Genomic DNA, 98,383 nt, shown 5'->3' on the forward strand with positions numbered 1-98,383 from the left:
GGCTGCTGCCCGTACTGGGGCTGCTGGCCGTACTGCGGCTGGCCTTGCGGGTACGGCTGGCCGTACCCGCCCTGGGGATTCTGGTTGGGGTCGTACCCACCGCTCGTCATGCTCTGTCCTCGTGGTGATCGGTTGATCAGTGGTCGATCCCGTACGTTACGGACACCCGCTGGGTTGCAACAACCCGTCGGCGGCCATGATCCAAGGTTCCTTGGGTAGTCGGGCCGGATCGAAATGTTCGAGGAGCTGCGACGGCGTGCTCGCGGCGTAGCCGAGCGAATCGGCGAGCACGGCCACCACTTGCTCGGGCGTGTTGCCGAGGGCGAGCCGGTCGGCGAGGGTCACCGCGCCGTCGCGTTTGGCCAACCGCATGCCGTTCTCGTTGAGCACCAGCGGCACGTGGGCGTAGTGGGGGCTGGGCACTCCGAGCAGGCTCGCCAGGTAGGCCTGGCGCGGGGTGGAAGGCAGCAGGTCGTCGCCGCGCACCACTTGGTCGATGCCCTGTTCGGCGTCGTCGACCACCACCGTGAGGTTGTAGGCGGGCGTGCCGTCGCCGCGGCGCAGCACCACGTCGTCGACCGGTCCGCGGTAGCGGCCGTGCAGCTGGTCGATGATCTCGAAGTCGGCGGCCGCGGCGACCAGACGCAGCGCGGCGGGCCTGCCCTCGGCGCGGCGCCGTGCGCGGGCCTCGGCGCTCAGGGTGCGGCAGATGCCGGGATAGGCGCCCATCGGTCCGTGTGGTGCGGTCGCGGCCTGCTGGATTTCCCTTCGGGTGCAATAGCACTCGTAGGTCAGGCCGGCGGCGACGAGCCGCTCGATGGCGGCGTCGTAGTGCGGCAGCCGCTCGGACTGGCGGACCACCGGGCCGTCCCAGTCCAAGCCGATGGCGTTCAGATCGGCGAGCTGGCGCTCCGCCGCGCCGGGACGCACCCGATCGAGGTCGTCGATCCGCAGCAGGAACCGCCGCCCGGTCGATCGCGCGAACAGCCAGGCCAGCAGGGCGGTGCGCAGGTTGCCCAGATGCAGGTCGCCCGACGGGCTCGGCGCATAGCGGCCCGCACCTCGGGTGAGAAGGTCGGGATGGGCGGGCGGCACGACTGCCATGGTAGGCGGCGGCGCTGTCGTCGCCGTCAGCCGCGCAGTCGCGGCTTGAGATCGTCCTCGGTGATCGCGGCGCCGGTGTTCAGCGCGGCGAGCAGTGTTTCGGCTCGCGCGATCAGGCCCGCGCCGTCGATGTCGTAGGGCAATGCGCGGTTCCGGAGTTCCGTCGAGTTGTCCGTACCGTCGTCGCGACTATCGCCGTCCGAATTGCGGCTATCGCCTGGTTCGTAGGCCCGCAGGCGGCCCACCGCCCGAGTGAGCAGGGTGCGCGCTCCCTTCGGATTACCGCGCTGTATGTGTGTCAGACCGACCGCGTATTGCGCGAGCCCTTGCCACAGCATCCTTTCGGCGAACGGTCCGTTCTTCCACGCGGCCTCCAAAACCTCATGCGCGTTGAATGCTAGACCGTCGTCCAGGAGTTGCTGGGCGAGGGTAAGTGTTTGCTGGGGTGGGAGATTCAGATCGTCCGGAATTCTCGGCACCCCCGCGCTACCCATCGGTAGCGGGCGGCCGAGGGGGTCTCGTGGGCGGGGATTGCGGGCGCGACCTGCCTCGTCGCGTGGGCGTTCGACCATAAGCTCCATGATGCACGCCGTGTCCAGACCGGGCGCGGGAGGTCTGCGTCAGGCGGCTTTCATTGACGGATCACGGACCAATCACGTCGGCACATATGTCTGCCCTCCGCCACTATTCGCGGGAAAGCCGGAGGCTGGCAATGTCTCCGCAACTTATCGACTTCGCAAGCTTGGCAAATGGGTTGGTTGAACCGGCAAGAGACCGGCAAATCCTTCATGGAACCTGCTAGGGTTTAGCCCGCAGGAGCAACCCCGGGGATGCATTCCCCGGAACTATCAGTGCGATACCGCGCACCGAGTAAATTGCGCGCTACTACCAGGCGCATCACGGGCATTCGGCGTTCCCGTCGGATGCCGGAGCTAGTTAGAACGATCTCAGTTGGAAATATTCTCGTTCTCGACGCAGCAAAGGAGCTAGTGCCGTGGAAGTTGATTTGACGGGGGCTGTGTGGCGTAAGAGCTCATACAGTGGCGCCGATGGGAACTGCGTGGAAGTGGCATTTCTCGGCGGCGGCAATGTGGCGGTCCGTGATACCAAGGACAAGGGCAGCGGCCCGGTTCTGGCATTCACCCCTGGTGAGTGGGGCGCATTCCTGAGCGGAGTATCGGCGGGGGAGTTCGACAGGGCCTGAATTTCGGGTCCGACGAGCTATCACGGGCCCCGGGTCGAAACAGGCTCGGGGCCTTCGCGCATTCGAATTCGATCGCCGGCTATTCGGTTTCGTCGCGGCCGTGTCCGTTTCCTGAGTTGCGGTCCTGATAGCGCCGCAACACCGCCAGCTGCCGGTGCTCTTCCTCGTGCTCGATGGCGAGGTTGCGGTTGGACTCGGCCACCGGATCGGCGCGCAGGAAGGCGCCCGTGCCCGGCTTGCCCGCCGAACCCAACCTGTTCATCTTCTTGGGCACCGCCGCGCCCTGGTACTCGAGCGGGATCGGGTGGCCGTGGTCGTCGACCGGGCCGAGCGGCTGGTGCACCTCGATGTACTCACCGTGCGGCAGACGTCTGACCACGCCGGTCTCGAGGCCGTGGTCGAGTACCGCGCGGTCGCTGCGTTGCAGGCCGAGGCACAGGCGGTAGGCGAGGAAGTACGCGATCGGCGGCCCGAGCAGGAGGCCGATGCGGCCGATCCAGGTCGTCGCGTTCAACGAGATGTCGAACTTGTAGGCGATGATGTCGTTGACGCAGGAGAGCGTGAGAACCACGTAGAACGTGATGGCCATGGCGCCGATCGCGGTGCGCACCGGCACATCGCGCGGACGCTGGAGCAGATTGTGGTACGCCTCGTAGTCCTTGGTGAGGCGCTTCTCGATCCAGGGATAGGCGAGCAGCATGGCGAACACCAAGCTCATGATCACCGCGACCCAGAACACGGCCGGGACCGTGTAGCGGCCCAGGTACAGCTCCCACGGCGGCATCAGGCGCGCCATACCGTCGGTCCACATCATGTAGAAGTCCGGCTGCGAGCCCGCCGAGACCTGGGACGGGTTGTAGGGGCCGAGGTTCCAGATCGGGTTGATCTGGAACAGGCCGCCCATGATGCCGACGATGCCGAGGGTGAAGGCGAAGAACGCGCCCTGATCCGCGGCGAACACCGGGACGATGCGCGCGCCGACCACGTTGTCCTCGGTGCGGCCGGGGCCGGGGAACTGGGTGTGCTTCTGGTACCAGACCAGCGCGATGTGCGCGGCGATGAGGGCGAGCATGATGCCGGGGAAGAGCAGCACGTGGGTGACGTAGAGGCGCGGGATGATGATGTCGCCGGGGAAGTCGCCGCCGAACATCAGCCAGTGCATCCAGGTGCCGATCACCGGGATCGAGATGGTGATGCCGGAGAACGCGGCCCGCAGGCCGGTGCCGGAGAGCAGGTCGTCGGGCAGCGAGTAGCCGAAGAAGCCCTCGAACATCGCCAGGATCAGCAGCAGTGATCCAAGTATCCAGTTCGCCTCACGCGGCTTGCGGAACGCGCCGGTGAAGAAGATACGGAACAGGTGCACGATGATCGACGCCGCGAACAACAGCGCCGCCCAGTGGTGGACCTGACGGACGAACAGACCGCCGCGCACCTCGAAGGAGATGTTCAGCGCGGTCTCGTACGCCCGGGACATCGTGACGCCGCGCAATGGCTGGTAGGAGCCGTTGTAGACGACCTCGGCCATCGACGGGTCGAAGAACAGCGTCAGATACACACCCGACAGCAACAGGATGATGAAGCTGTAGAGCGCGATCTCACCGAGCAGGAACGACCAATGGGTCGGGAAGACCTTGTTGATCGACCGCTTCATGAACGCCGCGGCGCGATATCGCTGATCCGCCGCATCAGCTTGTTCGCTAATTGTTCGCGCGAGCTCAATCGCCATGGCCGACACTCCGCCCCTGCGTGTGTGGAATGGGTCTACTACAGACGGTAGCAATATCTCGGCGCGGAATCGATAGTTTTCGAAAGCCCTTGTGATTCAAGATCATCAATGGCCCCCGCCACTGGCTGCTAGGCCGGTGGATTCCTGCCCATATGCGTACCCCCGTCTTCGCTGCGGCCATACGCGGCCAACGACGAACTTCGCCCGGCGGCGCCTATAGGCGTACCTCCGCATTCGCTCCGGCCATGCGCGGTTATCGACGGACTTCGTCCGGCAGCGCCCGATAGGGTCGGTGCGTGAGTTCGATGGCACCGCAGGACGCGACCATGTTCTGGCTGTCGGCCCGCACCCGCAACGATCTGTTCCTTGTCTACAGTTTCGCCGACGCGGGCGTGCCGACCGACGCCCTACGCGCCGCCGTGGCGGCGCGCAGCGCCCGGATTCCCGACCTGCGGGTCCGGCTCCGCGAGGCGCCCGCCGACCTCGCCTACCCGTCCTGGGTGCCGGGCGAATTCAGTGCCGATCAGTTCGTCGAACACCGGCTGCCCGGCCCGGACTGGGCCGCGGTGGAGACGGCGCTTGGCGACCTGCTCGCCACCGGCGTCGATGCCAGGGTCCATCCGTGGCGGTTGCACGTCTTTCGCGGCGTCGCGGGGGCGCCCATGCGGGGGTCGGACGAGGAGCTCGCCATCGTGGTGGTGTTGCAGATGTCGCATGCGCTGGCCGACGGGAAGCGGGCGGCGGTTATCGCTCGGGAGTTGTTCGGTGCGGGCGCGGGTCGTTCATCTGCCGTCGATGGAGGAACAGCGGGACGGGGCGCGGACGTGGCGGTTGCCGGCGGGGCCGGTCAGGCGGACGAGGCGGCCGCACGCGGGGGTGGTCAGGCGGACGAGGCGGCCGCAGGCAAGGGCGGTCAGGCGGACGTGGCGGCCGCACGCAGGGCCGGTCAGATGGACGAGGCGGCCGCACGCAAGGGAGGTCAGGCGGACGGGGTGGGTCACGAGGCTGATCGGCCGGAATCGGAACTCGGGGGCTGCCGAAGGGTGGACGAGCCGATCGGACGAGCCGGAAGCGGCGGGCGATGGATCGGAGTGTCCACAGCCTTCGGTGCGGGCGCCGAGCTGATCACGCGGCTGTGGGATTCGGCTCTTCTCGACGCGTTGCGTGGCGCCGTTCGGATCCCGGCCGGGATGGTGAACACGGCGGTGCGCGGGTATGGCGCGTATCGCGCGCAGACGGAACTGGCTCGGCTGACGGAGGTCGGACAGGTGCCGCCGCCGGGTCCCGGGTTCGCGCCGAGCATGGTGAACAAAGGTGGGGCCGAGGGGGTTATCGACCATCGTGCGCGGATGATCGTATGCACCGCGGACGAGCTTCGCGTTCCTGGTCGGACGATCACCGTCGTTGTGCTCACCGCCGTCTCCGTGGCACTCGCCGAATATCTTGCGGCGCACGGTGAACCGGCGGATCAGCTCGGCGCTCAAGTGCCGATGGCGCTACCGGAGAGCGATAAGACGTTGTCGCACAACAACTATCGGAGCCTCGGCATAAATCTCTTCGTCGACGAACCGGATCTGCGAGTGCGGGCCGACCGGATCGCCGCCGCGCTCGCCGACCGCCGCCTGCGCGCCCAGCATCCGCTGTTGTCCGCCCAGGACCGCGTCACCGCCGTCACCCCCGCGCCGATCCTGCGCCGCGACGTCGACCGCTATCCCATCGACACGGTGCCCGATTCCATCGCGGGCCACACGGTCGTCTCCAGCGTGGACCGCGGCCCCGCCGATCTGTCCTTCGGTGGCGGACCTGTCCGCTGCACCGGGGGCTTCCCCGCCCTCGGCGCGGTCATGCACCTCACCCACGGCGTGCACGGGCTCGGCGACACCGTCACGGTGTCCGTCCACGCCGACGCCGCGGTCGTCCCCGACGTCGACGAGTACGCGAATCTGCTCCGCGCTGCGTTGCGTGAGGTGAGCGCGGCGCTCGGCGAGGGCGGCGACCACTGAACCGCGATGTCGTCGGCTCGAACAAACCCGCCTGCTTCGCGAATCCGAGACAGGTGGCCCCGCGCAGCCGCTGATCAGTCGTTCTCCTCGGCGAGCCGATCGAAGACCCGCGTGTAATAGCCGATGAAGAACCGCCGCCCAGCCAGCCGCATCATCGCCAATGTGGCCTGGGTCGACGGATGCACCGCGGTGTTGTCCCACACCCCGTGCACATCGCTGCCACCGTCCTCGGCCTGCCGGATCGTCAGCTCGTGGAAGCCGCCCGGCGCCAGGTACTCGCTGTCGACCACGCGCATTCGCACCGTCCCCGGCGTCGACCAGTCGTAGCGCCAGCGCGCCGAGATCCTCGGAAAGTCCTGCCCCTCCACCACGTCCGCGGTGTGCTCACCCACCTCGAGCACCCGATACCGCCGCGCCGACAGCGCGGGCCACCGCCGCGGCCGCTCCGCGGAGAAATCGGTGAACAACTCGACCACCTGCTCCGGAGTCGCGACGGTATGCAGGTCGAACTCGAACCGAGTACGCATCTCGCCTCGCTCACCACCGAAGACGTGCAGAGCTCGAGTCTAGGCCCGCCCCACTCACCCCACCCCATTTCCTCTCTGCGCAGGGCAGCGGGTTCTGCGTGGCGGTTTCTCGAATCCTTCGACAGCGTGTGGGATGCGATCGAGGACACCCCACAGGAGGCGGAGAACATGCGGCTGCGGTCGCGGCTGATGATCGAACTGACCGAACGGATCACCGCCAAGGGCTGGACGCAGATGGCGGCGGCCGAGCGGCTGGGCGTGACCCAACCCCGGGTCTCCGATCTCATGCGGGGCAAGGTGCACTTGTTCAGTCTGGACTCGCTCGTCAACATGGTGACCGCGGCGGGCATGCACGTCGAGATGACGGTGAAACCGGCCGCGTGATCGGCCCACTCGGGCGCCGCCACCCATCGTCTTCCGTTCGGTCGCGGGCGGTTGCCTGTAGGGTCTGGGACTCGTGGTGGACAGTGGAACTCTCGCTCCGCGCGAGGTGTACAAGTGGGGCATCATCACCGCGCTCGGCGTGGTCGCGGGGTATGTCGCGGTTCTACTGGCCAACGTTCGGCATTTCTACACCGACGACACCGAGTCCCAGTACGCCCCGCTGTGGGTGATGATGGGCAGGCGGCTGCGTGACGGTGACCTTCCGACCCTGGTGCCCGAGCACTGGATGGCAGGTAACTACACCATCGAAGAGGCGGGGCTGCTGAATCCGCCGCAGCTGCTGATCGACCTGATCGCGCCCTCGGTGGACAACCTCGCGCTGTACGCCACCGTGGTCAAGCTGATCTTCGCGATCGTGCTCGGGCTCGGCGTCTACCGGATCTGCCTCGCGTACGGATCGCGGGCGCCGTGGGCGGCGGTGGCGGGCGTCGCCATCCCGTTCAGCGGCTGGCTGCTGTTCTTCGACGAGGCCAGCTGGATGACCGCGTTCACGGGCACCGCCTGGCTGGCGCACGCGTGGGCGTCGGGTGTTCGCTACGCGCGCGGGCGCTCCGGGCCGATCCCGACCTTCGTCTTCCTGTACCTGGCCATCTCGGTGCAGTACATCTTCCCTGCCGTCGAGGCGGGGATCATGATCGCCGCGGTGGCCGTCGGCGAACTCGTCTACCAGCGCAAGTGGCAACCGTCGCTGCGGTTGCTCGTCGTCTCGGGCTGCGCGGCGCTGGCGGGGCTCGCGACGTACCTGCCGAGCATGCTCTCGGCCAAGGTCACCTGGCGCGGCACCGCGCAGATCAACAACGAGCAGCTGCTGACGGTGCCGTGGTCGGAGTCGTTGAACGCCAGTCTGCCCAGTACCTTGCCCGCGTTCACCACGTGGTGGGGCTACGTGCAGCCGATGCCGGTGGTGTACGTCGCCTGGTTCGTGATCCCGGCGCTGGCGTTCGTCGACTGGCGCAAGGCGCTGGATTCGGCGCGCGAACTGACCGCGCCCGCGCTGTTCACGGCGATCGTGCTGATGTGGACCGCGGGCCCCGGCGCCATCGGCCCGCTGCGCTGGCCCGCCCGCGTGCTGCCGATGGTGGCGCTCGGCCTGCTGGTGCTGTTCGGCGTGCTGCTCGGCCGTTTCGCGACCTTCGCCGACTGGCGGCGGCGCGGAGTGATCGCGGCGGGATTGATCGGCCTGCTGTTGCTGCGTTCGGTGTCGGCGGCCCCGCAGGAATCCGTGTGGCACGTGGTCTCGGCCCTCGCGGTGGCTGCGCTCGGCGCGGCGGCGGTGTGGCTGGCGCGAGGCCGCGGCATCGCTGCGGCGTGCGCGCTGGTGTTGGTATCGATCGCCCCGATCGCCTATCTCCAGGTGTGGGCGGCCCAGCCGACGCCGCTCGGCTGGAACCTGCCGGAGCAGCGCTCGGAGATGAAGGCCGCCTTCCCGGAGTTCCCCGGCACCACGCTGCAACTGGGCGACCGCGCACTCATCCCGCCCGGCGAACGCACCCTCGACGGCGCGTACGGATCGCTCGTCTTCGGCAACTACGCCAAGGACCTCGAGCTGACCTACGTCAGCGGATACACCCCGAACGGCCACCTCCAGTTCGGCGAGATGCTCTGTATGCGCTGGGACACCAGCGTCTGCCCCGACGCCTTCCGCAGGGCTTTCGCCGTCGAGCCGACCACCGGCAAGACCATCGTCGACCTGATGAAGGTGGACCGGGTCGTGCTGCACACCGCCCTGTACCCGGACGCGCGCAACCAGCCCGCCCCGCAGGGCTGGAAGTGGGTCGACTACCCCGGCCACGAGAAGTACGTCGCCGTGCTCGAGCGAGAGAACGGCTTGCTCTCCACCGTCGACGGCCGCGTCGCCGCCGCCGTCGGGGTGACCGCCGCGTCCATCACCGAATCGGACACCACCAGCCGGGTCCGGGTCAGCTCGGAGACGGGCGGTCGCGTGGTCTTCGCGCGGCTGAACTGGCCCGGCTATCGCGTCACCCTCGACGGCCGCGAGATACCGGTCGAAGCCGTCGCGAAAACCTTTGTCGCCGTCGATATCCCGGCTGGCACCAGGAACGCCGAACTGGAGCTCGCCTGGCAACCGCCCGGCTGGAAGATCGGCGGCGCGAGCGCCCTGGTCGGACTGCTCGGCGTCGGCGTCTTGCACTGGCTGTACCGCCGCGGCCGCAGGGACGACGAGCCCGCCGAGCTCGCGCCCGCGGACGCCGCCGCCGAGGCCGAGCTGGCCGTCCGATGAACACCGTCGACCAGGCCGAACTGGATCCCGGGCCGCTGCTGCGCATCGTGCGGCGGCAGGAGATCGCGTTCGCCATGGTCGGCATGGTGAACACCGGACTGGGCATCGCCCTGACGGTGATGTGGCTGGCGATCTTCGACGGCCGCGTCTCGGCCGCGCTCGCGCCCCCCGCGGCGTACAGCATCAGCATCGTCATCGCATTCGTACTGCACCGCACCCTGGTCTTCCGGGTGCGCGGGCGTGTCATGCGCGATTTCTTCGCCTTCGTCGCGGTGAACTCCGGCGGCCTGCTGATGAACATGGTGCTGCTCCAAGCGGCCGTCTCGCTGCTGCATCTGCCGAGCATTCCCGCGGCGATCGGGGTGATGGCGCTGGTCGCTGTCGCCAGTTTCTTCGGCCACCGGCACATCTCGTTCCGCCGCAAGCCCGTCGAGCCCGATCTGGTCGGAGCAGCCGGACAATAGCGGTTCTGCGCCAGTCCTTTTCGCGCTCGGGCTATGCCACGGACGGTGCGGGGACGCGCTCCGGTGCGGTAAGGGGCTCCAAGCCGAGTTCGGCTCGCGCGGCCTTGATGACCGAGAGCTCCTGTTCGACGGTGCTGGCAATGGCCTTGTGCCACAACGTCCTGATGTCGTCGAGGTCGTCCACGGTCGCGTCCCCGTCCAGGGTGAGGGTCAGCTTCTGGACGGTGATGTTCGCGGCCGCCGTGAGCGTACGCAGCAGATCTTCACAGCGGTTGGGGATGCGCGGGCTCGACAGGATGCGCAGCCGGGTGACCGATCCTGTGCACTGCCCAATGCTTTCGTGCAGATCGAGACCGAAGCGGTCGATCTCGCCGAGGTAGGTGAAATCCTGGCTGGACAGCTGCTGCCGGACGGTGGCCGAGGTCTCCAGCAGGGTGGTGACGGCCGCCAGCACCGATTCGCGCCGCCACTTCTCGTGCTCGCGCTGTTCGGCGGCTTCGGTATTGCGTTGCGCGGCTTCCAGTGCGGACCTGCTCCGCTCGTCGGCCGCCGCGTTGACCGCCTCCACGTTCCGCTGCGCGGCCTCCAGCGCGATGCTGCCGCGCTCGTCGGCCGCGTCGATCGCCCTGCGATTCGTGCGGTTGGTGATGAGGACGCCGACCAGTACGACGAAGGCGACGACCAGGGAACTGAAGAGGGGGAGCCACTGAGTCACCCCGGAATCATCGCAGCCGCGTCGCGTTCCCGCCGTCGGCCTCGCCGACATTGCGCGCGGATGTCGGAAAGCCCGCTGGTTCACCCGAGGTCGCCGCGGGCCTTCTCCAGGAACTCTCCCTTGAGCTCCTCGGCTCGATTGATGAACTGGACGAGCCCGTCGCTCAACTTGTGCGAATCCTGCCTCCACTGCTCGGCGTCGATGGTGGGAAGGTTCTCGAAGTTGGCGTATCGAGCGTTGAAGGGCTCCCAGGTATCTCGGAAGTAGGCATTCGCCAGGTCCAGGAATCGGCTTGCGACCGAGTACACCTCGCCGCTCCCCGCGAGCCAGACCGCGTTCAGCGCGTTGAGGAACTCCTTCCCCGGCGTGGCAATGTCGGCCATCTTGGCGCCGACCAGGTCTCTCGGAGCGTTGCCCGACATCGCCGCGCTGAGGATGCTCAACGACATCTCGTAGTTCGTCAGGGCGGTCAGGAACTCGGTGTAGACCTTGTGCCGGTCGGTGCGCAGTGCCTGCGAGAAGGTGAGCCCTTGATCGCGGTTCGCCTCGTTGATGCTCACGTACACGGCCGCGCCCGCCGAGACGAAACTCGAGACCAGCGCGGCGCACAGTGCGGCGATCAATGTGTACCGCCCGCTGCGTTCGGCCACTTCCAGCTGACCGACTCCGCGACGGCGACGCCTTCCGTGCGGCGCAGCCTGCGGTGGCTGCGCGGCAGTCGCGTCGATTGTCGGCCCGGCTGACGATTCGGGTGTCATCGCTCCCTCCAGTCCGAACACCGCCCGAGACCGATTCTGTCATAGTCATCGCACATAAGTCGGCATCGTCGCTGTTCCGGGGCCCGGAGGGTGGGCCACCAGAATTCGGGGCCTTGACCTCGAGTCGACTCGAGCTCTTAGCGTCGGCGCGGTGGAAGGAAACAGCGTGACAACACTGGTAACAGGCGCGACCGGCAACACCGGTCGCCACGTCGTGGCAGAACTGATGCGTCGAGGCGAGCGCGTGCGGGCACTCACCCGGAATCCCGCCGCCGCGAAACTCCCGCCCGGAGTGGAACTTGCGGCGGGCACGCACACCGCACCCGAGACCTTGGCCGAGGCGCTCGACGGCGTCACCCGCCTGCACATCACCGTGACGGCCGGACTGGCCGAGGTCGGTCCAGAACTGGTCCGCCGGGCCGTCGACACGGGCGTCCGGCGCATCACGGTCGTCTGGGGCGGCGGTGTCGGCCCGGTCGAACAGGCCGTGGCCGACTCCGGCGTGGAGTGGACGCGGCTCGAGCCGCAGGAATTCATGTCCAACACGCTGACCTGGATCGACTCGATCCGCGCCGAGGGCGTGGTGCGTGAACCCTACGACCACCCGAGCGCCGTGGTGCACGAGGCCGACATCGGCGCGGTGGCCGCCGCCGCCCTGATCGAAGACGGCCACGCGGGCCGCGCGTACAACCTCACCGGCCCGCAGCCGCTGACGCTGCACCAACGGCTCGCGATCCTGTCCGAAGCGGTCGGTCGCGACATCGCCTTCGACCGGATCTCCCATGCGCAGGCCGTGGAACGGCTCGTGGCGACCGGCGTCTCCCAGGCCGACGCCGAGTACGTCATCGGCTGGTACGCGGAACCGCCCGAGGAATCGGCGATCGTCGACGACACCGTTCCCCGTGTGCTCGGCCGCCCGGCGAGGACCTTCGCGGAGTGGGCCGCCGAACACGCGAACCGCTTCCGGAGTCCCGCTCCGGTGGGCAACGCGCGCTGAAGCCGGTGCGCTGACACCTTGCGACAAAACTCCGGGCCCGCACGTCGCCGTTCGATGGCTCCGCGCGGGCTCGGTACATCCGCCCACGCCGAATCACTCGAGCGGGCGCTCACATCGCTCGATGATTGCTACGGCATTTCGTGGGACAGGCTCGGTCAGCTGCTACCGAACAATCCGAACGGGAACATATTGTTCGATCCGCCACCCCAACCCTGGTCCCAGCCGCGCTCGCACCGGTCGTAGCCGCGATCGCTCCAGCCGTAGCCACCGCCGCCGTAGCCGCCGTAGCCACCACCGCCGTAGCCGCCGTAACCACCACCACCGCCGTAGCCGCCGTAGCCGCCGCCCCACCAGTTGTCGTAACCACGTTCGCAACGGTCGTAGTCGCGATCGCTATTGCACATGAAACCGCGTTCGCACGGCGGGAAATCGGTCTGCACGATGCCGGGCGACGATGCGGGCGCGGCCGTCGCGGGGGCCGCCGCCACCATCGGAACTGTCATCGCGGCCCCCACTACCGCTAACCCCAGGAGAAGGCGCGCCCTGCCCACCTCACGGATCTTGTTGGTGTTCATCTCTGCCTCTTCCGGCGAGCCCGGCATGCGGCCTGGACAACTCGCCGATCGGTCGGTCGGTTGGTTGACATTCCCCGACTTCCTCGATCCTAGGCGCGCCCTATCGGTTGCCACCAGTGTGCGGGCACCCGAATTTCCGGGAGTTCCACTCGTCGTGCGGGCAGTGCCACTCACCCGGATCGGGTACACCGGCCCGCCGGAGACGGGCCGTCCGGCTTCGTCTGTTCCCAGCTCGGCGGCTTCGGAACCTGGATGGTGGGCCAGCCCGGACGCCGTTCGGTGGAGAACACCGCCGCGGCCGATTCACCAGCGGAGCACGGTGTCGTCGCCGGTGAATCCGACGTCGGCGCACCACACGCGCCCGCGCGCATCGCCGCGATACAAGCGAGCACCAGGCGACGCCAGGCACCTCGGAATACCGCCACGGGACAGAGTATTTCGGCAGCGACCGGGCATGAGCGCGCACTCGGGGCGCTTCGTGCGACTCTTGCGGCCCGAAAAAGCCGCCGAATGACGCTGTCGAGTAACGGTTTTGGCTCCGCGGAAGACTTAGTTCGGGGGAGATGGGCCCACGCGCCTGTCCGAATACAGTAAGAGAGTGATCGATGCCCTGTCGAATACCGTGTGAATCGGCCCGGTCGCGGGCCGGGATCACGGCGCGACCACGTGTCGCGGACGATCGGTCGCTGGGGGAAACTACTTCGACGACAATGTGGCCGACGATGGCCCGTGGAATGGAGCCGACTGTTCGATGAAGCTTTCCGCACTACGCAGCGTGGCCGCTCTGCGGACCGCGGCCCTCGCGCTGACCGCCGCATTGTCGGTGGCAGTGGTCGGGGGCGCCGCTTCGGCGGAGCCGCAGAAGCCCTCGGCCGTGACGTCCGTCGTCAAGGAGGGGCGCACCTGGCACCTGAAGGTGTACTCCGCGGCGATGGACACCGAAATCAAGGTCGACGTGCAGCGTCCGGCCGACGAGTCGACGCCCGCGCCGAACCTCTACATGCTCAACGGCCTGGACGCCGGTGAAGGAACCGCCAGCTGGCGGGCCGCCACGCACGCGCTGGATTGGCTGGCCGACAAGCAGGTCAACGTCATTCAGCCGATCGGCGGTCGCGGCAGCTACTACACCGACTGGCAGCAGCGGGACCCGGTGCTCGGGCTGAACAAGTGGACGACCTTCTTCACCGAGGAGCTGCCTCCGCTGCTGGACCAGACGCTGAACTCGACGGGCCTCAACGCGTTGGCCGGTCTGTCGACGTCCGGCACGTCGGTGTTGCAGCTGGCCGAGGCCAAGCCCGGCCTGTGGAAGACGGTCGCCGCCTACAGCGGGTGCGCGCAGATCGCCGACCCGATGGGGCAGCAGTTCGTCAAGCTGGCCACCGAGACCTGGGCGGGCGGCAACACCGTGAACATGTACGGTCCGGCCGACAGCCCGCTGTGGGCCGCGAACGACCCGGTCCTCAACGCGGAGAAGCTGCGCGGCACGCTGCTCTACGTCTCCAGCGGCAGCGGCATTCCGGTGATGGAGGATGTCCAGTACTACCTGAGCACCGCACCCGGACCGATGGGCGCGGTCAACCTCAGCCTCGGTGTGATCATCGAAGCGGCCGTCAACGGCTGCACCGCCAACCTGAAGAACAAGCTGGACTCGCTGAACATCCCGGCGACCTACCAGTTCAACCCGGTCGGCACGCACTACTGGCCGTACTGGGAAGAGGCGCTGCACGACTCCTGGCCGCTGCTCGCCCAGGGCATGGGGCTGAACGGCTGATGCCCGCGCGGGAGGGGTCCGTCGACGGACCCCTCCCGTGAGTTCGGATGAAGCCGACCGCTGAAAAGCTTCCGCGCGGGCGGGTCGGTACGAGATTTCGTACCGACCCGCCCGCGCGGTTGTGTTCAGGCTCCGGTGCCGGCGCGGATTCCGGCCCGGTGTCGAGCGGAGTCCAGTTCCAGATTCAGCGCGAGGACCGGCTCCGGCGGCGTGCGAGTGCGAAGCCGATGATCGCGGCGAGGACAGCGACGCCGACGACGCCGACCGCGGCGGGCGCAATCCACTTCGTTGCTGACGAATCCTCGCCGGCGCTGTCGGCGGAGTGCGCGATCGGTTTGCCGCTCGGGCCCGCGTCCTCGCCGAAGATGCCTCCGGTCGTCCCGGCCGAGTAGGCGGGGCCTGGTTCGGGGTTCCCTGCGACGGTGAGGTCGAGTCGCATGGGGACCGGGGTGGCGGCGCCTTCGGTGAAGGTCGAGCCCAGTTTCACCGCGATGTAGTACCAGCCCGCGACCGACTGCTTACGGACCTCGGAATCGTTGGCGTCGCGATTGGCGTAGCGGATCGGCGCGGTGGCGATCGCCGGGTCACTGGTGGGCAGCACGCCTGCTCGTCCGGTGTAAGCCGTTGTGTCGGAGTCGATTTCCTCGGCGAGTGGCGAGTACAGGGTGGTCGCGATGTTCGAGATGACGTCCACGCCCCGTCCCCCGTTGTCCTCGAAGTGCACCCGGTAGGCCAGGCCCTGGCCCCAACCCAGCCGCACCCGGTAGAAGACGTACTCGCCCGGCCGCAGCGTATCGGCGTAGCGGCCGCTGCCGTCGAGTGTCACCGCCTCGGTGAACGATCCGGCGCCGGTCACCGGAGTGCCCGGACCCGACGATTCGACGAGCGTCGTCTTGGTCGTGACGCCCGCGGGGCCGGGATCGGTGACGCCCGGTTCGACGCCGATGATCAGCTCGAGCGGCAGCCGCGGCGGCACGCCGTCCGAAACCCGGTCCCAGGTCAGCGTGAAGTAGTACCGGCCGTCACCCTTGCACTTGTCGCTGCCGCCGCCGGTGCGTTGCTTGGTCGCGCCGTCCCAGGTCTGGGTGACGGTGAGGGCGACGCCGTCGCTGGACCTCGTCGCCTGGTCGGTTTCGAAGGACAGGCAGTCCTCGCCGTCGCGGCCGTAGACCCGCGACTGGAGAGTGTTGAAGTCGTCGGTCACCGATACGCCCGACACCCTCGGGAAGGAGACGATGCCGGTGAAGTACGCGGTGGCGCCGGCGGGGACGTCGACCGCGTAGTAGCGAGTCTCTTCCTGCCCGATGGTGTCCAGGTAGTGGCCCGCTCCGGCCACGGGCGCGCTCGCGTAGTTCCCCGCGCCTGTGATCGGTGTTCCGCTCGCGCGATAGTTGCGCAGCGCGGCGGTGCTCACGCGCGGCAGGATGTCTTTCAGGGCGGTTCCGTCGACGGCGTCGTTGTAGGTGCCCCCGGTCGATTCGGCCATGCACCGCAGTTGTGCGCGGGCCTTGTCGTCCACCGCGAATCCGATGGTGTGCACGACGAGATCGAGGCGCTGCTGCTTCAGCTCTCGCGCGACGTCGCACGGATCGGGCGGCGAACAGGTGTCGTCGCCATCGGAGACCAGCACGATCGAACGCGGTCCGGACTTCGGCAGCGCCTGTGCGGCCTCCCGCAGCGCGGCGCCCATCGGGGTCCACCCGTGCGGCTCGATGCCGTCGACCGCGCTGATCAGCGCCGATCTATCGATGGTGTCCGGCGGGCGAAGGACCCGGACATCGCGGCAACCGGCCGCCTTCTCCGCTTCGGTGTTCCCGGTGCCGGTGCCGTAGGTGGTCAGCCCCACCTTCGCGGCGGCGGGCGCGGACTCCACGAATGTGCGGACGGCGTGCTTGGCCGCGTCCATCATGGTGCCCGCTGGGTCGGGCCGTTGCATCGAACCGGAGGCGTCCAGGATCAGCATGGTGGGCGCGTACTGCGCGGCGTCATCCGCCTGCGCCGCCGCGGGCAGCGCTACGGGCACACAGGCGACCACACCCGCTGCGATAACTGCGGTGAGCTTGGAATATATCGACATAACGGCACGGACGCTACCGGCCGGAACATCGCTCGCCCAGTCAAAACCGCTGCATGCCCGGATTTTTCGGGGCGGTGCGGGGATGAATCCGCAGGAGAGTGAAGAGGCTGCGGGTGGTGCCGTGCACTATCCGAACGAGGCATTTTCCGGTCGGATGCGCAGTGCGCCTGGTGACGTCACCCGTGGCCTCGCCGACGAAGCATCGTGGGGTCGGGATGCCGACTGGCGAACGACGAACGGCCCAGGTCGAGAAACGGGGAACCGTCTTCGACCTGGGCCGTTGTGGCGGAGGATAGGGGATTTGAACCCCTGAGGGCGTTAACCCAACCCGCGTTCCAGGCGAGCGCCATAGGCCACTAGGCGAATCCTCCGTGGAGCAGCATACCGGTTGCCCCCGGTCGGACGCCAAATTGCCCCGGTGAATAGGTGGTTTGTCCTGGTCGGACGGGGTTCGGAGGTCGTAGCGCAGGGGCGGGAACGGGCCCATTCGGACGGAGCGGGGATGACCCGCTACACTGGCCGACGGATCCCGCGCGGCGCGCATCCTGTGAACTCCCCCAGGGCCGGAAGGCAGCAAGGGTCAACGGGCTCTGCCGGGTGCGCGGGGTCCCCTATATTTCCGGCCCTGCCGAAGTTCGGGCGCTCCCCGTTGGTCCCAAGCGAAGTCGCGGAATGGCGCGGCCGGAGAAGTCCGTCATCGGACCGCGAAGGGCCGGAGCGAAGGCAAAGGTACGCCTCCAATTCCGGGCAACACACGGGTAACGTGGTCAACGGTCCACCGACGGTCGTCGGTACGGACGTCACACGCCCCTTCGCTGCTTCGAAAGGCTGCTCAGGATGCCCCGGCAAACGCAGATCGGTTTGATGAGCCATGAGGAGCTCGTGTCCGAACACGAGACCCAGACCGCGAACTACGCGACGCTCCGGACCGAGAAGCTCACGCTGGACCTGACGAGGGGAAAACCTTCGCCGGAACAACTAGACCTGTCGGCGGAACTGCTCTCCCTGCCCGGCGACGGCGACTACCGGGACGGCACCGGCACCGACTGCCGTAACTACGGTGGGCTGCACGGTCTCCCGGAGCTGCGCGCCATCTTCGGTGAGCTGCTCGGCATCCCGGTCGAGAACCTGCTCGCGGGCAACAACGCGAGCCTCGAGCTGATGCACGACGTCATCACCTACGCGATGCTGTACGGCACCAACGATTCCGAGCGTCGCTGGGCCGCCGAGCCCACGCTGAAATTCCTCTGTCCCGCACCGGGTTACGACCGGCACTTCGCGATCACCGAGGCCCTCGGCTTCGAGATGATCCCGATCCCGATGCGCCACGACGGTCCCGACACGCATCGCATCGCCGAGCTGCTCGCCGCCGACCCGCAGATCAAGGGTCTGTGGGCGGTGCCGAACTACTCCAACCCGACCGGCGTCGTCTTCTCCGAAGAGGTTGTGCGGGAACTGGTTTCGATGCCCGCCGCGGCGCCGGACTTCCGGTTGTTCTGGGACAACGCCTATGCTGTGCACCCGCTGACCGACATCGCCGCGCCGGTGTTCGACGTGCTCGGCCTGGCCGCGGCCGCCGGAAACCCGAACCGGCCCATCGTCTTCGCCTCCACCTCGAAGATCACCTTCGCGGGCGCGGGCGTCAGCTTCCTCGGCGCGTCCACCGCGAACCTGGACTGGTACCTCTCGCACGCGTCCAAGAAGAGCATCGGCCCCGACAAGATCAACCAGCTGCGCCACCTGCGTTTCTTCGGGGACGCCGAGGGTGTGCGCGCACACATGCAGAAGCACCGCGAGATCCTGGAGCCGAAGTTCGCCCTGGTGCTGAAGATTCTCGAGGACCGGCTCGGCGCGTCCAAGGTCGCCTCGTGGACCGAGCCGAAGGGCGGTTATTTCATCAGCCTCGACGTGCTCGAGGGCACCGCGGCCCGGGTGATCGCGCTGGCCAAGGACGCGGGCATCGCGCTGACCGCGGCGGGTTCGGCCTTCCCGTACCGGAACGATCCGGAGGACAAGAACATTCGCATCGCCCCCAGCTTCCCGAAGCTGCCGGAGCTGGAGAAGGCGATGGACGGCCTGGCCACCTGCGTCCTGCTGGCGGCCACCGAGAAGCTGCTCGGCAAGTAACCGGCAGAGAGAACGAACGACGGCCCTCCGCACACCGGTGCGGAGGGCCGTCGTCTTTTCAGTCCCGAAGGGCTCGGCTCAGTGCGGCTTGTGCGCCAGCACCGCGAACATCGTCACCGACAGATGAATGTCGCCGCTGTCGGCGCCGCGCTCGAGATCGGCGAGCAATCGGTCGCGCTGGGCCTCGGTGATCGAGCCGCGCGCCACCGCCATGGCCGAGATGCGGGTGACCAGCGAGCCGGGACCCACGCTGCGGTCCTGCACGAGCGCGTGCGAGCCGACCTCGTCGATCACCAGGCCTGCCTGGGTGAGCAGGCCGGGCAGCCTGCGCCCGGAGAGCGGGTTGGTGGTGGCCGAGACCAGCGTGTCCAGCACCTGGCGGACCACCTGCCGGTCGCCGGGGTGCACGATCGCGGTGTCCCAGTCGACGTCGACCACCACGACGCGGCCGCCGGGGCGCAGCACCCTGGCGATCTCGTTCGCCGCGCGGCCCGGCGCCGTCAGATGCTGGAAGACGCGCTCGCAGAGCGCCGCGTCGAAGGTACCGGCGCCGAACGGGATGCCGTAGGCGTCGCCGGAATGGAACTTCGCGCGCGAGCCCAGCTGCGACGCGCGGCGCTCCGCGGAGGCGAGCAGGTGCGGGTCGGGTTCCACGCCGACCGCCTCGCCGGTCGGGCCGACCGCGTCGGCGAAGGCGATGACCTCCGTACCGGTGCCCGATCCGACGTCGACGGCGTGTTCGCCAGGTTGCAGTGCGAGCGCCTCGTGCGCCCAGGTGCGCAGTCGCCGGATGCCGGGTAGGGCGGCTTGCAGGTCGCGCACATCGACCAATTGATCCTGGCCCGCCGTGTCGAAGCGATCCGGGCGCAATGAGTAAGTGTCCATGGGCGCGTGTCCGTCCCTAGGTATTGCCGTCGTCTGAGGCATGGCCAGAGCCTACGCGCGGCTGTGGCGTGCCGCACAGCTGGACGCGGGTGAGATGATCGACTGACGAACGCGCCGACAAGCCGAAAGGAACGACGGTGACCGTCACACTGTGTCTCGCGCAGGAACCGGAGGCCGACAAGCTCCTGTCGGAGGACCCGTTCGCTCTGTTGACGGGCATGCTCCTGGATCAGCAGTTCCCACTCGAACACGCTTTCCGCGGTCCGAAGAAGATCGCCGACCGGATGGACGGGTTCGACATCGGCAAGATCGCCGAAGCCGATCCCGAGGCGTTCGAGGAGCTCGCCGCGACGCCGCCCGCCATCCACCGCTACGGGCGGTCCATGGCGCGGCGCACCCAGGAATTGGCGCGTTACGTCGTCGAACACTACGACGGCGACACCGCGGCGATATGGACGAGCGGCGATCCGGACGGCAAGGAAGTGCTGCGCAGGCTGAAGGCATTACCGGGCTACGGCGACCAGAAGGCGCGTATTTTCCTGGCCCTGCTCGGCAAGCAACTCGGGGTGCGCCCGAAAGGCTGGGAAAAGGCGGCGGGCGCCTATTCGGAGAAGGACTCGCGACGCTCGGCCGCCGACATCACCGACGCTCAGTCCCTGCTAGAGGTGCGTGCGTTCAAGAAGAGGGTGAAGGCCGAGGCGAAGGCCGCCACGGCGAAATAGCATTCGCTCCCCGATTGCCCATTCGAATCTCGCTGCTTTTTTCTCTCGTACAAGACGGGCCGGTGCTCGATGCTTTTCCCTCGAACACGCTCCATCGGATGAGGGATAGCAGTACATGAAAATCAGGAAGCTCGCCGTGGTCGCGGCACTCGTGACCATGGCGACCGGCGTCACCGCGGGAACCGCGGTGGCCGGTCCGGAGACCCCCGCCGGGGACGTCATCAACTACACCGCCACCCAGACCGAGACCGCGGCGATCATCAGCACCGACGCGGGCTCGCTCGTCGCCGAGGACGGCGCCCTGAAGATCAAGGCCGCGGACGGCACCGTGGTCGCGGGCACGCCGCTGAAGTTCCGGCTCGACGAGTTCGAGTTCCCGATCGCGGCGCAGATCTCGGATCGCACCGCGACGCTGACGCCGCAGCTCGATCTCGACCACGCGGCCTACAAGCCGGTCGCGCTGCCGTTCGAGGACAAGGCGCCGTGGAAGACCGAGTACGACCGTGAGGTCGCGGCCTGGACCCGGTTGACCAGCACCATCAGCATGGGCGCCACGATCGGCACGCTGGTCGGCGGCCTCGGCGGCGCCGCGGTCGGCTGCGTGGTCGGCGGCATCCTCGGCGGCGCCGCGGTCGGCGGCACCATCGTCGGACTGTTCGGACCCTTCCTGCCCGCTGCGGCTGTCGGCTGCGTCGCCGGTGCGGCCGCGGTCGGCGCGCTCGGCACCATCGCGGGCCAGATCTTCGTGACGGCGCCGGTCGCCATCGGGGCGCTCATTCAGTACTTCACGACGGTCAACGCGCCGTTCAACGCGCCCGCTCCGGCGAAGTAGCCCGTTCTCGCTTCCTCGGTCGTCACTGCCGTGAAAAACGGCCCCGCCCGATGCCTTTCGCATGGGCGGGGCTTCGTCGTGTCCGGCTCCGACCAGGCGAAACGGTGTGTCCTCGAGCACCGGGATTTGCGGAAGCTTGGTGCGCCGGTGAATTCGGTGTTACCTTTTTCTTCATGTCCATCAGCAGCCTCTCCGCCTTGCGGGTCACCTACGTGACCGCCGCGCTCGGCCTGCGGCTGCCGCTGACGCGGGAGCTGTGTTGCTCCCGTCGTTGCAGCTGAGCCGCCCTTTCGGCGCGCGCTGCCTCGTCGCCGCTCGTGTAGGCACGTCCCGTTCGACGGGATTTCAGCAAGGACTCTTCATATGTCGATCCCTACCCTGGAACGATCCGCTTCGCGGGTCGCTACCGGTCGTGTCCGCGTCCAGCGTCCCGTCGTGGCGCCGGAACTCCGCATCTCCGACAATCCGGCGGCCGCCGTGCTACGCGCCGCGACCGGCGGGCCGGTCTCTCGCGACAATGCCGCGCGCACAACGGGTTTGAGTATCGCGACGGTCAACCGCCAGGTGTCGTCCCTGCTCACCGCCGGCCTCCTGCGGGAACGGCCGGACCTGACCACGTCAGGCGCGGTGGGCCGCCCCCGGGTGCCGTTCGAGGTCGACTACGACACCTACCTGACCCTCGGCATTCACATCGGCGCCGCCGCGACCAAGATCGTGGTAGCCGACCTGCGCGGCCGAATTCTCGGTGGGCTTGCCATCGCCACCCCGCAAACCGGCCAGGAGTTCGCGACCACGACCGTGGCGCGCAGCGCGAAAGCCTTTCTGCAGCGCTGGCATCGGCGAAAACCGCTGTGGGCAGGCGTCGCGATCGGTGGTCGCGTCGACCCGCTGACCGGTGTGGTCGATCACCCCAAATTGGAATGGAAGGGCGCCCAGATCGGCGCCGTGCTCGGCGAAGTGCTCGAGCTGCCGGTCTCGGTGGCGCCGCACGTCGAGGCGATGGCGGGCTCCGAACTGCTGCTGCCGACCCCGGAACCGCCCGAGGGGCAGCAGCGCGGCAGCAGCCTGTACTTCTATGTGCGTGAAACCGCGGGCATCGCGGTCACTCTCGACGGCCGCGTGCACACCCCGAGCAACGGCCCCGGTTCGATCGCGCATCTGCCCACCGGCTCCGACGTCGAATGCACCTGCGGCAGGCGGGGTTGCTTGGAGGTCACCGTGGGTGACCGTGCGCTGCACGCGCGGGCGGTCGGTCGCGGAATCATCCCTGCGCACAACGGGACCGCGGGTTCCACCATCGCGGATCTGTACCGGGCGGCCACGGCCGGTTCGGTCCCGGCGCGCGAACTGCTCGCGGAGCGGGCGGCCATGCTGGGCAGCACCGTCGCGCTGGTGCGCGACATGCTCAACCCGGATCGCGTCATCCTCGGCGGGCAGGCCTTCACCGGCTACCGGCCGGGCATCGCGCACGTCGCCGAGGCCTTCCGGCAGAGTTCCACCCTCCCGCCGACCGACATTCGCATCAGCGGATTCGGCGGCAAGGTCCAGGAATTCGCCGCCGTGGTGACCTCGCTCAGCGCGCTCTACGCGGACCCGCTCGCCGCCATGCGACGCACCGCGTTCGCCGACTGATACCGAAACGCCGAAAGGCCGGGTCCTCCTCGGAGAACCCGGCCTTTCGGTATGTGCCCGCTCAGCGGGCCGACGATCCGGTGAACAATCCTTCGAGCGCCGTGATGAAGAACGGGAAGTGGGCGGCGAAGCGGTGCAGGTTCTGGTCGCGTTCGAAGCTGCCGAACCAGTAGAGACCCGGCTGGGCGTCGGCGGCCGGATTCAGGTCGCGGAACGCGCGGATCCAGTTGTCGGCGCGGCCGCCGATGACGGTGAACGGCAACGCGCGGGAGAACACCGTCTCCTGATCGGTCGGCGGAATCTGTTCGCGCCGAGTGGCATCCAGGCCGCGTTGCAGGGCGCGCACCTGCGAGGTCAGCTTGCGGCCCGCCTGGGTGCGCACCGGAAGGTACTTGGGCAGCAGCACGGTCGCCACGCCCGCGAGCAGGATCGCGACGCCGACCAGCGCGGAGCCCGCGGTGACGGCCAGACCCACCGTGGCGGCAATGCCCGCGACGATCAGCGCGCCGCCGACCCAGACCGGCAGGCCGATACGGGACCGGTCGGCGAAGGCGCCACGCCGCACCGCGTCGTCGACCATCGCCCGGCGGATCGGCTCGGCCTGCACCCGTCCCGGCGCGCGCAATTCGGCGACGGTGACCGAGTCGGCGCCTTCCGGCAGCAGCGTCGTGTACACCGCCTTCTCGTAGTCGCGTAGCTGGTCGTCGACGGCGTTCACCCGATTGATGCGCCAGTCGCTGTCGCTGATCGGCGTCACCCAGATGTAGCGGCGCACCGCGAGATCCACCACGGTGGCGGCGATATCGATGGCGTCCGCGTGCTCGTCGAGCAGCACGCCCGCCTCACCGGGCAGAATGCCCTCGGGCGAGGTGAACTGCACCTGGTTGCCGTCGCGCAGCAGCGGGTCGACGGTGTCGGAACCGGTTCCCGCCGCGGCGTTCTCGCGACGCGCGCGCAGCACGAAGACGGCCAAGCCCGCCAGCGCGAGCAGCAGCACGCCGAAGGCGGCCAGCACCGGACCGGTCACCGAGAACGGACCGGGTGCGTTCGCGTCCTCGATGTCGGCGTTCGCGGGGACGGTACCCGGCGGCAGTTGCAAGGTCAGGTCGATGGCGTCGCCCTTGCGCAGGTCGGTCTGCTCCAGCCAGAGCACGCCGTCGGATTCGATCCGGACGTCGGCGCACGGCCTCGTGTTGCCTGGCGGCCCGAGTTTGCAGTCCACGATGGCCATTTCGTAGCTCGGGCTGATCAGCGAGGCGCTGATGGAGGCGATGTCGGTGTTCATCACGCCTAGCCAGTGGAAAACCTGGGTGCCGGGCGCGTCGCTGACGGTGTTGTGGATCGAGTACTTGTAGCTGGACTCACCGGGTTTGGCGTCGATGGTGAACTGATCGTTGGCGACCGTCGCGGTGCCCGCGCCCTTGGCGTCGATATCGGTGACCTGGAAGCGCCGTTCCACGTCGTCGCGCAACTGAAGGCGCAGCGGCAGTGACATCTTGAACGATTCGCCGGATGGCACGGTCACCGTCTCGTCGACTTCGAGCACGCCTTCGCGGCTGAGTTTCAGATCGGCGACGATGGTCACGCCCTCGGGCGTCGGTTCGCTCTTGGCACCCGGCGCGGTGGCCACCAATCCCGCGGCGGCGAGCATCAGCACGCCGGCGGCGGCCCCCCGAAATGTCAGCATGAGTGCCTACTCTAGACAGGTTGCTATTCTTCGTCAGCGGCTGTCGACGATCATCTGATGCGAGGGGGTACGGGGGAGTGACCCAACCACCGTACGGATATGGACCGGTTCCACCTGGTGGACACCCCGTTCCGCCGCCTGGCTACGGACCCCGTCCCGGTTACGGGCCCCCGCCCGGATACCCGCCGCAGCCCGGCTACGGTCCGCCGCCGGGCTATGCGCAGCATCCGGGATACGCTCCGCCGCCCGGCTATTCGGCGCCGCCCGGCTACGGTCAGCCGCCCGGGTACCGCCCGCCGATGCCGCCCCCTATGCCCTACGGCCCGCCCGGCCGTCCGCCGTACCCGCCGCGCAAGAGCGGGGGCGGAGGAAAGATCGTCTCGCTGCTGCTCATCGTGGTGTTCCTGGTGGCGGGCGCGTTGGTGCGCACCGCGATTCGCAGCGACCGCAACGACCGCGCCTCGGGGCCGTCGCCGAGCTTCACCTACACCCCCGACGGGTCCCAGGGCGCCGCGGAGACGGGCAACAACCCGCTGCTCACCGATCCGAACGCGACGCTGATCCCGGCCGACTGCGATTACACCCCGTGGAGCACCCAGGTCGAGACCGCGCGCAAGTTCTTCGAGACCGCGGCGGGCTGCCTGGAGTCGGTGTGGAAACCGGTGCTGCAGAAGGCGAATTTGCCGTTCACACCGCCGACGCTGAACGTCAGCGCCTCCACCGCGGGCATCTCCACGCCGTGCACGGGCACCACCACCAACTTCGCCGCGTTCTACTGCCCGGCGAACAAGACCATCTACATGCCGATCAGCCAGTTGCAGACCGACCTGTTCAAGGACAATTGGGTGGTCTACCTCTCGGTGTTCGCGCACGAGTACGGCCACCACGTGCAGGCCATGTCGGGCATCCTGCGCAAGGCCAACAGCGAGCGGGTGGACGCCGGTGCGCGCAGCCAGCGCGGACTGGAGCTCTCGCGGCGAATCGAGTTGCAGGCGCAGTGCTTCAACGGCATGTACCTCGGGTCCTCCGAGGACGGCGGTTCGCTCTCCTCCACGCAGATCGGCGTGGCGCGGCGGGACGCGCATGGCCGAGGCGACGGACCGACCGACGCGCGCGACCACGGGTCATCGGAGAACAGCGGCGACTGGTTCGAAGAGGGCGTGGACAAGAACCGCACCAACCAGTGCAACACCTTCACCGCTCCGGCAGGCAGGGTGAGTTGAGATGACGACGCCGCCTTACGGTTACGGACACCAGCCACACTATCCGCCGCCGTACGGCCCGCCGCCCGGGTACGCGCCGCCGCCCGGATATCCGCTGCCGGGTTACCCGTACCCCGGACACGCGCCGGCTCCCTACGGGCCGCCGCCGGGCTATGGCGTTCCGCCTTACGGGCCGCCTGGTTACGGGCGCCCCTATCCGCCGCCTCGGCGCGGTGGCGGCGGAGTGGGCGCGGTGTTCGGAGTGCTGGGAATCTTCCTGATGGTCGGCGCGCTGGTCGCCGCGGCGGTCGCGGTGGCGAGCAGCGAGAGCGAGAACGACCGCAGGACAACGGCGTACACGCCGAGCTACACCTATACGCCGACGATTCCTTCGTCGTCCGCGGCGACGACCACGTCGGCGGCACGTCCGACCACCGCGGCGAGCAGTCCGGTCCGCACCACCTCGGCCACGCCGACCAGACCCGCCGGGCCGCAGCCGGTGGCGAAGCTCGGCGATCATCCGCTGTTCACGCACGTGGACACGGGATTGAACAACATCCAGTGCACGTTCTCGCGCTGGGCCCCGAATGTGGCCGCGGCCCAAGCGTTCTTCCAGTCGGCCTCCACGTGCCTCGGGCAGATGTGGAAAGCGCTGCTCGATTACGAGAACCTGCCGTTCTCGCCGCCGAACATCAGCGTCCCCGCCCGCGGCGTCGACGCGGTCTCGCCGTGCACCAGCGCGGGCGGCAACTACGCGGCGTTCTACTGCTCGATGAACAACACCATCTATATGCCGCTGGACAAGATCCAGACCAATTTGTACGGCGACAACTGGGTCATCTACCTGACGGTGTTCGCGCACGAGTACGGCCACCACGTGCAGGCGATCAGTGGTATTTCGAAGCGCACGCACGAGGAACGCTACAACGCGGGGCCGCGCAGCGCGCGGGGCCTCGAGTTGTCGCGCCGCATGGAGCTGGGCGCGCAGTGCTTCGGCGGGATGTTCATCGGCTCGTCGGCCTATGTCGGTTCGGTCTCCGGGGCGCAGGGCGAGAACACGGTTCGGGACAACTACACCCGTGGCGACAACCCCGGTGACGCGCGCGACCACGGATCGAAGCAGAACTACGGTCTCTGGTACGAGTACGGCTATCGGAACAACCGGGTCCAGAAATGCAATTCCTGGGTTGCCTCGGCCGATGCGGTGTCCTGAGCTCTTCGGCCGATCAGGTCCGGCCCCGGCCCGGCACTGCAGGGCCAGCTAGCCGGTCGCTCAGTCCTCGTCCCGATCGTGCGGCGTGTGCCCGCCGCCGATGCCGAAATGCCCGCGCGGCGAATGCCCGTGCACCCCTTCGGCGTACGCGGTCTCCGCGTGCAGCGCGAAGTCGATGCCAGAGGTTTCGTCCTCCTTGCTGATCCGGAAGCCGAGGAACCTGTCGATGCCCTTGCCGAGGGCGAACGAGACGCCGAAGGCGTAAGCCGCGACCGCCACCGCGCCGAGCAGCTGCTTGCCGAGCTGGGTGAGCCCACCGCCGTACAGCAGACCTTCCACGCCGCCGGTCATCACCTGGCTGGCGAGCAGACCGATGAGCACCGTGCCGACCACGCCGCCGACGAAGTGCACGCCGACCACGTCGAGGGAGTCGTCGTAGTTGGCCTTGAACTTCCAGCCGACCGCGAACGAACACACCGTGCCCGCCGCGAGCCCGACGACGACCGCGCCGAGAGTGTCGACGTATCCGCAGGACGGAGTGATCGCCACCAGGCCCGCGACGACGCCGGACGCGGCACCGAAGGTGGTCGGGTGGCCGTCGCGCACGCGCTCCACCGCGAGCCAGCCGAGCATGCCGAGGCAGCCCGCGATCAGTGTGTTCAGGAACACCGCCGCGGCCAGACCGCTGGCGTTCAGCGACGAGCCCGCGTTGAAGCCGAACCAGCCGAACCACAGCAGACCCGCGCCGAGCAGCACGAACGGCAGGTTGTGCGGTCGCATCGCGTCCACCTTGAAGCCGATGCGCGGGCCGAGCACCAGCGCGAGCGCCAGCGCGGAGGCGCCGGAGGCGATCTCCACCACCAGGCCGCCCGCGTAGTCCAGCGCGCCGAACTTCGCCAGCCAGCCGTCCGGTCCCCACACCCAGTGCGCGATCGGCACGTACACGGCCAGCGTCCACAGCGGCACGAAGACCATCCAGCCGGAGAACTTGGCTCGGTCGGCGATGGCGCCGCTGACCAGCGCCGCGGTCAGAATGGCGAAGGTGAGCTGGAAGGTCGCGTAGAGCAGTTCCGGCACCGTGCCGCGCACCGTCGTCGGGTCGATGCCCGCCAAGCCGACGTGCTCGAGCGTGCCGATCAGTCCGCCGCCCGCGTCGGGGCCGAAGGCCAGGCTGTAGCCGAACAACAGCCAGGTCACCGTGACGAGCGGGATGGCGATGAAGCTCATCATCAGCATGTTGAGCACGCCGGTCGAACGCACCATGCCGCCGTAGAAGATGGCCAGGCCGGGCGTCATCAGCAGCACAAGAGCGGTGCTGCCGAGCAGCCAGGCGGTGGCCGCGGGATCGATGGTCGGTGGCATGGCGGGTAACTCCTTCTGCGGGCATGCGTCGCGAAGAAGTTACCGAACGCTCACGAGGTCTTCCGCCACTGCGGGAGGTTTTCGTCCAGCCAGACGTCCAGCTCGTCGGGGCTCGGCGTGCCGCCGACCATGTTCAGCACGGTGTGCCCGAGGCAGGCCGCGCACATGATGCGATTCGCCATCTCCTCGTGATCGCCCCACGGCAGATGCGGTTTGGCGATCAGCAGGGAAGCGAGGCCGTGCACGACGGCCCACAGGTCGAGCACGACCGGCAGCGGATCGCCCGGCGCGATCGTGCCCTCCGCCATGCACTCGCGCACAGACGCCGCGAAATGCTGGAACGCGCCGCTGGTGAGCACCTCGTCCACCGCGCCGCCGCTCTCGGTGGGCCCGGCCGCCACCCGGTACTGCGCCGGGTGCTCCAGCGCGTAGCGCACGTAGGCCAGGCCCTGATCGCGCAGCCGGGTCATCGGCGACACCGTGGGGTCGGTGGCCGCGCGCATGGCGTCGGCCAGATCCTCGAACGCCTTGGCCACCGCTGCCTCGATCAGCTCGTCCTTGTCGGCGAAATGCCGGTAGATGGACGGTGCGCTCACCCCGACGAGCTTGCTCACCTCGCGGATCGACACCGCGTCGGCCCGGCCGGTGCGCGCGAGCAATTCCGCTGTGGCGGTGAGTATCTCGGTACGCAATTGCGCGCCGGAACCGCGCGGTGATCGAGGTCGACGGTGCAGGGTCATGGACGTCCCACGTGCTCGGGTTCCCGTGCGATGGCGTCCTGGTCGACGTCCTCCGCGAGGCCGATCCGATCATGCAGCCGGACAAGGGTTTTCGGTGCCCACCAGTTGGCCGTGCCGAGCAGGCGCATCAGCGCAGGCGCGAGCAGGGCCCGGATGATCGTCGCGTCGACGAGCACGGTCAAGGTGAGGCCGAGACCCATCAGCTGCATGAACGAGACCTTCGAGGTGATCAGCGCGCCCAACACGATAGCCATCAGCACCGCGGCGGCGGTGAAGATCCGGCCGGTGCGGGCGACGCCGATGGCCACCGCGCGGTTGTTGTCGTGGGTGCGCAACCACTCCTCGCGGATCCGCGAGAGCAGGAACACCTCGTAGTCCATGGACAAGCCGAAGGCCAGGCAGAACATCAGGATCGGCATGGTCGGCACCATGTAGCCGACCGCGGTGAAGCCGAGCAGGTTCGACAGGTGTCCCTCCTGGAACACCCACACCATCGCGCCGAAGGCGGCCGCGAGCGAGAGGGTGTTGAGCGCCAGTGCCTTGATCGGCAGCACGACGCTTCCGGTGAACAGGAACAGCACCACCAACGTGGCCAGCACGATCAGCGTGGCGGCCAACGGCAGTCGATCGCTCAGCGCGGCAAGCGAATCCGCGTTGACCGCGGCCGCGCCGCCGTACAGCGCGGGCCCGGGCGCGGGCACCGCCTCGATCGCGCGCAGCTGACGTTCGCCCTCGGGGGAGAAGGGGTCGACGTAACTGACGACGGTGAGGTAGGTCCCCGTGTCGTTGGCCATGCCGGGCGGCGCCGCCCCGACCCGCGCACCGTTCACGAAGGTGCCCGCGCTGGACAGCACGGCGGGCACGTTCGGCAGTTCGGAAAGCCGCGTGGCGTACGTGCCGACGCCTGCGGTGTCACCGGTGTAGCCGTCCAGCACGATCGTGGTGCTCGCGCCGGGATCGGCCTGCGGGAAGTGCGCCCGCAGCTCATCGCCGACCTGCCTGCTGGTCGAGGAGGTGGGCAGCACCCGGTCGTCGGGGTAGCCGAACCTCACCGACAGGAACGGCGCACCGAGGACGAGCAGCAGCGCGATGATCACCACGGTCACCGGCACCGCGTGCCGCATCACCCGCGTGACCAGCTGGTACCAGCCGGACTCCGCCGGCGGCACCGGGCCTGCTGGCGGCGGGCGCCGGAACATCCGCCGCAGCGGAACGCGCAGGTCGAGCGAGTTGACGCGGTACCCGAGCAGCACCAGCGCGGCGGGCAGGATCACGATCGCCGCCGCGGCCGCTGCCGCGACCACCGCGACGCCCGCGTAGGCGAAGGACCTCAGGAAGTACAGGTTGAACACGCTGAGCGCGGCCAGCGACAGCGCGACGGTGAGCGCGGAGAACAGCACCGTGCGCCCCGCGGTCTGCACGGCGCGGATGGTGGCCGCCGTCGGGTCGAGGCCGTTGCCCAGTTCCTCGCGGTATCGGCTGACGATGAACAGGCTGTAGTCGATCGCGAGGGCCAGGCCGAGCGCGGTCGTCATGTTCAGCGCGTAGATGGACACGTCGGTGACGAGCGTGAACAACCGCAGGATGGCCAGCGTCGCCGCGATCGCGAAGAGGCCGACGGCCAGCGGCAGGGCCGCCGCGACCAAGCTGCCGAACACCAGGATGAGCACGATCATCGACAACGGCACCGCGATGCTCTCGGCGAGGGCCAGGTCGAGGGTGGTCTGCTCGTTGACGTCGTGATAGATCGCGGCCATGCCGCCTTGACGTACCGTCACGCCGTCGGCGGCGCCGGTGAGCTGTTCGGTGAGTTCGCCCGCGATTTTCTGCACCTCGGTGTCGTCGCCTTCGATGAAGGCGGCGATCAGCGCGCTCGACCCGCCGTCGTTGCTGCGCAACGCGGTCGAGAACGGCAGCGGAGTGGTCCAGTAGGACTGCACGGCGGTCACGTCGGGGCGTGCGCGCAGCGCGTCGACGAGTCGCATGCCCGCGGCGCGCGCGGCGGGGCTGTCGACGCCGCTCTCGGTGCTCACCAGCAGGACGTAGTTGGGCGAAGCGCCGCCGAAGTTGTCCGCGATAATCCGGTTGACCTGCGAGGATTCGGCGTCGTCCGAGACGAATCCGCCGGATTTCAGGTGCGTGGCCGCGGTGGCGCCGAAGAGTCCGCACCCGATCACCAAGGCCAGCGCGGTGATCAGGATGACGCGCGGGTATCGCGTGGCCGTTCGTGCGATCCGATAGAGCATCGCGGCTCCCCTCCGTGAGTTAACGCGGTTAGCGTAACGCTGTTAACTCATGGGTGTCGAGTGGCCGAAAGCAGTGGCCGGGACATCGCTCAGCCGCGGTTCTTCCGGGTCAGCGCGCGCCGGCCGCGGCGGCCGGGGATCGGCAGATCGTCCTCGACAACAACCCACTCGGCGGTGGTGAGCCACAGCTCCTGGGCCCGCGCGTCGGCGGTGTCGTGGAAGACACGGCGTCCACGGTCGTCGCGCAGGTCGCGCGCGAGGTTCGACCAGCGCGGCGGACGGCCGTGTTCGTCCAGGTGAGCGGAGAGATGCCCGGCCACGAGCGTCCCGATCGTGTTGACCGGCCGCAGTGAGACCCGGTTCCCGTATTTGGCGGCGTGGAAACGCCTTGCCGCGCAGAGCGACTGCGGATTCGCGTTGGAAGCGATCCAGCCCGCCCGCTGGGCGCGCTCGACCAGCCACAGGTGTTTGACCGCGTTGGGCGCGATGACGCCGATGCGTTCCTTGATCAGCGCCGTCACCGGTTCGGAGGAGAGGATGTCGCGGCGGGTGGGGCCGACGCCGTGGGTCATCCAGTGCTCGTGCGCGAGACGGGCGAGCACGCGGCCGAAGTCGTCGATGCTGCGCTGGGCGCGGCGGCCGAGCCGTTCGATGCGCTCTGCCTCGCGGCGCATCTCGTTCTGCGCGGTGAGGGTTCGGATCGCGGCCATGGTCGGCACCTGACCGCGTTCGAGCAACTCGAGAATGGCCGAGGCGGTGGCGGGATCTGCGGCGGCGGTCACCGGCAGCGAATCGCGTTTGATCGCGAATTCCTGGGGGCTGATGGCGCGGCTGAGCAGTCCGACGGCGGCTCGATCGCCGGCGAAGTCGGTATTGGAGAGCCAGGCGGCGGCGATGTCGTCACACGACGGCACGTGGAACGGTCCTCCGATATACGCGGTGGGAGTTCGGCGATGTCGCACTGGGGCCGGGAGGTGTTCAGGTTGTGCCCCGGTCGGGATGAGGGACCGGCCGGGGTCACCAACCTGATGAAGGTTTGGCTACCGAAGTTGCCAACAGCCACGGTAGCCAGCGGCGCGCTAGCTGTCACCCGGGTTGACTTATTCGTTACATCGACAAAAAGGGGCATAACCGGGGCGTGAGTATGCATTACCGCTGGCGAGAAAGGCGGACGAACTGCTTCGTCCGGTTTTTGATAACCGACAGATACACGATTGCTGTCATGTTGCCGGTTTGTGAGAGGAACGAAGCGGCGGAAGGAGTCTCCTGGAATCATGTGATCTGCATCACATTCGAAGGGAATCTCGCGGTACGCCGTGAGCGGCGCGACGGCTCGCCCGCGTGAGACCCCGGTCGCCGACCGCTTTGTCGGTGGTCGCCGGTAACCTCTGGCCGTGGCTCTGTACCGGAAGTACCGACCGGCAACGTTCGCTGAGGTGGTGGGTCAGGAGCACGTCACCGACCCGCTGAGCATCGCGCTCGACACCGGACGGATCAGTCATGCCTATCTGTTCTCCGGTCCGCGGGGCTGCGGTAAGACCTCGTCGGCGCGCATCCTCGCGCGTTCGCTGAACTGCGTGCAGGGCCCGACGTCGCGGCCGTGCGGAGTCTGCCCGTCCTGCGTGGCGCTCGGGCCGGGCGGACCGGGCAATCTCGACGTGATCGAACTCGACGCCGCGAGCCACGGCGGCGTCGACGACACCCGCGAGCTGCGCGACCGCGCCTTCTACGCGCCCGCCGAATCCCGGTATCGCGTCTTCATCGTCGACGAGGCCCACATGGTCACCACCGCGGGCTTCAACGCGCTGCTCAAGATCGTCGAGGAACCGCCCGCCCACCTGATCTTCATCTTCGCCACCACCGAGCCCGACAAGGTGCTGCCGACCATCCGCTCGCGCACCCACCACTACCCGTTCCGGCTGCTGCCGCCCGCGACGATGCGCGGGCTGCTCGGCAAGATCTGCGAACAGGAAAACGTTCCGGTCGAGGAAGCGGTGTATCCGTTGGTGATTCGCGCGGGCGGCGGTTCCCCGCGCGACAGCCTCAGCGTGCTCGACCAGCTGCTCGCGGGCGCGGGCCCGGAGGGCGTCACCTACAACCGTGCCGTCGCGCTGCTCGGCGTCACCGACGTCGCGCTCATCGACGACGCGGTGGAGGCGCTGGCCGCCGACGACGGCGCGGCGCTGTTCGGCACCGTGGACAGCGTCATGGAGGCGGGGCACGATCCGCGCCGTTTCGCGGTCGACCTGCTGGAGCGTTTCCGCGATCTGATCCTGTTGCGCGCGGTGCCCGACGCCGCCGACCGCGGCCTGGTGTCCGGGCCGGGCGACGTGCTGGACCGCATGCGCGACCAGGCGCAGCGCCTCGGCCCCGCCACCCTGACCCGCTACGCCGAACTGCTGCACGAGGGTCTGGGCGAGATGCGCGGCGCCACCGCGCCCCGGCTGCTGCTCGAGGTCGTGTGCGCCCGCATGCTCTTGCCCTCGGTCTCCGGCACGGAGTCCGCCGCGCTTCAGCGCCTGGAACGCCTCGAACGCGGCTTCGCGGGCGGTGCGATCGCCCCGGCCCCAGCCCCGGCCTCCGCTCCCGCCGCCGAGGCGAGCCGGACCGCCGCACCCGCCCCGGCCCGCGCACCGGGTGAGCCCCCGCGTCGCCGGGGCGCGGAGGCGCTCGCCGCGTTGCGTGAGAACAAGTCTCGGGGCGGAGGTTCGGCCCAGGGTGGCATCGAAAGCGACGCGGGAGGAAGCACTTCCGTCGAGCGCACGGACCGCGCTCAATCGCCCGCCGGTGCGCAGGCGGAAGCATCCGACGGTGGTCCGCAGCCTTCCGCCGCCGCCCCGGCTGCGCCCATCGCGCGACAGGACGACCAGCGTGAGGACGCGATCGCGGCGGCCGCTGCAGGGCGCGGCGACGCCACCGAATCGAGCGGCGACTCTGCCGCTGCCGAGCGCGGTGCTGTCGCGCCGAGCGCTGACTCGGCCCAGCGCGGCGACGCGGCCGTAGCCGGAGCGCGAGACGAAGCCCCGCGAGGCGAAGCCCCGGGCGCGGCCGCTCCCGTGTCCGCGGTGGCCGAGGGCCACGTGGGCGGGACAGCAGCGCGGAACGCCGAGGATCGAGTCGAATCGACTGCCGAGCCCGTCCGCCGGGGCGAAGCCGAGCCGCAGGCCGCCGACGCGCCGGGTCATCGGACCGAGGGGCGGCCCAGAGCCTCGGAGGAATCGGCCGCTCCGCCGCGCGCCGATCGGCCCGCCGCGCCGTACGCCGAAGCCGCGTCGGATCGAGTGGGGGAGCGACCCGCGGGGTCCGTCGACGGGGAAAGCGGGGCTGGGGAGCCCCCGTCGACTGTCGCGGCCGGTACGGGTCGCCCGACCGAACGCGCCGCGTTTTCGGGGAGCGCCACCGCCGGTCCGGCCGAGGGCGACGCTCGCCGGGAACCGGCCGAACGCGCGGGATATCAAGTGGCACAGTCAGTTTCCGATACGAGCTCCCGTTCCGGGCAAGTGACCGAGGAATCGTCCGCCGATCGCTTCGGCGGCGCGACGGCGGCGGAACGGCCCGTCGAGTCCGCGGAATCGATGGCTGCGGCGTTGCCCGACGAGCCTGTGGGTGCGCAGGGCGCGGATCTGCTGCGAGCCGTCGAGGGCGCGTGGGCGGAGATCCGGGCCAAGGTCAGGGAGTTCGGACCGACCGTGCAGGCGTTGCTGTCGGGTGCCTCGGTGGCGCGGGTCGAGGGCACGGCCATCGTGTTCGCGCACCAGCACGCGCCGCTGGCGCAGCGGTTGTCCGAGGCACGCAATGTCGAGGCCGTGCGCGCGGCGGTGCGGGCCGTGCTCGGGAGCGACCACGAGATTCGCTGGGAGGCCGGTGGCGCGACCCCGCGTCCCGCGGCCCAGCCGTCGAAGGGCGCGCGGGGCACGGGACAGGGTGCGGCCGGGCGCGGCGTGGGAAGCCAAGGCGGCCGCGGCGAAACGGGCCCGCCTCGATTCTCGCGACCCAGCCAGGCCAGGGTGAACGCCGCGGGCGACGCTCCTGCTCGCGGGCAGCGGCCCGCTCCGCCCACGCGGTCCGGCGACGACGACATCCCGCCGCCTGATTATCCGGACCTACCCGACGACCCCGGCCCCGGCGACTACCCGCCGCCCGATCCAGGCGGTTACGAATCGCTCTCCAGCTCGGCCGGATCGGCCCCTGCCGGCGTGCCGGGGCCCTCGACGCCGGAAGAGGAGCAGGAGATGCTGGCCGAGGCCGCCAAGCCGGTGGCGCCCGAGGCCCGTCACGACCCCGACGAGGTCGCCCTGGAATTGCTCCGCAGTGAGCTCGGTGCCACACGGCTGGATGGTTGACAACCACCGCCTCGAGGACGTTAAGTTAACCGGAGTTCGCACACGACGGTAGTATGAACGGGTGGCCGTGAGCTCCGGTGTGGCGGCGTTCTATGGTATGCCCAGGCGTACGGGCGTGTCCGGAACGTACGTCCGCTGGTGCTCGCCGACTTTTGTACAGCGTTATGCGGTGCGAGCGACGGGCCTGGAGACGGAACCTCGCGTCACCGCGCTGGGCCTCGTGAGCACGGCAAACTGAATACGGACGGTCGGTCTCATGGCCGGTCGGCGAGGTGACCCGCGGCCGTGCCGCACAACGCGGTGCAGGCGCACCCCAAGGAAGGAAACACTCCGATATGACCACAGAGGCCTACATTTACGAGGCCATCCGCACCCCGCGCGGACGCGGCAAGAAGAACGGTTCGCTGCACTCGGTCAAGCCGATCGACCTGACTGTTGGTCTGATCCAGGAGCTGCGCGGCCGTTTCCCGAACCTCGACGAGGACCGGATCTCCGACCTGATCCTCGGTGTCGTCGCACCGGTGGGTGACCAGGGTGCCGACATCGCCCGCACCGCCGTGACCGTGGCCGGCCTGCCCGACACCGTCGGCGGCTTCCAGCTCAACCGCTTCTGCGCCTCCGGCCTCGAGGCCGTGAACCTGGCCGCGCAGAAGGTGCGCTCGGGCTTCGACGACCTGGTCATCGCCGGTGGCGTCGAGTCCATGTCCCGCGTTGCGATGGGCTCCGACGGCGGCGCCTGGGCGATGGACCCGACCACCAACTACGACACCTACTTCGTGCCGCAGGGTGTTTCCGCCGACCTGATCGCCACCATCGAGGGCTTCTCCCGCGATGACGTGGACGCCTACGCCGTGCGCTCGCAGGACCTGGCCGCCAAGGCCACCACCGGCGGCTACTTCGCCAAGTCGATCGTTCCGGTCAAGGACCAGAACGGCCTCGTCGTCCTCGACAACGACGAGCACATGCGTCCCGGCACCAAGGCCGAGGACCTGGCCAAGCTGAACCCATCCTTCGCCGTGATCGGTGAAATGGGTGGCTTCGACGCCGTGGCGCTGCAGAAGTTCCACTTCGTGGAGAAGATCAACCACGTGCACCACGGCGGCAACAGCTCCGGCATCGTCGACGGCGCCGCGCTGGTGCTGATCGGTTCCGAAGAGGCGGGCAAGGCCTCCGGCCTGACCCCGCGTGCGCGCGTCGTCGCGACCGCCACCAGTGGCGCCGACTCCACCATCATGCTGACCGGTCCCACCCCGGCCGCCAAGAAGGCGCTGGCCAAGGCGGGTCTGACCCTCGACGACATCGACCTGGTCGAGATCAACGAGGCGTTCGCCTCCGTGGTGCTGAAGTTCCAGAAGGACCTGAACATCCCGGACGAGAAGCTGAACGTCAACGGCGGCGCCATCGCGATGGGCCACCCGCTGGGCGCCACCGGCGCGATGATCACCGGCACCATGGTCGACGAGCTGGAGCGCCGCAACGGCCGCTACGCGCTGATCACGCTGTGCATCGGTGGCGGCATGGGCGTGGCGACGATCATCGAGCGCGTCTAACCCCAACCGACAGCACAGAATTCAAGGAGACACAGAGCTGTGAGCGAAACCAACATGATCGGTTGGGAGCAGGATTCGGACGGCATCGTCGTACTGACGATGGACGACCCGAACCAGGGCGCCAACACGATGAACGAGCTGTACAAGACGTCGATGACCGCGACCGTCGACCGGCTCGAGGCCGAGAAGGACAGCATCACCGGCGTGGTGCTGACCTCGGCGAAGAAGACCTTCTTCGCGGGCGGCGACCTGAAGAACATGATGAAGGTCGGCCCGGAAGACGGCCAGGCCCTCATGGACGAGCTGGGCACCATCAAGGGTGCGCTGCGTCGCCTCGAGCAGCTCGGCAAGCCGGTCGTTTCCGCGATCAACGGCGCCGCGCTCGGCGGCGGCCTCGAGATCACCCTCGCGACCCACTACCGCATCGCGGCCGACGTGCCGGGTGTGCAGCTGGGCCTGCCCGAGGTCAGCCTGGGCCTGCTGCCCGCCGGTGGCGGTGTCACCCGCACCGTGCGCATGCTCGGCCTCCAGGGCGCGCTCATGCAGGTGCTGCTGCAGGGCCAGAAGTACCGCCCGGGCAAGGCCAAGGAAATCGGCCTGATCAACGAGGTCGTCGGCTCGATCGAGGAGCTGGTCCCGGCCGCCAAGGCGTGGATCAAGGCCAACCCCGAGGGTGGCGTGCAGCCCTGGGACAAGAAGGGCTACAAGATCCCCGGTGGCACCCCGTCCACCCCGGCCTTCGCGGCGAACCTGCCCGCGTTCCCGGCCAACCTGCGTAAGCAGCTCAAGGGCACCAACATGCCCGCGCCGCGCGCCATCATGGCCGCCGCGGTCGAGGGCGCGCAGGTCGACATCGACAACGCCTCGCTCATCGAGTCGCGTTACTTCGTCCACCTGCTGACCGGCCCGGTCGCGAAGAACATGATCCAGGCGTTCTTCTTCGACCTGCAGTCGATCAACAACGGCGGCTCGCGTCCGAAGGACGTGCCGAAGAAGGACATCAAGAAGATCGGCGTGCTCGGCGCGGGCATGATGGGCGCGGGCATCGCGTACGTCTCCGCCAAGGCGGGCTACGAGGTCGTGCTGAAGGACGTCACCATCGAGGCGGCCGAGCGCGGCAAGAACTACTCCGAGAAGATCGAGGCCAAGGCCCTCTCCCGTGGCAAGACCACCGAGGAGAAGTCCAAGGCGCTGCTCGACCGGATCACGCCGTCCGCCGACGCCAAGGACTTCGCCGGCGTCGACTTCGTGATCGAGGCCGTCTTCGAGAACACCGAGCTCAAGCACAAGGTGTTCCAGGAGATCGAGGACATCGTCGACGCGGACGCGCTGCTCGGCTCGAACACCTCCACCCTGCCGATCACCGGTCTCGCGGCCGGCGTGAAGCGCCAGGAGGACTTCATCGGCATCCACTTCTTCTCGCCGGTCGACAAGATGCCGCTGGTGGAGATCATCAAGGGTGAGAAGACCTCGGACGAGGCGCTGGCCCGGGTGTTCGACTACACCCTCGCGATCAAGAAGACCCCGATCGTCGTCAACGACAGCCGCGGCTTCTTCACCTCGCGCGTGATCGGCACCTTCGTCAACGAGGCGATCGCCATGCTGGGCGAGGGCATCGATCCTTCGACCATCGAGCAGGCCGGCTCGCAGGCGGGCTACCCGGCCGCGCCGCTGCAGCTGTCGGACGAGCTGAACATGAAGCTCATGCTGAAGATCGCCAAGGAGACCCAGGAGGCCATCGCCCGCGGTGACGCCACCATGGGCAAGCAGAAGCACCCGGCCATCGACGTCATCGAGTACATGGTGAACGAGGGTCGTCCGGGTCGTCTGGAGAAGGCGGGCTTCTACGAGTACGACGAGAACGGCAAGCGGACCGGCCTGTGGGGCGGCCTGCGTGAGCACTTCAAGTCGGTCACCGGCTTCAACGTGCCGCTCCAGGATCTGATCGACCGGATGCTGTTCATCGAGGCGATCGAGACCCAGAAGTGCTTCGACGAGGGTGTGCTCGAGACCACCGCCGACGCCAACATCGGCTCGATCTTCGGCATCGGTTACCCGGCCTGGACCGGTGGTGTGCACCAGTTCATCGTCGGCTACCCGGGCGGCCAGGAGGGCTTCGTGGCTCGCGCCGACGAGCTGAAGGCCAAGTACGGCGACCGCTTCGAGGTTCCCGCCTCGCTGCGCAAGTAATCGCGCCGCGTAGGTCATCGCGCAACGGCGAAGCCCGCCACCGCTTTTCGCGGTGGCGGGCTTTCGCCGTTCCGGAGTTCCGACGGTGTTCACCGTGCGGTTCGCGGGTGCCGCTACGGTGTGGCTTGTGCGCAGAAGAACCGGACTCCCGCTCGCCCTCGCGGTCGGCGTCGCCGCGCTGACCGCGGCGCCCACAGCGCACGCCGAACCGGCCGTGCGGCTGCTGGGTCAGCAGATCCTGCCGCACGCGATGGACTTTGACGGCACCACGGTCGGCGGACTGTCCGGCATCGACTATCGGCCGAGCACGGGTGAGTACGTGCTGATCAGCGACGACCGCTCGGAGCGCGCACCGGCCCGCGGCTACACCGCCCGCTTCACGGTCGACGCGAACGGCGTCGGCCCGGTGACTTTCACCGGCACATACCCGCTGCGCACCCCCGCGGGCACCGTCTACGCGCCGAAATCGGTGGACCCCGAAGAGATTCGCGTCGATCCGTGGACGGGCGACTACTTCTGGACCCAGGAAGGCGAGCGCGCGGACGACGTGCTCGCCGACCCGTCCGTGCGCGTCGCGCGGCCGGACGGGACGTTCGTCGCCGAACTGCTGATCCCCGACAACGAGCGGATGCGGCCGGACGCGGGGCCGCGCCGCAACGCGGCACTGGAAGCGGCGACCTTCGCCACGGGCGGCGCGCTGTTCGTGACGGCCGTCGAGGGCCCGCTGCTCCAGGACGGTCCCGAGGCGACGGTGACCTCGGGCGCGATCTCGCGCATCACCGTCCAGGCGCGCTTCGGGCCCTTGCTCGCGCAGTACGCGTATCCGATGGAGCCGGTGTTCGCCGAGTCGCGGCCGGAGCCGGGGCGCGGCGGCAACGGCGTCGCCTCGATCCTGGCCGCCGATCCGCTCGATCCCACGAAATTCCTGGTGCTGGAGCGCGCGTACGTCGAGGGCGCGGGCGACAAGATCCGGATCTACGAGGCCGACACCGCGGGCGCGACCAACGTGCTCGACGCCCCGCTCGGCGACGCCCGCCCGGTAGCCAAACGGCTGCTCGTCGACCTGGCCGAGGCCGGGCTGACGGATATCGACAACATCGAGAGCATGACCTGGGGGCCACGGCTGCCCTCGGGTGAGCGGACGCTCGTGCTCGTCAGCGACGACAACTTCGCCGCCGGTCAGATCACCCAGCTGGTCGCGCTCGCGGTGCGCTGAGCTTTCGAAAACTGAGCTCAGTCGGCGCGAAGTTCTTCCGTCGCTTGGAAATACGCGTCGGCGGCGCGGCGGAAGTAGTCGAACAGTAGCTCGCGCTGCTCGGGCTCGTATCCGGCGATGATCTCGCCGACGCGGCGCCGGGCGGGGGCCAGCACGCGATTCAGGTCGGCGGGCGTTTCGATCAGTTCGACGGTGATCTTGCGCCGGTCGCCAGGGACAGGAACCCGCCGCACGTACCCGGCCTCTTCCAACCGATCGACCAGCCGGGTGGTCGGGCCGGTGGTGAGACCCGTGCGAGCGCCGAGTTCTCCCGGCGTCATGGGGCCGCTGAGTTCCAGGACATTCAGCGCGTAGAGGTCGGTGGCGCCCAGGTCGACCGCCCGCGCTCCGGCCTGTCCGTGCAACATGATCGCGCTGAGATAGCGGCTATAGATCGCACTCGCCTCCGAGCGCGCCATTGCCCCTGATTGCGCTGGGCCCGATTGCGCTGGGCCGGATTGCGCCGGGGCCGTTTGTGCTGTGTCCGTTTGTGCTGCGTCCGATCGCCCCGGAGCCGATTGCGGCGCGTCCGGTCGCGTTCCATCCGATCGCCCTGTTGACACGATTGCCTCCGTCTCCTAATCTCTTCTTCAACGAAGAGAAATCTTCGGCGAAGAAAGTTCTTCTAAGCAGAAACCTATCACGGAGGACGTCATGACCACCATCGATTCGCCCACAACCAGCACCGCGCACCCGCGTCGCCGCAAGGCCGTCCGCATCCTCGCCGCGTCGGCTCTCGTTCTCGGACTCGCCGCGGGCGGCGGATACCTCTGGCTGGACAAGACCTCCGAGGTCCGCAATCTGGGGACCTCGGACTGCGCGACCGTCGTCCCGTCCGGGGCGGCCGCGACGCCGGAGGCCGTCGCGGAGATCTGCGCCGTTCTCGACCGGCTCACCGACGCGTGGGCCGCGGGCGACGCGGACGCCTTCGGCAGCGTCTTCACCGAGGACGCCACGTACACCACCTACGTCGGCACCTACTACGAGGGCAAGACCGATCTCGTCGAAGCCCACCGCGCGCTGTTCGACGGTTTCCTGAAGGGCACCAAGCTCGCCGACTCCTACCTCGGCATCCGGTTCTACGGTCCCGACACGGCGGTGGTCACCAGCCGCGGCGACACCTACAAGGGCGACCGCAAGAGCGCCGACGAGCTGACCAAGACCCAGACCTACACCCTGGTCGAGCAGGACGGACGCTGGCTGATCGCGGCCTTCCACAACACCAAGCGCGGCAACGTCATGGAGCGGATCTCGTTCCTCTTCGCGCCCGACACGAGGCCGGCCGCCGAGCGCTGATCACGCGGCCGTCGCAGGTGGGGACGACACTGCGGCAATCTCCACCCAACCGGCCGTACACCGCGCTACGTTGGAGTATGCGCAGGCGATTCGGACACCGGACCCCCGGTGCCCGACGTCGGCATGTTCCACGATCGCCGGTGACGCCGATTCGATGTGAGTTCGAGGTGGTCACGTGAATCCACAGGCGGGCTCGGGCAAGGTGAGTCCCGAAGCGTCCCAGGCCGATTCGAATGCCCAGCCCGGGGTGGACGACCCGCAGCGTGCCGCGGAAACGCAACGCGTCGGGGAAACTCGGCGCGGCGCGGACACCCAGCGCAACGAGCCGATCGGCATCGCCGACGAGCTCGAGGTGATGGGTCTCTCCGGCGCGGTCGAGATCGGCAGGGGTGGATTCGGCGTGGTGTACCGCTGCCTGCAGACCGCGCTGGAACGGGTCGTCGCGGTGAAGGTGCTCTCCTCCGAGATCGACGTCGAGAGCCGTGAGCGCTTCCTCCGCGAGGAGCAGGCCATGGGCAGGCTCTCCGGCCACCCCAACATCGTCGACATCCTGCAGGTGGACGTCACCGCCAGCGGAATGCCGATCATCGTGATGCCGTACTGCACGCACGGCTCGCTGGAACAGCTCATCCGCGAACGGGGCCCGCTCACCTGGGCCGATTCGCTGCGCGCCGGGGTGAAGCTGGCAGGTGCGATCGAGAGCGCGCACCGGGCGCAGATCCTGCATCGCGACGTCAAGCCCGCCAACGTGCTGCTCAGCGGCTACGGCGAACCGCAGCTCACCGATTTCGGCATCGCGCGGATCCCCGGCGGCTTCCGCACCTCGAGCAGCATGATCACCGGCTCGCCCGCGTTCACCGCGCCGGAAGTGCTCAAGGGCGAGGAGCCGACCGTCCGCTCCGACATCTACGGTCTCGGCGCGACGCTGTTCGCGCTGCTCACCGGCCACGCGGCCTTCGAGAGGCAGGCGGGGGAGAAGGTGGTGGCGCAGTTCCTGCGGATCACCACCCAGCCGGTGCCGGATCTGCGCGAACAGGACATCCCGCCCGATGTGGCCGACGCGATCGAGCAGGCCATGGCGCCCGACCCGGCCGATCGACCGGAGTCGGCGTTCGAATTCGGCATGTTGCTGCGCTCGGTGCAGCGGGAGCACGAGCAGTTGCCCGACGAGATGGCGCTGCTGGACACCGCCGTGTCGCTCGAAGAACCCGATGGCGAGCACCCGGTCGAAGCGCAACCGTCCACGCGCACCGGGCGCGCGGTCACCCGGCGCAGCTGGCCGTTGACGCTGCGCCCCGCCGTGTCGCGGCATCCCGGCGGTTCGGCCACCATGCCGCCCACCGCGGCGACGAAGTTCCACCCGCCCACTCCGGTCCTCGAACCGGTGCCGCGACCACGCCTGATGGACATCCTGCGCGGCGGCGGCCGTCGCAGGCTCGCGATGATCCACGCCCCCGCCGGTTTCGGCAAGAGCATGGTGGCCGCGCAGTGGCGCGCGGAGCTGGCGGGCGGCGGCGTGCCGGTCGCGTGGATCGGCATCGACCAGGACGACGACAACGAGATCTGGTTCCTCGCCCACCTCATCCAGGCCATCCACCGGGTGCGGCCCGATATCGGCGCCGGTCTCGACCGAGCGCTCGAGGAACGCGCGGGCGATGCGGTCGGCTACGTCATGACGACCCTCATCAACGAGATTCACGCGGGCGAGGAAACCATCGTGGTGGTGGTCGACGACTGGCATCGCGTCAGCGATCCCGGCACGCACCGCGTGATGGAGTCGCTGCTCGACAACGGCTGCCACCACCTGCGCTTCGTGGTGACCAGCAGGGAACAGTCCGGGCTGCCGACCAGCCGGATGCGAGTGCACGACGAACTGGTCGAGATCGGTTCGGCGGCGCTGCGGCTGACCATGGCCGAGACGAGGCAGATCCTGGTGGAGCGCAACGGTTTCGCGCTCACCGAGGCCCAGCTGGAGCAGATCCACGAGACGACCGACGGCTGGCCCGCCGCCATTCAGCTGATCAGCCTCTCGCTGCGCGGCAACGTCGACGCCGACCAGTTGATCGCGACGCTGTCGGAGGGCAGTCACGGCATCCGCGAATACCTCGCCGAGAACGTGCTCGACGCGCTCGAACCGCGAATGCTGGATTTCCTCACCGCGATCTCGGTGACCGAGCGCGTCTCGGCTCCGCTGGCCGCCGCGCTGTCCGACGACAGCGAGGCCGAGCTGCTGCTCGCCCAAGCCGAGCAGCGTGAGCTGTTCCTGCGCCGCATCGAGCACGATCCGGAGTGGTACCGGATGCAGCCGCTGTTCGCCGAGCATCTGCGGGCCCGGCTGGAGCGGACGCAACCCGGCAAACTGAAGTCGCAGCATCGCAAGGCCTCCCGCTGGTACGCCGAACATCAGTTGCTACGCAAGTCGGTGGACCACGCGCTGGCCGCGGCGGATCTGAAGATGGCGCTCGACCTGCTCGAGGGCGGCGGCATGGATCTGATCGACGCCTCCCGGCTGGCCACCCTGCTCGGCACGGTGTCGAAACTGCCCGTGCAGCAGGTCGCTTCGCGATCCAAGCTGCTGATGGCGGTGGCACGGGCGAACGTGAATCTGCAGCAGTCCACCGCGGCGCGCAGCGCGCTCGGCAGACTGTCGAACATGCTGGCCCGCGGCTCGTCGGGCGACGCCGACGTGGTCCAGCAGCGGTGGGAGGCCACGGTACTCGCCGCCGCCGACCAGATCGCGCGGGACCACACCGAGGGCGTGCTCGATCGGATCGAGGGATGCCTGGAGCATGCGGACGAGCTGCCCGCCTGGACCGTGTCCACCGCGGCGAACCTCATCTCGTTCGTGCGGCTGTGCGAGTTCGATTTCGACGGCGCTCGCTCGATCCAGGAGTGGGCGACCCGATACCACGCCGTCTCGAAGGATCCGCTCGGTTCGGTGTTCGGTCTGTGCGGGCAGGGCGCGGCGGCCTACGAGCAGCTCGATATCGCCACCGCGACCCAGTGTTTCCAGCAGGCGTGGGAGACGGCCAGGCTCCGCTCGGGTCCGCGTACCGACGCGGTGCGGGTGGCCTCGGCGCTGCTCGGCGAATTGAACTATCGCCGAGGCGATCTCGACACCGCCGACCGGCTGCTGGACGAGAGCCACCAGCTGGTCACCCGGGTCGGTCCGGTCGACTTCCTGATCTCGACATTCGTCACCGGCGCCAGGGTGAAGGCGGTGCGCGGCGATCTCGCCACCGCGGCGGCCCGGCTGGACGACGGCGCCCGCGTGGCCGCCGAGCAGCGCTTGGTCCGGCTGGCCGCGCACATCCGCGCCGAACGGTTGCGGCTCGGCCTGCCGGTCGAGGCCGTGGCGCACGGCGACGGGCAGGCGGAGGCGCTCGGCGTCGTGCATCACCGCTTGGTCGGCTCCGCCGCGCTCACGGCCGAAGCCGAGGAGCTCGCCGGTATCCGCGGCCTGCTCGCGCGCAAGGCCCTGCACTCGGACGACACCGCCGTGCGCCGCGCCCGTGCCTTGCACGGCCGGATGCTCGAACAGGACCGTCCCCGAGCGGAATTGGACACCGCCCTGCTGCTCGCCGAATGCCTCGCCGCCTCCGGCTGGGTCGGTGAGGCCGCGGGCCTGCTGCTTCCCGCCGCCGCCACCTGCGCGGAACTGGGTTGGACCCGCCCGCTGCTCGACGCCGGACCGGGCGTGGTCGCCATCCTGCGCGTGCTGCTCACCGAGATGCACGCCGCGCCCGATCAGCTCGAGGACGTGACGCTACCCGCCGTGTTCCTGGAAGAACTCCTGGACTGACAAGCGGGCAGCGCTACGAATCCGCGTGCATCGGCGGGTACACGTCGACCGGCTGAGCCGAGCGATGCCGGTCGCGAACCAGCGTCAGCGGGTCACGCCTCCCACCAGGGGCGCAGCGGGACCGTCCACGTTCTGTCGGCGGGCAGCTTGACCCCGAGCACCTGGTGCAGCTGAACCACGTTGCGCTGGAAGCCGAGCCGGCATCCCGCCATGTACAGACCCCATACCTTGGCGGTGCCCTCGCCGACTTCCTCGACGCAGGCGTCCCAGTTGGCGACCAGGTTCTTGCACCATTCGTGCAGGGTCAGCGCGTAGTGCTCGCGCAGGTTCTCCTCGTGCAGCACCTCGAGCCCGATGTTCTGGATCTCGGAGATGATGCGGCCGGAGCCGATCAGTTCGCCGTCCGGAAACACGTACCGGTCGATGAAATCGCCCGCCTTGGTGGTGCGGGTGTTGTCCGGCCGGGTGATGCAGTGGTTCAGGAACAGGCCGCCGTCGCGCAGCTTGCTCTTGATGAATTCGAAGTAGAACGGGTAGTTGTGCACGCCGATGTGCTCGGTGAGGCCGATGGAGGACACCGCGTCGAACTCGCCCTCGGGCACGTCGCGGTAGTCCGAGTGGCGCACCTCGGCCAGATCGGCGAGCCCTTCTTCGGCGATCTTGCGCTGCGCCCATTCGGCCTGTTCCGCGGAGAGCGTCGCGCCGATGACCTTCACGCCGCGCCGCGCCGCGTAGCGCACCATGCCGCCCCAGCCGCAGCCGATGTCGAGCAGCCGGTCGCCTTCCTTCAGCCGCAACTTGTCGAAGACCAAGCGGTACTTGTTCTCCTGGGCCTGCTCCAGCGTCCAGTTCTCGTCGCCGTAGACCGCGCAGGTGTAGGTCATCGAGGAGCCGAGGACGTGCTCGTAGAAGGCGTTCGAGACGTCGTAGTGGTGGTGGATGGCCTCCGCGTCGCGGGTCTTGGAGTGGCGCAGGCCCTCGAATGCGATCCGGCGCCAGCGCGGCAGCGTCTCCTGCGGCGGCGGCGCGACCGGCTTGAGCCGCTCCCACCCGAGCGAGCGTGCGATGGTGACCAGCGCGAGCGCCGAGGGACGCCGGAAATTCAAGTCCTGCATCGCCTTCAGGAGGTCGTACGGGTCGCCGGGGTGGACGCCGGAGGCGGTCATGTCGCCCGCGATGTAGGCGCGCGCCATGCCGAGATCACCGGGCGCGGTGGCCAGGTAGTTGATGCCGCGCGGCGTCTTGATGTCGAGGGTGTAGTCCGAATCCTCCGGCCCGGTCGCGCTGCCGTCGTAGGCGGTCAGGCGAATCGGGACCTCGCCGTCGACGAGGCTCTCGAAGATCTCGGCAATGCTCAGCTTGGTTCCCAGATCCGCGAACACGTCGGAACGGTCCTTGAAAGTCGTCATTTCCTCTGCACCGCCTTCGAATACAAATCCAGCAAGCGCTGGTCCGGGTCGTAGCGTTTCTTCACTTCGGTGTAAATCTCGCCGCCGTAGAGCGCCGCGAACTCGTCCTCGTCGTAGAAAGCGTCCGAGTACAGCGATTTGTGCCCGTCGAATTCGGTCACCGTGCGTTCGATGGCGCGGTTGGCCGCGCCCTCCTGCTGTCCGGGAACGGTGGGCACGGCCGACCAGAATCCCACGTTGACGTAGGTCCGGTTCGGCTCGATCGGGTAGAGCGGCCAGGCGCGTCCGCTCGTCGCGGCGGGCGCGCCCGTGTCCCGCAAGCGCAGCGGGCACAGCCAGATCGGCTCGATCGGGATCTCGCGCAGGAACCACTCGACGAAATCCGCGGTGCGCTCCACCGGGACCTCGATGTCCTGCACCACCCGTTCGCGCGGCGGGTTGCCCTTGCGGGCCTCCAGCTTGTCGCCGATGTCGTACTTGTGGTCGAGGGCGACCAGTTTCCAGTAGAAGCTGCTGCGCCGGTAGCGCTTCGGCCAGAACCGCCGGATCCTCGGGTTCTGCGTGCCGAATGCCCGCGAGCACCAGAACCAGTCGGTGTCCCAGCGCCACAGGTAGTCGTGGATGGTGAGGCGATCGCGCGTGGGTTCGGCGGATCCGTGCTGGATCGAGCGGTAGTAGATGTCCATCCCGGTGTAGTCGCTGACCGGGCCCGGCTCGTCGGTCTGCCTGCCGAGGGTCAGGTAGCTCTCGTCGGCGGTGAAGACGACGCCGTCCAGGTAGTCGACCCGCTCGCCGTCGTAGGACTTCTCGTCCACGATCCGCGCGATCGCGGCCTCCAGTTCCCGCAGGTCGCGGAATCGCACGTGGCGCAGCGCCACATAGGGCTCGACCCGCTCGAGCTCGATCTTCAGCCGGACGGTGTAGCCGAGCGTGCCGTAGGAATTGGGGAAGCCGCGGAACAGATCCGCGTGCTCGCCGTCCGGCCGCGCGGTGATCAACTCGCCCGCTCCGGTCAGCACGTCCATCTCCAGCACGGACTCGTGCGGGAGGCCGTTGCGGAACGAGGTGGACTCGATGCCGAGTCCGGTGACCGCGCCGCCGAGCGTGATGGTCTTGAGCTGCGGAACCACCAGCGGCGCCAGCCCGTACGGCAGGGTCGCGGCCACCAGGTCCTCGTAGGTGGTCATGCCCGCGACGTCGGCGGTTCGTGCGGCGCTGTCCACCGCGATCACCGAGGTGAGGCCTGAGACGTCCAGGCCGGGTGCGGTGTTCTTGGCCCTCGCCCGGAACAGGTTCGAGGTCTTCTTCGCCAGCCGCACGTTGGCGTTCGCGGGTATGGCGCGATAACTCGCCAGGAGGCGATCCACACCCGCTCGATGCGCGGCAAACCCTGATTCGCGTGCGGCCGGACTGTGACCGGCCTTCCCCAACAGACTCACTGCCACCCCTCGACGCTAGTACGCACCGTGACCTACAGCCACTGAGAATTGATCGAGCCGGGATAAATGTCACGGGAATGTTGCATCGGGAATACCCGGTGTTCGAGGTGGCAGTCACGTCATCGGACACGAATCGGAACAAGATCGGGCTGGCGAGCGAAGCGGCAAGGGCGCAGGGCAGGATAGGGGGCGGTCGAGACACCGCATCCGGACAAGGAGCTCATTGTGGGACAGGTCAGCGCCAGCAGTTCGATCACCGTCGCCGCGGATCCGAAGCGCGCGCTCGACGCCATCGCGGACTACGTGACGGTGCGTCCGCGCATCCTCTCTCCGCACTACCGCGACTACAAGGTCGTCGAGGGCGGCAAGGGCGCGGGCACCGTGGCCGAATGGACTTTGCAGGCCACCGAAAAGCGCTCGCGCAATGTGCACGCCGTCGTTTCGGTGTCGGATTCCATTGTCACCGAGCGCGACTCGAACTCCACCATGGTGAACACCTGGACCGTGACGCCGGAGGGCGACGGCGCGCAGGTCACACTGCGCACGACCTGGAAGGGCGCGGGCGGCATCTCGGGCATCTTCGAGGGCATCTTCGCGCCGCTGGGGCTGAAGAAGATCCAGGCCGAGGTGCTGGAGAACCTGCGGCGCGAATTGGCTTGAGCTCGAATCCGAATCGAGCGAAGCAGCGGCCGGGTCCTGGAACAGGGCCCGGCCGCTGCGTTCGGCGATCGTCAAGCGGCGCCGATATCGAACAGGTTGCCCTCCGGGTCGGCCAGCGTGGCCCATTGCTGCCCGTACTCGTCGAAATCGGCGACGTGCTTCGCGCCGAGGGCGACCGCGCGCTCGACGTGATCGCGCCAATCCGGCGCTTGCAGGTCCAGGTGCACGACGTTCTTGCCCGGCGTCTTGTCCGGCACCTTGATGAACATCAGCAACGGCGAATGTCCCGATGCCCGTCCGACGGTCGCGAAGAACTCACTGGCCTCCTCGTCGACGCGCTGTTCGAGCAGCTCCGCCCAGAATCCGGCGAGCGCAGCGGCATTCTCGCAATCGAAGGTGACGTTGGCGATGGACAGCGTCATGGTCGTTCTCTCCTGTCTCAGCGTCCGCCGATGGGCCAGCAGACTTCGGTGAGGTATTCGGTGGGGTCGTCGGTGTCGTTCGGGGCCACCAGGTAGAGCTCGCGCACCGGTTCGGGCAGCGCGGTGTCGTGTTCGGCGACATGGCTGCCCAGCGCGCCGTAGGTGCGGTCGAAGTCCTCGAAGGCGCCGCTGTGCACGGCGACGGCGAAGCGGCGCGCGGGAAGTTCGAGCACCGACAGTCCCTCGGGCGGTTCGATGGCCTCGCGCGTCGTGATCGGCACGAACGCGACCACCTCGCCGGCGTCGTCTTCGAAGAAGTCCATCGCGTAGGTCGCGCCGCCGACCCCTGCGGGGGCCACGCCCGCGGCCGCCAAGGTCTCGTAGAGCAGCGTGAACGAGCGACTGCACCAGGAATCGATCCCGTCGCGCTCGACGAAGTCGGTGACGGCCAGCGCCGGAAACGCCGGAATCGAGCGGTAGCTCACCGAGATCGGCGCGGGCTCGGTCAGCAGCGAACGCAGCGAGGTCACCACCGCGCGCGTCCGCTGGAGTTCCGCCTCCATGCGCTCCAGATGCGCACGCAGCGCGCTGTCGCGGGCGGAGATGTCCGGCGCGGCGAGTACGGCCTTGATCTCGGGCAGCGGCATGTCCAAGCGGCGCAGCCGCCGGATCAGATGGGCCTGCGCCACCTGCTCGGTGGAGTAGCGCCGGTAACCGGAGCCCGGGTCGACCGACACCGGTTCGAGCAGCTCGATGTCGTGGTAGTGGCGCAGCGTCTTCACGCTCAGGTAGGTCAGCCTGGCGAACTCACCGATCGAGACGGTCGCGGTCATGCGCTCAGCGAACACCCTCCAGTGAGGGGAGAGTCAAGCGACCCGTTCAGGCAAGCGCGAAAGTCAGCAGCAGGGTGGTCTGGAGCGCGCCGCGCCACCACGAGTAGCCGAGCCACACGCCGGGGGTCACCTCGCGGATCTCGTCATAGAGCGGCGGGGTCGGCGACGGGTCGTAGTTCAGCGCCCACGCCGGGCCGCCGTCCAGGATCGCGGGTGCGCGATACACGTCGGCCCGCCAGCCTTCCGTGCCCGCGCCGGTCAGCCGGTTCAGCAGATAGCCGCCGTCGGGGCCGGTGTAGAAGGTCTTCCCGATCCACAGGCTCGGCGTGATGCCTTGAACGTAGGCGGGCCTGACCACCCAGCCGTCCTTGACGCCGATCGGCACCGCACCGGCCGGCGAGTCGTGGAAGATCGCGTCCTGCTGCTCGGCCGAGCAACGGAGGCGCAGCGAATCCAGGGTGGCCGCCTTGTCCTCGGGATACAGCACGCAGCCGCCGCCGTAGTCGGAGGCCGCGGGGGTCACCTCGGGATCTGCCGACGCGGCCGGAGCTGGGAACAAGGTCGGAAAGAGGGCCGAAACCGCGATGGCGCCCACGAGAAGTACGCGGTTTGTGCTCATTGCTGTCTCCAGAATTCACGAACCGGTATCCGACCCACCTCCAGGCTAGGCGGGTCGGGGCTGGCTGTCTCGGCATACGGGGGAGGACTAGTCTGAACCGTGACAATCTCCCCCAGAGAGGACGAGCCGTGCAGCCTGAGGGTCAGTTCGACATGCAGCAACTACTCGCCCAAGCGCAGCAGATGCAGCAGGCGGTGATGCAGGCTCAGGCCGAGATCGCGGCTTCCGAGGTGGAGGGACAGGCCGGCGGGGGTCTGGTCCAGGTGCGGATCAAGGCGACGGGCGAGGTGGTGTCGCTGACCATCGACCCGAAGGTGGTCGACCCCGATGACGTCGAGGGCCTGCAGGATCTGGTGATCGGCGCGGTCAACGACGCGATGAGCAACGCGCAGCGGCTGGCGGCCGAGCGCCTCGGACCGCTCTCCGGCGGCGGTTCGCTGCCCGGTTTGCCGGATTTCTGATCGAGGACGGGACGGTTGTACGAGGGTCCGGTACAGGATCTGATCGACGAGCTGGGCAAGCTGCCCGGCGTCGGTCCGAAGAGCGCGCAGCGCATCGCGTTTCACCTGCTCCAGGTGGAGCCGCCGGAGATCGACCGGTTGCAGGCCGCGCTCCAGAAGGTGCGCGACGGCGTGCAGTTCTGCGTGGTGTGCGGCACCGTCTCCGACGGCGAACTGTGCCGCATCTGCGCCGACCCTCGCCGCGACCGCACCATGATCTGCGTGGTCGAAGAGCCCAAGGATGTGCAGGCGATCGAGCGCACCCGTGAATTCCGTGGCCGCTACCACGTGCTCGGCGGAGCGCTCGACCCGCTCAGCGGTGTCGGGCCCGACCAGCTGCGCATTCGGGAGCTGTTGGGGCGCATCGGCAATCAACAGGACGGCGTGGACGTCAGCGAGGTGATCATCGCGACCGACCCGAACACCGAGGGCGAGGCGACGGCCACCTACCTGGTGCGGATGCTGCGCGATTTCCCCGGTCTCGCGGTGACCCGGCTCGCCTCCGGTCTGCCCATGGGCGGCGATCTGGAATTCGCCGACGAATTGACCCTGGGCCGAGCCCTTTCCGGCAGGCGCGCGTTGTAAGTTCCCGGGACTTCGTCCGGCTGCGCGGATTACAGTGCGGGGGATGAGCATCGAGTTCTTGCTGACGACGCTCGTCATCGTCGCCACCCCGGGCACCGGCGTCCTCTTCACTCTCGCGGCCGGACTGTCCCGCGGTGTGCGCGCCAGCGTCGTCGCGGCCTTCGGCTGCACCCTCGGCATCATCCCGCACATGATCGCGGCGGTGACCGGTCTCGCGGCGCTGTTGAACGCCAGTGCCGTCGCCTTCCAGACGCTGAAGTACCTCGGTGTCGCCTACCTGCTGTACATGGCGTGGAACACGGTGCGGGACAAGGGCGCGCTCGCCATCCCCGATACCGGGACCGGCCGCGCCGCGCCGAGCGCACGCCAGGTGATCACCTCGGCGGTGCTGCTCAACATCCTGAATCCGAAGCTGACGATCTTCTTCTTCGCGTTCCTGCCGCAGTTCGTGCCCGCGGGCGCGCCGAACGCGCTGGCCCGCATGCTCGAGCTGAGCGGCATCTTCATGCTGGCCACCTTCGTGGTGTTCGCGGCCTACGGCGCGTGCGCGGCGGCGGTGCGCACATATGTCATCGCGCGGCCGATGGTGGTGACGTGGATGCGGCGGGTGTTCGGTGCGTCGTTCGTCGCGCTCGCGGGGCGGCTGGCCGTGCAGAACCAGTAGCGGTCAGAACTCCACGCGGGTCCACTGGACGCGCGCGAATGCGTCCCGCTCGCCGGTGGTCCACGCCCAGATCAGGTCCGCGACCGTGGCGGGGTCCTCGACGGTGGCGCCGTAGTGCCGATCGGGTCCGCCGTCGCGGTATTCGACCGTGTATTCGCCGGGCTTGCCGCGATAGGTCTGGATGTAGTCGTGGTCGGACCGCTCGACGATCAGATACGGGTTGGGCGCCGCGAGCTCCGGAACCCACTGCCGCACAAGCGTTTCGGTGAGATAAGGGAACGTGCCCGCGCCGCCGTGGGTGACGGAGACCGGCACGTGCTCCGCCGGGTCGATCACCCAGGCGAGCTGCGGGTCGTAGATCGCGTAGCCCCGCGGCGTCGCGATGTCGAAGAGCAGCTCGCGCACGTAGCCGATCGCGTCGTACGGGCACGCCACGTGCAGCACGGCGCCGTTCGCCGCCCCGCCCACCGACTCCTCGCTGAGGAAGCTGTCCTCCTCCGGCAGCTCCAGATTCCGCTCGTTGATCTCCGCCGCCATCTCCGCGACCACCGCGGCCTCGGCCACCCCCTGCTGCCCGACCAGATACGCCTCCACCTCGGTCGGGTTCGCAGCAACACCGGACGGCAACAACACGTGGTCGTAGTTCACCCGGCCAGCGTACGGGGAGCTACCGTGCCTTCTTCGGGCACCGGGTCAGGCGCGGCGGCGGGTCGGGGTTTCGGTCGCGCAGGCGCAGCCGCCTGCGATGTCGCCGCAGCCGACGACGAAGGTATGGCGAGTATGGCAGTAGGAGAGGCAGCCGGCGTCGGTGCATTCGGGGCCGCGGCCCGCGTGGACGATCAGGGTGCCGTGGCAGTGGTCTACCGCGGATTCGCAGGATGGGCATGTCACGCGCATGGGACCTCCTGACGAGATCAATTGGTTATTCGGTCTTAGCACTCGCCTCGGGCCGATGGTGGGAGGCGGGACGGGCGTGTCGGCGGACTGCACGGCGCAAGATCGTGTGCTGAAGGCGTTGCGCGCCAAGCGCGAGAGTCCCAAAAGGCCGCGCAATCGCGTCGCAATCGTTGTGTCGAGGGGGGTGGACACACCGCGACTCGGGTCGATCGCGCGGATTCACGTGCGAAGATGGCAGCACAGTCGACCGACTTCGACGTGCCAGGCAGGCAATTCACGTCGCGCCCGCACCGTCTGGGGACCGGTCGGCGACCGGTGCGGTGCGGATCGGACGCGCGTGCGTCACGGCCGGACGCGCGACGTCTGACAGCGGAGGTGAGGTCGGCATGGTCGCCGATGCGGTGCCCCCGGCGGCGACGGCCGCCGACGTGCGGGAACAGATCGCCGAGCAGTTCGCGCGGTATCGGGCCGAGGGTGGGCACAGCGGCGCTTACGACGAATGCGGCAGGCCCACCGGCGGTTACTACGACGAACTGGTCGACGCCGAAGGCACGGTGCGGCCGATGTGGTCGGAGCTCTCGGCCGACTTCGTCGAGATCGGCATCGCGGGGCTCGGCAGGCTGGACACCAGGGTGCGCAGGCTGATCGAGGACGACGGCATCACCTACACCGAGGTAGTGCGGGCGGGCGAGGCCGCGATTCCGACGCCGTGGCGGCTCGACCCGATTCCGCTGCTGGTCTCCGCCGACGACTGGACCCGCCTGGAGGCCGGTCTGGTGCAGCGCTCCCGGGTATTGGACGAAGTGCTCACCGATGTCTACGGTTCGCGCCGCACCATCACCTCGGGGCTGCTGCCACCGGAGGTCGTGTTCGGCAACACGGGCTATGTGCGCGCCGCGCACGGCATCACGATTCCCGGACGGCATCAGCTGTTCCTGCACGCCTGCGACATCAGCCGGTGGAGCGACGGCGAGTTCCGCGCCATCGCCGACTGGGCGCAGGCGCCGTCGGGGGCCGGTTACGCGCTGGCCGACCGGCGCGTGGTCTCGACCGCGATCCCGGAGGCGTTCGAGCATTCGAGCCCGCGCCCGCTCACGCCGTTCGCCAGGGCGATGCGGCTGCTGCTGATCGAGGCCGCGCCGGTGGCCGACGACGATCCGGTGGTGGTGGTGCTGAGCCCGGGCGTGCAGTCCGAAACCGCCTTCGATCAGGCGTATCTCGCGTCGACGCTGGGTTTCCCGCTGGTCGAGAGCGCCGACCTGGTGGTGCGCGACGGCGCGCTGTGGATGCGCTCGCTCGGCACGTTGCGGCGGGTGGACGTGGTGCTGCGGCGGGTGGACGCGGAATTCTCCGATCCGCTGGACCTGCGCCCGGATTCGCATCTCGGGGTGGTCGGGCTGGTCGAGGTGCTGCGCCGCGGCGCGGTGACCGTGGTGAACACGCTGGGCAGCGGATTGCTGGAAAACCCTGCGCTGGCGGCGTTTCTGCCGCGGATCTCCCGCGCGCTGCTCGGCGAGGACCTGCTGCTGGACAGCGCGCCCACGTATTGGGGCGGCGACCCGAGCGAGCGTTCGCATCTGCTCGCCAATCTGGAGAAGCTGATCATCCGGTCGACGGTGGACGGCGCCACGCTGTTCGGGCCGGATCTCACAGCCACCATGCGCGAGGAGTTGCGTCGGCGCATCGAGGCGGACGGCTGGCGCTGGGTCGGCCAGGAACCGGCCCAGTTCTCGGTGGCCCCGGCCGTGCAGGGTTACGGCGGTCTGGCGGCGTCGCCGGTGGGCATGCGGCTCTTCTCGATGGCTCGTCGCGGCGGGTACACCGCGATGGCGGGCGGCCTCGGTCAGCTGCGCCAGCGCACCCAGCCGGACCGGGTGGTGATCAAGATCGCGGCCAAGGACGTCTGGGTCCGCGCCGCGCCCGCCGCGACGACGGCCGTCAGCGCCGAACCCCCGCACGAGGCGCGCGAGCGGCGAACCGCGCCCGTCGTCGAGGCGATCAGCTCGCCCCGCGTGCTCAACGATCTGTTCTGGATGGGCCGCTACGGCGAGCGCGCCGAGGCGGCGGTGCGCCTGCTCATGGCCACCCACGACCGCTACCAGGACTTCCGCTACCGGCCATGGATGGAGGGCGCGGAGGCGGTGACCGTGCTGATGTCGGCGCTGGCCGTGACCACCGGCACGACTGCACCCGACGCTGTCGTCCACGACGTGCGTCCGCCGCATGCCGCCGACGCCGAGTCACCCGGTGCGGCAACGGGTTTCCCCGTCGAGGGGCCCCCGGCGGAAGGTGCCGAGCACGGCAACGGCTGGGTGGCCGCGGTGGCGGGTGCGTCCCGCGAGGGGCACGACTATCTCGAATCGTTGACCATCGACCGTGAACTGCCCGGATCGCTGGCGTTCGCGATCGATCGGTACGGCTCGTCGGCGCGCGCCGTGCGCGACCAGCTCTCGCACGACACCTGGATGATTCTGAGCTCGGTGGACCGGGCGCTCGCCGAATACCGGGGCAGCGGCGGCGATCAGGAGACGGCGCTCTCCGCGGTGCATTCGCAGACCCTCGCCGCGGTGCTCTCACTCTCCGGCATCTGGTCCGAGTCCGTGGTGCGCGACATCGGCTGGTATGTCACGGATATCGGCAAACGCGTCGAGCGCGGACTCGCCGTGACGGCGCTGCTGTCCGCGGCCTTGACCGAGACCTACCCCGCGGAGGCGCAGCGGGTGGTCACCGAGGCGGTGTTGCAGGCCGCTGAGTCCTCGGTGAGTTACCGTCGGCGGCACCGGGATTCGGTCCGGGTCTCGGCGGTCGCCGGACTGCTGCTGTTCGACAGGGGCAACCCGCGGTCGCTGGCCTATCAGCTGGAACGGCTCGAGGTGGATTTCGCCGCCCTGCCCGGCGCCTCGGGATCCTCACGGCCGCAGCGGTTGCTCGCCGACGCCCAGCGCATGCTGCGTCGCCTGGACCCGGACGAGCTGGAGTTCACCGACGAGAACGGGAGGCGCACCGAATTGGCCGACCTGCTCGAAGGCGTGCACCTGCGGCTGCGCAAGATCGCGGAATCCTTCGAGACGACGAAACTCTCGCTGCCGGTGGGTATTCAGCCGCTGTGGGGCACCACCCGGGTGGTCGGATGATCGGCGGCGACGGTGCGGCCCGGCGGTATCGGGTGGCGCATCGCACCACGTACTCCTACTCCGAGCAAGTCACCAGCTCCTATGGGCGGGCCTATCTCACGCCGCGCGAGTTCCCCGGGCAGCGGCTGCTCGCGCACGACGTGCACATCGATCCGGTGCCGTCGGACCGGTCCATCGGCACCGACGTGTACGGCAACACCACCTGCTACTTCCACGTCACGGCCGAACACCGGGAGCTGTTCGTCGGCGCCGAGTCCATTGTCGAGGTCGACCCGCCCGCCGAGCCTGTGGACGGCCCGGCGCTGCTGCCCTGGGAGTCCGCCCGCCCCGGCCACGGGAACGGTCCGCTGGCCGTGGAATTCACCCTGGACCTGCATCCGCCGGAGATCACCGACGAGGTCACCGCGTACGCCGCGCAATCGCTCACACCCGGCCGTCCGCTGCTCGCCGCGGTGACCGAGCTGACCACCCGCATCCACCGCGACTTCACCTACCGCTCCGGCTCGACGAACGTCTCCACCAGGGTCATCGACGTGTTCGCCGCGCGCACCGGCGTCTGCCAGGATTTCGCCAGGATCGGTGCGGCCTGCCTGCGGTCGCACGGACTGGCCGCGCGGTACGTGTCCGGCTATCTGGCCACCGACCCGCCGCCCGGAAAGGCGCGCATGGTCGGCGCGGATGCCACGCACGCCTGGGCGGCGGTGTGGATACCGGGGGATGGCCAGGCCGACCGCGCGGGTCGCTGGATCGGCTTCGACCCCACCAACGATCAGCTCGCCGACGAGCGCTACGTCGTCGCCGCGTGGGGTCGCGACTACGCGGATGTGCCGCCGTTGCGCGGCATCATCTACACCGAGGCCAAGGAAAGCACGATCACCGTGTCGGTGGACGTCGCTCCCGTCGAGGTGTGAACGCGCTGCGCGACTCCGCTTGCCAGTATTGCGGCCACCATGCACGCCGCCTATCTGTTTCGATGGCACGAAGCGCCATCGTGGACTAACCCCTTGGCTAAGGAGGAGTCATGTCGGGTAATGCCGCAGAGCAGTTCAACATCCATGAGGCAAAGACGCATCTTTCGCGCATCCTCGAACGTGTCGAGCACGGCGAGGAGATCGTGATCAGCCGGGCGGGCCACCCGATCGCCAAGGTGGTTCCCCTCATTCGCCGGGTGGACCGCACCGGGCGTGGTTCCTTGCGTGGCCAGCTGGTCTTGAGCGCTGACTGGGACTCCGAGGAGACCAGCGCGGCGATCGGCGACGACTTCGGGCTTGCGCCATGAGTCTGCTGCTGGACACGCACGTCGTACTGTGGTGGCTGAACGACGATCCGCAGCTTGCCAGTGACCTGAAGGACCGGCTCGATCACGACCCGGACGTCTACCTGAGTGCGGTGACGGTCTGGGAGGTCGCCATCAAGCAGGCCCTCGGCGAACTCGCCGGACCCGACGACCTCCCGGAACGCATCCGCGCCAGCGGATTCGTCGAACTGCCCATAGGCCACGACCACGCCATGGCCGCTGGGCGTCTGCCACTCATTCACCGCGACCCGTTCGACAGGATGTTGGTCGCTCAGGCTCGATGCGAGAACCTGACGCTCGTCACCGCGGATCCTTACTGCCAGAAGTACGACGTGCCGATTCTGGCGGTGTAGCTCAGGCGCGGAGGCGTTCGCGGCGGAGCTGGTCGACCTCGGGGAGGTTCAGCGGCTCGAGCGCGTCGACGCCGAGGGCTCGGGTGAGCAGGAGGTCGGCCAGTTCGGGGTTGCGGGCGAGGGCGGGGCCGTGCATGTAGGTGCCGATCACCGAGCCCTGGACCACGCCCTCGAGACCGTCGCCGACTCCGTTGCCGACGCCGCGGGTGACGCGCGCCAATCCGGTCGCCGCGGGGCCGAGTTTCGTTCCGCCGCGATGATTTTCGAAGCCGGTGAGCGGCGCTTTCAGACCCGTGAGCATGGGGCTGGTCGTCACCTCGCCGATGGCGCGCTTGGCTTGCGGTGAGGTGGTCACGTCGATGAGGCCGACGCCGTCGACGCGCTCGCCCGACGAGGTCTCGTACCAGTTGCCGAGCACCTGGATGGCGGCGCAGATGGCCAGTACCGGAGCGCCTTTCGCGGCCGCCTCCTGCAAGCCCGGGTAGCGCTGCAAATGACGGGTGGCCAGCCGCTGCGCCGAATCCTCCGCGCCGCCCAGGGTGTAGATGTCCAGCGAGTTCGGAGCCGGTTCGGGCAGCTTGATTTCCACGATCTCGGCGTCGTAACCGCGCATGCGCAGCCGCTGGCGCAGCACGAGCGCGTTGCCGCCGTCGCCGTAGGTGCCCATCACATCGGGCAGCACCAGGCCGATCCGTACCGTCGAGTCACCCATGATTCTCCAAGTCGCGGTTGAGGTCGCGGAACGCGGTGTAGTTGGCGAGCACCTCGACTCGTCCTGGCGGACAGGAAGCGATGGCGCGCACCGGATCCGGCACGGTGGTGTGCTCGACGCCCGCATAGGTGAGCCGCACGGCGAGGTCGGTGGCGCGCTCGCCCGAGGCGACCACCTGCACGCCCTCGAAGTGCTCGAAACGCACGTCCCACAGCCAGGACAGGTCCTCGCCGTCGGGCACCTGCCCGTTCACCGCGATCACCAGCCCGGCCGCGGTCGGCTCGATCATCGACAGCGCTTCCTGCCAGCCCGCGGGGTTCTTGGCGAGCAGCAGTCGCGCGGCGTGCTCGCCGACCTGCACGGTGCGGTAGCGCCCGGCGATCTCGCGCACCGTCCCGGCGGCCGCGACGGCCTTGGCCGCTTCCGAGCCGAGCGCGACCGCGGCGGCCACCGCCTGCGCGGCGTTGCCCCGGTTGGCCCGGCCGGGCAGCGCCAGCTCGAGCACGTGGCGTTCGCCGTCGGGGCCGACGAGATCGTTCCCGTCGAGCCACCAATCCGGTTGCGGTCGTTCGAAATCCGTGCCCGTGCTGCGCCAGTGCGTGCCCTCCCACACGATCGGCTCACCGGAGCGCGGACAGCTCGTCGCGTCCATCGCCCAGCCGCTGCCCGCGGCGACCCACACCACGTTCGGGTGGTCGTAGGCGATCGAGGTGACCAGCACGTCGTCGCAGTTCGCGATCACCACGGTGTCGGGGTGGCGGGCGAGCCCGGCGCGCAGCTTGCGCTCGATCATGTTGATCTCGCCGACCCGGTCCAGCTGGTCGCGGCTGAGGTTCAGCAACACCACGGCGGCCGGGTTCAGCGAATCGCTGACGTGCGGCAGATGCAGTTCGTCCACCTCGATGGCGGCCAGCGGCACACCCTGGTGCGTGCTCAGCGCGGCGACGATCCCCGCGTCCATGTTGGCGCCGTCGGCCTGTGTGGCGACCTGGCCGAGGGTGCTCAGCGCGGCGGTGGTCATCCGCGTCGTCGTCGACTTGCCGTTGGTGCCGGTCACCAGCACCGTGCGCCTGCCGCGTCCGAGCTGATCCATGATCGTCGGATCGATCTTCAACGCGATCAGGCCGCCGATCATCGAACCCTTGCCGCGTCCCGCCTTCTGCGAGGCCCACGACGCTGCCGCCGCGGCCCGCAGGGCGATCCGCCCACGCATCGATATCTTCGCCACGCCGAGAGTCTATGTGCGAGGTGCGGGCGGTGCTTCGACAGCGTCGGCGGGGGTGCGCGCTGTCACGTTGGGCGGTGTTCGCGCGCGGTCGGTGGGGCGGTGCGTGCGCGTAGTGCACCGCCATTTTCGATGTCACACACTTTTCGAGCGCCCCACATAGTCGGTGCCTGTGTGAAGCGTCCACGGCGTATGTGCGAAAAGTCAGGGGGTGGGGCTGTTGGGGGTGGTGGTGTTGGTGGGGCGAGGTAGACCGCGTGGGGGAGCCCGCTGGCCCGGATCAGTCCCGGTACAACTTGGTCGCGTAATTCTCCGGCGAGTAGTACCGCTCCAACTCCTCGACCGTCTCCGTGACATCCGCCTGCACCTCTTTGACCAGGCACGCGGCGCTGGGCAACGTGTCGGCGGCCCACTCCTCCGGCTCCCACAGGTGGCTGCGGATGAACGCCTTGGCGCAGTGGAAGAAGATCTGGTCGATGGCGACCTCGACGGCAAGGATCGGGCGGTGGCCCTTGACCACCATGTCGTCGAAGTACGCGGCGTCGCGAACCAGCCGGGCGCGGCCGTTGATGCGCAGGGTTTCGCGGCGGCCCGGGATCAGGAACAGCAGGCCGACGTGCGGGTTGGACAGGATGTTGAGGTAGCCGTCGGCTCTGCGGTTGCCGGGGCGCTCCGGGATGGCGATGGTGTGGTCGTCGAGCACCTTCACGAAACCCGCCGGGTCGCCCTTGGGCGAGGCGTCGCAGTTGCCGTCGGCGTCGCCGGTGCTCATCACCAGGAAAGGGGAGTTGGCGATCCACTCGCGGTCGCGGGGGTGCAGCGCGATGCGCTCCTTGGTCGCCGCGCGCGGCATCACCGCGCCGAGCAGTGCGCGCAGGTCGGCGGGGTCGGTGATCTCCGTGGTCTCGCCCATCTTTCGATTGAAGCACCGTCGCCGCGGCACGGGCGACGGAATATCTAACGACGGCAGGGAGATCCGTCACAGCCGCCGAAGCCACCGGCGGGTCGCGCGGAGAGACGGTCAGAACTGCACGTCGAACAGGTTCGGCTGGCCGGCCGCGTACCGGTCGGCGTCCATGCGCCGCAACGGTTCCAGCTCCGTGGCCCGGTACAGCGTGTACATCCGGCACCGCGGCGCGTCCGAGCCCGCCACGTCGAGTAGCGCGTTCACCGCGGCGCGCGCCGATTCGTTGGCGCCCTCCATGGTGGCCAGGTCGACGTTGGTGCGCACGTAATCGCCTGCGAGGAACAGGTTTTCCAGGTCGCCGTGCGGTTCGGGGCGGTAGTCCCACGATCCGGCGGTGTTGATCAGCAGCGGGTCGGCGTTGGTGTTGCGGCGCTGGTCGGACTGCCAGACGATCGCGGGGTCGAGGAACCAGGAGTGCAGATCGGCGTCGCGCAGCTCTTCGCCGCGGTCGTTGAGATGGGCCTGCAACTGCGCCCACACCTCGCGCGCGATCTCCTCGTGCGTGCACTCTTTGGCGGGTTTGCCGTACAGGATGCCGGGGGTGTTCCAGTCGGAGATGTCGACCGAGAGGCAGTCCTGCACGGTGCCGTCACCGAATTCGGCGAGCTTGCGCGTCCACAGCTGGTTCTGGCTGATCGAGGTGAGCGACCACGGCGCGTCGATGTAGGCGGTGTGGCCCTTGGATATCTCGGCCGGTCTGCGCAGGTAGAACTGCATGCCGGTCATCCAGTCCACGAACAGCCCGTCCATCGCGGCCAGCTCGGGGCGCACCGCGAGCACGTCCGGCGACCACAGCGCGCGGGCCTGCTCGGCGGCCAGCGCCACCACGAAGTAATCGGCCTCGACGGTGCGGCTGCCGCCGGCGTCGACGATGCGAGCGCCAGAGATGCGCCGATCGCGTACTTCCAGCCCGCGTACCTCCGCACCCACCGCGAACTCGACGCCGAGCTCGCGCAGCAACGCCGTCCACGGCTCGATCCACGCCGAATTGGTCGGTCCGTTCAGCACCCGGTCCAGCGCGCCGTCGTTGCCGATCTCGAACGGATTGCCGAGGAACTGCTCGCCCATGTTGCCGATGGTGCGCACACTGGCGAGGTTGTCCTTGGCGGCGACCATGATGCTGGTCAGCGTGCGCGAGATCAGCGCGCGGAATTCGTGGGAACGGTCGTGGGCGCCGACGAAATCGCGCCAGGCCATCCGCTCCCACTGGCCGAAACGGCGTGCGTCGCAACTGGTGTTGAACACCAGCAGCCGGTTGGCGAAGAAAAGTCCTTCGGCGGGGGTCATTTTCAGCGCGGTCGCGATGGCCGCGCCGACGGTCTCGCGGAAGTCCTCCGGACTGGGACTGACAGGTTTGGCGCGGAAGCCGAGCGGAACACGGAAGTCGTCACCGCCGCGGCGGGACATGCGCGCCTCGGGCATTCCGATCAGGTTGTTCCACACGCCATCGGCGTTGCCCGCGACTGGAATCCGGCGCATGGTGTCCGGAATGTGTTGGTAGAAGCCGGGAAAGAAGCGGAAGCCGTGTTCGCCGGGTAGATCGGGACGTCCGCCGGATCCGGTGCCTGGCACCGGGATGCTGCGCGCCTTGCCGCCGAGCGCGCGTCTCTCGTAGACGGTGACCTGGAATCCGCGTTCGGCCAGCTCATGTGCCGCGGTGAGGCCCGCGACCCCGCCGCCGAGCACCGCCACGCGCCTGCCGTTCGGAGCGCCCGAGGCGGGCGCGGGTCTCAGCCCACCGGCCGACAGCGCTCCCGCCGTCGAAACCCCCATTGCCACCGTGCCGCGAAGCATCGTTCTTCGCGAGACGGCCCATCGCTTTTCTGCCATGCGCGACTCTGCTGCCTAGCTTTCGGACCCTACCTTCACCGCCGGACTCACTGTAAAGCGCCTGCTCGGGACCATCCCACCCGCCCCTGCCGCCGCCGGTCGCGGCCGGTATCGAATCTCGCCGCGTGGAGTACAGCGCCCCGAGAGTACCGCCGCCCGCGCGCGGTGCGAGCTACTTCCCGAAACTCGCAATTCGCAGACTCGCACTCGGGCGAACCCCACTCGGGCGGCCCCTCAGCGCAACGCCGGTTCGGCGACCCGATCCGGCGCGACCGCCTTCCCGGCCTTCGGCGCGCCGCCGCCGGTGGTGGCGACGAACGCGCCCGCGATCACGATCGCACCGCCGATCAACTGCCAGGCGGTGGGCGTCTCGTCCAGTAATGCCCAGGCCGCGGCGATTCCGACGACCGGGACCAGCAGCGACAACGGCGCGACTGCACCCGCGGGGTAGCGGCTCATCAGGAATGTCCACAGCCCCGAACCCGCGACAGTGCCCAGCGCGACGATGTACGCCAAGCCGATCAGGGCGGGCCACCCGGTCGGCGACGCGATGTCGGCCAGCGCCCGCCACCCTGTCGCGGGTCCCTCGGTGAGCGCGGACAGGGCGAACAGCGGCAGCGGCGGCACCACCGTCATCCACAGCGTCAGGTGCAGTGGGTTGACGCCGCCCTCGGCCGCGGCCAACCGGGAGCCGATATTGCCGAAGGCCCAGCCCAGTCCGCCCGCCAGGGTCAGCAGCAGCGGCAGCAGCGGAGCGACGTGCATGCGGTCGGCGCCGATCACCACGATCCCGGCCACCGCGACGAACAAGCCGCTCAGCTGGATCGGACGCAACCGCTCGCCGAGCAGCAGCGCGCCGAGCACCACCGTGAACGGTGCGGAGGATTGCAGCACCAGCGAAGCGAGCCCGGTCGGCATGCCCGCGCGCATGGCGGTGAACAGGAACGCGAACTGCAGCACGCCGAAACCCGTCCCGTACAACAGCAACCAGCGCGGCGGCACGTTCGGGCGCGGCACGAACATCAGTACCGGCACCGCGAGCACCGCGAAGCGCAGGGCCGCGAAGAACAGTGGCGGGAAGTGGTCGAGGCCGACCCGGATGGCGATGAAGTTCAGGCCCCAGAGCAGGACGACGGTGAGGCCGAACAGGCGGTCGCGGTTGGTCACGCACACCATGGTCGAGCCCGAAAAGCATCAGCACAATCGAATAAAACTGCACTGATAATGTAGAAATACTTCATGTTTGGGAAGGGGTGCGCCGGTGCCTATCGAGCCGCAAGGTCCGCCGATGTCCGTGGACCGGCTGCGGGTGCTGCGCGAATTCGCCGACCGCGGCACCATTTCGGCCGTGGCGGAGGCGCTCTCCATGACGCCGTCGGCGGTCTCCCAGCAACTGAAGACGCTGGCCAAGGAGGCCGGTGTCGCGCTGCTGGAACCGGACGGCCGCCGCATCCGGCTCACCGATGCCGGGCAGGCGCTGGTGGTTCGCGCCGACGAGGTCCTCGCCGCCGTGGACCGGGCGGTGGCGGAGATGGCGCACTACCGCGGCTCCCCGCGCGGGCGGGTGCGCGTCGCGCTGTTCCCGTCCGGCGCCGCTTTGCTGCTGCCACTGGTGCTTCCGGCGCTGGCGGGCAGCGATGTCGATGTCGTCGCCCGCGACGAGGACGTGCCGCCGAGCGGCGTGCCGCGCCTGCTCGCCGACTACGACATCGTGCTGACCCACCGCGACGAGCGTTCCGGATCGGTCGCCGGGCCGCGCATCGCCACACGCTTCCTCATGCGCGAGCCCATCGACGTGGTGGTCGCGCCGACGCACCGGCTGGCCGGGCAGTCCTCGGTGACCCCGGCCGAGCTCGCCGAGGAGACCTGGCTGAGCGTGCGCGGCGGCTTCCCGGTGGACGACGTGCTCGAATCGATCGCCACCGTGACCGGGGTGCAGCCGCGCATAGCGCAGCGGCTCAACGACTTTCGCGTCATCGAGACGCTGGTGGCGTCCGGCTACGGCGTCGCGCTGATGCCACGCTTCGCGGTCGCGCACCCGGATCTCGCGGTGCTGCGGCTCGCCGGTGTGCGGGCCGCTCGCAACTACGACCTGGTCACCCGTCCGCACGCCGAGCGACGGCCCGCGATCGCCACCGTGCTCGCGGCTTTTCGCGCCGCGGCGGAGCAAATCACCGCGGAGTAGCAGCCGGGAGTGTGGCCGCGGCAGCGCAGGCCGTCCCGCGCAAGTCAGCCCGCGCGAGCGGGCCTGTGCGAGCGGGTCTCCGGGAGCGGGTCTGCGGGACCGTGTCACCGTCCGTGCGGTTCGCTTCAGGCCGCGCCGAGAAACGACCGTGGCCCGGCGAGTTCGACTGCCGGGACGCGACTTTCGCTCAGCGAAACCCCATCGGTCCCGGGTGCTGGTACTGCTGGGCGCCGATGTATCCGAAATCGTCGGCCACCATCGCGGCCAGCTCGAGCAGGGCCCGCCGGGTCGGCTTACTGACCAGCTCCAGGTCGATCTCGGCGCCTTCGGCGAGGTGATCGTCGAAGGGCACCACCTGTACCGCGCGGGTGCGGTCGAGGAACAGCTTGCGCAGCTGATCCAGGTCGACGGTGGAGGCGCCGCGGCGCGAGGCGTTGACCACCACCACGGTGCGCTCGACGAGCTTGCCGTAGCCGTGGTGGTCGAGCCAGTCCAGCGTGGCCGAGGCGCTGCGCGCGCCGTCGATGGCGGGGGAGGTCACCAGCACCAGCGAGCTGGCCATGTCGAGCACGCCCGCCATGGCCGAGTGCATCAGACCGGTGCCGCAGTCGGTGAGGATGATGTTGTAGAACGACTGAAGGATGCCGATCGCCTTGCGGTAATCGGCTTCGCTGAACGCCTCGGACACGGCAGGGTCCTGTTCGGACGCAAGCACTTCCAGACGGCTCGGGGCCTGTGAGGTGTGCGCCCTGACGTCGGAGTACCTGGAGATCTGCTGGTCTTCGAGCAGGTTGCGGACGGTGGAGCGGGTCTGCCGCGGCACCCGATGCGCCAGCGTGCCGAGGTCGGGGTTGGCGTCGATCGCGATCACCCGGTCACCGCGCAGCGAGGAGAAGGTGGAGCCGAGACCGACCGTGGTGGTGGTCTTGCCGACGCCGCCCTTGAGCGAGAGGATCGCGATCCGATAGTCGCCGCGCACCGGCTGATTCACCCGGTCGACGAGATCGCGGAAGACGACGTCCGCCGCGGATTCGCCCGGATTGATCATGCCGCCGGAGGCCTTGTGGACGGCGCGACGCCACCCGCTGCGCGGCGCCCGGCGGGCCCGCTTCAGCAGGTTGAGGTCGTTGACCGAGTGACCGGGCTGGCCCGGCTGCGGCACGTGCTGCGGCTGGAACGGCTGGTGCTGCGCCTGCTGCGGGGGCGGACCGCCCTGCCACTGCTGGCCGGGGCCGGTCAGCCCGGGCGGAATCTGTCCGGGACCGGTCAGCCCGGGCGGAATCTGTCCAGGGCCGGTGACTCCCGGCGGAATCTGTCCGGGGCCGGTGACCCCGGGCGGCGTCGGGCCGAGCGGCGGCTGACCCATGGGCGCGGGCGGCTCCTGGTACATCGGCTGCGGCGGCTGGACCGGCATGGGCGGCGGCGCCCAGCTGTAGATCGGGCCGTTCGGTTGATCCTGTGCCGCACCGGCTTCCGGCGCTCCGCCCTGCGGAACGCGCCTGACCAGGCCGTCCGGGCCGATCTCCTGGCGGTACTCGCCGTACGGCGCGCCCTGCCGGTCGGGGCCGGGCGGCGGCGGAAGGTGTTCGGGGCCGGGCTGATACGGCCCACCCTGGTAGGGAGCGGGGCCCTTCGGCGTGAACTGGCCGGTGCTGAACGGACCGTACGACTCCGGCGGTGCGGGCGGCGCGGGCGGCGCGAAGCCCTCGACGGGACCGTAGCCGGGCGGGGCGACGGGCTGCGGGTACACGCCGGTGGGGTCGCTCGGCCCCGCCGCGGCCGGAAAGCCGGTGGGCTGCCCCGGTTCCTGCGCGGTGTCGGCCTGCTCTTCGGGCTCCTTGCCCGAGGGGGTTTCCTGCGCTGCCGCAGTGTCCTTTTCGGGAGCCTCGGTGGGTTGCTCGTTGGTTTCGTCCTGCGCCACATGCGATCCGGAGGGTTCGGCAGTGACTGCGGCCGTATCCACCGAATGACTCTGCAGCCAGGGCGGAGAGGTCGGATTGTGGTCGTTGTGTGTCACAGTTCCCCCATCTGCTCGGGATCGAGCAGAGAGCTCGGCGCTTGAATGCAAACCAACGCTAGCAGGTGAGCAAACCTCCGCGCAGGCTGTGCCCAGCTCCCGCGGCGGCCCTACCCTGGCGCAATGACCCTCGAGGCGCCGATGCTACTGCGCTGTGACGGCGAGCCTTTCGCCACGATCGTCCGGTACGGCTACGAGAGGCCGTGGGCAACGGCGCGGCTGCGCGCGGACGATCCGGAGCTCGACAGAGCGAATCGAGCTGCCGCGCTGGACCGGTGGTCGTGCGAGCAGGCCGAGGTGCTGATTCCCTGGACTTCCTCGAAGACCACATCCAGTGGCGCTGGTGATGTGGCCGGGGTCCGTACACCCCGGCCACATCGGACGCGTCAGTTCGCGGCGGCGCGGTTGACCGCGGACACGACCGCGCGCAGCGAGGCGGTGGTGATGGAGGTGGCGATGCCGACGCCCCAGACCACCTTGTCGCCGACCGCGCATTCCACGTAGGCGGCGGCCTGCGCGTCGTCGCCCGCCGACATGGCGTGCTCGGAGTAGTCCAGCACCCGTACGTCGTAGCCGACGGTGGAGATGGCGTCCACGAACGCGGCGAGCGGTCCGTTGCCGTTGCCGGTGACCTCGTGTTCGACGCCGTCCACCTTCACCGTCGCGGTGATGGAGTCGACGCCGCCGTCGGTCTCCGACGCGGTGACCCGCTGGCGCATCCGCTCCAGCGGCCGGATCGGGGCCAGGTACTCCTCGTGGAAGACGCCCCACATCTCCTTCGGCGTGACCTCGCCGCCCTCGCCGTCGGTGATCCGCTGGATCGCCTGGGAGAACTCGATCTGCAGGCGGCGCGGCAGCGCCAGGCCGTGATCGGTCTTCATGATGTAGGCGACGCCGCCCTTGCCGGACTGCGAGTTGACCCGGATGACCGCCTCGTACGTGCGCCCGACGTCCTTCGGGTCGATCGGCAGGTAGGGCACCTCCCACACGATGTCGGAGACGTCGGCGTTCTGCGCGTCGGCCACGGCCTTCATCGCGTCCAGGCCCTTGTTGATGGCGTCCTGGTGGCTGCCGGAGAACGCGGTGTAGACCAGGTCGCCGCCGTACGGGTGGCGCTCGTGCACGGGCAGCTGGTTGCAGTACTCGACGGTGCGGCGGATCTCGTCGATGTCGGAGAAGTTGATCTGCGGGTCGATGCCTCGGGAGAACATGTTCATGCCCAGCGTGACCAGGCAGACGTTGCCGGTCCGCTCACCGTTGCCGAACAGGCAGCCCTCGATGCGGTCGGCGCCCGCCTGGTAGCCCAGCTCGGCGGCGGCCACGGCGGTGCCGCGGTCGTTGTGCGGGTGCAGCGACAGCACGATCGACTCGCGACGGGCCAGGTTGCGGCTCATCCACTCGATCGAGTCGGCGTAGACGTTCGGCGTCGCCATCTCGACGGTGGCGGGCAGGTTGATGATCAGCGGCTTCTCGGGGGTCGGCGCGATGATCTCGGAGACCGCGTCGCAGACCTCCAGCGCGTACTCCAGCTCGGTGCCGGTGTAGGACTCCGGGCTGTACTCGTAGCGCCAGTTGGTGTCGGGGTAGCGCGGCTCGATCTCCAGGCACAACTTCGCCGCGTCGGTGGCGATCTTCTTCACCGCGTCGCGCTCGGCGCGGAACACCACTCTTCGCTGCAGGATGGAGGTCGAGTTGTAGAAGTGCACGATGACGTTGGCCGCGCCCGCGCAGGCCTCGAAGGTGCGCTCGATCAGCTCGGGGCGACACTGGGTCAGCACCTGGATGCTGACGTCGTCAGGGATCGCGCCGTCCTCGATGATCTCGCGGACGAAGTCGAAGTCGGTCTGGCTGGCCGACGGGAAGCCGACCTCGATCTCCTTGTAGCCCATCCGCACCAGCAGGTCGAACATGCGGCGCTTGCGTGCCGGGCTCATCGGGTCGATCAGTGCCTGGTTGCCGTCGCGCAAATCGACGGCGCACCAGCCGGGCGCCCGGTCGATGATCTTGTCCGGCCAGGTACGGTCGGGCAGCGTGATCGGCTCGACCTCCTCGGCGAACGGACGGTACCGGAAGGTCGGCATGGAGGAGTTCTTCTGCGCGTTCCAGGCGGGCTGGTCGGCAGGCGTGGCCTTGCTCGGAGCAGTGATCGTGCGTGAGCCGGATACGAAGGCGTCAGCAGGGGACATGCGATTTCTCCAGGGTTTGGGGGTTCCCAGTTATGGGGCGACCGGCAGGCGAAACCCCGCGACGGGAGCCGGTCCGATCAGACCCCGTCGCGGCGGCCGAGAAGAAGTGCCCGCTGCATGATGGCGACGAGTTTACCGTGTCGCGGCGCGGCGCTGGAAGCCTGGTCCGATTGCGCGTGGTATGCGGGGCTGCCGATAGCGTGCCTGACGAACTGAACGCTTGTACGGACCAGCCGGTCCGACGGGACGTCGAAGGAACGTAATCGGATGAGTTGGCTCGAACTACTTGCCGTCTTCGGGGCGGGCATCGCCGCGGGTGGGATCAACACCATCGTCGGCTCAGGCACCTTGATCACTTTCCCGGTCCTGCTGGCCTTCGGGTTGCCTCCGGTGACCGCGAACGTCTCGAACACCATCGGCCTGGTGCCGGGTTCGATCAGCGGCGTGATCGGCTATCGGCGCGAACTGTCGGGCCAGCGCGCCCGGTTGCTCCAGCTCGGCACGGCCTCGCTGCTCGGCGGCATCACCGGCGCGGTGCTGCTGCTCGTCCTGCCCGCCGACGCGTTCAAGGCGATCGTGCCGGTGTTGATCATCATCGCGCTGATCCTGGTGGTGGTGCAGCCGCGGCTGGCGGCGTGGGTGAAGCGGCGGCGTGAGAACGGCGACGCGGCCGTGCCCGAGCACGGCGGGCCGATCCTGCTCGCGGCGGTGTACGCCACGGGCATCTACGGCGGCTACTTCGGCGCCGCGCAGGGCGTGCTGCTGATCGGTTTGCTCGGCATCTTCGTGCACGATGACATCCAGCGGCTCAACGGCGTGAAGAACGTGCTCGCGCTCATCGTCAACGCGGTCTCCGCGGTGATCTTCATCGTGGTCGCCGAGGTGGACTGGCAGGCCGTGGCGATGATCGCGGTCGGCTCCATCATCGGCGGGCAGCTGGGCGCGCGCGTCGGCAGGCGGATGCCGCCGAACGTGCTGCGCGCCGTCATCGTGGTGGTCGGCAGCATCGCGGTGGTGCGCCTGCTGACGTCCTGAACCGTGTACACCCGCGCCGACGCGGCGCCGACGACAGGAGAACCATGGCGCTGGAGATGCGGACGGCGTGCGAGCGCTGCGGCGCGGCGCTCGTCGCGGACGGCCCGGCGGTGATCTGTAGCTACGAGTGCACGTTCTGCGTGGCGTGCGGGCACGCCATGGACGGCGTGTGCCCGAACTGTTCGGGTGAACTGGTGGCCAGGCCGCGGCGGACAGCCGGATGACCGGGCACGGACGGGCGGCGAGGCCGGGGATCTCAGGGGGGAATTCCTCACTGAGGATGACGACGCACGCGGGGCTGGAGGCACAGGATGGTTGGCGTGCGTAGGTGGAAGTTCGTGCTGATCGTGCTCGCCGTGGCGGCGCCGGTGCTGACCGGATGCACCGGGACCCAGCGGGCGCCGGAGGTCTTCGAACTGGTCCAGCAGGCCGACGCGGCCCCGACGCCGCGCCTCGAGTGGCAGCCGTGCGCGGACGCCGATCTGCGCGGTTTCGACTGCGCGAGCGCCGCGGTGCCGCTGAACTATGCCGAACCCGCGGGCAAGACCATCGAGCTCGCGGTGGTCAGGCAGCCCGCCACCGATGCCGAGCAGCGGATCGGCACCCTGTTCACCGCGGTCGGCGGACCGGGCGGATCCGGTCTCGACTGGGCGCGCCAAGGCGAGCTGCTGTCCGGCGAGCTCAGCGAGCGCTTCGACGTGGTGACCTTCGATCAGCGCGGCATCGGCGGCAGCGCTCCGGTGCGCTGTTTCGCCGACGACGAGCAGCAGCGACGTTTCTGGGACGCCGCGCTCGTCCCGCCCGCGAACGCCGACGAGGAACGCGCCGCCGAGCAGGCCGCGCGGGCCCTCGCGCAGGGCTGCGCGCAGCACAGCGGCGAGCTGCTCGGGCACCTCACCACGGTCGACGCGGCGAGGGACTTGGATCTGCTGCGCCGCGCGGTCGGCGAGGAGCAGCTGACCTACACGGGTGGGTCCTACGCCAGCTACCTGGGGCAGGTGTACGGCGCGCTGTTCGGTGAGCGGGTGCGCGCGCTCCAGCTGACCTCGTTGATCGACCCGAAGACCTACACCGGCGACGCCCGCGCCGAGGTCGTCGGCACGGCGGCGGGCACCGCCGAGGTGCGCGCGGAATTCCTGCGGTTGTGCGCGGTGGCAGGAAAGGCCAAGTGCGCCTTCGCCGGTGGCTCGGAGCGGTCCGACCTGACCGGGCCCGCCGCGCCGCCGGAACGGCCCGAGAAGGCGGGTAGCGCCGGGCCGGTCGACCAGACCACCACCACCCAGCCCGCCGATGCCGCGGCGGATCGGTTGCGCGCCAGGGACGACGCCCTGCTCGAGCGCCTGCGGCAGGGCCCGATCACGGTCGGTGCGGGCGAACAAGCGTTGTCGGTGCGCTACAGCCAGGTCGTGCAGACGCACGCGACGATGCTCTACGACCCGGAGCGCGGCTGGCCCGCCCTCGCCGATCTGCTCATCGAACTGGAGCGCGGCCCGGCGGGCGATCCGGCGAAGGTGCGCCAGGTCCTGGCGGCGGGCGCGCCCGACTACGACTTCCTCGACTCCTTCACCGCGATCACCTGCGCCGACCAGAGCGCGGGCTGGCGGCCCGCCGACTGGCAGGCCCTGTCGCACGACGTCGCCGCCGCCGCACCGCTTTTCGGCCCGTTCTGGCTGGCCCTGCACCAGCCGTGCACGGCGTGGCCCGCCCCTGAGGACGGCTATCCGCAGCGCCACACCGGTCCGTGGACGCTCGGCTCGGACAAACCCGCGCTGTTGCTCAACAACCGCTTCGACCCGGTGACGCCGGCGACCTTCGCCAAGGACGCGCAGCAGGAGTTGGTCAACGCCAGGCTGGTCGTGGTGGCCGACGGTTACGGTCACAATCCGGGCGGCTACTGCGTGCGGCATCTGCGCGAGCGGTATCTCGTCGATCTGCAACTGCCCGCACCGGGCGCCACCTGCACCGCCGATCGGCAGCCGTTCGCGTCCTGACCCACGCCGTCGCTCGCGGGGACAGTGACGTTTCACAGTCGATGGCCTACTCCCGGTCAGGCGCGCTATTCTGCGCTCGGCCATGCGTGATGAGGGAGGTGGCCTGGTGCGCAGACGCGCCTTGTTCAAGGCGGCGGGTTTGGCAGCGCTTTTCGGCGCTGTGGGATCGACGCTCGACGCGCGGCCGGCGGCCGCGGACCCGGTCTGGCACACGATGTTCCGCGATTGGGTACCGGAAATCTTTGCGCCCCTTCCCGATCCACCCGAGCATTCGCCCGCGATCGTGATCGGCTCCGGCTTCGGCGCGGCGGTCACCGCGCTGCGGCTGGCCGAGGCGGGCGTCGTCAACACCGTGCTGGAGCGCGGATCGCGCTGGCCGAACGACCCGTGGCGAGAGATCTTCACCGGGGACGACCTGCCCGACGGCCGCGGCTTCTGGCACCGCACCGATTTCACGGGCGTCACCAAGGTGCCGATGCATTTCGCCAAGTTCGGCGGCGTGCTCGACTGCACCGAGTACCCCGGCATCGACGTCTGGCGAGCCGCGGCGGTCGGCGGCGGCTCGGTGATCTTCTCCGGTGCGATGATCGCGCCGGAGCGGCGCTTCTTCGACGAGGTCTTCCGCGGCTCGGTCGCCTACGACGAACTCGACCGGGTCTACTACCCGCGGGTGCGGCAGATGTTGCGGCTGGACCCGATTCCGTCCGACATCTACGCCTCCGCGCCGTTCGCGCACTCCCGCGCCTGGGACGACCAGGTGCGCAAGGCCGGATACCAGCCCCAGCCCAATGATTCGATCTTCACCTGGGACATCCTGCGCGCCGAGCTGGCGGGCGCCATGCGGCAGTCGGCCACCGTCGCGCGCAGCAACCTGGGCAACTCGAACGGCGCGAAGTTCGACCTCAACCAGAACTACCTGCGATACGCGCAGGACACCGGAAGGTCGGCGGTGTTCCCTGGGCACCGGGTCGACTCCATCGGCAAGGACGGCGGCCGCTACACGGTCGTCGTCAGCAAGCTCGCGCCGACCGGCGAGGTGCTCGGCAAGCGCACGCTCACCTGCGACCGGCTCTTCCTCGGCGCGGGCTCGATCGGCACCTCCGAATTGCTGGTCCGGGCACGGGCCACGGGAACGCTGCCGGATCTCAACGAACACGTCGGCGAGGGCTGGGGCACCAACGGCGACGTGGTGCTCGCGCGCGGCGCCAGCTCGGTGGCCGGACACGGCCAGGGCGTGCCGAGCGCCAGCCGCATCATGGACGAATCGACCGTGCCGGTCACCCTGGAGAACTGGTACATCCCCGGCATCCCGTTCGAGACGGGCGCGCTCGCCTCGCTCGGCATGGTGCTCGATCCGGCGCGCAGCCGTTTCGGCTACGACCGGGGCAGCAACTCGGTCGGGCTGTCCTGGTCGACGCGCAATCGCGACGAGGTGGTCTCCGCCGCGCGCGCCGTCGATCGCCGCATCGCCGAACGCGCCGACGCGCTCGTCGAATACGGCGCTCTCGGCTACGACGCGAACGCGTTGTTCACCGCGCACCCCTTGGGCGGCGCGGTGCTCGGCACGGCGACCGACGGCTACGGCCGGGTGCACGGCTACCCGGGTCTGTACGTGATGGACGGCGCGGCCATGCCGGGCAGCGCGGGCGCGGTCAACCCCTCGCTGACCATCACCGCACTGGCCGAACGCAACGTCGAGGAGATCATCCGTTCCGGTCGCTGAGGGCGAGGATTTGCCGAGAACGGCGTCCGGTCGGCGGTTTTCGGGCAGCAAGCCGATTACGCTCGGCGGGACCATCGGTGTCGAAGGGACGCATTCCGTGACAGCCCCCATCACCAGCTTCGAGCAGGCGCCGGACGCGGGGAACTATCCGCGTAAACCGCCCGCGCTGTGGATCGATTTCGTGATGCTCGCGCTGGCGGTCATCTCGGTGGCGCTGGTCGTGTGGATCACCTTCTTCTCGGTGTCCGACGAGACCTATCGGGTCGTCGTGCTGGTCGACTACACGATCTGCGCGGTGTTCGCCGTGGAGTTCCTGTGGCGCTGGCGCCGGGCGGGTTGGTCGTGGACGTTCCCGCTCATCTACTGGTACGAGGTCGTCGGCATGATCCCGGTGGCCAGCCCGCTGTTCCGTGGGTTCCGGCTGCTGCGCCTCGTGGTGATCGCCGTGCGGCTGGCACGCGTCGCCGACCGCGTTTTCGGCGACCGGGTCACGGCGGCGGTGGTGAACCGGTTCGTCATGACCATCGTCGACGTGATCAAGCGGCCGATGACCATCGCGGTGCTCGACGAGGTGGCCCATGTGCTGCGCACCGGGCATTACACCCGCAATATCGCCGCCGCGCTCGAGGAGAACCGCGCGGAGATGGACGAGATGATCCTCGAGCTGATCAAGAAGGATCCGCAGGCGGGAAAGGTCCGCTACATCCCGTTCCACGACGACATCATCCGGCTGATCGCCGACACCAGCTTCCGCATCGTCTTCCAGGTGCTCGCCGACCCGCGCACCGACGAGCTGGTGTCGGACATGATCAGGGAGAACGTGGATCAGATTCGCCAGGCCGTGCGCGACGGGGTGCGCGTCGAGCCTGCCGCCTACGGCCCGACGCCCCACGAACGCACGCTGCGTTATCTGCTGGCCAACGACAAACCGCTGCCGTGAGCGGCCGCGCGCGTCAGCCGGCGTGCGCGCCGTGCCGGATCTCGTCGCGCGGCTGCGCGTAGCGGACGGTCTCCCAGAGGATCAGCCCGACGAGCACCGCGCAGAGCAGGGCGAGTGAGGCGAGCGCGGGCAGCGCGCACGCCAACGGCGTGAGCGCGAGCAGCAGCACCGCCGCGACCACCCGCGACACGGTGACCGTGCGAGTCGCGTAGTGCTTGAAGCCGACCAGGGCGATCAGATAGAGCACCACGCCGCCGTAGAGCGCGAAGAGCGGAATGCCGTACAGCGCGTCCCACAGGGTGTGGTGGGAGGAGTCGCCGACGTAGTAGAGCACCTTCTTCATGCCGAGCGAGAGGGCGATGATGCCGACGACCATCGGAAAGTGCCAGTACGTATAGCAAGTGCGGGCGATCTTGATCTGGCGTTCGCCCTGGGCGCGCTTCAGTTCGTGTTCCACCGAGATCGCCGCGACGTCGAAGTAGGCCCACCACAGCAGGCCGGAGACCGCGAGCCCGAGCATCGAGGCGAGCGCGATCGGCCAGGAGATCGGCAGCCCGGCAACGCCGATGCCGATGGAGACGATCGATTCGCCCAGCGCGACGATGATGATCAGCCCGTGCCGTTCGGCGAAGTGAGCGGCCGAATTGACGCGCCAGTCCTCGCCGGCGAGCATCGTCCACAGCATGTCGCCGACGATCGCCGCGATCCACAGTCCGATCTGGACCGCGCCGGTGGTCGTCGCGGCGATCACCAACAGGGTGGTGCCGATGGTGATGGAGCCGAGACCCCATTTCACGAGCTGCCCGCGCAGCTGGGCGTCCTCGATGCTGGCCATGTAGAACACCGCCAGGTGCACCAGCCGCACCAGCAGGTAGGCGATCGCGAAGACCAACGGGCCGAACCAGCCGCCGTCCATATCGCGGAAGGCTTCCGGAATGGTCAATGCCGCGAGGAACGCGCCGCCCATCGCGACGAACATCGCCACCCGGGTGAAGCCCTCGTCGGCGCGGACCACATTGCCCAGCCACGCGTAGGCGATCCACACCCACCACATGACCGCGAGCACCAGCAGTGCGCGCAGCATGTTCTTGGCGCTGGTGTCGCCTGCCGCCAGGGCGGTCACCATCGTGAACGCGAAAACCAAGACGAGGTCGAAGAACAGTTCGAGCTGAGTTACCGTGGCGCCTTCGGCAACCGGTCGGAACCGAACCCGTTTCGTACCGATCATGATTCACATCGTCGCACCCCGGCGAGTCGAGCGCGGTCCGGAAAGCGGCGGCGACCGAGGGGTTTCGCTCAGAGCGTCATCGGCCGCCGTGAATTATGCGATATCGCTATATGAATTCATGCGCTATCGCTATATGGAATTGAAATTCTCGGATTCCCCGTAGCTTTCCGCGAATTCGATGAAGTTCTGCACCACCGTTTCATTCCAGCGTTGCACGGTGCGCTTCATCAGCAGGCCGGGGAGCGGGAGTCGAGAAGACAACTCCGAGTGGTACCAGACGTTGGTGCCGTTCGTGTCCTCGCTGACCTCGAACCAGCCGCCGCCACCGATGCCGCGGGAGCTGTCCACCACCGTCCAGGACGACCGTTTCTTCGTCCATTCGTATTCCAGCACCTGCAAATCGGAACTGCCGAGCACGTCGGCGGTGACGTAAACGCGGTGCGGCCGGCCGGATTCGTCGCGGGTCGCCACGCGCGCATCCTGGTACATCGACCATTCCGGGAGCAATTCGATGGCCGCCAGAGCGTCGAGAACATGGGTCGGACTTGCCTCGACGGTGAAGCGGATATCGGTTTTCGTGCGCATGCAATACCTCCGCCCCCCGGTGGATCGACTCGCCGATTCTGCACAGCGCTCTTCCGATCCGTCAACAAAGAGGTCTACGGTGTGAAAGCTACTGGTGAGTAGGCATTTGCGGGGGCGGGAACGACGTTCGCGTCGGCCGGATGATCGGCGACCGTCGGGCTGCGCGGTGGTCGGCTCAGCGGCCCGCCGGGTTCGGCGGGCTGACCCGTCGCCTCTGGCGGGCGGCGCGGCATCGGCGCCTCGACGAGACGAGGCGCCGGATGATCACTTGATGTGCTCGATCACCGCGTCAGGGCCGGGATACACGAGGGATTCGTGCCCGTCGGTGAAGCGGACGACGTAGGGCGGCGAGCCTTCGGGTCCGCGGACCTCGACGATCTCGCCCTGGCGATCATGTTCCCCCACTACGTGTCCGTGTACGAGCAGTCGGTCTCCAACGTTCGCCTCCATCGGTCCATTATCGAATGGGCGTGACGGGCGTCACAAGGTTCCGGCGAATTCGCGAAAAGTCAAGAGTTCTGGACGAGTCTTTCCACCGCCGTCTCGATCAGATGTGCGCTCTGTTCCTCGGTGAAGATGTCCGGCAGCGTCAGCCGGTCGACGATCAGCCAGTTCAGCGCCAGGTAGAGCAGGCGGACGGTGTCGGCGTCGCCGGGTTGACCGGATTCCAGATGATTGCGCACGTTGAAGTCGAGGTCCTCGCGCACCCGCTCGGTGAGCACCGCGCGCAGTTCCGGCCTGCGGGTCGACTCCAGGCGTAGTTCGAGCATCGCGAGATAGCCGGTGCGGAACGCCTCGATGCGCGCGACGACCTCCTTCATCAGCTCGGTGATGTTGGCGCGGGTGCGCGGCCCGTCGGTCACCTTGGCCATGGTCTCGGCGCTCGGTTGCAGCCGCTCGTAGAACCTGCTGCCCACTTGGGTGAGCAGGTCGTCGCGGCTGGAGAAGTAGTTCGAGGCCGTTCCCGCGGGCACGGTGGCCCGTTTGTCCACCGCGCGAAAGGTGAGCCCACGCGCGCCCTCGTCGGCGAGAACCTCGATCGCCGCGTCGATGAGCGCCTGTCGCCGCTCCGGGTTCGTCCGCATCTTGACACCACTCCATCCGTAGTACTACATTTCAAATCACTACAGACAGAGTACAACAACTCAGGTGGTCCAATGCGAAAACTTGTTTACTACGTCGCCGTCTCGCTGGACGGATACATCGCGGGCCCCGGCGGGGAGTTCGACTTCTATCCGCTCGCGGACGACATGTCCGCGTGGATCGATGAGCACTACCCGGAGCCGATGCCGACCTACCTCCGAGCGCAGACGGGGATGCCGGTGGATACACCGAACAAGAACTGGGACACAGTGCTGATGGGGCGCGGCACCTACGAACCCGGCCTCTCCGCCGGGGCGACCAGCCCCTTTGCGCACCTGAAGCAGTACGTCATCTCCAGCACCCTCGGTCCGAGCGGCGATCCAGCCGTCGAAGTCGTGGCGGGCGACCCGGTTGCCCTGGTGCGGGAGCTGAAGCAAGCGGATGGTCTCGACATCTGGCTGTGCGGTGGCGGCAACCTCGCGGCTCAGCTCGCCGACGAGATCGACGAACTGATGATCAAGAGCTACCCGGTCCTCGCGGGCGGCGGCATCCCCGCCTTCGCCGGTGCCTTCACGCCGACACTGTTCACCCCGAGCAGGCGCATGGAATTCAGCAACAACGCCCAGCTGACGTGGTACCGCCGCGCCTGAGGCGACCGCCCGCACCGAGTACTACTTCCCCAGAAAGCAGGATCTTCATGCGAAAGCTCGTCTACTTCGTCGGCATGTCCCTCGACGGCTACATCGCCGGTCCGGATGGCGGCATCGAGTTCTTTCCCGTGGCGCCGGACTTCTCCGAATGGCTCGCCGCCGAGTATCCGGAGACCCTTCCGACACACGCGCGTCCGCATTTCGGTCTCGCGGCCGATGCGCCGTGCAAGAACTTCGACACCCTGGTGATGGGCCGCGGCACCTACGACCCCGCCCTGGCCATCGGCATCACCAGCCCCTACCCGCATATGCGGCAGTACGTCGTATCCGGCACTCTCGGCCGGATCGACGACCCCACCGTCGAGTTGGTCGACGGCGATCCGGTGGATCTGGTCCGCCGGTTGAAGCAGGAGGACGGCATGGACATCTGGCTGGCCGGTGGCGGCAAGCTCGCGGGCGCGCTCATCGATGAGATCGATGAACTCGTCATCAAGAGCTATCCGGTCACGGCCGGTGCGGGCGTCCGTGCGCTCGACGGGCCGTTCCGGCCGACGCTGTTCACCCCGACCCGGCGCCAGGAGTTCGGCAACGGCACCCAGGTCACCTGGTTGACCAGGGCGTGAAAGTCAGCCGGCGTCGGTGAGGAACGACAGCCGGACCTGTCGTTCGGGGTTGTCCACATTCAGGTCGACCATGGCGATCGACTGCCAGGTGCCGAGCATCAGCTTCCCGCCGATGACCGGCACCGTGGCGTAGGGCGGGATCATCGCGGGCATCACGTGCGAGCGGCCGTGCCCAGGAGAGCCGTGCGCGTGCCGCCACCGGTCGTCGGCGGGCAGCAGGTCGCCGAGCGCGGCGAGCAGATCGTCGTCGCTGCCCGCGCCCAGTTCGATGATGGCGATACCGGCCGTCGCGTGCGGGACGAAGACGTGCAGCAGCCCGTCTCCGCCCGCCGCCGCGGCGAACTCCGCGCACTGCGGCGTGAGGTCGTGCACCACCTCGCGCCGCCCCGTCGTGACCGCGATCAGTGAGCTCTTCATGACCCCATCATGACCCGTTCGCGGGGCGGGGTCGTCGATCATTCGAGACTGCTTGCGTGTGTGTGCTTTTGCACAGCTCGGGGAGGTAGCGACAAATCGGATGGACGGCGGCCGGTAGTCTTGGGGGCTGTTACCAGCCGATTGTCGATCTTGGAGGACCCAGTCGTGGCTCTCGTTGTTCAGAAGTACGGAGGATCCTCGGTCGCTACCGCCGAGCGTATCCGGCGCGTCGCTGAACGGATCGTCGAGACCAAGAAGCAAGGCCACGACGTGGTGGTCGTCTGCTCGGCGATGGGCGACACGACCGACGAACTCCTCGATCTCGCCCAGCAGGTGGCGCCCGCGCCGCCCGCCCGCGAGATGGACATGCTGCTCACCTCCGGCGAGCGCATCTCCAACGCGCTGGTCGCCATGGCGATCCATTCGCTCGGCGCGGAGGCCCGCTCGTTCACCGGCTCGCAGGCGGGTGTGATCACCACCGGCGCGCACGGCAACGCGAAGATCATCGACGTCACCCCGAGCCGCCTGCGCGAGGCGCTCGACGAGGGCACCATCGTGCTGGTCGCCGGGTTCCAGGGCGTGAGCCAGGACAGCAAGGACGTCACCACGCTCGGTCGCGGCGGCTCCGACACCACCGCCGTCGCGCTGGCCGCGGCGCTGGAGGCCGACGTCTGCGAGATCTACACCGACGTGGACGGCGTCTTCACCGCCGACCCGCGGATCGTCTCCGACGCGCAGCGGCTCGAGCAGGTCTCCTACGAGGAGATGCTGGAGATGGCGGCCTGCGGCTCCAAAGTGCTGATGCTGCGCTGCGTCGAGTACGCGCGTCGCTACAACGTGCCCGTGCATGTTCGCTCGTCCTACACCGACAAGCAGGGCACCTACGTTTACGGATCGATGGAGGACATCCCCTTGGAGAAAGCAATCCTCACTGGCGTCGCGCACGACCGCAGCGAGGCCAAGGTGACCGTGGTCGGGCTGTCGGACGAGCCGGGATTCGCCGCCAAGGTGTTCCGTGCCATCGCCGACGCCGAGATCAACATCGACATGGTCCTGCAGAACATCTCCAAGGTGGAGACCGGCAAGACCGACATCACTTTCACACTGCCCAAGACCGAGGGCGCGCGCGCCGTCGAGATGCTCACCAAGCGCCAGGGTGAGATCGGCTTCTCTCAGGTGCTCTACGACGACCACATCGGCAAGGTGTCGCTGGTCGGCGCGGGCATGAAGAGCCACCCGGGCGTCACGGCGACGTTCTGTGAGGCGCTGGCCGACGCGGGCATCAACATCGACCTGATCTCCACCTCCGAGATCCGGATCTCGGTCCTGGTCAAGGACACCGAGCTGGACGACGCCGTGCAGGTGCTGCACCGCGCCTTCGATCTGGGCGGCGACGAGGTGGCCGTGGTGCATGCAGGAACGGGGCGATAAACCATGGGTATTCGAGTAGGAGTCGTCGGCGCGACCGGACAGGTCGGCGCCGTCATGCGGAAGCTGCTGGAGGAGCGCGACTTCCCGGCCGACGAGGTGCGGTTCTTCGCGTCCGCGCGCTCGGCGGGTAAGACGCTGCCGTGGCGCGGCGGCGAGATCGTGGTGGAGGACGCCGAGACGGCGGACCCCTCCGGCCTCGACATCGCGCTGTTCTCGGCGGGCGCCACCATGTCCCGGGTGCAGGCGCCGCGGTTCGCCGCCGCGGGCGTCACCGTCATCGACAACTCGTCGGCCTGGCGCAAGGACCCCGAGGTCCCGCTGGTGGTCAGCGAGGTCAACCCGGAGCAGACCCGCAACCTGGTCAAGGGCATCATCGCCAACCCCAACTGCACCACCATGGCCGCGATGCCGGTGCTCAAGCCGCTGCACGACGAGGCGGGCCTGACCAGGCTGGTCGTCTCCAGCTACCAGGCGGTCTCCGGTTCCGGCCTGGCCGGTGTCGACGAGCTGGCCTCGCAGGTGCGCGCGGTGATCGACGACGCCGAGAAGCTGGTGCACGACGGCAGCGCCGTGACCTTCCCCGCGCCGAACAAGTACGTCGCGCCGATCGCCTTCGACGTGATCCCGCTGGCCGGTTCGCTGGTCGACGACGAGTCCGGCGAGACCGACGAGGACCAGAAGCTGCGCAACGAGAGCCGCAAGATCCTCGGCATCCCCGAGCTCCTGGTGAGCGGCACCTGCGTGCGGGTTCCGGTCTTCACCGGCCACTCGCTGTCCATCAACGCCGAGTTCGCCAACCCGCTGTCGGTGGCGCGGGCCAAGGAACTGCTCGCCGGCGCGCCCGGCGTGAAGCTGGTCGACGTGCCGACGCCGTTGCAGGCCGCGGGCGCCGACGAGTCGCTCGTCGGCCGCATCCGCCAGGATCCCGGCGCGCCCGACGGTCGCGGTCTCGCGCTGTTCGTCTCCGGCGACAACCTGCGCAAGGGCGCGGCGCTCAACACCATTCAGATCGCCGAGGTGCTGCTCAGCGACCGCTGAGCCGGCTCGTCGCACCGGGCCGATTCGATCCGCCACCGGATCGGGTCGGCCCGGTGGTCGTATCGGGGGCTGGCACAATCGCTTCGGTAAGCGAGTTCGGCGTGGAGAGGTGTGGCCGGTGGGTTCGTATGTCGCCGTGCACATCGCGGACTGGCCGCGGCTGGCGCGGACGGTGTCCGAGCGGGCGCCGCGGCGGTTCGCGGACTTGGAGTGGCCCGACGAGGATCACCGCCAGCAGTACCCGATCGGCCTGCGCTGGCTGGACCGGACCGAGCAATGGATCGCCGAGTACCGTTTCCACGCCTACAGTTCCGCCGCGCTGCACTCCGAATTCGAAGCGGTGTGGCGCGATGCCCGCCTCTTCGTGCCGTGGGACGCACCGCCCGAGACGGCCGAGCTGATCACCGACACCGACCTGTTCCTTCGCGGCCTCTACGGCGCCGACCTGCCCGTCGAGCCCGCCGCTCACCAGCCGTGGAGCGGGCACAGCGACACCATCCGGCCCACCACCTGGCTCGCCCACTCACCGGCGCACCTGGCCACCCTCGCCAACCTGTGGGGCCGCATCGCCCCACGCATCTCCGACCTGCATCCCCACCTCGACCGCGAAACCGCCAACCGCCACCGCATCACCACCCCCGCCATCTTCGAACGCCTGCTGCGCGACTGGGGCGAGGTGGTCCACGAAGCCGACACCCGCCGTTGGGGACTGCTCGTCGATATGTGGTGAGCGGGCCACCGCACGTGCGCACGCGGTACGGAAAGACGGATCGTTCGTGCCCGAGAGGTCAGTGGATGCCGGGGGTGCGGGGGTCGTGGCCGAGGCAGACGACGATGAAGCAGCCCGGTGCGATATCCGCGAACGGGGGCGCGAGCTGGTAGTTCAAGCAGGAGAAGACATTGCAGCCCGGGTAGGCGGCCGGGCCGATGCCGAAGACCGCGAGCAGCAGGTTCGCGTCGACGAGCCGGCGCGGGTCCAACCGAATCGTCGGCTCGACGTACGGTCCTGGATCGGGGACGGGACTCTCGGGCATGGCGGCGAAGAGCATGCGGAAGAACTCGTACGGCAGTTCATCGGTGTTCTGCACGATGCCGGAGACGCCGTAGCTGCTGACGTTGCCGAAGACGCCGGTCCACACCACCATCAGGTCGAGCGAGGGCAGCACGAAAACGTTCTGCAAACCGAGCCCGGCCATCATGTACATGTCGGGCGGCATGAACGAGGGCGATTCCGCGCAGTCGGGGCCGAGCCAGAAGAGGTAGCCGTAGCACGGGTTCGGCCGGGACGGCGTCAGCGCCATTCGGAGATACTCTTCGGACACGAGTTGGTCTGCGCCCCAGCGGCCTTCGTTGCTCACCAGTAGGCCGAGCTTGGCGAGATCGTTCGGCGGGATCATCAGATGCGCGTAGCCGTAGGTATTTCCGGCGCGATCCTTGGCCCAGTAGTAGTCGCTGCGCAGAATGCCGAGCGGGTCGAACAACTCCCGCTGCGCGAACTGCTGAAATGGCTCGCCGATGGCCAGTTCGATGACGAACGTCAGCAGGTCGACGTTGCGCTGGCTGTAGCTGAAGACGGTGCCCGGCGGATTGTCCAGCGGCACAGCGAGCGCCTGCACCGCGCTGTGTGGATCGATGGGGACGACTCCGGTGATGCCCTCGGTGAGCACGCCCACCGTCATCCCGGAGGTCTCGGTGAGCAGGTCCTCGATCTGGATGGCGCGGTGCGCCGCGTCACCGAGGCCCGGGGGCAGGTACTTGTCGATCGGGGCGTCCAGATCGAGCAGGCCGCGGTCCCACGCGATGCCCGCGAGCAGCGAGACCACACTCTTGGTCACGCTCCAGACATTCCAGGCGACGTTGTCGGTCTTCGCGTTGTTCGGTCCCTTGCCGACCAGGCAGTTGTGCCGAAAGACCTGAACGTTGAATCGGTTTCGGTGACTGGCGAACTCCAGTGCGGCGGTGAGCAGTTCGGCGTCGAATCCGGCTTGTTCCGGAGCCGCGCGCTGCGCTTCCCGGCCGGAGCTGACCTCGCAGCGCGCCTGTTTCACGGTGGCGGCAGGGGCCGCGTGTGCGGGCGCGCCCACGAGACTTCCCGCGACAAGCGACACCGCAGCGATTCCAGCGAGGAAACCACAGAAACGCCCCATGAGGATGAGGCTAGCGCGCCGGACCCGCGCGGACCGGCCAACAGGCAGAGGCGCGCGTCACGAAAATCGTGGCGGCTCAGCGTGCCCGGCGGGTCACCGCGTAGAGCGCGACGCCGAGCGCGAGGACCCCGGCTCCGACGAGAACCGACGCGAGCGGCAGCGCGGCCGCGACGATCACGCAGCCGAGCGCTCCGACCACCGGAATCCAGCGGGCGGGCCGATCCTCCGCCGCGGTGAGCGTGCCCGCCGAGACATTGGCGACGAGGTAGTAGACCAGCACGGTGAACGACGAGAAGCCAATGGCCGCACGCAGGTCGAAGCTCGCCGCGACCACGGCCACCACCGCGCCGACGACCAGCTCCGCCCGGTGGGGCACGCCGAAGCGAGGATGTACAGCGGCGAGTGCGTGCGGCAGGTACCGGTCGCGGGCCATCGCCAGCGTCGTGCGTGACACGCCGAGCACGAGCGCGAGCAGTGAGCCCGCCGCCGCGACCACCGCGCCGATCCGCACCACCGGCTCCAGCGCCGGAGCGCCCGCCTCCGAGACGACCCTGGCCAGCGGATCGGTCGCCGCCGCGAGCCCGGCCGAGCCGAGCACCGCGAGAGCGGCGGCGGCCACCACGACGTAGACCACCAGCGCGATGGCCAGCGCGAGCATGATGGCGCGCGGAATGGTGCGTCGCGGCTCGCGCACTTCCTCGCCGAGGGTGGCGATCCGCGCGTACCCGGCGAAGGCGAAGAACAGCAGCCCGGCCGCTTCCAGCACGTCGCGCGGGCCGATCCGGTCCGGCAGCGCTGTCGCGGCGGTGTGCGTGCCGGACAGGCCGATCGCCGCCACCATCGCGAGCACCGCGAGCACGACCGCGACGATGATCCGGGTGGCCAGCGCGGATTTCTGCACGCCGGTGTAGTTGATCGCGGTGATCGCCAGCACCGCGGCGACCGCGACCGCGCGGGACTGCTCGGGCCAGGCGTAGTGGCCGACGGTCAGCGCCATCGCGGCGCACGAGGCCGTCTTGCCCACCACGAACGCCCACCCGGCCAGATATCCCCAGAACGGGCCGAGCCGTTCCCTGCCGTACACGTACGTCCCGCCCGAGACCGGATAGCGCGCCGCCAACCGGGCCGAGGACATCGCGTTGCAGTACGCGAGCAACGCGGCGACGGCGAGCGCGAGCAGCAGCCACGAGCCCGCGGCCTCGGCCGCCGGTGCGAGCGCGGCGAAGATCCCGGCGCCGATCATCGAGCCGAGACCGATCAGCACCGAGTCGGTGAGTCCGAGCCTGCGGTGCAGTGCCGAGTCGTACGAGGTCATGGCAGCATCTTGGACCGTTCAGGTTAACGGCGCTCGATAGGCGAAACGCCGCCAGGTCGGGGGGTAACCTGGCGGCGCCGCTGAGTCACCGGACGCCACGCCAGCGTCACGACTCGGGTGTCGACGTCCCACAAGCGCCTCTCGGCGAGTGGTCGCTCGAAGCGACGAAGGGTGCGGCCCGGGGCTGTTCCGGACGCCGACAGTGACCTTCAACGGGCTCCCGGATGGAACTATTCCGACGCTCGATTGTGGCGTGCATCACGTACGGCGCGCGGCATCGGGTGAGCGCGCGACGCGATGTTTCTGGAGGGTAACGGTTTAGGATCGTCGGGGTATTCGTGTGCTCGAACGGGGGACTGCCGTGACCGATGATCCGGTGCTGGTCGAAATGCTTGCCGCGCTGGACCGGAGCCCTGACGTGCTCGCTCTGCGGTTGCGGGTGATCGAACTGCTCGCCGAGCGCGGCCGCCACGCCGAGGCGCTCGCCCAGTGCGGCGCGGCGCTGAGCCAGGAGCCGGGCAACGCGCGGGCCGTGGAACTGCTCCAGCAGTGCACCGCCGCGCTCGCGGGCGGCGCCGCATCGGCCGCGACCGCGCCGCAGGCCGAAAGTTCGCCCGCCGCAACGACTCCCGACGGCTCCGCGCCGGACGTCGAACCCGCTCCCCAGGCGGAGCCCGAAACGGCTGCCGCTGACTACGACTGGGCGGCCGCCGAGGACCAGGTGTCCGACATCGTCGCACCGGCCTTCGTCGACTCGGGCCCAACGGAATACGCCGCCGCCACTGATACGGGCCTGTTCTCCCGCGCCAAGGTGACGCTGGCCGATGTCGGCGGCATGGAGGAAGTCAAGCGACAGCTCGACCTCACTCTGCTCGGCCCGCTGCGAAACCCCGAGCTGGCCAAGGCATTCGGCACCTCGGCGCGCGGCGGCCTGCTGCTGTACGGCCCGCCCGGCTGCGGCAAGACCTTCATCGCCTCGGCGGTGGCGGGCGAGCTCGGCGCGAATTTCTATCCGATCGAGATCGCCGACATCCTCGACATCTACACCGGCGCCAGCGAGCGCAACCTGCACAGCGTGTTCGAGGTGGCCCGTCGCAACGCGCCGTGCGTGCTGTTCCTGGACGAGGTGGACGCGCTCGGCCACAAGCGCAGCCAGATGTCCAGCTCGGCGACCATGCGCACCGTGGTGAATCAGCTGTTGAACGAGATGGATTCGGCCACCGTCGACAACGAGGGCGTCTACATCCTCGGCGCGACCAACCACCCGTGGGACATCGACGTCGCGCTGCGCAGGCCGGGGCGCTTCGACCGGATGATCCTGGTCGCGCTGCCTGATCCCGCCGCGCGCAAGGCGATCCTGCACTACCACCTGCGCGAGCGTCCGGTGGCGGGGATCGACCTCGGCGCGATCGCCGCGCGCACCGAGGGGTTCTCGGGCGCCGACCTGGCGCACGTCTGCACCTCGGCCACCCAGTTGGCCATGGCGGAATCGATCCGCACCGGCACCGTCCGGCCCATCGGTATGGCGGATCTGGAGGCCGCGATGGCCGCGATCAAGCCGAGTGCGGGCGCGTGGTTCGAATCCGCCCGCAACGTGGTCGAATTCGCCAACGGCGACGGCAGCTACGACGAGCTCGCCCTGTACATGAAGCGAATGAAGATGCGCTGAAAAGCCCGGTCGCATGACTACTTTCGCGCACGACGAGGTCGCCCGTGCCAAGGTCCTCATCGACCTCGGCCGGATCGACGCGGCGCGGGCGAAGCTGGGCGCGGTGCTCGCCGCCGATCCCGACAACGCCGACGCGCTGATGCTGATGGGCTACGCCTGGTTTCGCACCGGTGAGTACGAGAGGTCCGTCGGCTACAGCGCCGCCGCGCTGGCCGTCTTCCCCGACTACCAGTCCGCGCTGCGGGTGCTCGCGCTGGCCGAACAGGAACTGGCGCACCTGGCCGAGGACGATGCCGCGGAGCGGCAACGGCACTACGACCGCGCGCTGGCCGCGGCCACCCGCAGCGCGGAACTGGACCCGGAGTACGTCGAGAACCTGCGCCTGCTCGCGGGTGTCCAGTCGGCGACGGATCCGGCCGTGGCGCTGGCGACCATCGACCGGGCCATCGAGATCGACCCCGACCACGCCGATCTGCACCGGGTCCGCGGTTCGATCCTGCGCCGCGGCGGGATTTCCGTGCCGGGCGCGGAAGCGGCTCTGCGCGAGGCGCTTCGGCTGCAACCCGAGCACGTCGATGCCACGCAGGAACTCGCGCTGCTCGACCTGGACCGCGGTGATCGCGAAGCGGGCGAGCGCGGCTTGCGCCTTGTCGCGCAGTGGGATCCGAGCCGCGCGGACTTCGTGCGCGCGACCCTGGCCGCGGTGGAGGAACAGGCCGAATCGCCGGCCGGGCCCGAGCTTTCGTCCCCGTACATGCCGCAGCCGCCGGAAGCGCGGTACCTGCCGGAGGCGCCGCGGTCGAACTGGCGGCTCTGGACCGCGTTGGCGTTCGGGGTCTTTCTGGTGCTCCGTCTGGTTCTCGCCGCGGCGGGCACGCCGTCCGAGCCGGCTCCACCGCGCCCGTTGCCGACGCGCCATCTTCCGACGCCCATCGCCCCGCCGTATCTGCCGACGGGGCGCTATCTGCCGCCGACGCTGCGGCCATGGCCGACGGATTTCCCCCGGCCGGGTGTCACACCGCCGCGCATGACGCCGCCGTTGACGGTGCCGCCGCGGGTGACGCTGCCGGTGAATTGAGCGGATCGGCGCGATGCGTCCGCGCACCGGCGCATCCACCGCGCTCGGCCCTGCGGCCCGTCAGGAAACCGTCGCTCGCACCGGCGTGAACAATGCCCCGAGCGCCGAGCCGATCTGCCCGACGGCACGTTCGACCGGGCCGAGCGGCTGGAAGAGATGGCTGAGGGTCAGCCGGATGACGGTCTCGATGCGCGTCGCGAGCTCGTCGTCCGACAGTTCGGCGAGCGCGTACCGCGCGCGCACCGCGCCGGTGACCGCGCCCAGCGCCCGGCCGAGGACAGGCTCGGGCTCGGTCATCAGGGTCGGCAGCAAGGCGGCGTTGGCGGGCGAGCGCCCGGACAACACGGCCCCGAGCAGTTCGTTGTCGGAGCCGGTGCGCAGCGTGTAGCCGACCGCGGCGGTCAGGCCCGCGATCACGTCGTCGGAATGCGCGGCCAGGCTGTCGTCGATGCCGACCAGGAAGGTCTCCAACTCGTGCCGGATGACCAGGTCGGCGAGGTCCTGTTTGGTGCCGATCTCCTTGTAGAGGACCGGGCGGCTGACGCCGACCTCCTTGGCCACGCGCGACATGTTCACCGCACCCCAGCCCTCGGTGCACACGAGTTCGCGCGCGGTCTCGATAACGCGCTCGCGGAGCAGTAAGCGCATCCGGGTGTGAAAACTCGACGCTTCAGGCACGTCATCCATCGTACACATCAGCACGATTTGTCTGAGCTATTGACACTTGTGCACTGGGTGTATTCCAATTGGACAAGAGAGCACGTTTGTAAAGTGCTCGACACCACACCGCAGTGGCGCGAGTGCCTACCCGGTCCGGGCGCCGGCTTCTGCCCGGACCGCGCGCAAGTCCCCGAGGAGATCGAGAATGACGACATCCCCAACCGATGCGCCCGCACAGGCGCTGCAATGGCGCGACCGCAAGCGCTATCTGTGGCTGTTCGGCCTGGTGGCGCCCACCGCCGTGCTGCTCGCGACCTGGCTGGTCTGGGTGTTCAACGAGCTCGGGCTGCAGGAGGTGTCGCCGGTCTGGTGGTGGATCGGCCCGCTGCTGGTCTACGTGCTGCTGCCGATCCTGGACCGCTTCTTCGGTCCCGACGGGCAGAACCCGCCGGAAGAGGTGATGGAGCAGCTGGAGAACGACAAGTACTACCGGTACTGCACCTACGCCTACATTCCGCTGCAACTGATGAGCCTGGTGTTCGCCTGCTATCTGTGGACGGCGACGGACCTGTCCTGGCTCGGCATCGACGGCGGCCTCGGGCTGATCTCGAAGATCGGCCTCGCGCTGAGCATCGGCACGATGGGCGGCGTCGGCATCAACACCGCGCACGAACTGGGCCACAAGAAGGACGAGCTGGAGCGCTGGCTGTCCAAGATCACCCTCGCCCAGACGTTCTACGGCCACTTCTACATCGAGCACAACCGCGGCCACCACGTGCGTGTCGCGACACCCGAGGACCCGGCCAGCGCGCGTTTCGCCGAGACGTTCTGGGCCTTCCTGCCGCGGAGCGTGTGGGGCAGCCTGCGTTCGTCCTGGGAGCTGGAGAAGACCCGCCTGCAGCGAATGGGCAAGAGCCCGTGGACGATTCACAACGACGTGCTCAACGCCTGGCTGATGTCGGTGGTGCTGTGGGGCGCGCTGGTCGCGGTGTTCGGCCCGGTCGTGCTGCCGTACCTGATCATTCAGGCGGTCTACGGTTTCTCGCTGCTGGAGACGGTGAACTACCTGGAGCACTACGGCCTGCTGCGGCAGCGGGCCGCGTCGGGCCGTTACGAGCGGTGCACGCCGGAGCACAGCTGGAACTCCGACCACATCGTCACCAATATCTTCCTGTACCACCTGCAGCGGCACAGCGACCATCACGCCAACCCGACTCGGCGGTATCAGACCCTGCGCAGCATGGATGGCGCGCCGAACCTACCGAGCGGCTATGCCAGCATGATCGGGCTGGCCTATCTGCCCCCGCTGTGGCGCAAGGTGATGGATCACCGTGTGCTCGCGCACTACGACGGTGACATCACCCGGGTGAACATCCAGCCGAGCAAGCGGGAGCGCGTGCTGGCGAAGTACGAGGTGCGGTGATGGCCGTCTACCGCTGTCCCGGTTGCGATTACACCTACGACGAGGTCGCGGGCGCGCCCCGCGAGGGCTTCCCGCCGGGCACGCCGTGGTCCGCGGTGCCCGACGACTGGTGCTGCCCCGACTGCGGCGTCCGGGAAAAGCTCGACTTCGAAAACCCTTCCATCACTACAGCAGGACACGAACTATGAAAACCGATTACAAACTCTTCCAATGCGTGCAGTGCGGCTTCGAGTACGACGAAGCGCTCGGCTGGCCCGAGGACGGCATCGAGCCCGGCACCCGCTGGGACGACATCCCCGACGACTGGTCCTGCCCCGATTGCGGCGCGGCCAAAGCGGATTTCGAGATGGTCGAGGTCAGTCGCGCATGACCGAACGGATCGTGATCGTCGGCGCGGGGGTCGCGGGCGCCACCGCGGCCAAGACCCTTCGCGCCGAAGGGTATTCGGGACGCATCGTGCTGGTCGGGGCCGAAGACGGCCTGCCGTACCGGCGTCCCATGGTCTCGAAGGAGATGCTGGCGGGCGCCGCGGTCGAGCGAAGGACGCTGCTCGACACCGCGGAGTCCTGGCGTGACAAGGACATCGAGCTGCGCACCGGCGTCACGGTGGAGGACATCGACACCGAGCGGCGGCAAGTGCGACTGGCAGGCGGCGAGAAGCTCGGCTACGACCGCCTGCTGCTGGCGACCGGCGCGCGCGCCCGCAGCCTGCCCGCCCCGCAGCGCCATGTGCACACGCTGCGCGGCGCCGCCGACATCGGGCCGCTGCGCGCGGCGATCGACGCGGGCAAATCACTGTTGATCGTCGGCGGCGGCCTGGTCGGATGCGAGGTCGCGGCGACCGCCCGGTCGCTCGGGGCCGAAGTCACCGTCGTGCATGCCGGATCGGCCCCGCTCGACCGCGTCGCCCCGCCCTCGGTGGGCTCGTTCTACCGAAAGCTGCACGCCGACAACGGCGTCGAGATTCTGGACGAGGTGACGCTGACCCGTCTCGAGGGTCACGAGGACGGTGTCACGGCGACCGCGCGCGACGGCCGGATATGGGGGGCGGGCGTGGCGCTGATCGCCATCGGCTCGGTTCCCGACACCGAGCTCGCCGAGACGGCCGGCCTGGCCGTCGACAACGGCGTCCTCGTCGACGAGCACTATCGCACCTCCGCGCCAGGGGTCTACGCGGCGGGCGACGCCGCCAACCGGTTCGATCCCGACCTCGGCGCGCACGAACGCACAGAGCACTGGAACAGCGCGCTGGCGCAGGGCGTGGCCGCCGCGAAGTCGATGCTCGGCAAACCGGTTGCCCGCCAGGATGTCTCGTGGGGCTGGTCCACCCAGTACGGGATCAATCTCCAGTTCGCGGGCCGGATGCGGCACGACGACGACTTCGTGCTGCGCGGCACGCTCGCCGAGCCGAACTTCACCGTCCTCGCCCTGCGCCGTCGTCGCCTGGTCGGCGCGGTCGCCATCGCCAGGCCGTCGGACATCCGCGCGGCCCGCGAGCTGATCGGTCACGGCGCGGTTCTCGACCTCGTCGCGTGGTCCGACGAATCGCTGGACCTGGCCGAACTCGTCACCCGTCATCGCGTCGGCGTCGCGCAGCGCTGACCCCTGCAACGGGGTCGGGGCCGCGCTGGCGAGCAAGGTCGGCAACCGCAGCATCACCGCCGTCGGCCTGACGATCACCGCCGCGGGCTTCGGGATGCTCACCTTGCTGGAGCCGAATTCGGGCTGCTGGCTGCCCGCGCTCGCCATGGCCGTGATGGGCGGCGGCTTCGGTCTTGCGATGCCCGCCACGATCGGCGCGCTGATGGGCGCGGTGCCCGGTGAGTACGCGGGCGTCGGCTCGGCGCTCAACGACACCATCCAGCAGGCGGGCGCCGCCCTCGGCGTCGCTGTGCTCGGCGCGGTGCTGTCGAGCACCTACTCCGACGCGATGCCCGCGGGCGCTCCGGAAACCGGTCGCCAGTCCATCTCCGACGCGCTGGTCATCAGCGCCGCCACCGGTGACGGCGGCCTTGCCGAGGCCGCACGGGCGGCCTTCACCTCCGGGATGTCGACCACCTTCGTCGTGGCCGCCTGCTCGGTGCTCGCCGCCGCCGCGCTCTCGCTGGTTCTGCTGCGCGAACGCGGGCTGGACGCACCGGACGCGGAACCGGACGAGGCCGTCGAGGCGCCGGCCGCCGAATCTGCTCGCTGAGCGAACCACGAACGCCCCCGGCCGAAAAGGCCGGGGGCGCGGTCGTTTTGGTCATCGGAAGGTCGGCGGAACGAGCCCCAAGCGACTCTTCGGTTCGCCGAAATACGGCGGATCGAACTCGAGGGAGACCTGGCCGAACGTGCGGCCAGGTTGCACTTTCACTACAGCAGACCCCACCAGTACAGGATTGTGGCAAGGATCCAGACCACCACGGTTTCCATCGTCGCTCCAATCATCGATCACACCGATTCCATCATCGCTCGCGCGGCGCGGAAGTGTTAGCGAATCCCGATCTGCCTGGGGATTCGTCCATGCAAGGTGTTCTTAAGCCCGCGCCAAGACGCAGGCCGCATTGTTTGTGACAACACCGGATCGACCGGAACCACGGACCTCACGAAGGACGCACAGACGATGATCGGCAAGCTGACCACCGCCCTCGCTCTCTCGACGACCACCGCCGCCCTGGTGTTCGGCGCGGGCGCCGCCGCGGCGGATACCGGCGTCCCCGGTGTCGCGCTCACCGGCCAGGCCACCTGCACCCACAAGGACGACCGGATCGAGATCGAGATCGCCGCCCCGGTCGTCTACGCCCAGCCCGGCTACCGCCCCGGCGAGCACCAGCAGATCCGGTACCGCACCGTCGTCTACGACGCCGCCCAGCACACGCTGGCCAGCGCGGGGGAGTGGGAGAAGGGCAAGGCCACCGACACCAAGCCCGCCGAGATGGACGACACCGAGGTCAAGGTGCTGCGCAACGACCCGAACGCCTACCAGGTCGTGCAGCAGGTCGAGTGGCTGGCGCCGGACGGGGAGAACCCGGTCGCCAGTACCGATCTCGCCGCCACCGGCTACCTGATCAAGGACGGCCGCACCGTACTCGGCACCTTCGAGTACTGCCAGTAACCAAGGGGAAGGGGGGACAAGCCACCACCGGGGGTGGGAACCGGGCGCGAGCTGTCCACGAGGGGTGACAGCTCGGGCCCCGGGGATAACCCGGCCGGGTCGGTCCAACGAGGGGTGACCGACCCGGCCGGATCCCTCCGGCGGCGCCATCGACGGCTCTTCCTGGAGCTGGCGGGCGAAGGAGGATCGCCCCCTGCCGAAGGTAACCGTCCGGTCGCAGGCCAGGAGTTCCGCCCGAAGGTATGGGCGGGCCGGTTCACGAGGGGTAACCGGCCCGCCCCATCGTTGTCACCTCGGTGAGCGGCGTTCACGGTAAGTTCGTTTGCGGCTGCGAACGTCCGGCTGTCACGCTGGATGGATGGAACGATCGGTCACACCGACCGGGCCTGCCTATCGCCTGCTGGCCCTCGATCACGAGACGCAGTTGCGCCTTGCCGAAAAGCGGTTGCTCGACGAGTTCGCCACCATGTTCGCGCCGGAAATCGTTGTCGGTTACCTCTTTTCGTCGTACGAGGCGTTCGTCGCGCGCGCTACGGTGACGCTGTACCTGCCGGTGCTCGCGGAACGATTTGCTCGCCAGCAGCTGGAAGCCAGGGCGAAGGTGGAAGGCAAAGTGGCGCAACCGCGTCCGATCGTCTTGTTTTTGTGCACGCACAACGCGGGCCGCTCCCAGATCGCGCTCGGCTTCTTCTCACATTTCGCACGCGGGCGGGCGGTGGCCTGGTCGGGCGGCTCGGAGCCGAGCGCGCAGCTCAATCCCGCGGCGGTCGAAGCGATGGCCGAGGTCGGGATCGACATCTCGGGCGAATACCCGAAACCGTGGACCGACGAGATCATTCGGGCCGCCGACGTCATCGTCACGATGGGCTGTGGAGACACTTGCCCGCTGGTGCCGGGTCCGCGCTACCTGGAGTGGATCATCGAGGACCCGGCCGGATTGGAGGTCGAGCAGGTGCGGCCCATCCGCGACGACGTCGGGCGGCGGGTCGAGGACCTGCTCGCGGAACTCGGTGTGTCGGTGGGCGATGACCGCAGAGCTCAGCCGACCGACTGCGCCGAGTAGTCGGGCAGCTCGTAGGACTCGGTCGCGGTGAGCATCCGCATCATCAGCGGCTTCATCACCTTGGTCGTCATCAATCGGGACACCGCGTGGCCCACGCGGATGCCGAACCTGGTCTTCGGGGTCATCGACCGCAGACCGCCGGGCGGCAGCTCCTGCGCCTTGGCGACGAAGGGGCGCAACACTTCCTCGTAGCGAGACAACGCGCGCTCCGGATCCGTTGCGTGCGTCGCGATTTCACCGGCCAGCACGTAGGCGCCCACCAGTGCCATCGCGGTGCCCTGTCCGGTCAGCGCCGAACCGCAGTATCCGGCGTCGCCGAGCAGGGCGACCCGGCCGCTGATCCAGCTCGGCATGTCGATGCGGGCGAGTTCGTCGAAGTAGAAGTCCTCGGCTTCGGTCATCGCGGCGGTGATGACGCCCGAATGCCAGCCGCCGCCCGCGAGGCGCTCCCTGATGAACTGCTGCTGCGCTTCGACATCGCGGCGCAGCGCGGGATCGGCGGCGGCGCGCAGCATGATGATCGCCTTGGAGGTCGCCGGATCGGCGTCCGGGCGCAGGCCGATGCCCGTCGCGCCGACCAGCGAGTGCATCGAGAACCAGTGCGGCTCGGTGTCTTTCGGGGTCGGCATGGTGAAGAAGGACATGTAGCCGCCCAGGTAGGTCGCGAAGTCCTGCTCCGGTCCGAACACCAATCGCCGTGTGGCGGAGTGCAGTCCGTCGGCGCCGATGAGAATGTCGAAGCGCTCGACGGCGCCTGAGGCGAAGGTGACCTCGATGCCCGCGGTGTCCTGCCGGACCTCGGTGATCCACTCGCCGTAGCGGTAGTCGACCCCGCCCTCCTTCGCCAGCGCGTCGAGCAGTACCTCGTTCAGATCGCCCCTGGTGATCTCGATTTCGGCGACGCCGCCCTTGCCCTCGAACAGTTCGGCGGGCATGCGCAGCGTCTCCCGGCCCGCGGCGTCGACGTAGAGCATGCCGCGCTCGTCCAGCTGCCTGGCCTTGATGCCGGGCATCAGGCCCATACGCTCGGCGACGTCGCGGCTGGGTCCGCGCAGATCGACCGCCTGCCCGCCGGGACGCGGCGCGGCGGCGCGCTCGACGACGGTGGTCTGGATGCCTGCGCGAAGCAGTTGCAGCGCGACGGCATTGCCGCCGATGCCGCCGCCGCTGATCAGCACGCGCGGGGAGTTCGGGCTGTGGGAGATGCTCATGGTCTGTTCCTCGTTAGATCGAATGTCTAAGACAAATGTCTAACAGAAGGGTTGAACGTTTGTCTAGTACAAATGTCTGAAACGGCGCCGACCAGGGCGTTCGGACGACGATGGCCCGGCAGCGGGCAGCTGCCGGGCCATCGGGCGCGGAATCAGTTGGCGGCGTTCAGGTATGCCTTCCAACCGCCGAATTCGGTGATGTCGGTGGCGGCCAGCGCGGCGTCGTAGGTGCAGGCGAAACCGATGACCGACCGGCCGTTGTCGAGTTCGATGCTGGTCAGCGCCATGGGCGCGGGCAGCTCCGCGAGGAAGCCGCCGAGCCCGGCGCGCGAGACCGTGAACAGCTCGCCGAGAATCGGCGCGCCGAGTCCCGCGCCGTGCCGGACCAGCCCCGGCTTGGCGGGCACGGTGTCGAGGGCGGTCAGCCGATAGGCATCGCTGGTGCGGATTTCCCCGGCGAACCGGGCGCCGATCCCCTCGAGCTGCCAGTGCAGCGGCTGGCCGCGCAGATGCGCGCCGAACACGGCCAGTTGCACGCCGTCCCGGACCAGGAGGGGCGCCTGCTCCAGGCCGCTCACGCGGGCGGCGATATCGATCGCGACCTGATCGCCGAAGGCGGGCGTCACCACCATCACGCCGAAGGGAGCGCCCGCCGCGGTTGCCGCGCCGGGAACGGCGACGGCGGCCATGTCCAGCAGGTTGCAGAAGTTGGTGTAGGTGCCCATGCGCCGGTTGATGTCGACCGGATCCGCCTGCACCGCGGCGATACTCGGGTGCTCGGTGGTGGTCGGGAGCAGCAGCGCGTCGCAGTCCCGCAGCAGCAGCGCCGCGTCGGCACGGGCACGGGTCAACGCGTCGAGGTCGGCGGCGAAGGCCGGGCCGGTGGTGGACGCGGCCGCGCCGATGATGGCCGCCACCGTGGGATCCGCGCCCGCCGGACGGGTCGCCAGGAATTCCCCCACCGCGGCATAGCGTTCCGCGACGATCGCGCCGTCGTAGAGCAAGCGGGCGGCGTCCAGCAGCGGCGAGATGTCCAGCTCGACCGTCTCGATGCCGGAATCGGCCACGGCGGCAACGGTTCTGGTGAAGGCGTCGCGGTAGTCGTCGGTCAGGACGGCGAGGTTCGCGGCGCGCGGCACCGCGAGGCGCGGAGTTCGCGGCGCGGCGAACCGCACGTCGGCGGGCCAGGCGCGGCTGCGCGGGTCTCCCGCATCGGGCCCGGCCATCACGGCCGCGGCGGCGACCGCCCCGTCGAGATCCTTCGCGAACACCGTGACGGCGTCGTAGTCCGCGCAGGCCGGGACGAGGCCGTGCGCGGGAATGATCCCCAGCGTGGCTTTGAGGCCGACGATGCCGTGCAGCGCCGCGGGCACCCGCCCGGACCCGGCGGTGTCGGTGCCGACGCCGATGTCCACCAGTCCGAGCGCGACCGCGACGGCCGAACCCGAGGACGAGCCGCCGGAGATCAGTTCGGGACGATGGGCATGCCGGACCGCGCCGTACGGGCTCCGGGTACCGACCAGGCCGGTGGCGAACTGGTCCAGGTTCGTCTTGCCGAGCACGATCGCCCCCGCCGCTTGCAGCCGTGCGACGGCTGCCGCGGTAACCGTTGCCGGATAGGCGAATTCGGGGCAGGCCGCGGTGGTGGGCAAGCCCGCCACGTCGATGTTGTCCTTGACCGCGACCAGCTGTCCGGCCAGCGGCAGCGTCTCGCCCGCGGCCAGCCGTCGCTCCACCTCGGCCGCGTCGGCGACGGTCTCGTGCTCGGGTCGCAGCGTGATCCACACCTCGGGGCGATCCACCTCGGCGATGCGCCGATAGGCGGCCGCGACCCGCGCGGTGGGCGAGTCCCGATGGGCGGTGGTGCATGGAACGCCAGCGGTCATTCAGTCCACTCCGATCACTGCTAGCGGGGTACCCGGCGCCACCTTGGCGCCCGGCGCGGTCAGCACCCTGAGCACCGTGCCCGCGCCCGGGCTGTGCACGGGCAGCTCCAGCTTCATGGCCTCCAGGATGGCGACCGGCGCACCGGCGTCGAGCCGCTGCCCCTCCTCGACCTCGACGCGCCACACATTGCCGATCATCGGCGCCGTCACCACGGTGGCGTCGGCGGGCAGCCCGGCCAACGGATCGGCGACGGGTTCTTGCGGAGCCGGTGCGGTCGTGGTGCGCTCGAACTCGCCCGCCGCGTGCCACGCGCGCTTCTCCGCCTCGAACGCGGCCGTCTGCCGCTCCTCGAATTCCGCGATGGAGGCGGCGTTCTCGGCGAGCAGGCGCAGGTGGTCGGCCAGCGCGAAGGTGCCATCGCCGACTTCGGCGTCGAACCGGCCCGGGGGGGGGGGGGGGGGGGG

General features: G+C 68.9%; 88 protein-coding genes, 1 tRNA gene and 1 other RNA gene (1 of these 90 only partly in view). 48 read left to right on the top strand and 42 right to left on the bottom strand.

Going from position 1 to position 98,383, the window contains the following annotated elements; all coding sequences use genetic code 11:
• The 3 genes in view from AC3EO7_RS22740 to AC3EO7_RS22750 are tightly spaced (at most 46 nt apart) and all read right to left on the bottom strand, a layout consistent with a single transcriptional unit that may run on beyond the window.
• Positions 1-110 carry the 5' portion of an RDD family protein gene (locus AC3EO7_RS22740; protein ID WP_431966567.1) on the bottom strand. 625 nt of this gene lie to the left of the window's left edge, so only the first 110 of its 735 coding nucleotides appear in the window; its start codon is at positions 108-110; its stop codon lies off the left edge, out of view.
• A 46-nt stretch (positions 111-156) separates the two neighbouring features.
• Positions 157-1,104, bottom strand: coding sequence for a tRNA glutamyl-Q(34) synthetase GluQRS (gene gluQRS / locus AC3EO7_RS22745; RefSeq protein ID WP_431966569.1), 948 nt, complete (start codon positions 1,102-1,104; stop codon positions 157-159).
• A 26-nt stretch (positions 1,105-1,130) separates the two neighbouring features.
• Positions 1,131-1,676, bottom strand: a complete 546-nt coding sequence (locus AC3EO7_RS22750; RefSeq protein WP_431966571.1) for a DUF309 domain-containing protein — start codon at positions 1,674-1,676, stop codon at positions 1,131-1,133.
• A gap of 422 nt (positions 1,677-2,098) precedes the next feature.
• Between AC3EO7_RS22750 and AC3EO7_RS22755 the strand changes: the two genes are divergently transcribed.
• Positions 2,099-2,308, top strand: coding sequence for a DUF397 domain-containing protein (locus AC3EO7_RS22755; protein ID WP_431966573.1), 210 nt, complete (start codon positions 2,099-2,101; stop codon positions 2,306-2,308).
• A gap of 79 nt (positions 2,309-2,387) precedes the next feature.
• Here AC3EO7_RS22755 and qcrB read toward each other — a convergent pair whose 3' ends face one another.
• Positions 2,388-4,034, bottom strand: a complete 1,647-nt coding sequence (qcrB, locus tag AC3EO7_RS22760; protein ID WP_435592340.1) for a cytochrome bc1 complex cytochrome b subunit — start codon at positions 4,032-4,034, stop codon at positions 2,388-2,390.
• Between the two features lie 305 nt (positions 4,035-4,339).
• Between qcrB and AC3EO7_RS22765 the strand changes: the two genes are divergently transcribed.
• Positions 4,340-6,037 carry a wax ester/triacylglycerol synthase domain-containing protein gene (locus tag AC3EO7_RS22765; protein ID WP_435592371.1) on the top strand — a complete coding sequence of 566 codons (1,698 nt, stop codon included), beginning with the start codon at positions 4,340-4,342 and terminating at the stop codon, positions 6,035-6,037.
• A 74-nt stretch (positions 6,038-6,111) separates the two neighbouring features.
• On the opposite strand, the gene AC3EO7_RS22770 is transcribed toward AC3EO7_RS22765, so the two are convergent.
• Positions 6,112-6,564 carry a hypothetical protein gene (locus AC3EO7_RS22770; protein ID WP_431966577.1) on the bottom strand — a complete coding sequence of 151 codons (453 nt, stop codon included), beginning with the start codon at positions 6,562-6,564 and terminating at the stop codon, positions 6,112-6,114.
• Positions 6,565-6,690: 126 nt separating this feature from the next.
• On the opposite strand from AC3EO7_RS22770, the gene AC3EO7_RS22775 reads away from it, so the two are divergent.
• The 3 genes from AC3EO7_RS22775 to AC3EO7_RS22785 all read left to right on the top strand — a co-directional run bounded on the left by AC3EO7_RS22775 (position 6,691) and on the right by AC3EO7_RS22785 (position 9,714).
• The gene (locus AC3EO7_RS22775) at positions 6,691-6,948 is read left to right on the top strand and encodes a helix-turn-helix domain-containing protein (protein WP_435592341.1); all 258 of its coding nucleotides are present in this window, start codon (positions 6,691-6,693) and stop codon (positions 6,946-6,948) included.
• Between the two features lie 76 nt (positions 6,949-7,024).
• A complete protein-coding gene (locus AC3EO7_RS22780) occupies positions 7,025-9,250 on the top strand; it encodes a hypothetical protein (RefSeq protein WP_431966795.1) in 2,226 nt (741 codons plus the stop codon).
• A complete protein-coding gene (locus AC3EO7_RS22785; protein WP_431966581.1) occupies positions 9,247-9,714 on the top strand; it encodes a GtrA family protein in 468 nt (155 codons plus the stop codon). The genes AC3EO7_RS22780 and AC3EO7_RS22785 overlap by 4 nt, the downstream gene beginning before the upstream one ends.
• A gap of 31 nt (positions 9,715-9,745) precedes the next feature.
• Here the strand turns inward: AC3EO7_RS22785 and AC3EO7_RS22790 are convergent, their stop codons facing one another.
• Complete coding sequence (locus AC3EO7_RS22790; RefSeq protein WP_431966583.1) at positions 9,746-10,429, bottom strand: hypothetical protein; 684 nt, start codon at positions 10,427-10,429, stop codon at positions 9,746-9,748.
• Between the two features lie 80 nt (positions 10,430-10,509).
• Positions 10,510-11,187: a hypothetical protein gene (locus AC3EO7_RS22795; protein WP_431966585.1), complete on the bottom strand. Its 678-nt coding sequence runs from the start codon at positions 11,185-11,187 to the stop codon at positions 10,510-10,512.
• 166 nt (positions 11,188-11,353) lie between these two features.
• Between AC3EO7_RS22795 and AC3EO7_RS22800 the strand changes: the two genes are divergently transcribed.
• Positions 11,354-12,184 (top strand): NmrA family NAD(P)-binding protein, encoded by an 831-nt coding sequence (locus AC3EO7_RS22800; RefSeq protein ID WP_431966587.1) that lies wholly within the window; start codon positions 11,354-11,356, stop codon positions 12,182-12,184.
• A gap of 155 nt (positions 12,185-12,339) precedes the next feature.
• Here AC3EO7_RS22800 and AC3EO7_RS22805 read toward each other — a convergent pair whose 3' ends face one another.
• Positions 12,340-12,759, bottom strand: coding sequence for a hypothetical protein (locus AC3EO7_RS22805; protein ID WP_435592342.1), 420 nt, complete (start codon positions 12,757-12,759; stop codon positions 12,340-12,342).
• 751 nt (positions 12,760-13,510) lie between these two features.
• Here AC3EO7_RS22805 and AC3EO7_RS22810 point away from each other — a divergent pair.
• A complete protein-coding gene (locus AC3EO7_RS22810; protein ID WP_435592343.1) occupies positions 13,511-14,530 on the top strand; it encodes an alpha/beta hydrolase in 1,020 nt (339 codons plus the stop codon).
• A 184-nt stretch (positions 14,531-14,714) separates the two neighbouring features.
• On the opposite strand, the gene AC3EO7_RS22815 is transcribed toward AC3EO7_RS22810, so the two are convergent.
• Positions 14,715-16,607 (bottom strand): vWA domain-containing protein, encoded by a 1,893-nt coding sequence (locus AC3EO7_RS22815; protein ID WP_435592344.1) that lies wholly within the window; start codon positions 16,605-16,607, stop codon positions 14,715-14,717.
• Positions 16,608-16,890: 283 nt separating this feature from the next.
• Positions 16,891-16,978, bottom strand: a tRNA-Ser gene (locus AC3EO7_RS22820).
• A gap of 150 nt (positions 16,979-17,128) precedes the next feature.
• Between AC3EO7_RS22820 and ffs the strand changes: the two genes are divergently transcribed.
• Positions 17,129-17,223: signal recognition particle sRNA small type (gene ffs, locus AC3EO7_RS22825), an RNA gene on the top strand.
• 221 nt (positions 17,224-17,444) lie between these two features.
• Entirely contained in the window at positions 17,445-18,734 is a 1,290-nt protein-coding gene (locus AC3EO7_RS22830; RefSeq protein WP_431966595.1) for an aspartate aminotransferase type Ic, read from the top strand.
• Positions 18,735-18,812: 78 nt separating this feature from the next.
• On the opposite strand, the gene AC3EO7_RS22835 is transcribed toward AC3EO7_RS22830, so the two are convergent.
• Positions 18,813-19,619, bottom strand: coding sequence for a methyltransferase domain-containing protein (locus AC3EO7_RS22835; RefSeq protein WP_431966597.1), 807 nt, complete (start codon positions 19,617-19,619; stop codon positions 18,813-18,815).
• A gap of 137 nt (positions 19,620-19,756) precedes the next feature.
• Between AC3EO7_RS22835 and AC3EO7_RS22840 the strand changes: the two genes are divergently transcribed.
• From AC3EO7_RS22840 to AC3EO7_RS22850, 3 genes are all read left to right on the top strand, one after another.
• Positions 19,757-20,341 carry an HhH-GPD-type base excision DNA repair protein gene (locus AC3EO7_RS22840; protein ID WP_431966599.1) on the top strand — a complete coding sequence of 195 codons (585 nt, stop codon included), beginning with the start codon at positions 19,757-19,759 and terminating at the stop codon, positions 20,339-20,341.
• A gap of 115 nt (positions 20,342-20,456) precedes the next feature.
• Positions 20,457-21,173 carry a DUF8020 domain-containing protein gene (locus tag AC3EO7_RS22845; protein WP_431966601.1) on the top strand — a complete coding sequence of 239 codons (717 nt, stop codon included), beginning with the start codon at positions 20,457-20,459 and terminating at the stop codon, positions 21,171-21,173.
• A 363-nt stretch (positions 21,174-21,536) separates the two neighbouring features.
• Positions 21,537-22,805 carry an ROK family transcriptional regulator gene (locus AC3EO7_RS22850; RefSeq protein WP_431966603.1) on the top strand — a complete coding sequence of 423 codons (1,269 nt, stop codon included), beginning with the start codon at positions 21,537-21,539 and terminating at the stop codon, positions 22,803-22,805.
• Between the two features lie 61 nt (positions 22,806-22,866).
• Here AC3EO7_RS22850 and AC3EO7_RS22855 read toward each other — a convergent pair whose 3' ends face one another.
• The gene (locus AC3EO7_RS22855; RefSeq protein ID WP_435592345.1) at positions 22,867-24,492 is read right to left on the bottom strand and encodes a DUF2207 family protein; all 1,626 of its coding nucleotides are present in this window, start codon (positions 24,490-24,492) and stop codon (positions 22,867-22,869) included.
• 299 nt (positions 24,493-24,791) lie between these two features.
• Here AC3EO7_RS22855 and AC3EO7_RS22860 point away from each other — a divergent pair, with 299 nt between their 5' ends.
• Positions 24,792-25,715 carry a neutral zinc metallopeptidase gene (locus AC3EO7_RS22860; RefSeq protein ID WP_431966607.1) on the top strand — a complete coding sequence of 308 codons (924 nt, stop codon included), beginning with the start codon at positions 24,792-24,794 and terminating at the stop codon, positions 25,713-25,715.
• Position 25,716: 1 nt separating this feature from the next.
• Positions 25,717-26,907: a neutral zinc metallopeptidase gene (locus AC3EO7_RS22865; RefSeq protein WP_435592346.1), complete on the top strand. Its 1,191-nt coding sequence runs from the start codon at positions 25,717-25,719 to the stop codon at positions 26,905-26,907.
• A 60-nt stretch (positions 26,908-26,967) separates the two neighbouring features.
• On the opposite strand, the gene AC3EO7_RS22870 is transcribed toward AC3EO7_RS22865, so the two are convergent.
• The 4 genes from AC3EO7_RS22870 to AC3EO7_RS22885 form a co-directional block, all read right to left on the bottom strand.
• Positions 26,968-28,269, bottom strand: a complete 1,302-nt coding sequence (locus tag AC3EO7_RS22870; RefSeq protein ID WP_435592347.1) for an ammonium transporter — start codon at positions 28,267-28,269, stop codon at positions 26,968-26,970.
• A gap of 50 nt (positions 28,270-28,319) precedes the next feature.
• Entirely contained in the window at positions 28,320-28,961 is a 642-nt protein-coding gene (locus tag AC3EO7_RS22875; protein ID WP_431966613.1) for a TetR/AcrR family transcriptional regulator, read from the bottom strand.
• A gap of 44 nt (positions 28,962-29,005) precedes the next feature.
• Positions 29,006-31,255 carry an MMPL family transporter gene (locus AC3EO7_RS22880; protein ID WP_435592348.1) on the bottom strand — a complete coding sequence of 750 codons (2,250 nt, stop codon included), beginning with the start codon at positions 31,253-31,255 and terminating at the stop codon, positions 29,006-29,008.
• Positions 31,256-31,344: 89 nt separating this feature from the next.
• Positions 31,345-32,169 (bottom strand): hypothetical protein, encoded by an 825-nt coding sequence (locus AC3EO7_RS22885; protein ID WP_431966617.1) that lies wholly within the window; start codon positions 32,167-32,169, stop codon positions 31,345-31,347.
• A 480-nt stretch (positions 32,170-32,649) separates the two neighbouring features.
• Here AC3EO7_RS22885 and AC3EO7_RS22890 point away from each other — a divergent pair, with 480 nt between their 5' ends.
• The 4 genes from AC3EO7_RS22890 (at position 32,650) to AC3EO7_RS22905 (ending at position 40,554) form a co-directional block, all read left to right on the top strand.
• Entirely contained in the window at positions 32,650-35,598 is a 2,949-nt protein-coding gene (locus AC3EO7_RS22890; protein WP_435592349.1) for a DNA polymerase III subunit gamma and tau, read from the top strand.
• A 335-nt stretch (positions 35,599-35,933) separates the two neighbouring features.
• Positions 35,934-37,148: an acetyl-CoA C-acetyltransferase gene (locus AC3EO7_RS22895; protein ID WP_431966621.1), complete on the top strand. Its 1,215-nt coding sequence runs from the start codon at positions 35,934-35,936 to the stop codon at positions 37,146-37,148.
• A 39-nt stretch (positions 37,149-37,187) separates the two neighbouring features.
• Positions 37,188-39,338: a 3-hydroxyacyl-CoA dehydrogenase NAD-binding domain-containing protein gene (locus AC3EO7_RS22900; RefSeq protein ID WP_431966623.1), complete on the top strand. Its 2,151-nt coding sequence runs from the start codon at positions 37,188-37,190 to the stop codon at positions 39,336-39,338.
• Between the two features lie 127 nt (positions 39,339-39,465).
• On the top strand, positions 39,466-40,554 hold the full coding sequence (locus tag AC3EO7_RS22905) for an esterase-like activity of phytase family protein (RefSeq protein ID WP_435592350.1): 1,089 nt from the start codon (positions 39,466-39,468) through the stop codon (positions 40,552-40,554).
• A gap of 17 nt (positions 40,555-40,571) precedes the next feature.
• On the opposite strand, the gene AC3EO7_RS22910 is transcribed toward AC3EO7_RS22905, so the two are convergent.
• On the bottom strand, positions 40,572-41,012 hold the full coding sequence (locus AC3EO7_RS22910; RefSeq protein WP_431966627.1) for a MarR family winged helix-turn-helix transcriptional regulator: 441 nt from the start codon (positions 41,010-41,012) through the stop codon (positions 40,572-40,574).
• Between the two features lie 235 nt (positions 41,013-41,247).
• Between AC3EO7_RS22910 and AC3EO7_RS22915 the strand changes: the two genes are divergently transcribed.
• Both AC3EO7_RS22915 and AC3EO7_RS22920 read left to right on the top strand, forming a co-directional pair.
• Positions 41,248-41,889, top strand: coding sequence for an SgcJ/EcaC family oxidoreductase (locus tag AC3EO7_RS22915; RefSeq protein WP_431966629.1), 642 nt, complete (start codon positions 41,248-41,250; stop codon positions 41,887-41,889).
• A 175-nt stretch (positions 41,890-42,064) separates the two neighbouring features.
• Positions 42,065-45,691 carry a protein kinase domain-containing protein gene (locus tag AC3EO7_RS22920; protein WP_435592351.1) on the top strand — a complete coding sequence of 1,209 codons (3,627 nt, stop codon included), beginning with the start codon at positions 42,065-42,067 and terminating at the stop codon, positions 45,689-45,691.
• 92 nt (positions 45,692-45,783) lie between these two features.
• Here AC3EO7_RS22920 and AC3EO7_RS22925 read toward each other — a convergent pair whose 3' ends face one another.
• Together AC3EO7_RS22925 and AC3EO7_RS22930 are read right to left on the bottom strand one after the other, a co-directional pair.
• Complete coding sequence (locus tag AC3EO7_RS22925; RefSeq protein ID WP_431966633.1) at positions 45,784-47,100, bottom strand: class I SAM-dependent methyltransferase; 1,317 nt, start codon at positions 47,098-47,100, stop codon at positions 45,784-45,786.
• Complete coding sequence (locus AC3EO7_RS22930) at positions 47,097-48,539, bottom strand: FAD-binding oxidoreductase (RefSeq protein ID WP_431966797.1); 1,443 nt, start codon at positions 48,537-48,539, stop codon at positions 47,097-47,099. Before AC3EO7_RS22930 ends, AC3EO7_RS22925 begins: the two co-directional genes overlap by 4 nt.
• Positions 48,540-48,764: 225 nt before the next feature.
• On the opposite strand from AC3EO7_RS22930, the gene AC3EO7_RS22935 reads away from it, so the two are divergent.
• On the top strand, positions 48,765-49,199 hold the full coding sequence (locus tag AC3EO7_RS22935) for an SRPBCC family protein (protein WP_431966635.1): 435 nt from the start codon (positions 48,765-48,767) through the stop codon (positions 49,197-49,199).
• A 71-nt stretch (positions 49,200-49,270) separates the two neighbouring features.
• Here AC3EO7_RS22935 and AC3EO7_RS22940 read toward each other — a convergent pair whose 3' ends face one another.
• Genes AC3EO7_RS22940 through AC3EO7_RS22950 form a run of 3 tightly spaced genes read right to left on the bottom strand, consistent with a single transcriptional unit; the run spans position 49,271 to position 51,073 of the window.
• Complete coding sequence (locus AC3EO7_RS22940; protein WP_431966637.1) at positions 49,271-49,621, bottom strand: VOC family protein; 351 nt, start codon at positions 49,619-49,621, stop codon at positions 49,271-49,273.
• 17 nt (positions 49,622-49,638) lie between these two features.
• Positions 49,639-50,454, bottom strand: coding sequence for a MerR family transcriptional regulator (locus AC3EO7_RS22945; RefSeq protein ID WP_435592352.1), 816 nt, complete (start codon positions 50,452-50,454; stop codon positions 49,639-49,641).
• A 46-nt stretch (positions 50,455-50,500) separates the two neighbouring features.
• Positions 50,501-51,073 (bottom strand): hypothetical protein, encoded by a 573-nt coding sequence (locus tag AC3EO7_RS22950; protein WP_435592353.1) that lies wholly within the window; start codon positions 51,071-51,073, stop codon positions 50,501-50,503.
• Between the two features lie 128 nt (positions 51,074-51,201).
• Between AC3EO7_RS22950 and AC3EO7_RS22955 the strand changes: the two genes are divergently transcribed.
• The 3 genes from AC3EO7_RS22955 to AC3EO7_RS22965 are packed head-to-tail and all read left to right on the top strand — an operon-like array spanning position 51,202 to position 52,822.
• The gene (locus AC3EO7_RS22955) at positions 51,202-51,534 is read left to right on the top strand and encodes a YbaB/EbfC family nucleoid-associated protein (RefSeq protein WP_431966643.1); all 333 of its coding nucleotides are present in this window, start codon (positions 51,202-51,204) and stop codon (positions 51,532-51,534) included.
• Positions 51,535-51,549: 15 nt separating this feature from the next.
• A complete protein-coding gene (gene recR, locus AC3EO7_RS22960; RefSeq protein WP_431966645.1) occupies positions 51,550-52,158 on the top strand; it encodes a recombination mediator RecR in 609 nt (202 codons plus the stop codon).
• Positions 52,159-52,201: 43 nt separating this feature from the next.
• Positions 52,202-52,822 carry a LysE family translocator gene (locus AC3EO7_RS22965; RefSeq protein WP_435592354.1) on the top strand — a complete coding sequence of 207 codons (621 nt, stop codon included), beginning with the start codon at positions 52,202-52,204 and terminating at the stop codon, positions 52,820-52,822.
• Between the two features lie 3 nt (positions 52,823-52,825).
• Here AC3EO7_RS22965 and AC3EO7_RS22970 read toward each other — a convergent pair whose 3' ends face one another.
• Positions 52,826-53,470, bottom strand: coding sequence for a hypothetical protein (locus AC3EO7_RS22970; RefSeq protein ID WP_431966649.1), 645 nt, complete (start codon positions 53,468-53,470; stop codon positions 52,826-52,828).
• Positions 53,471-53,515: 45 nt separating this feature from the next.
• Positions 53,516-53,719: a hypothetical protein gene (locus AC3EO7_RS22975; protein ID WP_431966651.1), complete on the bottom strand. Its 204-nt coding sequence runs from the start codon at positions 53,717-53,719 to the stop codon at positions 53,516-53,518.
• Positions 53,720-54,105: 386 nt separating this feature from the next.
• Between AC3EO7_RS22975 and AC3EO7_RS22980 the strand changes: the two genes are divergently transcribed.
• The 4 genes from AC3EO7_RS22980 to AC3EO7_RS22995 all read left to right on the top strand — a co-directional run bounded on the left by AC3EO7_RS22980 (position 54,106) and on the right by AC3EO7_RS22995 (position 58,503).
• Complete coding sequence (locus tag AC3EO7_RS22980) at positions 54,106-56,853, top strand: circularly permuted type 2 ATP-grasp protein (RefSeq protein WP_431966653.1); 2,748 nt, start codon at positions 54,106-54,108, stop codon at positions 56,851-56,853.
• On the top strand, positions 56,850-57,764 hold the full coding sequence (locus AC3EO7_RS22985) for a transglutaminase family protein (protein WP_435592355.1): 915 nt from the start codon (positions 56,850-56,852) through the stop codon (positions 57,762-57,764). The genes AC3EO7_RS22980 and AC3EO7_RS22985 overlap by 4 nt, the downstream gene beginning before the upstream one ends.
• Before the next feature lie 110 nt (positions 57,765-57,874).
• Positions 57,875-58,132 (top strand): type II toxin-antitoxin system Phd/YefM family antitoxin, encoded by a 258-nt coding sequence (locus tag AC3EO7_RS22990; protein WP_431966658.1) that lies wholly within the window; start codon positions 57,875-57,877, stop codon positions 58,130-58,132.
• A complete protein-coding gene (locus AC3EO7_RS22995; RefSeq protein WP_435592356.1) occupies positions 58,129-58,503 on the top strand; it encodes a type II toxin-antitoxin system VapC family toxin in 375 nt (124 codons plus the stop codon). Before AC3EO7_RS22990 ends, AC3EO7_RS22995 begins: the two co-directional genes overlap by 4 nt.
• 1 nt (position 58,504) lies before the next feature.
• On the opposite strand, the gene AC3EO7_RS23000 is transcribed toward AC3EO7_RS22995, so the two are convergent.
• The 5 genes from AC3EO7_RS23000 to AC3EO7_RS23020 all read right to left on the bottom strand — a co-directional run bounded on the left by AC3EO7_RS23000 (position 58,505) and on the right by AC3EO7_RS23020 (position 64,404).
• Positions 58,505-59,215, bottom strand: coding sequence for a type 1 glutamine amidotransferase (locus tag AC3EO7_RS23000; protein ID WP_435592357.1), 711 nt, complete (start codon positions 59,213-59,215; stop codon positions 58,505-58,507).
• Positions 59,208-60,428 carry a Mur ligase family protein gene (locus tag AC3EO7_RS23005; protein WP_431966799.1) on the bottom strand — a complete coding sequence of 407 codons (1,221 nt, stop codon included), beginning with the start codon at positions 60,426-60,428 and terminating at the stop codon, positions 59,208-59,210. The genes AC3EO7_RS23000 and AC3EO7_RS23005 overlap by 8 nt, the downstream gene beginning before the upstream one ends.
• 292 nt (positions 60,429-60,720) lie before the next feature.
• On the bottom strand, positions 60,721-61,353 hold the full coding sequence (locus AC3EO7_RS23010; protein WP_435592358.1) for a pyridoxamine 5'-phosphate oxidase family protein: 633 nt from the start codon (positions 61,351-61,353) through the stop codon (positions 60,721-60,723).
• 108 nt (positions 61,354-61,461) lie between these two features.
• Positions 61,462-63,180 carry a hydroxysqualene dehydroxylase gene (locus AC3EO7_RS23015; protein WP_435592359.1) on the bottom strand — a complete coding sequence of 573 codons (1,719 nt, stop codon included), beginning with the start codon at positions 63,178-63,180 and terminating at the stop codon, positions 61,462-61,464.
• Positions 63,181-63,471: 291 nt separating this feature from the next.
• The gene (locus AC3EO7_RS23020) at positions 63,472-64,404 is read right to left on the bottom strand and encodes an EamA family transporter (RefSeq protein ID WP_431966668.1); all 933 of its coding nucleotides are present in this window, start codon (positions 64,402-64,404) and stop codon (positions 63,472-63,474) included.
• A gap of 121 nt (positions 64,405-64,525) precedes the next feature.
• On the opposite strand from AC3EO7_RS23020, the gene AC3EO7_RS23025 reads away from it, so the two are divergent.
• Positions 64,526-65,422: a LysR family transcriptional regulator gene (locus AC3EO7_RS23025; RefSeq protein ID WP_431966670.1), complete on the top strand. Its 897-nt coding sequence runs from the start codon at positions 64,526-64,528 to the stop codon at positions 65,420-65,422.
• A 187-nt stretch (positions 65,423-65,609) separates the two neighbouring features.
• Here the strand turns inward: AC3EO7_RS23025 and AC3EO7_RS23030 are convergent, their stop codons facing one another.
• Together AC3EO7_RS23030 and leuA are read right to left on the bottom strand one after the other, a co-directional pair.
• Positions 65,610-67,385 (bottom strand): MinD/ParA family ATP-binding protein, encoded by a 1,776-nt coding sequence (locus AC3EO7_RS23030; protein ID WP_435592360.1) that lies wholly within the window; start codon positions 67,383-67,385, stop codon positions 65,610-65,612.
• 440 nt (positions 67,386-67,825) lie between these two features.
• Complete coding sequence (gene leuA, locus AC3EO7_RS23035) at positions 67,826-69,625, bottom strand: 2-isopropylmalate synthase (protein ID WP_431966674.1); 1,800 nt, start codon at positions 69,623-69,625, stop codon at positions 67,826-67,828.
• A gap of 267 nt (positions 69,626-69,892) precedes the next feature.
• On the opposite strand from leuA, the gene AC3EO7_RS23040 reads away from it, so the two are divergent.
• The 5 genes from AC3EO7_RS23040 to AC3EO7_RS23060 all read left to right on the top strand — a co-directional run bounded on the left by AC3EO7_RS23040 (position 69,893) and on the right by AC3EO7_RS23060 (position 75,314).
• Positions 69,893-70,660 (top strand): sulfite exporter TauE/SafE family protein, encoded by a 768-nt coding sequence (locus AC3EO7_RS23040; protein WP_431966676.1) that lies wholly within the window; start codon positions 69,893-69,895, stop codon positions 70,658-70,660.
• Positions 70,661-70,704: 44 nt separating this feature from the next.
• On the top strand, positions 70,705-70,884 hold the full coding sequence (locus AC3EO7_RS23045; protein WP_431966678.1) for a DUF1272 domain-containing protein: 180 nt from the start codon (positions 70,705-70,707) through the stop codon (positions 70,882-70,884).
• A gap of 96 nt (positions 70,885-70,980) precedes the next feature.
• Positions 70,981-72,651 carry an alpha/beta hydrolase gene (locus tag AC3EO7_RS23050; protein ID WP_435592361.1) on the top strand — a complete coding sequence of 557 codons (1,671 nt, stop codon included), beginning with the start codon at positions 70,981-70,983 and terminating at the stop codon, positions 72,649-72,651.
• An 82-nt stretch (positions 72,652-72,733) separates the two neighbouring features.
• Entirely contained in the window at positions 72,734-74,374 is a 1,641-nt protein-coding gene (locus AC3EO7_RS23055; RefSeq protein WP_431966682.1) for a GMC oxidoreductase, read from the top strand.
• A gap of 97 nt (positions 74,375-74,471) precedes the next feature.
• A complete protein-coding gene (locus tag AC3EO7_RS23060; protein WP_431966684.1) occupies positions 74,472-75,314 on the top strand; it encodes an ion transporter in 843 nt (280 codons plus the stop codon).
• A gap of 13 nt (positions 75,315-75,327) precedes the next feature.
• Here AC3EO7_RS23060 and AC3EO7_RS23065 read toward each other — a convergent pair whose 3' ends face one another.
• The 4 genes from AC3EO7_RS23065 to AC3EO7_RS23080 all read right to left on the bottom strand — a co-directional run bounded on the left by AC3EO7_RS23065 (position 75,328) and on the right by AC3EO7_RS23080 (position 78,212).
• A complete protein-coding gene (locus AC3EO7_RS23065) occupies positions 75,328-76,542 on the bottom strand; it encodes a low temperature requirement protein A (RefSeq protein ID WP_435592362.1) in 1,215 nt (404 codons plus the stop codon).
• Positions 76,543-76,671: 129 nt separating this feature from the next.
• Positions 76,672-77,127 (bottom strand): SRPBCC family protein, encoded by a 456-nt coding sequence (locus AC3EO7_RS23070; protein ID WP_431966688.1) that lies wholly within the window; start codon positions 77,125-77,127, stop codon positions 76,672-76,674.
• A 264-nt stretch (positions 77,128-77,391) separates the two neighbouring features.
• Entirely contained in the window at positions 77,392-77,577 is a 186-nt protein-coding gene (locus AC3EO7_RS23075) for a DUF1918 domain-containing protein (RefSeq protein WP_431966690.1), read from the bottom strand.
• 59 nt (positions 77,578-77,636) lie between these two features.
• Positions 77,637-78,212 carry a TetR/AcrR family transcriptional regulator gene (locus AC3EO7_RS23080; protein ID WP_435592363.1) on the bottom strand — a complete coding sequence of 192 codons (576 nt, stop codon included), beginning with the start codon at positions 78,210-78,212 and terminating at the stop codon, positions 77,637-77,639.
• Positions 78,213-78,284: 72 nt separating this feature from the next.
• On the opposite strand from AC3EO7_RS23080, the gene AC3EO7_RS23085 reads away from it, so the two are divergent.
• Together AC3EO7_RS23085 and AC3EO7_RS23090 are read left to right on the top strand one after the other, a co-directional pair.
• Positions 78,285-78,860: a dihydrofolate reductase family protein gene (locus AC3EO7_RS23085; RefSeq protein ID WP_431966694.1), complete on the top strand. Its 576-nt coding sequence runs from the start codon at positions 78,285-78,287 to the stop codon at positions 78,858-78,860.
• 47 nt (positions 78,861-78,907) lie between these two features.
• A complete protein-coding gene (locus AC3EO7_RS23090; RefSeq protein ID WP_431966696.1) occupies positions 78,908-79,483 on the top strand; it encodes a dihydrofolate reductase family protein in 576 nt (191 codons plus the stop codon).
• 3 nt (positions 79,484-79,486) lie between these two features.
• Here AC3EO7_RS23090 and AC3EO7_RS23095 read toward each other — a convergent pair whose 3' ends face one another.
• Positions 79,487-79,900: a YjbQ family protein gene (locus AC3EO7_RS23095; protein ID WP_431966698.1), complete on the bottom strand. Its 414-nt coding sequence runs from the start codon at positions 79,898-79,900 to the stop codon at positions 79,487-79,489.
• 165 nt (positions 79,901-80,065) lie between these two features.
• Here AC3EO7_RS23095 and AC3EO7_RS23100 point away from each other — a divergent pair, with 165 nt between their 5' ends.
• From AC3EO7_RS23100 to AC3EO7_RS23110, 3 genes are all read left to right on the top strand, one after another.
• On the top strand, positions 80,066-81,331 hold the full coding sequence (locus AC3EO7_RS23100) for an aspartate kinase (RefSeq protein ID WP_431966700.1): 1,266 nt from the start codon (positions 80,066-80,068) through the stop codon (positions 81,329-81,331).
• Positions 81,332-81,334: 3 nt separating this feature from the next.
• Entirely contained in the window at positions 81,335-82,369 is a 1,035-nt protein-coding gene (locus AC3EO7_RS23105) for an aspartate-semialdehyde dehydrogenase (RefSeq protein ID WP_431966702.1), read from the top strand.
• Between the two features lie 118 nt (positions 82,370-82,487).
• The gene (locus AC3EO7_RS23110; protein WP_435592364.1) at positions 82,488-83,099 is read left to right on the top strand and encodes a hypothetical protein; all 612 of its coding nucleotides are present in this window, start codon (positions 82,488-82,490) and stop codon (positions 83,097-83,099) included.
• A gap of 58 nt (positions 83,100-83,157) precedes the next feature.
• Here AC3EO7_RS23110 and AC3EO7_RS23115 read toward each other — a convergent pair whose 3' ends face one another.
• Positions 83,158-84,477, bottom strand: coding sequence for a serine hydrolase domain-containing protein (locus AC3EO7_RS23115; RefSeq protein WP_435592365.1), 1,320 nt, complete (start codon positions 84,475-84,477; stop codon positions 83,158-83,160).
• Between the two features lie 115 nt (positions 84,478-84,592).
• Entirely contained in the window at positions 84,593-85,831 is a 1,239-nt protein-coding gene (locus AC3EO7_RS23120; protein ID WP_431966708.1) for an APC family permease, read from the bottom strand.
• A 361-nt stretch (positions 85,832-86,192) separates the two neighbouring features.
• Between AC3EO7_RS23120 and AC3EO7_RS23125 the strand changes: the two genes are divergently transcribed.
• On the top strand, positions 86,193-87,500 hold the full coding sequence (locus tag AC3EO7_RS23125; RefSeq protein WP_431966710.1) for an ATP-binding protein: 1,308 nt from the start codon (positions 86,193-86,195) through the stop codon (positions 87,498-87,500).
• A 13-nt stretch (positions 87,501-87,513) separates the two neighbouring features.
• Positions 87,514-88,578 (top strand): tetratricopeptide repeat protein, encoded by a 1,065-nt coding sequence (locus AC3EO7_RS23130; RefSeq protein WP_431966712.1) that lies wholly within the window; start codon positions 87,514-87,516, stop codon positions 88,576-88,578.
• 60 nt (positions 88,579-88,638) lie between these two features.
• Here the strand turns inward: AC3EO7_RS23130 and AC3EO7_RS23135 are convergent, their stop codons facing one another.
• Entirely contained in the window at positions 88,639-89,256 is a 618-nt protein-coding gene (locus AC3EO7_RS23135; RefSeq protein WP_431966714.1) for a TetR/AcrR family transcriptional regulator, read from the bottom strand.
• 187 nt (positions 89,257-89,443) lie between these two features.
• Between AC3EO7_RS23135 and AC3EO7_RS23140 the strand changes: the two genes are divergently transcribed.
• The 7 genes from AC3EO7_RS23140 (at position 89,444) to AC3EO7_RS23170 (ending at position 94,821) form a co-directional block, all read left to right on the top strand.
• The gene (locus AC3EO7_RS23140) at positions 89,444-90,661 is read left to right on the top strand and encodes an alkane 1-monooxygenase (protein WP_435592366.1); all 1,218 of its coding nucleotides are present in this window, start codon (positions 89,444-89,446) and stop codon (positions 90,659-90,661) included.
• Positions 90,661-90,849: a rubredoxin gene (locus AC3EO7_RS23145; RefSeq protein ID WP_431966718.1), complete on the top strand. Its 189-nt coding sequence runs from the start codon at positions 90,661-90,663 to the stop codon at positions 90,847-90,849. The genes AC3EO7_RS23140 and AC3EO7_RS23145 overlap by 1 nt, the downstream gene beginning before the upstream one ends.
• Positions 90,846-91,031: a rubredoxin gene (locus tag AC3EO7_RS23150; RefSeq protein WP_431966720.1), complete on the top strand. Its 186-nt coding sequence runs from the start codon at positions 90,846-90,848 to the stop codon at positions 91,029-91,031. The genes AC3EO7_RS23145 and AC3EO7_RS23150 overlap by 4 nt, the downstream gene beginning before the upstream one ends.
• Positions 91,028-92,263 carry an NAD(P)/FAD-dependent oxidoreductase gene (locus AC3EO7_RS23155; RefSeq protein ID WP_431966722.1) on the top strand — a complete coding sequence of 412 codons (1,236 nt, stop codon included), beginning with the start codon at positions 91,028-91,030 and terminating at the stop codon, positions 92,261-92,263. Before AC3EO7_RS23150 ends, AC3EO7_RS23155 begins: the two co-directional genes overlap by 4 nt.
• A 94-nt stretch (positions 92,264-92,357) precedes the next feature.
• On the top strand, positions 92,358-92,855 hold the full coding sequence (locus AC3EO7_RS23160) for an MFS transporter (protein ID WP_435592367.1): 498 nt from the start codon (positions 92,358-92,360) through the stop codon (positions 92,853-92,855).
• A 411-nt stretch (positions 92,856-93,266) separates the two neighbouring features.
• The gene (locus AC3EO7_RS23165) at positions 93,267-93,758 is read left to right on the top strand and encodes a hypothetical protein (RefSeq protein WP_431966724.1); all 492 of its coding nucleotides are present in this window, start codon (positions 93,267-93,269) and stop codon (positions 93,756-93,758) included.
• A 358-nt stretch (positions 93,759-94,116) separates the two neighbouring features.
• The gene (locus tag AC3EO7_RS23170) at positions 94,117-94,821 is read left to right on the top strand and encodes an arsenate reductase ArsC (RefSeq protein ID WP_431966726.1); all 705 of its coding nucleotides are present in this window, start codon (positions 94,117-94,119) and stop codon (positions 94,819-94,821) included.
• On the opposite strand, the gene AC3EO7_RS23175 is transcribed toward AC3EO7_RS23170, so the two are convergent.
• The 3 genes from AC3EO7_RS23175 to AC3EO7_RS23185 form a co-directional block, all read right to left on the bottom strand.
• The gene (locus AC3EO7_RS23175; RefSeq protein WP_435592368.1) at positions 94,797-96,032 is read right to left on the bottom strand and encodes an FAD-dependent monooxygenase; all 1,236 of its coding nucleotides are present in this window, start codon (positions 96,030-96,032) and stop codon (positions 94,797-94,799) included. The genes AC3EO7_RS23170 and AC3EO7_RS23175 overlap by 25 nt on opposite strands.
• Before the next feature lie 152 nt (positions 96,033-96,184).
• Positions 96,185-97,918, bottom strand: a complete 1,734-nt coding sequence (atzF, locus tag AC3EO7_RS23180; protein WP_435592369.1) for an allophanate hydrolase — start codon at positions 97,916-97,918, stop codon at positions 96,185-96,187.
• On the bottom strand, positions 97,919-98,383 hold a 465-nt coding region (locus tag AC3EO7_RS23185), incomplete at its 5' end, for an acyl-CoA carboxylase biotin carboxyl carrier protein subunit (RefSeq protein ID WP_435592370.1).

Source organism: Nocardia sp. bgisy118 (assembly GCF_057708605.1).

What these genes read in the sequence shown, in the direction of transcription:
- AC3EO7_RS23005 (WP_431966799.1), bottom strand. Translation starts at nt 60,428, where the DNA reads ATGCGTGGGCGGATCGCCCTGCGGGCCGCGGCGGCAGCGTCGTGGGCC.
- AC3EO7_RS23070 (WP_431966688.1), bottom strand. Translation starts at nt 77,127, where the DNA reads ATGCGCACGAAAACCGATATCCGCTTCACCGTCGAGGCAAGTCCGACC.
- AC3EO7_RS23045 (WP_431966678.1), top strand. Translation starts at nt 70,705, where the DNA reads ATGGCGCTGGAGATGCGGACGGCGTGCGAGCGCTGCGGCGCGGCGCTC.
- AC3EO7_RS23015 (WP_435592359.1), bottom strand. Translation starts at nt 63,180, where the DNA reads ATGGGGGTTTCGACGGCGGGAGCGCTGTCGGCCGGTGGGCTGAGACCC.
- AC3EO7_RS23000 (WP_435592357.1), bottom strand. Translation starts at nt 59,215, where the DNA reads ATGGGTGACTCGACGGTACGGATCGGCCTGGTGCTGCCCGATGTGATG.
- AC3EO7_RS22975 (WP_431966651.1), bottom strand. Translation starts at nt 53,719, where the DNA reads ATGCGCGTGACATGCCCATCCTGCGAATCCGCGGTAGACCACTGCCAC.
- AC3EO7_RS22850 (WP_431966603.1), top strand. Translation starts at nt 21,537, where the DNA reads ATGTCGATCCCTACCCTGGAACGATCCGCTTCGCGGGTCGCTACCGGT.
- AC3EO7_RS22835 (WP_431966597.1), bottom strand. Translation starts at nt 19,619, where the DNA reads ATGGACACTTACTCATTGCGCCCGGATCGCTTCGACACGGCGGGCCAG.
- AC3EO7_RS23175 (WP_435592368.1), bottom strand. Translation starts at nt 96,032, where the DNA reads ATGAGCATCTCCCACAGCCCGAACTCCCCGCGCGTGCTGATCAGCGGC.
- AC3EO7_RS22985 (WP_435592355.1), top strand. Translation starts at nt 56,850, where the DNA reads ATGATCGGCGGCGACGGTGCGGCCCGGCGGTATCGGGTGGCGCATCGC.
- AC3EO7_RS22915 (WP_431966629.1), top strand. Translation starts at nt 41,248, where the DNA reads ATGACCACCATCGATTCGCCCACAACCAGCACCGCGCACCCGCGTCGC.
- gluQRS (WP_431966569.1), bottom strand. Translation starts at nt 1,104, where the DNA reads ATGGCAGTCGTGCCGCCCGCCCATCCCGACCTTCTCACCCGAGGTGCG.
- AC3EO7_RS23105 (WP_431966702.1), top strand. Translation starts at nt 81,335, where the DNA reads ATGGGTATTCGAGTAGGAGTCGTCGGCGCGACCGGACAGGTCGGCGCC.
- AC3EO7_RS22765 (WP_435592371.1), top strand. Translation starts at nt 4,340, where the DNA reads ATGGCACCGCAGGACGCGACCATGTTCTGGCTGTCGGCCCGCACCCGC.
- AC3EO7_RS23075 (WP_431966690.1), bottom strand. Translation starts at nt 77,577, where the DNA reads ATGGAGGCGAACGTTGGAGACCGACTGCTCGTACACGGACACGTAGTG.
- AC3EO7_RS22870 (WP_435592347.1), bottom strand. Translation starts at nt 28,269, where the DNA reads ATGCCACCGACCATCGATCCCGCGGCCACCGCCTGGCTGCTCGGCAGC.
- AC3EO7_RS23025 (WP_431966670.1), top strand. Translation starts at nt 64,526, where the DNA reads ATGTCCGTGGACCGGCTGCGGGTGCTGCGCGAATTCGCCGACCGCGGC.
- AC3EO7_RS23010 (WP_435592358.1), bottom strand. Translation starts at nt 61,353, where the DNA reads ATGGGCGAGACCACGGAGATCACCGACCCCGCCGACCTGCGCGCACTG.
- AC3EO7_RS23170 (WP_431966726.1), top strand. Translation starts at nt 94,117, where the DNA reads ATGGAACGATCGGTCACACCGACCGGGCCTGCCTATCGCCTGCTGGCC.
- AC3EO7_RS22860 (WP_431966607.1), top strand. Translation starts at nt 24,792, where the DNA reads ATGCCGCCCCCTATGCCCTACGGCCCGCCCGGCCGTCCGCCGTACCCG.
- AC3EO7_RS22855 (WP_435592345.1), bottom strand. Translation starts at nt 24,492, where the DNA reads ATGCTGACATTTCGGGGGGCCGCCGCCGGCGTGCTGATGCTCGCCGCC.
- AC3EO7_RS22770 (WP_431966577.1), bottom strand. Translation starts at nt 6,564, where the DNA reads ATGCGTACTCGGTTCGAGTTCGACCTGCATACCGTCGCGACTCCGGAG.
- AC3EO7_RS22880 (WP_435592348.1), bottom strand. Translation starts at nt 31,255, where the DNA reads ATGCTCTATCGGATCGCACGAACGGCCACGCGATACCCGCGCGTCATC.
- AC3EO7_RS23160 (WP_435592367.1), top strand. Translation starts at nt 92,358, where the DNA reads ATGCTCACCTTGCTGGAGCCGAATTCGGGCTGCTGGCTGCCCGCGCTC.
- AC3EO7_RS22750 (WP_431966571.1), bottom strand. Translation starts at nt 1,676, where the DNA reads ATGGTCGAACGCCCACGCGACGAGGCAGGTCGCGCCCGCAATCCCCGC.
- AC3EO7_RS22990 (WP_431966658.1), top strand. Translation starts at nt 57,875, where the DNA reads ATGTCGGGTAATGCCGCAGAGCAGTTCAACATCCATGAGGCAAAGACG.
- AC3EO7_RS22945 (WP_435592352.1), bottom strand. Translation starts at nt 50,454, where the DNA reads ATGACCGCGACCGTCTCGATCGGTGAGTTCGCCAGGCTGACCTACCTG.
- AC3EO7_RS23150 (WP_431966720.1), top strand. Translation starts at nt 90,846, where the DNA reads ATGAAAACCGATTACAAACTCTTCCAATGCGTGCAGTGCGGCTTCGAG.
- leuA (WP_431966674.1), bottom strand. Translation starts at nt 69,625, where the DNA reads ATGTCCCCTGCTGACGCCTTCGTATCCGGCTCACGCACGATCACTGCT.
- qcrB (WP_435592340.1), bottom strand. Translation starts at nt 4,034, where the DNA reads ATGGCGATTGAGCTCGCGCGAACAATTAGCGAACAAGCTGATGCGGCG.
- AC3EO7_RS22925 (WP_431966633.1), bottom strand. Translation starts at nt 47,100, where the DNA reads ATGACGACTTTCAAGGACCGTTCCGACGTGTTCGCGGATCTGGGAACC.
- AC3EO7_RS22865 (WP_435592346.1), top strand. Translation starts at nt 25,717, where the DNA reads ATGACGACGCCGCCTTACGGTTACGGACACCAGCCACACTATCCGCCG.
- AC3EO7_RS22845 (WP_431966601.1), top strand. Translation starts at nt 20,457, where the DNA reads ATGAAAATCAGGAAGCTCGCCGTGGTCGCGGCACTCGTGACCATGGCG.
- AC3EO7_RS22995 (WP_435592356.1), top strand. Translation starts at nt 58,129, where the DNA reads ATGAGTCTGCTGCTGGACACGCACGTCGTACTGTGGTGGCTGAACGAC.
- AC3EO7_RS23080 (WP_435592363.1), bottom strand. Translation starts at nt 78,212, where the DNA reads ATGCGGACGAACCCGGAGCGGCGACAGGCGCTCATCGACGCGGCGATC.
- AC3EO7_RS23165 (WP_431966724.1), top strand. Translation starts at nt 93,267, where the DNA reads ATGATCGGCAAGCTGACCACCGCCCTCGCTCTCTCGACGACCACCGCC.
- AC3EO7_RS22815 (WP_435592344.1), bottom strand. Translation starts at nt 16,607, where the DNA reads ATGTCGATATATTCCAAGCTCACCGCAGTTATCGCAGCGGGTGTGGTC.
- AC3EO7_RS23085 (WP_431966694.1), top strand. Translation starts at nt 78,285, where the DNA reads ATGCGAAAACTTGTTTACTACGTCGCCGTCTCGCTGGACGGATACATC.
- AC3EO7_RS22810 (WP_435592343.1), top strand. Translation starts at nt 13,511, where the DNA reads ATGAAGCTTTCCGCACTACGCAGCGTGGCCGCTCTGCGGACCGCGGCC.
- AC3EO7_RS22785 (WP_431966581.1), top strand. Translation starts at nt 9,247, where the DNA reads ATGAACACCGTCGACCAGGCCGAACTGGATCCCGGGCCGCTGCTGCGC.
- AC3EO7_RS22950 (WP_435592353.1), bottom strand. Translation starts at nt 51,073, where the DNA reads ATGAGCACAAACCGCGTACTTCTCGTGGGCGCCATCGCGGTTTCGGCC.
- AC3EO7_RS22940 (WP_431966637.1), bottom strand. Translation starts at nt 49,621, where the DNA reads ATGACGCTGTCCATCGCCAACGTCACCTTCGATTGCGAGAATGCCGCT.
- AC3EO7_RS22980 (WP_431966653.1), top strand. Translation starts at nt 54,106, where the DNA reads ATGGTCGCCGATGCGGTGCCCCCGGCGGCGACGGCCGCCGACGTGCGG.
- AC3EO7_RS23065 (WP_435592362.1), bottom strand. Translation starts at nt 76,542, where the DNA reads ATGATCGGTACGAAACGGGTTCGGTTCCGACCGGTTGCCGAAGGCGCC.
- AC3EO7_RS22830 (WP_431966595.1), top strand. Translation starts at nt 17,445, where the DNA reads ATGCCCCGGCAAACGCAGATCGGTTTGATGAGCCATGAGGAGCTCGTG.
- AC3EO7_RS22910 (WP_431966627.1), bottom strand. Translation starts at nt 41,012, where the DNA reads ATGGCGCGCTCGGAGGCGAGTGCGATCTATAGCCGCTATCTCAGCGCG.
- AC3EO7_RS23130 (WP_431966712.1), top strand. Translation starts at nt 87,514, where the DNA reads ATGACTACTTTCGCGCACGACGAGGTCGCCCGTGCCAAGGTCCTCATC.
- AC3EO7_RS23120 (WP_431966708.1), bottom strand. Translation starts at nt 85,831, where the DNA reads ATGACCTCGTACGACTCGGCACTGCACCGCAGGCTCGGACTCACCGAC.
- AC3EO7_RS23090 (WP_431966696.1), top strand. Translation starts at nt 78,908, where the DNA reads ATGCGAAAGCTCGTCTACTTCGTCGGCATGTCCCTCGACGGCTACATC.
- AC3EO7_RS23155 (WP_431966722.1), top strand. Translation starts at nt 91,028, where the DNA reads ATGACCGAACGGATCGTGATCGTCGGCGCGGGGGTCGCGGGCGCCACC.
- atzF (WP_435592369.1), bottom strand. Translation starts at nt 97,918, where the DNA reads ATGACCGCTGGCGTTCCATGCACCACCGCCCATCGGGACTCGCCCACC.
- AC3EO7_RS22805 (WP_435592342.1), bottom strand. Translation starts at nt 12,759, where the DNA reads ATGAACACCAACAAGATCCGTGAGGTGGGCAGGGCGCGCCTTCTCCTG.
- AC3EO7_RS22895 (WP_431966621.1), top strand. Translation starts at nt 35,934, where the DNA reads ATGACCACAGAGGCCTACATTTACGAGGCCATCCGCACCCCGCGCGGA.
- AC3EO7_RS22795 (WP_431966585.1), bottom strand. Translation starts at nt 11,187, where the DNA reads ATGACACCCGAATCGTCAGCCGGGCCGACAATCGACGCGACTGCCGCG.
- AC3EO7_RS23095 (WP_431966698.1), bottom strand. Translation starts at nt 79,900, where the DNA reads ATGAAGAGCTCACTGATCGCGGTCACGACGGGGCGGCGCGAGGTGGTG.
- AC3EO7_RS23040 (WP_431966676.1), top strand. Translation starts at nt 69,893, where the DNA reads ATGAGTTGGCTCGAACTACTTGCCGTCTTCGGGGCGGGCATCGCCGCG.
- AC3EO7_RS23145 (WP_431966718.1), top strand. Translation starts at nt 90,661, where the DNA reads ATGGCCGTCTACCGCTGTCCCGGTTGCGATTACACCTACGACGAGGTC.
- AC3EO7_RS23055 (WP_431966682.1), top strand. Translation starts at nt 72,734, where the DNA reads ATGCGTGATGAGGGAGGTGGCCTGGTGCGCAGACGCGCCTTGTTCAAG.
- AC3EO7_RS22965 (WP_435592354.1), top strand. Translation starts at nt 52,202, where the DNA reads ATGAGCATCGAGTTCTTGCTGACGACGCTCGTCATCGTCGCCACCCCG.
- AC3EO7_RS23140 (WP_435592366.1), top strand. Translation starts at nt 89,444, where the DNA reads ATGACGACATCCCCAACCGATGCGCCCGCACAGGCGCTGCAATGGCGC.